100 protein-coding genes, 1 pseudogene and 1 riboswitch (1 of these 102 only partly in view) are annotated in these 103,946 nt (G+C 65.6%); of the genes and pseudogenes, 53 read left to right on the top strand and 48 right to left on the bottom strand.

Annotated elements, in window-relative coordinates:
• Positions 1 to 22 precede the first annotated feature (22 nt).
• Both KHO41_RS03630 and KHO41_RS03625 read left to right on the top strand, forming a co-directional pair.
• On the top strand, positions 23 to 283 hold the full coding sequence (locus KHO41_RS03630) for a hypothetical protein (protein ID WP_211951935.1): 261 nt from the start codon (positions 23 to 25) through the stop codon (positions 281 to 283).
• A 41-nt stretch (positions 284 to 324) separates the two neighbouring features.
• A complete protein-coding gene (locus KHO41_RS03625; RefSeq protein ID WP_011300226.1) occupies positions 325 to 585 on the top strand; it encodes a hypothetical protein in 261 nt (86 codons plus the stop codon).
• Between the two features lie 50 nt (positions 586 to 635).
• On the opposite strand, the gene KHO41_RS03620 is transcribed toward KHO41_RS03625, so the two are convergent.
• Together KHO41_RS03620 and KHO41_RS03615 are read right to left on the bottom strand one after the other, a co-directional pair.
• Positions 636 to 1,973 (bottom strand): type II toxin-antitoxin system HipA family toxin, encoded by a 1,338-nt coding sequence (locus tag KHO41_RS03620; RefSeq protein WP_211951934.1) that lies wholly within the window; start codon positions 1,971 to 1,973, stop codon positions 636 to 638.
• A 12-nt stretch (positions 1,974 to 1,985) separates the two neighbouring features.
• Positions 1,986 to 2,327, bottom strand: a complete 342-nt coding sequence (locus tag KHO41_RS03615) for a helix-turn-helix domain-containing protein (RefSeq protein ID WP_211951933.1) — start codon at positions 2,325 to 2,327, stop codon at positions 1,986 to 1,988.
• A gap of 422 nt (positions 2,328 to 2,749) precedes the next feature.
• Between KHO41_RS03615 and KHO41_RS03610 the strand changes: the two genes are divergently transcribed.
• From KHO41_RS03610 to KHO41_RS03575, 8 genes are all read left to right on the top strand, one after another.
• Positions 2,750 to 3,010 carry a hypothetical protein gene (locus KHO41_RS03610; RefSeq protein WP_011300225.1) on the top strand — a complete coding sequence of 87 codons (261 nt, stop codon included), beginning with the start codon at positions 2,750 to 2,752 and terminating at the stop codon, positions 3,008 to 3,010.
• A 50-nt stretch (positions 3,011 to 3,060) separates the two neighbouring features.
• Positions 3,061 to 3,321 carry a hypothetical protein gene (locus KHO41_RS03605; RefSeq protein WP_211951932.1) on the top strand — a complete coding sequence of 87 codons (261 nt, stop codon included), beginning with the start codon at positions 3,061 to 3,063 and terminating at the stop codon, positions 3,319 to 3,321.
• A gap of 221 nt (positions 3,322 to 3,542) precedes the next feature.
• Positions 3,543 to 4,994 carry a cytochrome ubiquinol oxidase subunit I gene (locus KHO41_RS03600; RefSeq protein WP_211951931.1) on the top strand — a complete coding sequence of 484 codons (1,452 nt, stop codon included), beginning with the start codon at positions 3,543 to 3,545 and terminating at the stop codon, positions 4,992 to 4,994.
• 13 nt (positions 4,995 to 5,007) lie between these two features.
• On the top strand, positions 5,008 to 6,015 hold the full coding sequence (gene cydB, locus KHO41_RS03595) for a cytochrome d ubiquinol oxidase subunit II (RefSeq protein ID WP_211951930.1): 1,008 nt from the start codon (positions 5,008 to 5,010) through the stop codon (positions 6,013 to 6,015).
• Positions 6,015 to 6,152 (top strand): DUF2474 domain-containing protein, encoded by a 138-nt coding sequence (locus KHO41_RS03590; RefSeq protein WP_211951929.1) that lies wholly within the window; start codon positions 6,015 to 6,017, stop codon positions 6,150 to 6,152. Before cydB ends, KHO41_RS03590 begins: the two co-directional genes overlap by 1 nt.
• Positions 6,153 to 6,161: 9 nt before the next feature.
• Complete coding sequence (locus tag KHO41_RS03585; RefSeq protein WP_211951928.1) at positions 6,162 to 8,243, top strand: FUSC family protein; 2,082 nt, start codon at positions 6,162 to 6,164, stop codon at positions 8,241 to 8,243.
• Positions 8,230 to 8,442 carry a DUF1656 domain-containing protein gene (locus tag KHO41_RS03580; protein WP_211951927.1) on the top strand — a complete coding sequence of 71 codons (213 nt, stop codon included), beginning with the start codon at positions 8,230 to 8,232 and terminating at the stop codon, positions 8,440 to 8,442. The genes KHO41_RS03585 and KHO41_RS03580 overlap by 14 nt, the downstream gene beginning before the upstream one ends.
• Complete coding sequence (locus KHO41_RS03575; RefSeq protein ID WP_211951926.1) at positions 8,439 to 9,248, top strand: HlyD family efflux transporter periplasmic adaptor subunit; 810 nt, start codon at positions 8,439 to 8,441, stop codon at positions 9,246 to 9,248. Before KHO41_RS03580 ends, KHO41_RS03575 begins: the two co-directional genes overlap by 4 nt.
• Before the next feature lie 56 nt (positions 9,249 to 9,304).
• On the opposite strand, the gene KHO41_RS03570 is transcribed toward KHO41_RS03575, so the two are convergent.
• The 6 genes from KHO41_RS03570 to KHO41_RS03545 form a co-directional block, all read right to left on the bottom strand.
• Positions 9,305 to 9,592: a helix-turn-helix domain-containing protein gene (locus KHO41_RS03570; RefSeq protein ID WP_211951925.1), complete on the bottom strand. Its 288-nt coding sequence runs from the start codon at positions 9,590 to 9,592 to the stop codon at positions 9,305 to 9,307.
• A 5-nt stretch (positions 9,593 to 9,597) separates the two neighbouring features.
• Positions 9,598 to 11,037, bottom strand: a complete 1,440-nt coding sequence (locus tag KHO41_RS03565; RefSeq protein ID WP_211951924.1) for an aminotransferase-like domain-containing protein — start codon at positions 11,035 to 11,037, stop codon at positions 9,598 to 9,600.
• A 78-nt stretch (positions 11,038 to 11,115) separates the two neighbouring features.
• Complete coding sequence (locus KHO41_RS03560) at positions 11,116 to 12,336, bottom strand: molybdopterin molybdotransferase MoeA (protein ID WP_211951923.1); 1,221 nt, start codon at positions 12,334 to 12,336, stop codon at positions 11,116 to 11,118.
• Positions 12,330 to 13,202, bottom strand: coding sequence for a formate dehydrogenase accessory sulfurtransferase FdhD (fdhD, locus tag KHO41_RS03555; RefSeq protein ID WP_211951922.1), 873 nt, complete (start codon positions 13,200 to 13,202; stop codon positions 12,330 to 12,332). The genes KHO41_RS03560 and fdhD overlap by 7 nt, the downstream gene beginning before the upstream one ends.
• Positions 13,203 to 13,278: 76 nt before the next feature.
• Entirely contained in the window at positions 13,279 to 15,603 is a 2,325-nt protein-coding gene (locus KHO41_RS03550; protein ID WP_211951921.1) for an FdhF/YdeP family oxidoreductase, read from the bottom strand.
• 396 nt (positions 15,604 to 15,999) lie between these two features.
• Positions 16,000 to 16,257: a hypothetical protein gene (locus tag KHO41_RS03545; protein WP_211951920.1), complete on the bottom strand. Its 258-nt coding sequence runs from the start codon at positions 16,255 to 16,257 to the stop codon at positions 16,000 to 16,002.
• A 371-nt stretch (positions 16,258 to 16,628) separates the two neighbouring features.
• On the opposite strand from KHO41_RS03545, the gene KHO41_RS03540 reads away from it, so the two are divergent.
• The 6 genes from KHO41_RS03540 (at position 16,629) to KHO41_RS03515 (ending at position 24,655) form a co-directional block, all read left to right on the top strand.
• Positions 16,629 to 17,789 (top strand): efflux RND transporter periplasmic adaptor subunit, encoded by a 1,161-nt coding sequence (locus KHO41_RS03540; RefSeq protein ID WP_211951919.1) that lies wholly within the window; start codon positions 16,629 to 16,631, stop codon positions 17,787 to 17,789.
• Between the two features lie 27 nt (positions 17,790 to 17,816).
• Complete coding sequence (locus tag KHO41_RS03535; protein WP_211951918.1) at positions 17,817 to 20,969, top strand: efflux RND transporter permease subunit; 3,153 nt, start codon at positions 17,817 to 17,819, stop codon at positions 20,967 to 20,969.
• Positions 20,966 to 22,435 carry an AdeC/AdeK/OprM family multidrug efflux complex outer membrane factor gene (gene adeC, locus KHO41_RS03530; protein WP_211951917.1) on the top strand — a complete coding sequence of 490 codons (1,470 nt, stop codon included), beginning with the start codon at positions 20,966 to 20,968 and terminating at the stop codon, positions 22,433 to 22,435. The genes KHO41_RS03535 and adeC overlap by 4 nt, the downstream gene beginning before the upstream one ends.
• 132 nt (positions 22,436 to 22,567) lie before the next feature.
• On the top strand, positions 22,568 to 22,909 hold the full coding sequence (locus KHO41_RS03525; RefSeq protein WP_211951916.1) for a cupin domain-containing protein: 342 nt from the start codon (positions 22,568 to 22,570) through the stop codon (positions 22,907 to 22,909).
• Between the two features lie 346 nt (positions 22,910 to 23,255).
• Positions 23,256 to 23,951, top strand: coding sequence for a 6-phosphogluconolactonase (gene pgl, locus KHO41_RS03520; protein WP_211951915.1), 696 nt, complete (start codon positions 23,256 to 23,258; stop codon positions 23,949 to 23,951).
• Positions 23,952 to 24,097: 146 nt separating this feature from the next.
• Entirely contained in the window at positions 24,098 to 24,655 is a 558-nt protein-coding gene (locus KHO41_RS03515; protein WP_244873695.1) for a hypothetical protein, read from the top strand.
• 74 nt (positions 24,656 to 24,729) lie between these two features.
• Here the strand turns inward: KHO41_RS03515 and KHO41_RS03510 are convergent, their stop codons facing one another.
• Positions 24,730 to 25,638 carry a LysR family transcriptional regulator gene (locus tag KHO41_RS03510; RefSeq protein ID WP_211951913.1) on the bottom strand — a complete coding sequence of 303 codons (909 nt, stop codon included), beginning with the start codon at positions 25,636 to 25,638 and terminating at the stop codon, positions 24,730 to 24,732.
• A gap of 180 nt (positions 25,639 to 25,818) precedes the next feature.
• On the opposite strand from KHO41_RS03510, the gene KHO41_RS03505 reads away from it, so the two are divergent.
• The 12 genes from KHO41_RS03505 to KHO41_RS03450 all read left to right on the top strand — a co-directional run bounded on the left by KHO41_RS03505 (position 25,819) and on the right by KHO41_RS03450 (position 37,649).
• On the top strand, positions 25,819 to 27,825 hold the full coding sequence (locus tag KHO41_RS03505) for an FUSC family protein (protein ID WP_211951951.1): 2,007 nt from the start codon (positions 25,819 to 25,821) through the stop codon (positions 27,823 to 27,825).
• A gap of 50 nt (positions 27,826 to 27,875) precedes the next feature.
• Positions 27,876 to 28,031, top strand: coding sequence for a DUF1656 domain-containing protein (locus KHO41_RS03500; protein ID WP_376989560.1), 156 nt, complete (start codon positions 27,876 to 27,878; stop codon positions 28,029 to 28,031).
• Positions 28,028 to 28,912, top strand: a complete 885-nt coding sequence (locus tag KHO41_RS03495; protein ID WP_211951912.1) for an efflux RND transporter periplasmic adaptor subunit — start codon at positions 28,028 to 28,030, stop codon at positions 28,910 to 28,912. Before KHO41_RS03500 ends, KHO41_RS03495 begins: the two co-directional genes overlap by 4 nt.
• A gap of 23 nt (positions 28,913 to 28,935) precedes the next feature.
• On the top strand, positions 28,936 to 30,450 hold the full coding sequence (locus KHO41_RS03490; RefSeq protein WP_211951911.1) for an efflux transporter outer membrane subunit: 1,515 nt from the start codon (positions 28,936 to 28,938) through the stop codon (positions 30,448 to 30,450).
• Positions 30,451 to 30,627: 177 nt separating this feature from the next.
• On the top strand, positions 30,628 to 31,827 hold the full coding sequence (locus KHO41_RS03485; protein WP_211951910.1) for an amine dehydrogenase large subunit: 1,200 nt from the start codon (positions 30,628 to 30,630) through the stop codon (positions 31,825 to 31,827).
• Complete coding sequence (locus tag KHO41_RS03480) at positions 31,824 to 32,387, top strand: MauE/DoxX family redox-associated membrane protein (RefSeq protein ID WP_211951909.1); 564 nt, start codon at positions 31,824 to 31,826, stop codon at positions 32,385 to 32,387. Before KHO41_RS03485 ends, KHO41_RS03480 begins: the two co-directional genes overlap by 4 nt.
• A 33-nt stretch (positions 32,388 to 32,420) precedes the next feature.
• Entirely contained in the window at positions 32,421 to 33,008 is a 588-nt protein-coding gene (gene mauD / locus KHO41_RS03475) for a methylamine dehydrogenase accessory protein MauD (protein ID WP_211951908.1), read from the top strand.
• A gap of 19 nt (positions 33,009 to 33,027) precedes the next feature.
• On the top strand, positions 33,028 to 33,543 hold the full coding sequence (locus KHO41_RS03470; protein ID WP_211951907.1) for a methylamine dehydrogenase light chain: 516 nt from the start codon (positions 33,028 to 33,030) through the stop codon (positions 33,541 to 33,543).
• Positions 33,540 to 33,995 (top strand): c-type cytochrome, encoded by a 456-nt coding sequence (locus KHO41_RS03465; protein ID WP_211951906.1) that lies wholly within the window; start codon positions 33,540 to 33,542, stop codon positions 33,993 to 33,995. The genes KHO41_RS03470 and KHO41_RS03465 overlap by 4 nt, the downstream gene beginning before the upstream one ends.
• 1 nt (position 33,996) lies before the next feature.
• On the top strand, positions 33,997 to 34,416 hold the full coding sequence (locus KHO41_RS03460) for a cytochrome C (RefSeq protein ID WP_211951905.1): 420 nt from the start codon (positions 33,997 to 33,999) through the stop codon (positions 34,414 to 34,416).
• A 34-nt stretch (positions 34,417 to 34,450) separates the two neighbouring features.
• Positions 34,451 to 35,950: an aldehyde dehydrogenase family protein gene (locus KHO41_RS03455; protein WP_211951904.1), complete on the top strand. Its 1,500-nt coding sequence runs from the start codon at positions 34,451 to 34,453 to the stop codon at positions 35,948 to 35,950.
• 160 nt (positions 35,951 to 36,110) lie between these two features.
• Positions 36,111 to 37,649 carry an amidase gene (locus KHO41_RS03450; RefSeq protein ID WP_376989561.1) on the top strand — a complete coding sequence of 513 codons (1,539 nt, stop codon included), beginning with the start codon at positions 36,111 to 36,113 and terminating at the stop codon, positions 37,647 to 37,649.
• 15 nt (positions 37,650 to 37,664) lie between these two features.
• On the opposite strand, the gene KHO41_RS03445 is transcribed toward KHO41_RS03450, so the two are convergent.
• The gene (locus tag KHO41_RS03445) at positions 37,665 to 38,657 is read right to left on the bottom strand and encodes a helix-turn-helix domain-containing protein (protein WP_211951902.1); all 993 of its coding nucleotides are present in this window, start codon (positions 38,655 to 38,657) and stop codon (positions 37,665 to 37,667) included.
• Positions 38,658 to 39,012: 355 nt separating this feature from the next.
• On the opposite strand from KHO41_RS03445, the gene KHO41_RS03440 reads away from it, so the two are divergent.
• The 4 genes and pseudogenes from KHO41_RS03440 to KHO41_RS41630 all read left to right on the top strand — a co-directional run.
• Positions 39,013 to 39,345 carry a hypothetical protein gene (locus KHO41_RS03440; RefSeq protein ID WP_211951901.1) on the top strand — a complete coding sequence of 111 codons (333 nt, stop codon included), beginning with the start codon at positions 39,013 to 39,015 and terminating at the stop codon, positions 39,343 to 39,345.
• 61 nt (positions 39,346 to 39,406) lie between these two features.
• Positions 39,407 to 39,601 carry a hypothetical protein gene (locus KHO41_RS03435; protein ID WP_211951900.1) on the top strand — a complete coding sequence of 65 codons (195 nt, stop codon included), beginning with the start codon at positions 39,407 to 39,409 and terminating at the stop codon, positions 39,599 to 39,601.
• 93 nt (positions 39,602 to 39,694) lie between these two features.
• Complete coding sequence (locus KHO41_RS03430; protein WP_244873694.1) at positions 39,695 to 40,075, top strand: bleomycin resistance family protein; 381 nt, start codon at positions 39,695 to 39,697, stop codon at positions 40,073 to 40,075.
• Positions 40,076 to 40,345: 270 nt separating this feature from the next.
• Positions 40,346 to 40,609 (top strand): annotated as a pseudogene (locus KHO41_RS41630) (AMP-binding enzyme); the annotation flags it as partial.
• Between the two features lie 205 nt (positions 40,610 to 40,814).
• Here the strand turns inward: KHO41_RS41630 and KHO41_RS03420 are convergent.
• The 3 genes from KHO41_RS03420 to KHO41_RS03410 all read right to left on the bottom strand — a co-directional run bounded on the left by KHO41_RS03420 (position 40,815) and on the right by KHO41_RS03410 (position 46,332).
• Positions 40,815 to 44,663, bottom strand: a complete 3,849-nt coding sequence (locus KHO41_RS03420) for a response regulator (RefSeq protein WP_211951898.1) — start codon at positions 44,661 to 44,663, stop codon at positions 40,815 to 40,817.
• A complete protein-coding gene (locus KHO41_RS03415) occupies positions 44,664 to 45,797 on the bottom strand; it encodes a response regulator (RefSeq protein WP_211951897.1) in 1,134 nt (377 codons plus the stop codon).
• A 211-nt stretch (positions 45,798 to 46,008) separates the two neighbouring features.
• The gene (locus KHO41_RS03410) at positions 46,009 to 46,332 is read right to left on the bottom strand and encodes a thioredoxin family protein (protein WP_211951896.1); all 324 of its coding nucleotides are present in this window, start codon (positions 46,330 to 46,332) and stop codon (positions 46,009 to 46,011) included.
• Positions 46,333 to 46,675: 343 nt separating this feature from the next.
• On the opposite strand from KHO41_RS03410, the gene KHO41_RS03405 reads away from it, so the two are divergent.
• The 4 genes from KHO41_RS03405 (at position 46,676) to KHO41_RS03390 (ending at position 50,433) form a co-directional block, all read left to right on the top strand.
• Positions 46,676 to 48,244 (top strand): fatty acid--CoA ligase, encoded by a 1,569-nt coding sequence (locus tag KHO41_RS03405; RefSeq protein WP_211951895.1) that lies wholly within the window; start codon positions 46,676 to 46,678, stop codon positions 48,242 to 48,244.
• A gap of 129 nt (positions 48,245 to 48,373) precedes the next feature.
• Positions 48,374 to 48,835, top strand: coding sequence for a hypothetical protein (locus KHO41_RS03400; RefSeq protein ID WP_211951894.1), 462 nt, complete (start codon positions 48,374 to 48,376; stop codon positions 48,833 to 48,835).
• Between the two features lie 107 nt (positions 48,836 to 48,942).
• Positions 48,943 to 49,296 carry an ArsR/SmtB family transcription factor gene (locus KHO41_RS03395; RefSeq protein WP_211951893.1) on the top strand — a complete coding sequence of 118 codons (354 nt, stop codon included), beginning with the start codon at positions 48,943 to 48,945 and terminating at the stop codon, positions 49,294 to 49,296.
• 81 nt (positions 49,297 to 49,377) lie between these two features.
• A complete protein-coding gene (locus KHO41_RS03390; protein ID WP_211951892.1) occupies positions 49,378 to 50,433 on the top strand; it encodes an alkene reductase in 1,056 nt (351 codons plus the stop codon).
• 215 nt (positions 50,434 to 50,648) lie between these two features.
• Here the strand turns inward: KHO41_RS03390 and KHO41_RS03385 are convergent, their stop codons facing one another.
• On the bottom strand, positions 50,649 to 51,662 hold the full coding sequence (locus tag KHO41_RS03385) for a J domain-containing protein (RefSeq protein ID WP_211951891.1): 1,014 nt from the start codon (positions 51,660 to 51,662) through the stop codon (positions 50,649 to 50,651).
• Positions 51,663 to 52,678: 1,016 nt separating this feature from the next.
• Complete coding sequence (locus KHO41_RS03380) at positions 52,679 to 53,446, bottom strand: IclR family transcriptional regulator (protein ID WP_211951890.1); 768 nt, start codon at positions 53,444 to 53,446, stop codon at positions 52,679 to 52,681.
• A 270-nt stretch (positions 53,447 to 53,716) separates the two neighbouring features.
• On the opposite strand from KHO41_RS03380, the gene KHO41_RS03375 reads away from it, so the two are divergent.
• Both KHO41_RS03375 and KHO41_RS03370 read left to right on the top strand, forming a co-directional pair.
• Positions 53,717 to 54,358 carry a TetR/AcrR family transcriptional regulator gene (locus KHO41_RS03375; RefSeq protein WP_211951889.1) on the top strand — a complete coding sequence of 214 codons (642 nt, stop codon included), beginning with the start codon at positions 53,717 to 53,719 and terminating at the stop codon, positions 54,356 to 54,358.
• Between the two features lie 190 nt (positions 54,359 to 54,548).
• On the top strand, positions 54,549 to 54,968 hold the full coding sequence (locus KHO41_RS03370; RefSeq protein ID WP_211951888.1) for a hypothetical protein: 420 nt from the start codon (positions 54,549 to 54,551) through the stop codon (positions 54,966 to 54,968).
• Positions 54,969 to 54,984: 16 nt separating this feature from the next.
• On the opposite strand, the gene KHO41_RS03365 is transcribed toward KHO41_RS03370, so the two are convergent.
• From KHO41_RS03365 to cls, 4 genes are all read right to left on the bottom strand, one after another.
• Positions 54,985 to 55,158, bottom strand: a complete 174-nt coding sequence (locus KHO41_RS03365; RefSeq protein ID WP_211951887.1) for a hypothetical protein — start codon at positions 55,156 to 55,158, stop codon at positions 54,985 to 54,987.
• 79 nt (positions 55,159 to 55,237) lie between these two features.
• Positions 55,238 to 55,606 (bottom strand): hypothetical protein, encoded by a 369-nt coding sequence (locus KHO41_RS03360; protein WP_211951886.1) that lies wholly within the window; start codon positions 55,604 to 55,606, stop codon positions 55,238 to 55,240.
• A gap of 286 nt (positions 55,607 to 55,892) precedes the next feature.
• Positions 55,893 to 56,549, bottom strand: a complete 657-nt coding sequence (locus KHO41_RS03355; RefSeq protein WP_211951885.1) for a TetR/AcrR family transcriptional regulator — start codon at positions 56,547 to 56,549, stop codon at positions 55,893 to 55,895.
• Positions 56,550 to 56,640: 91 nt separating this feature from the next.
• Positions 56,641 to 58,074 (bottom strand): cardiolipin synthase, encoded by a 1,434-nt coding sequence (gene cls, locus KHO41_RS03350; protein WP_211951884.1) that lies wholly within the window; start codon positions 58,072 to 58,074, stop codon positions 56,641 to 56,643.
• Positions 58,075 to 58,360: 286 nt separating this feature from the next.
• Between cls and KHO41_RS03345 the strand changes: the two genes are divergently transcribed.
• Both KHO41_RS03345 and KHO41_RS03340 read left to right on the top strand, forming a co-directional pair.
• Positions 58,361 to 59,158, top strand: a complete 798-nt coding sequence (locus KHO41_RS03345; RefSeq protein ID WP_211951883.1) for a response regulator transcription factor — start codon at positions 58,361 to 58,363, stop codon at positions 59,156 to 59,158.
• Between the two features lie 225 nt (positions 59,159 to 59,383).
• The gene (locus KHO41_RS03340) at positions 59,384 to 59,977 is read left to right on the top strand and encodes an HAD domain-containing protein (protein ID WP_211951882.1); all 594 of its coding nucleotides are present in this window, start codon (positions 59,384 to 59,386) and stop codon (positions 59,975 to 59,977) included.
• Between the two features lie 71 nt (positions 59,978 to 60,048).
• Here KHO41_RS03340 and rocF read toward each other — a convergent pair whose 3' ends face one another.
• A complete protein-coding gene (gene rocF, locus KHO41_RS03335) occupies positions 60,049 to 60,963 on the bottom strand; it encodes an arginase (protein ID WP_211951881.1) in 915 nt (304 codons plus the stop codon).
• A 136-nt stretch (positions 60,964 to 61,099) separates the two neighbouring features.
• Positions 61,100 to 61,621, bottom strand: coding sequence for an MgtC/SapB family protein (locus tag KHO41_RS03330; RefSeq protein WP_211951880.1), 522 nt, complete (start codon positions 61,619 to 61,621; stop codon positions 61,100 to 61,102).
• A 157-nt stretch (positions 61,622 to 61,778) separates the two neighbouring features.
• On the opposite strand from KHO41_RS03330, the gene KHO41_RS03325 reads away from it, so the two are divergent.
• Positions 61,779 to 62,150 (top strand): 5-carboxymethyl-2-hydroxymuconate Delta-isomerase, encoded by a 372-nt coding sequence (locus tag KHO41_RS03325; protein ID WP_211951879.1) that lies wholly within the window; start codon positions 61,779 to 61,781, stop codon positions 62,148 to 62,150.
• 291 nt (positions 62,151 to 62,441) lie between these two features.
• Here KHO41_RS03325 and KHO41_RS03320 read toward each other — a convergent pair whose 3' ends face one another.
• Both KHO41_RS03320 and KHO41_RS03315 read right to left on the bottom strand, forming a co-directional pair.
• Positions 62,442 to 62,903, bottom strand: a complete 462-nt coding sequence (locus KHO41_RS03320) for an HU family DNA-binding protein (RefSeq protein WP_211951878.1) — start codon at positions 62,901 to 62,903, stop codon at positions 62,442 to 62,444.
• 299 nt (positions 62,904 to 63,202) lie between these two features.
• Positions 63,203 to 63,460: a hypothetical protein gene (locus tag KHO41_RS03315; protein WP_211951877.1), complete on the bottom strand. Its 258-nt coding sequence runs from the start codon at positions 63,458 to 63,460 to the stop codon at positions 63,203 to 63,205.
• A 108-nt stretch (positions 63,461 to 63,568) separates the two neighbouring features.
• Here KHO41_RS03315 and KHO41_RS03310 point away from each other — a divergent pair, with 108 nt between their 5' ends.
• Genes KHO41_RS03310 through KHO41_RS03300 form a run of 3 tightly spaced genes read left to right on the top strand, consistent with a single transcriptional unit; the run spans position 63,569 to position 65,990 of the window.
• Positions 63,569 to 63,952: a PepSY domain-containing protein gene (locus KHO41_RS03310; RefSeq protein WP_211951876.1), complete on the top strand. Its 384-nt coding sequence runs from the start codon at positions 63,569 to 63,571 to the stop codon at positions 63,950 to 63,952.
• Positions 63,953 to 63,972: 20 nt separating this feature from the next.
• Positions 63,973 to 64,647, top strand: coding sequence for a response regulator transcription factor (locus tag KHO41_RS03305; protein ID WP_211951875.1), 675 nt, complete (start codon positions 63,973 to 63,975; stop codon positions 64,645 to 64,647).
• A gap of 8 nt (positions 64,648 to 64,655) precedes the next feature.
• Positions 64,656 to 65,990, top strand: coding sequence for a sensor histidine kinase (locus KHO41_RS03300; RefSeq protein ID WP_211951874.1), 1,335 nt, complete (start codon positions 64,656 to 64,658; stop codon positions 65,988 to 65,990).
• A gap of 11 nt (positions 65,991 to 66,001) precedes the next feature.
• On the opposite strand, the gene KHO41_RS03295 is transcribed toward KHO41_RS03300, so the two are convergent.
• A complete protein-coding gene (locus tag KHO41_RS03295; protein WP_211951873.1) occupies positions 66,002 to 66,499 on the bottom strand; it encodes an Mpo1 family 2-hydroxy fatty acid dioxygenase in 498 nt (165 codons plus the stop codon).
• A 170-nt stretch (positions 66,500 to 66,669) separates the two neighbouring features.
• Here KHO41_RS03295 and KHO41_RS03290 point away from each other — a divergent pair, with 170 nt between their 5' ends.
• The 4 genes from KHO41_RS03290 to KHO41_RS03275 all read left to right on the top strand — a co-directional run bounded on the left by KHO41_RS03290 (position 66,670) and on the right by KHO41_RS03275 (position 71,182).
• Entirely contained in the window at positions 66,670 to 67,452 is a 783-nt protein-coding gene (locus KHO41_RS03290) for a Crp/Fnr family transcriptional regulator (RefSeq protein WP_211951872.1), read from the top strand.
• 14 nt (positions 67,453 to 67,466) lie between these two features.
• Positions 67,467 to 68,312, top strand: coding sequence for an arylamine N-acetyltransferase family protein (locus KHO41_RS03285; protein WP_211951871.1), 846 nt, complete (start codon positions 67,467 to 67,469; stop codon positions 68,310 to 68,312).
• Between the two features lie 212 nt (positions 68,313 to 68,524).
• Positions 68,525 to 69,289, top strand: coding sequence for an SDR family oxidoreductase (locus KHO41_RS03280; protein ID WP_211951870.1), 765 nt, complete (start codon positions 68,525 to 68,527; stop codon positions 69,287 to 69,289).
• Positions 69,290 to 69,433: 144 nt separating this feature from the next.
• Complete coding sequence (locus tag KHO41_RS03275) at positions 69,434 to 71,182, top strand: class I adenylate-forming enzyme family protein (RefSeq protein WP_211951869.1); 1,749 nt, start codon at positions 69,434 to 69,436, stop codon at positions 71,180 to 71,182.
• 30 nt (positions 71,183 to 71,212) lie between these two features.
• Here the strand turns inward: KHO41_RS03275 and KHO41_RS03270 are convergent, their stop codons facing one another.
• From KHO41_RS03270 to KHO41_RS03260, 3 genes are all read right to left on the bottom strand, one after another.
• Positions 71,213 to 71,686 carry a CreA family protein gene (locus KHO41_RS03270; RefSeq protein WP_211951868.1) on the bottom strand — a complete coding sequence of 158 codons (474 nt, stop codon included), beginning with the start codon at positions 71,684 to 71,686 and terminating at the stop codon, positions 71,213 to 71,215.
• Between the two features lie 7 nt (positions 71,687 to 71,693).
• The gene (locus tag KHO41_RS03265; RefSeq protein WP_211951867.1) at positions 71,694 to 72,179 is read right to left on the bottom strand and encodes an acyl-CoA thioesterase; all 486 of its coding nucleotides are present in this window, start codon (positions 72,177 to 72,179) and stop codon (positions 71,694 to 71,696) included.
• Positions 72,180 to 72,360: 181 nt separating this feature from the next.
• Positions 72,361 to 72,642 carry an HU family DNA-binding protein gene (locus tag KHO41_RS03260; protein WP_008651272.1) on the bottom strand — a complete coding sequence of 94 codons (282 nt, stop codon included), beginning with the start codon at positions 72,640 to 72,642 and terminating at the stop codon, positions 72,361 to 72,363.
• 519 nt (positions 72,643 to 73,161) lie between these two features.
• Here KHO41_RS03260 and KHO41_RS03255 point away from each other — a divergent pair.
• Both KHO41_RS03255 and KHO41_RS03250 read left to right on the top strand, forming a co-directional pair.
• Entirely contained in the window at positions 73,162 to 74,364 is a 1,203-nt protein-coding gene (locus KHO41_RS03255) for an ammonium transporter (protein ID WP_211951866.1), read from the top strand.
• Between the two features lie 192 nt (positions 74,365 to 74,556).
• Positions 74,557 to 75,384 (top strand): mechanosensitive ion channel family protein, encoded by an 828-nt coding sequence (locus KHO41_RS03250; protein WP_211951865.1) that lies wholly within the window; start codon positions 74,557 to 74,559, stop codon positions 75,382 to 75,384.
• A 3-nt stretch (positions 75,385 to 75,387) separates the two neighbouring features.
• On the opposite strand, the gene KHO41_RS03245 is transcribed toward KHO41_RS03250, so the two are convergent.
• Positions 75,388 to 76,608: a Bcr/CflA family multidrug efflux MFS transporter gene (locus tag KHO41_RS03245; protein ID WP_211951864.1), complete on the bottom strand. Its 1,221-nt coding sequence runs from the start codon at positions 76,606 to 76,608 to the stop codon at positions 75,388 to 75,390.
• Positions 76,609 to 76,993: 385 nt separating this feature from the next.
• On the opposite strand from KHO41_RS03245, the gene KHO41_RS03240 reads away from it, so the two are divergent.
• Positions 76,994 to 77,575, top strand: a complete 582-nt coding sequence (locus KHO41_RS03240) for a hypothetical protein (RefSeq protein ID WP_211951863.1) — start codon at positions 76,994 to 76,996, stop codon at positions 77,573 to 77,575.
• Positions 77,576 to 77,627: 52 nt separating this feature from the next.
• Here the strand turns inward: KHO41_RS03240 and mdoH are convergent, their stop codons facing one another.
• The 3 genes from mdoH to KHO41_RS03225 all read right to left on the bottom strand — a co-directional run bounded on the left by mdoH (position 77,628) and on the right by KHO41_RS03225 (position 82,511).
• Positions 77,628 to 80,213 carry a glucans biosynthesis glucosyltransferase MdoH gene (gene mdoH / locus KHO41_RS03235; RefSeq protein ID WP_211951862.1) on the bottom strand — a complete coding sequence of 862 codons (2,586 nt, stop codon included), beginning with the start codon at positions 80,211 to 80,213 and terminating at the stop codon, positions 77,628 to 77,630.
• Entirely contained in the window at positions 80,186 to 81,787 is a 1,602-nt protein-coding gene (locus tag KHO41_RS03230; RefSeq protein WP_376989551.1) for a glucan biosynthesis protein G, read from the bottom strand. Before KHO41_RS03230 ends, mdoH begins: the two co-directional genes overlap by 28 nt.
• Positions 81,788 to 82,139: 352 nt before the next feature.
• Positions 82,140 to 82,511: a hypothetical protein gene (locus KHO41_RS03225; protein WP_211951860.1), complete on the bottom strand. Its 372-nt coding sequence runs from the start codon at positions 82,509 to 82,511 to the stop codon at positions 82,140 to 82,142.
• A gap of 307 nt (positions 82,512 to 82,818) precedes the next feature.
• Here KHO41_RS03225 and KHO41_RS03220 point away from each other — a divergent pair, with 307 nt between their 5' ends.
• Positions 82,819 to 83,229 (top strand): RT0821/Lpp0805 family surface protein, encoded by a 411-nt coding sequence (locus KHO41_RS03220; RefSeq protein WP_211951859.1) that lies wholly within the window; start codon positions 82,819 to 82,821, stop codon positions 83,227 to 83,229.
• Between the two features lie 14 nt (positions 83,230 to 83,243).
• On the opposite strand, the gene KHO41_RS03215 is transcribed toward KHO41_RS03220, so the two are convergent.
• Positions 83,244 to 83,798, bottom strand: coding sequence for a surface-adhesin E family protein (locus KHO41_RS03215; RefSeq protein WP_211951858.1), 555 nt, complete (start codon positions 83,796 to 83,798; stop codon positions 83,244 to 83,246).
• An 80-nt stretch (positions 83,799 to 83,878) separates the two neighbouring features.
• Positions 83,879 to 84,550: a 3,4-dihydroxy-2-butanone-4-phosphate synthase gene (ribB, locus tag KHO41_RS03210; RefSeq protein ID WP_211951857.1), complete on the bottom strand. Its 672-nt coding sequence runs from the start codon at positions 84,548 to 84,550 to the stop codon at positions 83,879 to 83,881.
• A gap of 173 nt (positions 84,551 to 84,723) precedes the next feature.
• Positions 84,724 to 84,887, bottom strand: a riboswitch (FMN riboswitch).
• Between the two features lie 190 nt (positions 84,888 to 85,077).
• Between ribB and KHO41_RS03205 the strand changes: the two genes are divergently transcribed.
• Positions 85,078 to 85,704 (top strand): acyloxyacyl hydrolase, encoded by a 627-nt coding sequence (locus KHO41_RS03205; protein ID WP_211951856.1) that lies wholly within the window; start codon positions 85,078 to 85,080, stop codon positions 85,702 to 85,704.
• Here KHO41_RS03205 and KHO41_RS03200 read toward each other — a convergent pair.
• The 15 genes from KHO41_RS03200 to KHO41_RS03130 form a co-directional block, all read right to left on the bottom strand.
• On the bottom strand, positions 85,692 to 86,576 hold the full coding sequence (locus KHO41_RS03200) for a helix-turn-helix domain-containing protein (protein WP_211951855.1): 885 nt from the start codon (positions 86,574 to 86,576) through the stop codon (positions 85,692 to 85,694). The two genes, KHO41_RS03205 and KHO41_RS03200, sit on opposite strands and share 13 nt — an antisense overlap.
• Positions 86,577 to 86,771: 195 nt before the next feature.
• Entirely contained in the window at positions 86,772 to 86,972 is a 201-nt protein-coding gene (locus KHO41_RS03195; protein WP_211951854.1) for a hypothetical protein, read from the bottom strand.
• 160 nt (positions 86,973 to 87,132) lie between these two features.
• Positions 87,133 to 95,361, bottom strand: coding sequence for a PLxRFG domain-containing protein (locus tag KHO41_RS03190; RefSeq protein ID WP_211951853.1), 8,229 nt, complete (start codon positions 95,359 to 95,361; stop codon positions 87,133 to 87,135).
• A gap of 15 nt (positions 95,362 to 95,376) precedes the next feature.
• Positions 95,377 to 96,414 (bottom strand): hypothetical protein, encoded by a 1,038-nt coding sequence (locus KHO41_RS03185; RefSeq protein WP_211951852.1) that lies wholly within the window; start codon positions 96,412 to 96,414, stop codon positions 95,377 to 95,379.
• Between the two features lie 9 nt (positions 96,415 to 96,423).
• Complete coding sequence (locus KHO41_RS03180; protein ID WP_211951851.1) at positions 96,424 to 97,263, bottom strand: hypothetical protein; 840 nt, start codon at positions 97,261 to 97,263, stop codon at positions 96,424 to 96,426.
• 1 nt (position 97,264) lies between these two features.
• Positions 97,265 to 97,720 (bottom strand): GNAT family N-acetyltransferase, encoded by a 456-nt coding sequence (locus tag KHO41_RS03175; RefSeq protein WP_211951950.1) that lies wholly within the window; start codon positions 97,718 to 97,720, stop codon positions 97,265 to 97,267.
• On the bottom strand, positions 97,717 to 98,265 hold the full coding sequence (locus tag KHO41_RS03170; protein WP_211951850.1) for an aspartyl/asparaginyl beta-hydroxylase domain-containing protein: 549 nt from the start codon (positions 98,263 to 98,265) through the stop codon (positions 97,717 to 97,719). The genes KHO41_RS03175 and KHO41_RS03170 overlap by 4 nt, the downstream gene beginning before the upstream one ends.
• A 61-nt stretch (positions 98,266 to 98,326) precedes the next feature.
• On the bottom strand, positions 98,327 to 98,518 hold the full coding sequence (locus tag KHO41_RS03165) for a hypothetical protein (RefSeq protein WP_211951849.1): 192 nt from the start codon (positions 98,516 to 98,518) through the stop codon (positions 98,327 to 98,329).
• On the bottom strand, positions 98,515 to 98,865 hold the full coding sequence (locus tag KHO41_RS03160; protein ID WP_211951848.1) for a hypothetical protein: 351 nt from the start codon (positions 98,863 to 98,865) through the stop codon (positions 98,515 to 98,517). Before KHO41_RS03160 ends, KHO41_RS03165 begins: the two co-directional genes overlap by 4 nt.
• Before the next feature lie 41 nt (positions 98,866 to 98,906).
• Complete coding sequence (locus KHO41_RS03155) at positions 98,907 to 100,124, bottom strand: phage tail tip fiber protein (RefSeq protein ID WP_211951847.1); 1,218 nt, start codon at positions 100,122 to 100,124, stop codon at positions 98,907 to 98,909.
• Between the two features lie 2 nt (positions 100,125 to 100,126).
• A complete protein-coding gene (locus KHO41_RS03150) occupies positions 100,127 to 102,355 on the bottom strand; it encodes a hypothetical protein (RefSeq protein ID WP_211951846.1) in 2,229 nt (742 codons plus the stop codon).
• A gap of 4 nt (positions 102,356 to 102,359) precedes the next feature.
• Positions 102,360 to 102,995 (bottom strand): phage adaptor protein, encoded by a 636-nt coding sequence (locus KHO41_RS03145; protein WP_211951845.1) that lies wholly within the window; start codon positions 102,993 to 102,995, stop codon positions 102,360 to 102,362.
• Positions 102,992 to 103,321, bottom strand: a complete 330-nt coding sequence (locus tag KHO41_RS03140) for a DUF6682 family protein (protein WP_211951844.1) — start codon at positions 103,319 to 103,321, stop codon at positions 102,992 to 102,994. Before KHO41_RS03140 ends, KHO41_RS03145 begins: the two co-directional genes overlap by 4 nt.
• 3 nt (positions 103,322 to 103,324) lie before the next feature.
• Positions 103,325 to 103,747, bottom strand: a complete 423-nt coding sequence (locus KHO41_RS03135) for a hypothetical protein (protein WP_211951843.1) — start codon at positions 103,745 to 103,747, stop codon at positions 103,325 to 103,327.
• 88 nt (positions 103,748 to 103,835) lie between these two features.
• A protein-coding gene (locus KHO41_RS03130; RefSeq protein WP_211951842.1) for a hypothetical protein crosses the window boundary here: on the bottom strand, positions 103,836 to 103,946 show its end. Its footprint extends 291 nt past the window's final position; only the last 111 of its 402 coding nucleotides appear in the window; its start codon lies beyond the right edge, outside the window; its stop codon occupies positions 103,836 to 103,838.

Genomic DNA, 103,946 nt, shown 5'->3' with positions numbered 1-103,946 from the left:
CCAGCCTACCCAGGAGACCATCATGTCCTTGACCATCCAGAACCTCCCGCTCGAACAAGACCTTGACCACGCCAAGATGGGCGCCGTACGCGGCGGCAGCATCTTCGTGAACTCCGGCACCAACGCCATCGTCGGCGGCAGCGGCGTGTCGTTCGCCAGCCCCAACACGATCTTCGCTCCGGTCACGCAGGTCGATGCTTCGACCCGCACCGATGTCGACATCAAGACCGTGCAGAACACGATCAACAACCTGGGCGGCGTGGTTGCAGCCCTGCAGCACTAATCCAGCGCTTTCAGCTCACTCAGCCTACTCAGGAGATCATCATGTCCCTCACCATCCAGAACCTCGCCCTCGAACAAGACCTTGACCACGCCAAGATGGGCGCCGTGCGCGGCGGCAGCGTCTTCGTGAATTCCGGCACCAACGCCATCGTGGGCGGCAGCGGCGTGTCGTTCGCCAGCCCCAACACGATCTTCGCCCCCGTCACGCAGGTCGACGCTTCGACCCGCACCAACGTCGACCTGAAGACCATGACGAACACCATCAACAACGTCGGTGGCATTGTTCAGGCGCTACAGCACTAAGTCCTTCCGGGGCGGCGGAACCCGTCGCGGTTCCGCCCAACCGCAAAACATCACGGCAATTGGCGACGTGTCTCGGCGCTACTGATGTCTTCCAAATGCCGGAATGCCGGTGCGATCTTCTTGCAGTCCGGCGCACCGACGCCGCATTGCTCGAAGAACACCCGCCACTCCCGGACGACAGCCCAAATGCTCGCGATCAACTCTGCTGCACGCGCCGCGCTGATCGAGAACCGCGGGCAGCCGGCCAGTGCGTTGTCGATCGTTGCGCTGCGCCCCTGAGGCCCGATTCCGAGATGCAACAGGCGCTCGGTTGCGTGCGAAGGCCTTGGCAGCACGTCATAGAGCGGACTCAGCCTCCACCCCGGCAGTCTCGGATCCCAGATGAACCCATGATTGCGCAAGTGATCGTCGTCGTTGGTCACGAAGATGTTGAACACCATGCGCTTGAACAGCTCTTCGTTGTCGGCGCGAACAACTGCCGTATGGCAGTACCTGCGGATCGCCGCGGCCAAATCCGCGTAGGCCTTTGTGCGCGATTCCGTCTCGTCGCAACCAAGCAGGGTCAGGCCGCTGACGAATGCCATGCGGCGCTCGGTTCGGGCTGCGGACGGCGCCAGCAAGAGATCCGTATCCGCCTGCGGCATGACCCCACGGTCGAGCCAGTACCGGTCAAACCGGCGGATCATCATGAGGCGGCGACCGCCGAGCAACCGGGCCTCCACCGCGGGGACGTTCAGCCCGGCTTCCTTGGCCAGCAGCAACGACGCCGCCTCGATGAGGGGAACGTCGAAGGCGTCGGTCTTGCTGGAGAACTTGGCCAGGACCAAGTGGCCGGCGTCATCCCGGATGGTGGCCTTCGGCCGAGCGCCACCCAGCGCTGTACCCTGCACGAAGATTAGCTCCAGGTTGGCCGGGACAGGCAGGCCCTGTTCGATACGCTCTGCCGCCTCCATCAGATACTCGATCGCGTGGATATTGCCGACCGGGCTCGTAGGGGGCGTGTTGATGCCCGATCGAACATCCAGTGCCCCCACACGATCGCTGCCCGCGTGCAGCAGGTACTGCGACTCCGGCAGGCTGTTTGCGGGCACCTTGAGCTTGGCCTCAATCACCCGGCGCCCCCACGAATCGGGCGCCGCATCGCGTATGCCACCGAAGCCCGTCAGCGCGTTCACAGGCAGCAACCGGCGGCCCTTCACCGGCTCGCCGTGGATGCCGAGACTCACGGGATCCACTTCGATCGCATCCGGGCGATCCAGATATCGAAGCCCATAGGCAAAGCTGGAAGCCAGCAGTGCGGATCCCTCCTCCGTCATAGTCAGCTGGCCGCACGGCGCCCAGGCTTCTCCCAGCTGGGCAAAGGTCATTAGTTGCTGGTCTTTTGCCATCAGCGTAAGTCGTCAGAAATCGAGGCTCTGAAGCTCCGAGGCGGACAAATCCCGGACGCGTCTGGTGGCTTCGCGCGACTGCAGCGCCTTCAGCGCCGGATCTGTCTCCGCCAGAAGGCTCGCGAAGGTTGCGCCTGGAGAGATCGCGTCGAGGTAGCGAAGCAGCTGGCCGAAGGCGAGGCCGGGATCTCCCTTCTCGATCCGATAGGCCGTGTTGCGAGAAAGTCCCGCGCGCACAGCCGCGTCGGCTTGCTTGATGTGACGAGCCTGACGTAGCCGAGCCAGCAACCGTCCGACGTGGACCGCTTGCTGAGCCAGCTCTGGGGTGAGGACGGAGGACTGGGAGACTTTCATGTGTGAGAAATCACTCGCAATGCTGTTATTGCTCGATTTAACGAACAATGCCCGGCAGTGTACACGACATCCAGCAAACTTCGGATGATCTTAAAATAGTGCATTCACATGTTAATGCTCGATTTTAAATCCCTCAACGAACATTGGACGCACGTAGTCGGGTTGCGTGAGCCTCACAGGCTCGGCGGTGCGCGCATGTCTGCCGAGTGCCAACTATTTCCTCTGGAATGTGTCTGCCGCCCTCCAACATGCCCTAGCTCGGATATGTCGACGGGCAGCGGCATAAATCGAATTTCTTCTTTATTTTCAAATACTTGATGCAACTTCCAGCCTCCGACACAAGGACTGGCACACCTCATGCGTATATACCTGCAAGCGCAACGCCTGAACCAAAGCCAGACCAGACACCCAAGGAGTCCATCATGTCCCTGACCATCCAGAACCTGCCCGTCGAACAAGACCTCGATCACGCCAGGATGGGCGCCGTCCGTGGTGGCAGCCTGTTCATGAACAACGCGATCAACGCGATCCTGGGCGGTGCCGGCGTGTCCTTTGCCAGCCCCAACATCATCGTCGCCCCGGTCACCCAGGTCGACGCCTCGAGCCGCGTGAACATCGACCTCTCGAGCATCAGCAACCTGCTCAACAACGTCGGCGGCATCGTGCGCGGCTTGCAGCACTGATTTCCCACCAAGCCCATATCTCGTTCATCCAGCCTACCCAGGAGACCATCATGTCCTTGACCATCCAGAACCTCCCGCTCGAACAAGACCTCGACAGCGCCAAGATGGGCGCCGTGCGCGGCGGCAGCATCTTCGTGAACTCCGGCACCAACGCCATCGTGGGCGGCGGCGGCGTGTCGTTCTTCAGCCCGAACACCATCGTGGCTCCGGTCACGCAAGTGGATGCTTCGACCCGCACCGACGTCGACATCAAGACCGTGAGCAATATGCTGAACAACGTCGGCGGCATCGTTCAGGCGCTGCAGCACTGAGTCGTGAGGGGGGGGCCGGCGATCACTTCGTTGACGCTCCCGCCCTCACCCCCTCTCCCGCCACGGGAGAGGGGAGCAACCCGCGCGAACTCCATCACAACTGAGCTTGCGCACATCCCCGGAAACTGTACCCCTCCCCCACAAGCTGTATTCCCTACCCTTCTCCGTAATGTCGCGCGCCCCGCCATCACGCCGGCGGCAACCCCACGGAGAGCACATCGATGCATGGACTTACAGCGCTGGAACTCGCCCGGATCCAGTTTGGATTCACGGTTTCATTTCACATCCTATTTCCCGCGATCACCATTGGCCTGGCCTGTTTCCTCGGCTTTCTGGAAGCGCGCTGGCTGCTGACCAAAGACACGGTCTACCGCACGCTGTACCAGTTCTGGGTCAAGATCTTCGCCCTGAATTTCGGCATGGGCGTCGTGTCCGGGCTGGTCATGGCCTATGAGTTCGGCACCAACTGGTCGTTCTTCTCGCAATTCGCGGGTGGCATTACCGGCCCGCTGCTGACCTACGAAGTGCTGACCGCCTTCTTCCTGGAAGCCGGCTTCCTTGGGGTGATGCTGTTCGGCTGGAACCGCGTCGGCCCGGGGCTGCACTTCTTCTCGACAGTGATGGTCGCGCTCGGCACCATGATCTCGTCGACATGGATCCTGGCCTCCAACAGCTGGATGCACACTCCCGCGGGCTACGCCATCGTGGCCGGCAAGGTCGTGCCGATTGACTGGCTCGCCGTGATCTTCAACCCGTCGTTCCCGTACCGCCTTGCGCATATGGTGATTGCCGCGTTGCTGTCCACGGCATTGTTCGTGGCGGCGGCGTCAGCGTGGCAGTTGCTGCACGGCCGCGCGGTGCCCGCCGCGAAGAAGATGCTGTCGCTTGCGCTGTGGATGGTGCTCATCACCGCGCCCTTGCAGGCGGTCGTCGGTGATGCGCATGGCCTCAATACGCTCGAGTACCAGCCCGCCAAGATCGCCGCGCTGGAAGGCCACTGGAACACCGCCGCGAAAGACGACAAGAACGGCTTCCCGCTGATCGTCTTCGGCATTCCCGACATGGAGCGCGAAGAGACGCGCTACGCAATCGAAATCCCGCGCCTGGGCAGCGTGATCCTCACGCACAGCCTCGACGGCCAGATCCGCGGCCTGAAGGACTTTCCCAAGGCCGACCGACCCAATGCGACCGTGCTGTTCTTCACGTTCCGCACCATGGTCGGACTTGGCGTGCTGATGATCCTGTATGGCCTGCTTGGCTGGCTGCTGCGCCGCAACGGCGCCGTGTACCGGTCCCGCGCGTTCCTGCGTTTTGCCGTGGCGATGGGCCCGGCAGGCCTGATCGCCCTGCTGGCCGGCTGGATGACCACCGAGATCGGACGCCAGCCGTGGGTGGTCTACGGCCTGATGCGCACCCACGACGCTGTGTCCGCGCACGCCGCAGGTCCGGTAGCGCTGACGCTCGCGCTGTTCGTCATCGTCTATTTCGTCGTCTTCGGCGTGGGCATCCGCTACATGCTGAAGCTGGCAAGCGCCGGTCCCGTTGCCGACCCCCACGCGCACGCCAACCCGCAACCCTATGGCCCCGGCACTGTCGGCGCCGTCCCGGCCGCCGTCAGCGCAGCGGCTTCCGCTCGCACCGCCACGGCTCCTCACGGCCACCGCAACTCCTGAACAGGTGATCAACATGGGTATCGACCTCCCCGCCATCTGGGCCTGCCTGATCTTCTTCGGCGTGATGATGTACGTCATCATGGACGGATTCGACCTGGGCATCGGCATCCTCTTTCCCTTCGTCGGCGACCGCCATGACCGCGACGTGATGATGAACACCGTCGCCCCCGTCTGGGACGGCAACGAGACCTGGCTCGTGCTTGGCGGCGCGGCGCTCCTCGGCGCGTTCCCGCTCGCCTATTCGGTGCTGCTCAGCGCGTTCTACCTGCCGCTCATGCTGATGCTGCTGGGCCTGATCTTCCGCGGCGTGGCGTTCGAGTTTCGCTTCAAGGCCAGCAACCGCAGCCGCCCTTACTGGGACGCCGCCTTCACGTGGGGCTCGGTCGTCGCCGCATTCTTCCAGGGTGTGACGCTGGGCGCCTATATTGATGGCATCGCCATGCAGGGCACCACCTACACCGGCGGCGCGCTCGACTGGCTGGCACCGTTCCCGCTCTTCACCGGCGTGGGGGTGGTCATCACGTACGCGTTCCTCGGTGTCACGTGGCTCATCATGAAGACGGAGGGCCGGCTGCAATGGACCATGCTGCGCGTGACCAATGTGCTCACCGGTGTGATGGTGGCGATGATCGCCGCGGTCAGCATCTGGACGCCGCTCACGCACCCCGCCATCGCCGGACGCTGGTTCGCGCTGCCCAACCTGTTCTTCTTCCTGCCGGTACCGCTGCTGGTGTTCGGCGCAGCGGTGGGCATCCAGCGCTCCCTGCACAAGCACCCGAATGCCGCGCCGTTCCTGTACGCGCTGCTGATGGTGTTCATGGGCTATACCGGGCTGGCGATCAGCGTCTGGCCGAATATCATCCCGCCGTCGATCTCGATCTGGGCCGCCTCTTCGCCGCCGCAGAGCCAGGGCTTTGCGCTGGTCGGCACGCTGTTCATCGTGCCGATCATCCTGGCGTACACGTCCTGGTCCTACTACGTGTTCCGTGGCAAGGTCCGCCGCGGCGAGGGGTACCACTGATGGCAACGATCTCGAAATCGACGCTGGCAAGCCGTCTCGGCTGGCTGCTGGCGCTGTGGGCGGCAAGTGTCGGCACATTGTTTGTCTTTGCCTGCCTGATGCGGCTGCTGATGCGCGCGGCCGGCCTTTCGACCTGAGTGGCAGGCATGGCATCCGTTGGCACCTCCTCCGGCGACAAGCAGCCCGCCAGCCACGCGGCCGGCGCGCTGCCCGCAACCTGGGCCGCGCGGCCGGATCTTGCGCCGTGGGTCCATTCGCTCAAGGTGTTCGGCGCGGCCATGCTCGCGTTGTACGCGGCACTGGCGCTGAGCCTGCCGCGCCCCTACTGGGCGTTCGCAACGGTGTACCTGGTCTCCAGCCCGCTGGCCGGCGCCACATACGCCAAAGGCACCTACCGCGTCGCCGGCACGCTGCTCGGCGCGCTGTGCGCCGTGGCACTGGTGCCGCTGCTGATCGGCGAGCCCGTGCTGCTCATGGCCGCCATTGCGTGCTGGACCGGCACCCTGCTCTACCTGTCGCTGCTGGAGCCCGCGCCGCGCAACTACATCTGCCTGCTGGCTGCCTATACGCTGCCGATCGTGGCCCTGCCGACGGTGACCGCTCCGGGCAGCGTCTTTGCCGTCGCGCTGACCCGCATCGAGGAAATCGTGATCGGCATCGTCTGCGCCAGCGTGGTCAGTGCCGTGGTGTTTCCTGTGCGGACCCGGCCGGCGCTGGCCTCGCGCGCGGCAGGCTGGCTTTCGCATGCATCGCGCTGGATCGAGGACATGCTCGGCACGGGCGCCAGCCCGGCGCGGCGTCACGACAGCTTTAGCGTGCTTGCCGCCGATATCGTCGCCATGGAAGCGCAGCTTGCCCAACTGGCCTACGAGAGCGACAGCGGCCCGGCGCTGCGGCGCGCACGCGCGCTGCACCAGCGCATGGCCGCACTGTTGCCACGGGTGATCGCGCTGGCTGACGCCGTCGCCGCGCTGCGCCGCGCCCCGGAAGGGCTGCCCGACGTGGTGGCGCAGCGCCTGCGCGCCACCGTGGCATGGATTGCCGGCAGGGCCGATGCCAACCGCCCGCTGAATGCATGCCGCACGGCCGGCTCGATGCCGGCCGCCAATGCGGACTGGCACGCGCGGCTGGTTGCGGCCGCTGGCGAATATCTCGACGAACTGGCCGACCTGTGGCAGGACTGCCGTGTGCTGCAAGCGAGCCTGCGGCAAGGCGCCGGCGAGCCCGCAGTGCTTCGCTATCGGGTCGAGCCCGCCGGACAGGCACGGCACCACGACCACGCCCAACTGCTGTTCCGTGCCGCCACCGCCGGCATGGCGACGCTTGTCGCCGGCCTGCTGTGGATGGCGTCGGGCTGGGTGGACGGCGCGGGCCCGGTCGGGCTGGCGGCGCTGGCAAGCTGCTTCATCGCAATCGCCGAGCAGCCGCGGCTGATGGCCGGGCGCGTGGTGGTGTGGAGCATCGCCTGCGCGCTGCTGGCCTGGTACTACCAGTTCGTGGTGCTGGTGCTGGCCCATGACTTCAGCGCGCTCGCGCTGTTGCTGTTCTGGCCCTATCTCTTCATCGGCGCACTTACGACGCAGTCGCGCTATGCCTTGTTCGGCGTGCTGCTGGCAGTCACGGCGGCGTCGTTCGCCAGCACGCCGCAACTGACCGCCGCACGCTTTGCCGACATTTTCAACAGCAGCCTCGCGAGCCTGGCGGCACTGTGCTTCTCCGCGCTGTGGGCCGCGCTGATGCAGCCGTTCGGCCGACAGCTCGTGGCATACCGACTGGCCCGGGCCAACTGGAGCGAGATTGCGCTGGTGGCGCATCCGCGTGCACCGGTCAACACTGCGCGGCTGCGCGGCCGCATGCTCGACCGCCTGCTGCGGCAGTGGCCGGCCGTGGCAGGCCGGCATCGCATTGGCGGTGGCGTCGGGACATTCCTCGTGGAATCGGCGGCGCTCGGTCTCCGGCGCATCTGCGCCGATCTGCCAGCGCCGCGCCGCCGCGCCGTCGAACGCGCGCTGGCGGGCGTGGCTCGCCATTACCGCGATTGTTCGCGAGCCGGCCACGAACTTGCGCCGCCGCTGGCGCTGGCCGTCACGATCGACGCGGCCTGGACCACGCTCGCCGCGCCGTCAGGCAATTACCCGCGCGCCGCACTGGCGGCACTCGCCAGCCTGCGCCTCGCACTGTATCCACCCCAACCCCCGATCGATGGAGGTGCGCATGCACGCCACTGATTTCAACGTGTACGGCGTATTCGTCCCCGCCACCCTGGCCTGGATGCTGGCCGCGTTCGCCGTCACGGCCGGCGTGCGCGCCGTGCTCGACCGCCTCGGCTTCTACCGCTTCGTGTGGCACCGGTCGCTGTTCAATTTTTCGCTCTACATCCTCGTACTGGGCGCACTGGTCGCGCTCGTCTGGGAGGTCCCATCATGAATCGAAAGCTTTCCCTGCTGGTCCCCGTCGCTGTCACGCTGATCGCCGTGGGTGCGGCGGCGCTGACGGCGTGGCATCTGTGGCAGTACTACACCGGCGCACCGTGGACGCGAGACGGCCGGGTCCGTGCGGAGGTGGTACAGGTTGCGCCCGACGTATCGGGGCTCGTCGCGCAAGTCCTTGTTGCCGACAATGCGCGCGTGAAGCGCGGCCAGGTCCTGTTCGTGGTCGACGAAGCGCGCTTTCGCGTGGCCCTGAAACAGGCGCAGGGTGCGGCCAACGCCGCACGCGCAGCGTTGGCGCGCGCCGGCAAAGCCGACATGGCCACCGCACAGGCGCGCCTCGACCAGGCAGACGCGGCAGTGGAAGCGGCCAGCCTCGACCTGGCGCGCTGCCGCGTGGCCAGCCCGGTCGACGGCCACGTCGCGGACCATCTGCCCCGCACTGGCGACTTCGTGAATCGTGGCCGGCCCGCGCTCTCGGTGGTCGCCAGCGGGTCGCAGTACGTCGAAGGCTATTTCGAGGAAACCAAACTGCCCGCGATCCGCGTCGGCGCCGCGGCCGACGTACGCATCATGGGCCAGAGCACGGCGCTGCGCGGGCATGTCGTCAGCATCGCCCCGGGCATCGACGACCAGGACCGCAGCAGCGGGCCGAACCTGTTGCCGACCGTCAACCCGACGTTCAACTGGGTGCGCCTTGCCCAACGCATCCCGGTCCGCGTTGCGCTCGACGAGGTGCCGCCCGGCATGCATCTGGTCGCCGGCCAGACGGCCACGATCCGGGTAAGAAGCGCGCATGACTGAAAGCAAGCGGCAATGCCCTGCGGAGCAGGTGCCGCTTGCAGAAAACTGAACGGGATTCAGGCAGGATCGGAAAACAGCTGCGCGGCAAGCGCCGCGCCTTCCTGTGTCAGGCTGGCGTGCCCGCGGCCATCCTCTTCGACGCTGACATCGGCCAGGCCGGCCGACTGTAATTGCGTGAGCACCCGGCGCAGTACGCTCATTGGCAACTGTGCGCGCTTGGCGATCTTGGGCAGCGACCACGGCGTGGCGCTGTTCTCGATGCCGGCCTGTTGCAGGACCAGCAGGACTTCCACAATGGCGGGATCGAAGCTGTCGCCGTTCTGTTCGTTGGCGGGATCAGACATCGTGCTTACTCTCCTCGCCCGCTCGGCCGCTTGGCAAGCAGGTGCGTGGCAACCTTGCCCAGCGTCTGGACAGCCGATTCGATACCTGGCGACCATTCGGCGCTGTAGTTCAGCCGGATGCAGTTGTCGTAGGTCGCGCCGGGTGCAAACATATGCCCCGGCGCCACGGTAATACGGTGTTCCAGCGCCGCGTGGTACATCTCCATGGCATCGATACCTTCAGGAAGCTGCACCCACAGGACATAGCCACCGGCCGGCCGCGACGTGGTCGTGCCCTCCGGGAAAAACCTGCGCACCGCAGCCGCCATGATGCTGGCCTGCTGCGCATAGGCCTTGCGCACGCGCCGCAGGTGGAAGTCATAGCCATCGTTCTTCAGGAACTCGGCGATCGCCAGTTGCGGGATGGCTGGCGTAGTCAGCGTATTCAGGAACTTGAGCCGCTCGACGGCGCCGCGGTAGCGGCCCGGCAACGCCCAGCCGATGCGGTAGGCGTTGGTCAGCGTCTTGGAAAACGACGAGCAGTGCAGCACGATGCCGGCGGTGTCGAACGCCTTGAGCGAACTCGGATGGGCCTCGCCATAGTAGAGCTCCCCATAGACGTCGTTCTCGATGACAGGGATGTCCTTGCTCGTGAGCATTTCCACCAGCGCGCGCTTCTTCTCGTCGGGCATCTGGAAGCCGAGTGGATTCTGGAAATTGGGCATGACCATGCAGGCGGCGACGTTCTTCTCGTCGATCAGCCGCGCCAGCTCGTCAATGTCGATGCCCTCGACCGGATCGGTGGCCACTTCGATGGCGCGCATGCCCAGCCGCTCGATCGCGTGCAGCATCGCGTAGAAAGTCGGGGACTCCACTGCGATCGTGTCGCCGGGCTTTGCCACGGCCTGCAGGCAGAGGTTGATGGCCTCGGTCGCGCCAATGGTGACGATCAGCTCATTCGGGTTGATCGCGTATCCGTTTTCCAGATAGCGCCGCGAAATCTGCCGGATCAGTTCGGGACTGCCCGGCGGCAGGTCGTCCAGCATGGTCCACTTGGCATAGCGCCGCGCAATGTTGTTCGCGTACTGATTGATGCGCTGCCACGGGAACAGCGATGCATCGGGATACGGCGAGCCCAGCGGCACGGCGTCGTCCGAGCGGATCGAGCGCAGCGTGGACAGCACCAGCGCGCTGACGTCGACCGCGGAAGGCTTGGCGCTGGGCCGCGAAGGCCGCAACTCGACCGTAGGCTCGCCCGGGCGCGCACGCACGAAGTAGCCGGATTGCGGCCGGCTTTCGATGATGCCGCGGCTCTCCAGCAGCACATAGGCCCGGATCACGGTGGTAATGCTCATGCGGTGGTGCTGGCTGGCCTGGCGCACGGACGGAATCCGCTCGCCGGGCAGCAGCACGCCTTGCTTCACCAGCGCTTCGATGTCGGCAGCCAGTTTTTCATAGAGTTTCACGCCGCGCTCCCTTCGCCGGTCCTTCCGGTTGCGCCTTCCCGGGCACCTGGGCGCCGGGTCTCTTTCCGCGGGCAGTCTTCAGCCAAGCCAACGATGTAGATCATAGTACGGCAACGACACATGGTGGAGCTGGCCGGCATTCTGCGGACCTACCCGCACAAAGCCGCTGGCGTGCCCGAGCGCCGACACGGCGGCCGCACCCTGTTGCGCTGCGACGTGAACCAGGCCTTCCTGGCTGCCGGGGTCACCGGGGTAGCCAACCTCTCCCACACGCCAGAACGCATCGCACGGCGGCACGCGTGCCCCGGCCAGTGCCGCGCGAACCCGGCTCACCGGCGGGAACAGCCGGGTCCGGCCTTGCAGCCGGCGCAGCAGCGGCGTCACCAGCAGCGCAAAGGTGGTATAGGCGGCTGCAGGATTGCCCGGCAGGCAGACCACGGGCTTGCCGCGCAGGCGTCCGATCGTGACCGGCTTGCCGGGCCGCATGTTGACGCCGCGGCAAAGCAGCTCGCCGCCGGCCGAGGCCAGCGCCGCTGCCACCAGATCGCGCTGGCCGACCGACGCGCCCCCGGTCACGAGCACGAGGTCGGCATGGCCGGCCAGCTCGCGCAGGGTATGGTGCAGCACGCGCTCATCGTCGCGCACATGGCGGTGGCAGCGCACGACGGCACCCATGGACTGCACGAGCGATTCGAGCATCGGCCCGTTAACGTCATGCACCTGGTATACGTCGCGCGGTTCGTCGTTGGCCGCTACCTCGTCGCCAGACGTCAGGATGGCAATCTCGACCAGCCGGCAGACCGGCACATGGACAAGCCCCTGCGATGCCAGCGCGGCAATATGACCAGCTTCGATCAGCGTACCGGCTGGCAGCAACAGCTCGCCACGGCGGACATCCTCGCCCTGTCGGCGGATATGCTGGCCAGTGAGCGGCGTTCGGGTACAGGTCACGCCGCGAAAGTTCTCCTCGGCGTCTTCCTGTGCGACCACGGCATCGGCCCCGACAGGGATCACGGCGCCCGTGTAAATGCGGATGGCATGGCCGGGACGCAGCGCCTGCGGCCGCGTGCCGGCGTACACCACCTGCTGCACAGGCAGGCATGCGCCACCCTGCCAGTCCTCGCAACGCACCGCATAGCCATCCATCGCGCTGCGGTCGGCCGACGGCGTGTCGGTCACGGCGACAAGGTCGCCGGCCAGCACGCGGCCGGTTGCCAGCCCCAGCCATACGGTTTCTGTCTCGCGCACCGGCTCTGCCGCGTTGGCGAAGATTGCCTGTGCCTCATCGAAGCTCAGCATGCTGCCTCTCCTTCGAGAACACCTTCGGCCGGTGGATTGAAGGTGCCATCGCATGCTGCACCGGTATATTCGACATAACCATCCTTCCGGCAAAAGCTGAGCAGGCGCAGGCCGGCCTGCGCCGCAATCCGGATGGCCAGCGACGTCGGCGCGGAAATGGTTGCCAGCATCTGGATGTTCATGCGTGCAGCCTTGCGCACCAGTTCATAGCTGGCGCGGCTCGACAGGAAGACGAAGCCGTCGTCCATGTCCACGCGTTGCATCGCCAGATGGCCGATCAGCTTGTCCAGGCCGTTATGCCGGCCGACATCCTCGAAGACGTGCAGGATTTCCCCTTGCGCATTGCACCACGCCGCCGCGTGGACGCCGCCGGTTTCACGCATCAGCCGCTGGTGCGAAGGCAGCGCGGCCGCCACGCGGCCGATCATTTCCGGCGTCGGCTGCAACCGCTTTGCCGGCATCCGCATCGGCGCGGGCTCGAGGTCGAGCAGTTCCAGGCTCTCGATGCCGCAGACGCCACAGCCCGTGCGGCCGGCGAGCGCGCGCTTGCGCGCCTTCATCGCGGCGAAGGCCTGTTCGCTGATCTGGAGGTGCACTTCGGCACTGTGCGCGTGGAGCCGTACATCGATGTCATGGATCTGCGCGTTGTGGCTGACGATGCCTTCGGTCAGCGAGAAGCCCACGGCAAACGCTTCGAGATCCAGCGGCGTGGCCATCATCACGGCATGCGAGATGCCGTTGTACACGAGGGACACGGGAAGCTCCTCCGCCACGTGGTCCATGGCAGGCTTCACCGCGCCATCCTTGTGACGCACGATGCTGCGTGCGGCATAGCCGTGGTGTTCGACGAGTTCAGTGCAATCCATGATGGTCTCGCAAGGATCGATAGCGCGCCGGCGCCTGGCCGGCGCACGGGACATTGTGGGAAGCGATGCGCCTGCGTCAGGTAGCGGCAGCCTGGACACGCGACGGCGTCAGCAGCACGGGCACCGACTTCGACGTTGGCGTGCCGCAGCCATCGCCGATGCTTTCGAGCGGCACCAGCGGATTGGTCTCGGGGTAGTACGCCCCGACGCATCCTTCGGGAATGTCGTACTGGACCAGTTCGAAGTCCTCGACCCGCCGCTGCACGCCGTCGTCCCAGACGCTCGTGATATCGACACGCTGTCCGGCCGCGAGTCCCAGCCGCGCCAGGTCGCCCGCGCTGATGAACACCACGCGGCGCAGCCCGAACACGCCGCGGTAGCGATCGTCGAGGCCATAGATCGTCGTGTTGTACTGGTCGTGCGAGCGCGTGGTCATCAGCACCAGCAGCTTGTCGCCGTACTGTTCACGCGCGCGGTGAATCGGGGTGTCCTTGTCGATCGCATGGACGAGGAACTGCGCCTTGCCAGACGGCGTGTGCCACTCGCGGTTGCACGCGGGGGGCGTCAGGTGGAAGCCACCCGGCACGGCAACGCGTTCGTTGTAGTTTTCGAAGCCGTCGATCACCATCTCGATCGCATCGCGGATGCGCGCATAGTCCTGCACGTACCAGAGCCAGTCGATTTTCTCCGAGCCCAGCGTCGCCGCGGCCATGCGCGCAACGATGGCGGTCTCGGACAGCAGATGCGGCGACGCCGGCTTGTTCATGCCGAACGAGATATGCACCATGCAGACCGAATCCTCGACCGTCACGCCCTGCGCGACGCCGTCTTGTTCGTCGATCTCGGTGCGGCCCAGTGTCGGCAGGATCAGCGATGCCTTGCCGTGAATCAGGTGGCTGCGGTTGAGCTTGGTGGCGATGTTCACGGTCAGCGCACACTGGCGCAGGCCTTCGTGCGTACGCGGCGTATCGGGCGTAGCCGTCGAGAAGTTGCCGCCCAGGCCGATGAAGACCTTGACCTTGCCCTCCAGCATCGCCTCGATGGTTTCGACCACGTCATAGCCATGCTCGCGCGGCGGCTCAAAGCCGAAGGCAGTCTTCAGGCGATCCAGGAACGCATCTTCTGGCTTTTCCTCGATGCCGACCGTGCGGTCGCCCTGCACGTTCGAATGCCCGCGCACGGGCAGCAGGCCCGCCCCGGCGCGGCCGATGTTGCCGCGCATCATCATCAGGTTCGACAGGATCTGCACGGTCGGCACCGAATGCTTGTGTTGCGTCAGGCCCATGCCCCAGCACGCGATCACGCGCTGGCCGCGCGCATAGACACGGGCCAGCGCATCGATGTCCGGCAACGGGACGCCCGACTCCGCCACGATATCGGCCCAGCTCTCCGCACGCAGGTCCTCGACGAAGGCACCGAAGCCGATGGTGTGCTCGCGCACGAAGTCCACGTCGATCAGGCGTGCCTGGCCGTGCCGGATGGCCTCGTCGTCGAGTTCGACCAGCCGCTTGGCCATGCCCTTGATCAGCGCGAAATCCCCGCCGAGCTTGGGCTGCACGAACATCGACGCGATCTTCGTGCTGGAGCCGGTCAGCATCTCGACCGGATGCTGCGGGCTGGTGAAGCGCTCCAGGCCGCGTTCGCGCAGCGGATTGATCGACACGATGGTCGCACCGCGCCGTGCGCACTCGCGCAGATCGCCGAGCATGCGCGGGTGGTTGGTGGCAGCGTTGTGGCCGAACAGCAGGATGGTATCGGCATGCTCGAAGTCATCGAGCACCACCGTCGCCTTGCCCACGCCAATGGTCTTGGGCAGGCCACGGCTGGTGGCCTCGTGGCACATGTTGGAGCAGTCCGGGAAATTGTTGGTGCCGTAGGCGCGCACGAACAGCTGATACAGGAACGCCGCCTCATTGCTGGCGCGGCCCGAGGTATAGAACGCCGCCTGGTTCGGGTCCGGCAATGCGCGCAGGTGGCGGCCGATCAGTGCAAATGCTTCGTCCCACGCAATGGCGCGGTACTTGTCGGTCTGCGCGTCGTACACCATCGGGTGCGTGAGGCGGCCGTGCTGTTCCAGCTCGTAGTCCGTCTGCTGGAGCAGCGACGTCACCGTATGCTGCGCGAAGAACTCGGGCGTGACGCGCATGCTGGTCGCTTCCGCGGCGACAGCCTTGACGCCGTTCTCGCAGAACTCGAAGGTCGAGGCGTGCTGCCGGTCGGGCCATGCACACCCTGGGCAGTCGAAGCCATCGGCCTGGTTCTGCTTGAACAGCATCTTGTACTTACCACCGGCGACCTTCTCCTTGACGAGGTTGATGGCAACGTACTTCAGCGCACCCCAGCCGGCGGCGGGATGGGTGTAGGGGGCAATGTGGCCTTTCTCGGGGGTCGGCGAACTCATGGCGGCGGGTGTCCTGTCTGGCTGGGGGCTTCGGCTGGCCGGAATACCGTCGATCGGTTCGGCCAGATCCTGTAGCGCCAGAGTAGGTTCGGCGCGCGTCCTGCGGTGCGTACAGACAGGAGCACAGTTCAAGAGCACAGTTGGGAAGTGCCTTGCCAGGGCCGCCCGTGCCCGGAGAAAGGCATAAGCGGACACTTGGGAGACCGGCGGGACGGCTCCGGAAAAGAAAAAGCCCGCGCGGGGACGGGCAGAAGGGCTTGAGGACCTGAGTCAGGTCTCTCACGGTGGATTTTCACAGGTTGCCGTCTGCGCGGACACCCCCGGATGGGTGATCTCGGTGGCGCGAAAGCCAGGCGTCGGACGAACGCCGCCGGTGTACGCCTGACGGACGCAAAATCAGCCCGCCTGGCCCGCATTCTTGAGCTGGGCGCTGGCAACCTCAAGCATGCGCAGCGTTTCCGCAAATACCGCCTCTACGCCGGCCGGCGCCGCCGCTTGCGCGCGGACGGCATCGCGGTCGGCTGTCACGCCTCCGATCAGCTCATCCAGCAGCCCCGGCTGGCGCTGTTCCGCACGCTGCAGGAGCATGTGAAGCAGATAGGCACACGCGCCGAGGCGAGGATCACCGGCAAGCGGACTTGCTGTTGCATTCATGGTCTTGCTCCTTGTCTCTGTCGATGGCTCGTCGTTTGCCGCCTCGCACGGGCGATTGGGACCCGATCTTGCCACACCGACTGCGACAGCCGCCGGACAACGCTTGCCGGAAACGCGCGGCTACGATGACTTTCAGGCCTGCGAATCCGCTGGCAAATCACCATGAAAGATTCTGAAATATTCAAAGCCGATAATCGACCGGAACGTTTTGGCAAGTCGAGATAGACTTCCCGGCTACGCCGGGCAAACCTGCACCGGCACCAGGTGCGGGCATGGCCCTTGCTTCGCCTCACATATCCGGCTCCGGCCCCGTCAATCGTGATTGGCCGCCGAACATCTTGATTCGCTTGATTTTTTCGCAGGAATTCGCAATGCAACGATCACGCGGCTGCCGCGTCTGGGGTCCGGTTACGCTGGCCATCGCCCTGTCCACGCTTGCCGGATGCGGCGGCAAGAAAGAAGCCGCCGCCCCGCCCCCGCCCCAGGTCAGCGTGGTCACGCTGAAGACCGAAGCGGTGACGCTGGATTCCTCGCTCCCCGGCCGCACCACCGCCTACCGCATAGCCGAAGTCCGGCCCCAGGTGGACGGCATCATCCTGCGGCGGCTGTTCAAGGAAGGCAGCGACGTGACGCAGGGCCAGCAGCTCTACCAGATCGACCCGTCTACCTACGATGCGACCTACAAGAGCGCCAAGGCAACGATGGAGTCCTCGCGGCTGCTGGCGCAGCGCTACGGGCGCCTGGTTGGCGACGAAGCGGTCAGCAAGCAGCAGTATGACGAAGCCAAGGCCGCGTGGCAGCAGGCACAGGCGACGCTGGACCGGGCCGAGATCAACCTGCGCTATACCAAGGTGCTGGCGCCGATTTCGGGGCGCATCGGCCGTTCCAGCGTGACCGAAGGCGCGCTGGTTACCAACGGGCAGGCCGCGGCGCTCGCCGTGGTGCAGCAGCTCGATCCGATCTACGTCGATGTGACGCAGCCTTCCGCATCGCTGCTCCGGCTGCGGCGCGAACTCGCCAACGGCGCACTGCAGAGCGCCGGCACCAATGCGGCACAGGTCAACCTGGTGCTCGAAGACGGCACGAAGTATCCGGAAACCGGCCGTCTGGAATTTTCGGAGGTTGCTGTGGACCAGGGCACCGGCTCGGTCACGCTGCGCGCGGTGTTCCCCAACCCGCGCCACGAGCTGCTGCCCGGCATGTTCGTCCACGCGCGCCTGCGTGAAGGCGTGAAGGCCGACGGCCTGCTGGTGCCCCAGCAAGGCGTCACACGCGACCTCAAGGGTCAGGCCACGGCGCTGGTGGTCAATGCGAAGGACGAGGTCGAACTGCGCCAGATCCGCACCGACCGCGTGATCGGCGACAAATGGCTGGTGGCGGACGGCCTCAAGGCCGGCGACCGTGTGATCGTCGAAGGCCTGCAGTTCGTCAAGCCCGGCGCGAAAGTCCGCGTCGCCCAGGCAGACAGCGGCGCAGGCACCCCGCCCGCGGCTGCCGCCGGCGCATCCGCCGCGGTCGCGGCCAAGCCCTGAGCGCATCGCCACGGCGAGGGAGTATTCATGTCCAATTTCTTTATCGATCGCCCCATCTTCGCGTGGGTGATCGCGCTGGTCATCATGCTGGCCGGCGTGCTGTCGATCCGCTCGCTGCCGATCAGCCAGTATCCGGCCATTGCGCCGCCGACCATCGCCATCTCGGTCAACTATCCGGGCGCCTCGGCCGAGACCGTGCAGGACACCGTGGTCCAGGTCATCGAGCAGCAGCTCAACGGCCTGGACCGCCTGCGCTACATCTCGTCGGAAAGCAATGCCGACGGCAGCATGACCATCACCGTCACGTTCGAACAGGGCACCAACCCCGACATCGCGCAGGTGCAGGTACAGAACAAGCTCGCGCTCGCGCAGCCGCTGCTGCCGCAGGAAGTGCAGCAGCAGGGTATCCGCGTGACGAAGTCGGTGCGCAACTTCCTGCTGATCGTCGGCCTGATCTCCACGGATCCGAAGATTACGCGGGAAGACCTGTCGAACTACATCGTCTCGAACATCCAGGACCCGCTGTCGCGCACGTATGGCGTCGGCGACTTCCAGGTGTTCGGCTCCCAGTACGCGATGCGCGTGTGGATCGACCCGGCGAAGCTCAACAGCTACCAGCTCACGCCGCTCGATGTCAGCAACGCCATCAAGGCGCAGAACGTGCAGGTCGCTTCCGGCCAGCTGGGCGGGCTGCCTGCCGTCCAGGGCCAGCAGCTCAATGCCAGCGTGATCGGCAAGACCCGCCTGCAGACCGGCGAACAGTTCGGCAACATCCTGCTCAAGGTCAACCCGGACGGCTCGCAGGTGCGCCTGAAGGACGTGGCCGAGGTTGGCCTGGGCGGCCAGGACTACAACATCAACGCGCAGTACAACGGCCAGCCGGCCTCCGGTATCGCCGTGCGTCTGGCCGCCGGCGCCAACGCGCTGGAAACGGTACGCGCGATCCGCAAGACGCTCGACACGCTCGAGCCGTTCTTCCCGGCCGGCATGAAAGTCGTCTACCCGTATGACACCTCGCCGGTGATCTCGGGCTCGATCCACGAGGTCGTGAAGACGCTGATGGAAGCCATCGTGCTGGTGTTCCTGGTGATGTACCTGTTCCTGCAGAACTTCCGCGCCACGCTGATCCCGACGATTGCCGTGCCGGTGGTGCTGCTGGGCACGTTCGGCGTGCTGGCCGCGTTCGGGTACACCATCAATACGCTGACCATGTTCGGCATGGTGCTGGCCATCGGCCTGCTCGTCGATGACGCGATCGTCGTGGTCGAAAACGTCGAGCGCGTGATGGCCGAGGAAGGCCTGCCACCGAAGGAGGCGGCGCGGCGGTCCATGGGCCAGATCCAGGGCGCGCTGGTCGGCATCGCCATGGTGCTGTCGGCGGTGTTCCTGCCGATGGCGTTCTTCGGCGGCTCCACGGGCGTGATCTACCGGCAGTTCTCGATCACCATCGTGTCGTCGATGGTGATGTCCGTGCTGGTCGCGCTGATCCTGACGCCGGCCTTGTGCGCGACCATGCTGCAGCCCATCGAAAAGGGCGACCACGGCGAGAACAAGGGCGGATTCTTCGGCTGGTTCAACCGCAAGTTCATTTCGACCACGCAGGGGTATGAGCGCGGCGTGTCGACGATCCTGAAGCGCCGCCTGCCGTTCGTGCTGATCTACGTGGCGATCCTCGTGGCGATGGGCTTCCTGTTCACGCGCATTCCCACGTCCTTCCTGCCGGAAGAAGACCAGGGCGTGCTCTACGCCCAGGTACAGACGCCAGCCGGTGCCACCGCCGAGCGCACGCAGAAAGTCCTGAACCAGATGCGCGAATACCTGCTCAAGCAGGAAGGCGGCGTGGTGGACTCGCTGTTTACCGTCAACGGCTTCAACTTCGCCGGCCGCGGCCAGAACTCGGGCCTCGCCTTCATCCTGCTCAAACCGTGGGAGGAACGCACCGGCGACGACACCAGCGTGTTCGACCTGGCAGCGCGCGCCCAGCGCAAGTTCGCGAGCTTCCGCGACTCGATGTCGTTCGCGTTCGCCCCGCCCGCGGTGCAGGAACTGGGCAACGCCACGGGCTTCGACCTGTACCTGCAGGACCAGGCCGGCATCGGCCACCAGGCCTTGATGAACGCGCGCGACAAGTTCCTGGCGCTCGCCTCGAAGAGCCCGGTGCTGCAGCGCGTGCGCCCGAACGGACTCAACGACCAGCCGCAGTACCAGCTCGTGATCGACGATGAAAAGGCGCGCGCGCTCGGCATCTCGCTGGCCGATATCAACAGCACGGTGTCGATCGCCTGGGGTTCGAGCTATGTGAACGACTTCGTCGACCGCGGCCGCGTGAAGCGCGTCTACGTGCAAGGCAGTCCCGATTCACGCATGAACCCCGACGATGTCGACAAATGGTTCGTGCGCAACGACAAGGGCGAGATGGTGCCGTTCTCCGCGTTTGCCGAAGGCAAGTGGGGCTTCGGCTCGCCGAAGCTGCAGCGCTACAACGGCGTGCCGGCCGTGGAAGTGCTGGGCGAACCGGCCGCAGGCCGCAGTTCCGGCGAGGCCATGAAAGAGATCGAGGAGATCATGAAGCAGATGCCGGCCGGTGTGGGCTATGCATGGACCGGCCTGTCGTATGAAGAGCGGCTGTCCGGCTCGCAGGCGCCGGCACTGTACGCGCTGTCGCTGCTGGTGGTGTTCCTGTGCCTGGCCGCGCTCTATGAAAGCTGGACGATCCCGTTCTCGGTGATGCTCGTGGTGCCGCTCGGCGTGATCGGCGCCTTGCTCGCCACCATGGCACGCGGCCTGTCCAACGATGTGTTCTTCCAGGTCGGCTTGCTGACCACGATCGGCCTGTCCGCCAAGAACGCCATCCTGATCGTGGAATTCGCGAAGAGCCAGTACGAGCACGGCAAGAGCCTTGTCGACGCCGCCATCGAGGCTTGTCGCATGCGTTTGCGCCCGATCGTGATGACCTCGCTCGCGTTCATGCTCGGCGTGTTCCCGCTGGCCGTCTCGACCGGCGCCGGCGCGGGCAGCCAGCACGCCATCGGCACCGGCGTGATCGGCGGCATGATCACCGCCACGGTACTCGCGATTTTCTGGGTGCCGTTGTTCTTTGTCGCCGTCAATTCGCTGTTCGCACGCAAACGCAAGCCGAGCCAGCCTGACGCCCCCGCGGAAAAAGGCGCGCTGCAATGAAGAAGACCCTGACCTGTGCTGCCGCCGTCGCCCTGCTGGCCGGTTGCAGCCTGATTCCCTCGTATGAACAGCCGGCGCTGCCGGTGGCGCAAGCCTACCCGCAAGGCGCCGCCTATGCGACAGCCGATACCGCCCCAGGCGCGCAGCAGGTGCGTGCGACCGATCTCGGCTGGCGCGACTTCTTTGCCGACGCGCGGCTGCGCCGACTGATCGAAGTCGCGCTCGACAATAACCGCGACCTGCGCGTGGCGGCACTGAACGTCGAAGCGTTCCGTGCGCAATACCAGATCGAGCGGGCCGACCTGTTCCCCGCGATCGGCGTGGCCGCGCAGGAAACGCGCCAGCGCATTCCCGCGGACCTGTCCACCACCGGACGGCGCATGATCGCGAGCCAGTACGGCGTGTCGCTCGGCACCACAGCATGGGAGCTCGACCTGTTCGGCCGCATCCGCAGCCTCAGCGAAGCGGCGCTCGAGCAATACTTCGCGAGCGACGAAACCCGCCGCAGCGCACAGATCGCGCTGGTGGCCAGCGTGGCCAACGCCTACCTGGCGCTGCTCGCCGATGACGCCCAGCTCACGCTCACGCGCAATACGCTGGCGAACTACGAGCGCAGCTATGGCCTGACGCGCCGCAGCTACGAGGAGGGCATTGCCTCACGCCTGGACCTGCGGCAGTCGCAGACCGCCGTGGAAAACGCGCGCGCCAGCCTGGCGCGCTACACGCGCCTGGTCGCGCAGGACGAGAATGCGCTGATGCTGTTACTGGGCACCGGCATGCCGGACGACCTGCCACCACCGTTGCCGCTCGAACAGAAGCTGACGGCGGACGTGCCGGCAGGCTTGCCGTCCGACCTGCTGCAAAACCGGCCCGACGTGCTCGCGGCCGAACACCGCCTGCGCTCGGCCAACGCCAATATCGGCGCGGCGCGCGCGGCGTTTTTCCCGCGCATCGCCCTGACGGCTTCGGCGGGCACGGCCAGCAATGAACTGTCCGGCCTGTTCAAGGCCGGATCGGGCACCTGGCTGTTCCAGCCGCAGATCAGCCTGCCGCTGTTCACGGCCGGCAGCCTGCGCGCGAGCCTCGACTACGCGAAGATCCAGAAGGACATCAACATCGCGCAGTACGAGCGCACGATCCAGACGGCCTTCCGCGAAGTCTCCGATGGCCTCGCCGCGCGCGGCACGTACACCAGCCAGCTCGAGGCGCAGCTGCGTTTTGTCGAAGCGGCGCAGGATGCCTACAACCTCGCCGACCGCCGCTACCGTACCGGCGTGGACAGCTACCTGGCGGTGCTGGATGCGCAGCGATCGCTCTACAACGCGCAGCAACTCCTGATCGTCGCGCGGCAGGAACAGCTGACCAGCGAGGTCAATCTCTACAAGGCCCTCGGCGGCGGCTGGCATGACCAGACCGGCACTGCTGCCGACACCGGCAGCCAGCCGGCGCCCGCGCCCGCGTCCTGATCCCCGGCGGAGCCAGCCGGCGCAAAGTTGGCTGGCCATCGTTGCGCGGGTCCGGCGGGACGTTCATGGCTCCTACAATGACGAGGTCGCATGTCATTCCCGCCAGACAACGCCGCAACGAGGAGTCCCGCCATGTCTCTGCCCCACCTGTCTTCCGGCGAAGTCGCCAGCGTGCTGCCGCTCGGCAAGCAACTCACGCAGACGCCGAGTGCCGCCCTGTTCAAGGAACACGGGCTGGAAGTGATGCGCATGGTACTGCCGGCGGGCAAGCGTGTCGGCTCCCACTCCGTCGCCGGGGCATCCACGATCCAGTGCCTGGAAGGCGAAGTCGAGATCGGCGTGGACGGCGCCCAGCGGCGCCTGCACCAGGGCGACCTGCTCTACCTTGGGGCGGGTGCCCCACATGATGTCAACGCGATCACCAACGCGTCATTGCTCGTGACCGTCGTGCTGGTCGACCGCGGCGGTTCCTGAGCCGCTTTTCGCGCCGCAACAGCGCGCGCTACGCTGCTCGTCAACGCTCCCTTGTTGCGCATGAGCGGGAATTGTGACGCCAGCCGCATACCAACGCAGTCCGAAGTGCACTCGACGCACCTTCACCACCGTGTCAGTGCATGCCCGATTGTGCAGCGCACCGTTTGGCACCTAGAATCGATTCATCCAACAAGCGCTGTGCCCGGCAAACCGCCGAACCGGCCAAAAGCGCGACCCGAAACGTGGACCGGAATATCGGCGTGAGCATGCCGTCCGGCCGCACGCGAGCCAGGGCGTTTGCACCCCGCCGTGGATCGCTTTGCCGCCACCTGCAGGGAGGAAGCCAATGCGCCAAATCGAACTGAACGATGCCTGCGCGCACGCCGATGCCATGGCGCGCGCCGTCGCGTGCGAGCTGGAGCGCACGCTGGCCAGCAAGGACGAAGCTTGCCTGGCCATCTCGGGGGACCGTTTGCCGCTGCCGCTGTTCGCGGCATTGCAGCAGCGCCCCCTGCCATGGGATCGCATCAGCGTCATGCTCGTCGATGAGCGGATGGTGCCGATCGACCACACAGACAGCAATGCGCGGCTCGTCTGCGACGCACTGCTGCGCCAGGCCGCGTCGCGCGCGTCGTTCCAGCCGCCCGTGCCAACGTTCTGTACGGAAATCGCGGAGATCGACACCTCGGCCGTCGTGGCCGAACTGAACCGCAATTACCGCCAGCCCGACGTGGTCGTGCTCGGCATGGGCGATGACGGCCATACCGCGTCGCTGTTTGCGGATGCGCCCGAACTGCCCGTAGGCCTGTCGCTGAACGAGCCGCCAGGCTACCTCGCCATGAGCCCACGCGCGGCGCCGCACCGCCGCGTCAGCCTGAACCTGCGTGCCCTGCTGGGCGCGCGGCGCGTACTGATCAGCTTCAGCGGGCCGTGGAAGAAACAGGTATTCGATGCCGCGACCATGGAGCCCACGCCGATGTTGCCGGTCAGCTACCTGCTGCACCAGGACAGCACGCCGGTGGATGTCTATTGGACGCAATAGGCGTTCTGCTCCGGCGCCCTGCTCCCCGCAATGCAAATCAAGACCTTGTTGCGCCGTAGGACAACGCCTGACAACAATCGGCACCGCCGCGCGCTACAGTGGACATCGCGTGTTACGAGATGTTTCTGCCTGCGTTGCGGTCTTTCATGCCTTTCCCCTGCCTTCCTGCCGATAAACGGCGGGCATCATGGCTGCTCGCCCTGCTGCTCGTCGCTGCGTCCCCGCCCAGTTTTGCCGCGCCTGCGCTTTCCGGACTGGCCAGCCTGCTGCTGGGCACCGTACGCGGCAAGCCAAGCGGCATGGCGGGAGTGACGCGGCTGACCGCGCGCGATGCCGAACGCCAGCTCGGCATGGCCTGCGCGGAACTCGCGCGAGCCACCCCAATCGTGCTCGATAGTTCGACCCGCCTGACCGGCTGCGCCACGCGGCCCGGGAAGATCGTGGAGTTTCACCTGCAGGTGACGGGCGTCGAACCGAAGCGCGAGGACACCAAGGCCTTCATGGTGTCGGCCCGGCCGATCCTCGAGCGCGGCGTTTGCCGCAATCCGGACGTCCCGGTACTGGGCAAGCTCGGCGTGACGCTGGACTACCGCTATATGGCGGGACAGGAGCCGCTGGTTCTGCTGCACGTCCCGCCCGGACGATGCGACACGTCCGGCGCATCGAGCGCCACGTCCCGCTACCCTTCACCAGAAGTCCGATAGCGCGATCACCGCGAACCGTTGCTGTGCTCGCCAGCAACTCGGCCTGCCCCAGGCCCAGCCGGGACAAGACAGGTTCACGCCGACAGCGTCTTCCCGCCCAATACCTCGTCGCAGACCGCCAGCCATGCCCGCGCCGCGTGCGAAAGATAACGGCCCGGCAGCCAGGTATGCGCCAGCGCCCAGTCCATCGCGGGCTCAGTCAGCCGCGCTACGGCCAGGTTGTCCCGGTCCTGCAACCGTGCCAGGAAGGGCTGAGGCAGGAACGTTGTGCCAAGACCGGCAGCCGCCATCGACGCCAGGAAATCCCAGTGGCCGCTTTGCGCGACCACGCGCGGCTCGATGCGCGCCTCCAGGAACGCCAGGCGCAGCTTGTGCGTGAGCGAGAACGCGTCAGTCAGCAGCACCAACGGTTCATCGCGCAGCGCCGCCAGGCTGACGGTCTTGCCACGGGCCCAGGCCGCCTTGCGCGGCCCCACGGCCCAGATCGGATAGTTGGCGAACGGCTGCGTCGCCAGTTCCACGCCGCTGTCCACCGGCAGCACTGTGGCGCCCACCTCCAGTTCCCCGCTGGCCACCATCTGTTCGACCAGATGGCCGCCATGCTCGGCCAGATGCAGTTCAAGGTTCGGATAGCGCTTGCGGAATGCGCTGACGGCGGGCGAGAAGAACAGGTTGACCATGGGCGGAATGCCGACGGTCAACTGTCCGCGTCCCAGCGATGACAAGTCCGCGACCTCCAGCGTGAGCCGGTGCACCACGCCAAGTGCCTCCTGCCCGCGCTCGTACACCACGCGGCCCACATCGGTCAGCCGCACCGTCTTGCCTTCGCGGATCAGCAGCGGCTGCCCGACCTCGTCTTCGAGCTGCCGGACCATCTTGCTGATGGTCGATTGCGTGACGAACAGCGACGTGGCCGCCTGCGTAAAACTCCTCAGGCGTGCGGTTTCGACAAAGTAGCGCAGCGCGCGGATATCGATCGGCATGACGGTGGCAGCACTTCCATGAAAATACTGAATGATTCCAGGAATTTTAAATCATGATTGGAATGGCCGCCATTTGACTACACTTCGCTTCCACGCTCCGCTTACGCCTGCGTCCGGCAACAAGGCCGCACCAGGCGGCGCACGATGCGCCCCCAAACCAGAACACTAAAACTCGATCTCATGGCCATGCGGCCGAATGCACGACAGTGGCTGTTTTCGCTGAAAGCATTCCTGGCCGCCATGCTCGCGCTCTATATCGCGCTGGCGCTAGGCTTGCCGCGGCCCTACTGGGCCATGGCGACGGTGTACTTCGTCTCGCATCCGCTGACGGGCGCCACGCGCTCCAAGGCCGCGTATCGCGTCGCCGGCACCGTGCTGGGCGCCGCCGCCGCGGTGGCGACCGTGCCGCTGCTGGTCAATATGCCCATCGTGCTGATGGCGGCCATCTCGCTGTGGATCGTCGCGCTGGTCTACCTGTCGCTGCTGCAGCGCTCGCCGCGCGCGTATGTATTCCTGCTGGCTGCGTACACGCTGCCGATCGTGGCGCTGCCGGCGGTAGACCAGCCCGCGCAGATCTTCGATCTGGCCGTCGCGCGCATCGAAGAAATCGTCATCGGCATTGTCTGCGCGGGGCTGGTCGGATCGATCATCCTGCCAGTCAAGGTCGCCCCGGCCCTGCGCGCACGCGCCGCGAGCTGGCTGGCGGATGCCGCGGCATGGGCTGACGACATCCTCTGCGCGAATGCTCGGGCCGACGCAGGCCGCCATCGCCTCGCCGCCGACATCCTCGCGTTGGATCAATTGATCGCCCAGCTTTCCTACGACACCGAAAGCGCCGGCTCCTTGCGCCATGCGCGCGCCCTGCGGGCACGCATGACCACGCTGATGCCGTTGCTGTCCGCGCTGTCTGCGGTGCTGGAGGCGCTGCGCATGCATCCGGCCGGCGTGCCGGCACCGCTCGCGCAGGCGCTGTCGGCGCTCTCGCAATGGCTGCGCGGTGGCCTGGCTGGCTCGCCGCCGCACGCGGATCGCCAGGCGCTGGCCAGCGCCGCAGCAGACAGCTGGCACGCGCAGTTGCTGACGGCGGCAAGCAGCCAGCTCGCGCAACTGGCCGCGTTGTGCAGCGACTGCGCAGCGCTCCAGCATGGCATCGGCGACCGGCCCGACCAGCCGCTTCCGAAACTGAGCGATACCCCGGCCGCCGCAACCATGCCGGCAAGGGGCGCGCTGCATCACGACCACGGCATGCTGTTGTTCGGTGCCGCATCCACGGGCCTGGCGGTGTTCTGCGCGGGCCTGCTCTGGATTTTCTCCGGCTGGCCGGACGGCGCCGGGGCGGTGGCGGTGTCCTCCATCGCGTGCTGTTTCTTCGCGACCATCGACGAGCCGCGGCCGGTCGCCCGCTCCTTCCTGCGCTGGAGTGCCGTCTGCTTCGTCGTGGCCTCGTTCTACCTGTTCCTGGTGGTACCGCATGCGCAGAATTTCGAGACGCTCGCGGGCATGCTTGCCGTGCCCTACCTTGGCATCGGCATGCTGATCACTCGGCCCGGTTTCAACCTGATTGCCATGCTGCTGTCGGTGAACACGGCGTCGTTCGCCAATATCCAGAGCGTCTACGATGCCAACTTTCTTGGCACGTTCAACGGCAGCCTCGCCAACGCCGCGGCCATGCTGTTCGCACCGCTGTGGGCGCTGGCCACGCGTCCGTTCGGCGCAAGCGTCGCCGCGCGCCGGCTGATCCGCGCAAGCTGGCAAGACCTGGCCGGCGCGGCCGCATGGCCGGGCGCGGACCATGACGCGAAGCTTGGCGCGCGCATGCTGGATCGCCTCGGCCAGTTGGTGCCACGGCTTGGCGCCGTGCGCGCCGGCCCGGATGGCTTCAGCGAACTGCACGTCGGCTTCTGCGCACTGGCGCTGCGGCGCGCGCTGCCGTCGCTGCCCACCGTCGCACGGCGGCCGGTCCGGCGTGTGCTGGCACTGGTGGCGCGCCACTACCGTGCGCGCCTGCGCAGCGGGCATGCCGCAGCGCCGTCCGTCGAATTGCCCGCCTGCATCGACGCGGCCATTGCCCAGGTCGCCGCGCTTCCGGAGCATCGCGACGAGACCATTGCCGCGCTCGTCGTACTGCGTGTCACGCTGCACGAGCCGCACGTCGCCGGCCTACCGGATACAGGAGCCCGGCCTTGAACACTGAGATCGACCTCTACGGCGTGTTCGTGCCGGCGCTGCTGGTGCTGATGCTGGCAGCGTTCGCGGCCACCACATGCGTACGCGTGCTGCTGGCCCGGCTCGGGTTCTACCGGCACGTGTGGCATCGCTCCCTCTTCAATCTCTGCCTCTATGTGATCGTGCTGGGCGGCGTCGTCGCCCTCGGTCTGAGGCTGCCGACATGACGTTCAGATTCCGCCCCCTCCTCAGGCTGTTGCCCACGCTGCTGGCACTGCTTGCCGCTGTCCTGGTGCTGCGGCACCTGTGGGACTACTACACGGCCGCGCCGTGGACACGCGACGGCCACGTGCGCGCCGATATCGTCCAGATTGCGCCGGACGTATCCGGACTGGTGACACGCGTGCTCGTGCACGACAACCAGCAAGTGCGGCGCGGCCAGGTGCTGTTCGAGATTGACCGTGACCGCTACGCGCTGGCCTTGCAGCAGGCGACGGCGAATGCCGCGGCACTGCGCGCGACGCTGGCGCAGGCAAGGCGCGAATCCGCGCGCAATCGCTCACTGGATGGCCTGGTCGCAGGCGAGGTGGCAGAACAGGGCCGCGCCCGCGTTGAACAGGCCGAAGCCGCGCTGGCACAGGCCGACGCCGCCGTACGGCTCGCGCGCCTGAACCTGGAGCGCACCAGCGTGCTCAGCCCTGCCGATGGCTACCTCAATGACCGGCTGCCACGGCTGGGCGACTACGTTTCCACCGGACGGCCCGTGCTGTCCATGGTCGATACCTCGTCGTTCCATGTCGAAGGCTATTTCGAGGAAACCAAGCTGCATCGCATCCACATCGGCAGCCCGGTCGACGTACATATCATGGGCGAGCCGCACCATTTGCGCGGCCACGTGCAGAGCATCGCCGCCGGCATCGAGGACCGCGACCGCAGCGCCGGCTCCAATCTGTTGCCGAACGTGAACCCGACGTTCAACTGGGTGCGACTGGCGCAGCGCGTGCCCGTGCGCATCACGTTTGATGCGGTCCCGCCTGACGTGCGGCTGGTGTCAGGACGCACGGCCACGGTGTCCGTGCAGCAGCCCGTCGTGGAGCACAAGCCGTGAGGACATGGCGATGCATAGGGCTGATGCCGCTGCTTCCGCTCCTGTTCGCGTGCACCACGGTCGGACCGGACTACCACGTACCCGATGCCGCCGCCCTACGCGCGCCCGAGGCCAACGGCAAGTTGCTGGGCAGTGCGAATCCCGCTGTATCGATCGGCCCGGTCCCCGATGCGTGGTGGCAGCTATACGACGATCCGCGGCTCGACCGTCTGGTCCGCGAGGCGCTCGCGGCCAACACCGATATCCGCGTGGCATCGGCCAACCTGCGCCGGGCCACGGCCGCGTTGCACGAGGTAGAGGCCGAGAACCTGCCGCAAGGCGGCATCGGCGCGAGCGTCTCGCGCGCCCAGTTGTCGGGGCAGAGCTACCTGCAGACGACCAAGCCGCCGGTGTTCAATCTCGGGGATTTCGGGCCCGGCGTGTCTTACCTGATCGACTTCTTCGGCAAGCTTGCGCGCGCCGATGAAGCGGCGCTGGCCAACATACAGGCCAGCGAAGCGGCCCTCGACGCGGCCCGCGTTGGCGTTGCCGCCCAGACAGTGCGCGCCTACGTGCAAGGCTGCGCGGCCAGCCATGAACTCGCGGTGGCCCGCCAGCAGATTGCGCTGCAGGATCGCACGGTCGATGCCACGCGCAAGCTCGCAGCCGCCGGCCGGGCCGAGCCCACGGACGCTGTGCGCGCCCAGGCGCGTGTGGAGGCCTTGCGCGCCGCGCTGCCCCCGCTGGAAGCCGCGCGCGAAGCCGCCAGATTCCGCCTGGCGCTGGTGCTCGGCAAGCCGCCGGCCGCCCTGCCGGCAGAGGAAACCGAATGCCACGAGGAACCACCGCTGACGCAACCACTGCCGGTCGGCGATGGCGCCGCACTGCTCAAGCGCCGGCCCGACATCCGGCAGGCCGAGCGCGAACTGGCCGCCGCTACCGCGAAGATCGGCGTGGCCACGGCGGATCTCTACCCGAGTATCCGCATCGGCGCGTCCGCCGGCCTGACTGGCCTGTTGAGCGATCTCGGCAGTGGACCGACGGCCCGCTGGAGCATCGGCCCGATGCTGAGCTGGAATTTCCCGACCAACGGCGTGCGACCGCGCATCGCGCGCATGGAAGCCGGCGCGGATGCCGCGCTCGCGCATTTTGACGGCGTGGTGCTGCGGGCATTGCAGGAGACCGAAACCGCACTCAGCGCCTACTCGCGCGAGCTGGAGCGCCAGCACGCGCTGCACCTCGCGCGCGACCAGGCGGCGGAAGCGGCGCGGCAGGAACGGCAGCGTTACGAGGCTGGACGTACGCCCTATCTGGCGCGGCTGGACGCCGAGCGAACGCTGGCCGATGCGGAAGCTGCGCTCGCGGAGTCGGACAGTCGGGTTGCCATGCGTCAGATCGACCTGTTTCTGGCGCTTGGCGGCGGGTGGCAGCAGGCAGGCGGGGCTCCGCAAGCCGCGGAACACGGCCACGACGTATCGCACCCATTGCCAAAAACGGATGCTCGCCCGGACGCCGTCATGCTCCGGCACGGTGCAGCACCAACCGGAAGGCAGTCCTAGAACCCCGCCTGAGGCCAAATCCTGCGCCAATCCAGCGCATAGGTACGGCTTATACGCGTCCGCACCCTTGGCTCACCCTAGTAATTCCCCCGGTATGACCGTTGCCGATCCTGGCTAACGCCTGAGCGACCGCCATTTCTAGACTGGCTCCATTTCCAGCACAGACAGGAGCCAGTCGTGAATGACGCCAGCAGCACGCCCGGGCGTGCGCCGCGGGCAGCCGGAAGCAGGTCCCGGCGCCTGATCCCCCTCTTGCTTGCCGCAGTGCTCGGCGCGGGCGCGGCCGTGGCCGAAGACCTGCCGCCCGAGACGCTGACGGTGGCGCCGTTGGCGCCCGCCGACGAGAACCGGCTGTATATCTCCGACGTGGCGTTCCGCCACATGGTCGACGGCCGGCTGCATGTCGTGGACGGCCGGAAGATGAAGTACCTGGGCCTGCTGCCCACGGGCTTCGGCGGTCAGTCCGTGCTGTCGCCGGACAAGCGCTCGATCTATGTCGTTTCCACTTATTACCCGCGCCTGACCCGTGGCGAGCGCACGGATGTCGTCAGCATCTACGACGCCGACACGCTGGCCTACCGCAGCGAGATCGTGATTCCGCCGCGCCACGCGCAATCGCTGAACTACCGCGGCATCATCACGGTATCGGCGGATGGCCGCTTCCTGTACGTGCAGAACGCCACGCCGGCGACATCGGTCAGCATCGTCGACCTGCAGGCCGGGAAATTCGTCGCGGAAACGCAGACGCCCGGTTGCTGGGGGATCTTCGCCACGGCGGCATCCAGCCAGCGCTTCCGCACGCTGTGCAGCGACGGCGCCATGCTGACCGTAGCGCACGACGCACAGGGCCAGCCCACCGGGCAGAAGCGCAGCGCGCGCATGTTCGATCCCGATGCCGACCCGGTCTTCCTGCACTCGGAACGCATCGGCGACACGCTGTACTTCGTCTCGTTCAACGGCAACGTGTACACGGCTGACCTGTCGGCCGAGACGCCGGCCTTCAGCAAGCCGTGGCCCATCCTCTCCGCGGCCGATGCCAAGGGCGGCTGGAAGCCGGGCGGCTACCAGCTCTTCACGCTGCATGCAGGCACGCAGCGGCTCTACGTCGGCATGCATCCGCGCAGCCGCGAAGGCTCGCACAAGACCCCGGCCGCCGAGATCTGGACCATCGACCTTGCCCAGCACAAGCGCGTGGCACGCGCGCCGGGGCAGAACGCGTTGGCCCTGACCATCACGCAAGGCAGCCAGCCGGTGCTGTACGCACTCGATGCCGCCAAGTCGGGCGTGGTCGCGCTGGATCCCGCCCGAAACTTGAAGCAGGTGGCGCGCTTGGACAACGTGAGCGAGAACTCCGTGCAAGTGGAGGCGCACCAATGACTGCCTTCGATCTGATCGGCGATCCGGTCGTCACGGCGTCCTGCAGCGCAGCGGCGGCGCTCGTGCTGCTGCTGTCGGTCGCGCCGAAGCTGCGCGAGCCCGATCGCTTCCATGGCGCCATCGATGCCTACCGGCTGGTCCCGGCAGCGTGGGGGCGCGCGGTAGCGCTGGCCCTCATCGGCGCCGAAGCCCTTGCCGTGCTGCTGCTCGCGCTGATGCCGCTACAGGCGGCTTCGTCCCTGGCCGCGATGGGCGTGGCTGGCGTGGCGACCGGCGCCGTGGCGATCAACCTGCTGCGCGGCCGGCGCGACATCCGCTGCGGTTGCGGCGGCGCGGACGACAGCATGCCGCTGTCCGGTGGACTGTTGTGGCGCAATGCCGCGCTGCTCGCAGTGCTGGGCATCGCCGCAGCGTCGGCCGCAGGCGGCAACGGCCGTGCAATGTCGGCACTCGACTATGCCGCGGCAGGCTTTATCGCACTGGCCCTGCTGCTCATGTGGCTCGGCGCCACGCAACTGCTTGTCAACGCCGGACGTGCCCGCAGTCCGGTACGGGCCTGAATCCCTTTTCCATTATTTCTTCGTGAGACTGTCATGACTGCACTTGTCATTGCCAATATCGTGCTGTGGATCGCCGTGCTGGCGCTGCTGTTCGGGCTCTACGCCCTGGCCCGCCAGGTCGGCATTCTGTATGAACGCGTCGCCCCGATGGGCGCGCTGATGATCGACGCCGGCCCGCGCGTCGGCCAGCCGCTGCAACCGTTCGCGCTGCAGGACGTGCGCGGCACCGCCGTCACCGTAGGCGGCCATCAGGCGGCCAGCACGCTGCTGTTCTTCCTGTCCCCGACCTGCCCTGTCTGCAAGAAGCTGATTCCGGTCCTGAAATCCATCCGCGCCAGCGAAGGCAGCTGGCTGCGCGTTGTGCTCGCGTCTGACGGCGAGCAGCCCGAGCACCTCGCCTTCCTGCGCCAGGCCGGTCTTGGCGATTTCGACTACGTACTGTCGCGCGAACTCGGCATGCACCTGCAGATCGGCAAGCTGCCTTACGCGGTGCTGCTGGACGAGCACGGAACGCTGCGCGCCAAGGGCCTGGTCAACTCCCGCGAGCAGCTCGAAAGCCTGTTCACGGCGATGGACCTGAACGTGGCGTCCGTGCAGCAGTTCCTGGAAACGCATGCCTGAGCGGCAAGGAGATACAACGATGTGGTTTGACAAGCTTTTCGAACGCCAGACCCGCCGTGCCGCCCAGCGCACCGGGCGACGCAGCATGCTGGCCACGCTGGGCAAGGCCATGGTGGGCACGGTGGCACTGCCGGTGCTGCCGTTCGACCGCAGCGTACATGCCGCGGCCGCGCACGGCGCAAAGACCGGCAAGGCCGTGGACGAGACCTCGTGCGACTACTGGAAATACTGCGCCGTGGACGGCTTCCTGTGTTCGTGCTGCGGCGGCAGCTCCACCACGTGCCCGCCGGGCACGGAGCCATCGCGCGTGTCGTGGGTCGGCACGTGCCGCAACCCGGCCGACGGCAAGGACTACATGGTCAGCTACAACGATTGCTGCGGCAAAACCACGTGCGGGCGCTGCGAGTGCAACACCAATGAGCGCGAGCGCCCCGGCTACAAGCTCGGCGTGCACAACGACGTGAACTGGTGCATGAGCAACTCGAGCACGATGTTCCATTGCACCACCTCGATCATCCTCGGAGTCCAGGAATGAAATCCCGATCGCACACACTGTGGCTGGCGCTCGTACTTGCCGGCGCTGCGGCAACGGCCAGCGCGGCGGATCTCGTCGCACAAGGCAAGGAAGTGTTCGCCGCGAACTGCGCTGCCTGCCATAACAACGATGCCAGCGGCATTCCGGGCGTGGCGCCGCCGCTGGCCAATGCGCTGCGCGAGCGCCTTGGCTCCCCGGCGGGCCGGACTTACCTGGCCAATGTGCTGGTGCACGGCATGGCGGGCCCCATCGAATCGCAGGGCCAGTCGTTCAATGGCGTGATGCCGGCCTTCGGTACGCTGCCCGACGAATCGCTCGCCGCCGTGCTGGCGTGGCTCGGCACGCAGAACGGCCAGGCCACGGCCGCCGTTGGCCCTGACGCACTGGCCCAGGCCCGCGCGCAGCGCAAGACGCCGGGCGCCGTGCGCAAGCTGCGCGACGCGGCGAACTGACATGCAGCGCGCCACGATCCGTCTCGCCCTGGCATGGCTGGCCACCGCGCTGGTGGCCGGTGCTGCGCACGCCGAAGGCCGGCTCCAGCGCGGTCACGCCAACTACGTGCTGCACTGCTCCGGCTGCCACCTGCCGGACGGATCGGGCAAGCCGGCGGCAGGCATTCCGGACATGCGCACTACCGTGCCGCAACTGCTGGCCACGGCCGCCGGGCGCGCGTTCCTGATCCAGGTGCCCGGCACCTCGGGCTCATCGCTGACGAATGCCGAGGTCGCCGAACTGATGAACTGGATGCTGCCCGCGCTGACCGGCCGCCAGGACATCGCCCCGTTCACCACTGAAGAAGTTACCCGCTATCGCAATGACCGGCTGGACGACGTGGCCGCGCACCGCGCCGCCATTCTCGGCACCAGCCGCTGAACCGACACATCAATCAAGACACCCGAGGAGACCCATGGATACCCGCACCGAACTGCTTTCCGCCGCCACCCGCGCCTTCCTGCAGCGCCCGAAGCGCATGCTGATCGACGGCCAGTGGTGCGCCGCTGCCGACGGCGCTGTCTTCACCACGGAAGACCCCGCCAGCGAGACCACGCTGGCTGAAGTGCCCGCAGCCGGACCGGCCGATGTCGATGCCGCTGTACAAGCCGCGCGCAAGGCCTTCGAACAAGGCCCGTGGCACGCCATGCGCCCATCGGACCGCGAACGCCTGCTGCTGCGCCTGGCCGACCTGGTGGAAGCCAATGCCGAGGAACTCGCGCAGATCGAAGCGCTGGACAACGGCAAGCCCGCGACCATGGCGCGCGCGATCGATGTGGCCGGCGCCGCGGGCTTCCTGCGCTACATGGCGGGCTGGGCCACCAAGCTGCACGGTGAAAGCCTGGATGTGTCGGTGCCGCTGGTGCGCGAGCGCGAATTCGTCGCGTTCACGCGGCAGGAAGCCGTAGGCGTGGTGGGGGCCATCATCCCGTGGAATTTCCCGCTGCTGATGGCCGCGTGGAAGCTCGGTCCCGCACTGGCGTGCGGCTGCACCGTGGTGCTCAAGCCTGCCGAGGAAACGCCGCTGTCGGCACTGCGCCTCGGCGAGCTCGTGATGGAAGCGGGCTATCCGGCAGGTGTCGTCAATATCGTCACCGGCGACGGAGCGCGTTGCGGCGCGGCGCTCGCTGGCCATCCGCAGGTCGACAAGATCGCGTTCACCGGGTCGACGGAAGTCGGCAAGCTCGTCGGCGGCGCGGCAATGGAGCGCCTGGCGCGCGTGACGCTGGAACTCGGCGGCAAGTCGCCCGTGATCATGCTCGACGATATGTCGCCGGAAGCTGCCGCCGCGGGCGCCGCACAGGCCATCTTCTTCAACCAGGGCCAGGTATGCACCGCCGGCTCGCGGCTGTACCTGCCGCGCTCGAAGTTCGACGCGACGGTGCAGGCACTGGCCGATATCGCCAACAGCCTGCGCCTGGGGCCGGGCCTGGAGCCGGACACTGGCATGGGTCCGCTGGTATCGCGCCGCCAGCGCAAGCGCGTGGCCGGCTACGTGCAGGCCGGCGTGGATGCCGGCGCGCAACTGGTCTGCGGCGGCAATGCCGACCTGCCGCGCGGCCACTTCTTCAAGCCCACTGTGCTGGCGCGTGCACCGGAGACATCATCGGTCGTGCAGGAGGAAATCTTCGGGCCCGTGGTCGTGGCACTGCCCTACGATGACATCGACGAAGTGGTCGGCCGCGCCAATGGCACGCCGTTCGGGCTGGCGGCATCGGTCTGGTCCAACGACCTGTCGCGCGTGCACCGGCTCGTGCCGCGCATCAAGGCCGGCACGGTCTGGGTCAATTGCCACAACCTGCTCGACAACGCGATGCCGTTCGGCGGCTTCAAGCAGTCAGGCCTTGGCCGCGAAATGGGCCGTGCCGTGTTCGACCACTATACCGAGACCAAATCGGTCATGATCGCCGTGTAATTGCCGCCCGGCTGCCGATGGGTTTCCCACTATGACAAGACAGACCATGAACGATACCGCCCCTGCATCGTCCACTCCGCAGTCCACCCCGCAGCCCGGCCGGCGCCAATGGCTGAGCCACCTGGCCGGCGCGGCCGTTACCACTGTCGCCGCCGCGGCCATGACCAGCCGGACAGCGAGTGCCGCCCCAGCGGGCGCGGCGCCTGCCACGTCCGGCCCGGCCACCGGCGGCGGTACGCCGGACCCGATCGTACTGATGCCGGCCTGGCAGCTCTCACGCGAAATCCGCGGCGGGCGCCTGTCCTGCCGGCAGGTCATGAGCGCCTATCTGGCGCATATCGACCGCGTCAATCCGGTGACCAACGCCATCGTCGCGCTGCGAGACCGTGATGCCCTGATGCAGGAAGCCGCCGCGGCGGACGAGGCGCTCGCCGCGCGCAAAGTGGCGGGATGGATGCATGGCATGCCGCAGGCCCCGAAGGATCTGGCGCTCACGCGCGGCATCCGCACCACGTTCGGCTCGCCGATTTTCAAGGACAACGTGCCGACGTCCGACGCGATCATCGTCGAACGCGTACGCAAGTCGGGTGCGATCCTGCTCGGCAAGACCAATACGCCCGAGTTCGGCCTGGGCTCGCAGACCTTCAACCCGGTGTATGGCCCCACGCGCAATCCGTACGACAGCACGCGCACAGCGGGCGGCAGCAGCGGCGGCGCCGCGGCGGCCCTGGCCATGCGCCTGCTGCCCGTGGCGGACGGCAGCGATTTCGGCGGTTCGCTGCGCAACCCGGCCGGGTTCTGTAATGTCTACGGCTTCCGTCCCTCCGTAGGACGGGTGCCCTATGGGCCCACGCCGGAAGTCTTTATCCAGCAGCTCGGCTATGAAGGCCCGATGGGCCGCACAGTGGCTGACGTGGCCCTGCTGCTCGCCACCCAGGCCGGCCCCGATCCGCGCACGCCACAGGCGCTGGCGTCGGACCCGGTGCTTGCCACGCTGACGCCGGACAACGTCATGGCCGCGCTGTCGACGGACCTGAAGGGCAAGCGCGTGGCCTGGCTCGGTGACTGGGACGGCTACCTGCCGATGGAAGACGGCATCCTGCAGCTATGTGAGCAGGCCCTGCAGGCGTTCCCGGCCTTTGGCGTGGGCGTAGAAAAGATCAAGCCGCCGTTCTCGCCCGAACGCCTGTGGAAGACCTGGCTCGTGCACCGGCACTTCCTGGTCGGCAACGGCATGCTGCCGTTCTACCGCGACGAGGCCAAGCGCGCGCTGCTCAAGCCCGAAGCCATCTGGGAAATCGAAGGCGCGCTCAAGCTCAGCGGCGCGGACATCTATGCGGCCAGCGCCGACCGCAGTGCGTGGTATCAGGCAGTGGAAGGCGTCTTTGCCAAATTCGACTACATCGCCGTGCCGACCGCACAGGTCTTTCCGTTCGATGTGCGTCAACCATGGCCCAAGGAGATCGCCGGCCGGCAGATGGATACCTACCACCGCTGGATGGAAGTCGTGTTCCCGTGGACGCTGTCAGGCTGTCCGGCCATCAGCGTGCCGGTCGGCTTCGGCAAGAACGGGCTGCCCATGGGCATGCAGCTCATCGGCCGTCCGCGCGATGACCTGAGCGTCTTGCGCGTGGCCCGGGCGTACGAGCAGGAACGCGACTGGGTAGGTCGACACCTGCCGCGCGCGGTAATGGCCTGACGAGGGAAAGTCGAGTCAGCGGCGCGCGAGCGTCGCTGACGGCAGTTCGCCGAAGAAAGCGCGGTACTGCGCGGCAAATCGCGGCAGATGCTGGAAGCCGAAGCTTGCGGCTGCCGCGCCGACGGACTCCGCAGCGCCGGTGCGAAGTGCCTGGCGCACGCCATTCATGCGTACCGCGCGCACGAAATCGAGCGGCGACAGCCCGGTCACCTCGTTGAAGCTGTATTGCAGCGTGCGCCGCGACACGCCCAGCCGTTCGCATAACGACAGGATGCTCCACGGCTGGTCGGGGGCGCTGCGGATCATCTGGTAGGCGTCCGCCACCAGCCGGCGCCGCGCGGGAATCGTGGGTAGCGGTTCGTTGCGGTCAGTGCCATCGCCGACCAGGGCGGTCGCAGCCGCGAGCAGCAAGGCATCGCGCATCGCGCTTTCGACAAAGCGGTTGCTGAACACCTCGGCATCGATCGCCGCGGTGGCCAGGACCGACAACAGTACTGCCCGGAATTCCCGGCTGGCGCCTTTCGTCACCTGACGCACGGGCGCCATCCGTTCCAACCGGACCGTCTCGCCGCCAGCCAGCGCCATGGCGCGCTGAAGCGCCGGCATCGGCACCGTCAGTCCGGCGAGATCGAGTTGCAGTGGCGTACGCATCGCCAGTGCGCGGCCGTTGCCGGCGCACAGCAGCGTCTGTCCGTCCATCGCGTAACCGGAGAACCAGCCACCCTGGCACTGCACGTCGGGCAGGGCCAGCGAGACATAGCCACGTGCCGCTTCGCCCTCCTCAAGCAGGCTCTGCGACGTCAGTTCGCGGAAGACATGGACATCACCGTATGTCACCTGGGATACCTCGGCGCGAAAGACGCCGGGCGTGAGCTGCTGGTAACGCTGTTGCCAGCCGTCCAGTTCCGCGGCGGCCGCCTGGGCTTCATCGGCGACGATGTGCCGCAGCGTGCGCGCGGCCGCAGGTTCCTGCGGGGACGGTAAGGATGGCGTCGGGGCTTGATTCATGGGGGGCGCGGCGTGTAACGCTCTACCCGCGCGCGGCGGTTCGGGCCAGCCTTGTTCCGCGCGGGTGCAGCGCTTCAGTGTAGCGAATGCCGCTGCCGGCAATGGAGCGGGTCAACCCTGATTCGCAAGGCATGCAAACGGTTCATGATGAAAAAACCGACTGGAAGATCGACGTTTAAATCATCAACGGAATAACGCTGCGTGACTACACTTGCTTCCGTGCCGCACAACAAACACTACGGCACCGCTCGCAAGGCGACCCGGACGGCATGCGGGACGGCAGATCCGCCGCGCCGCGTCCCCCACGATTCCCAGGGGGAATGCCGCCTCCAATCAGTCAGAAGAAGCAGCAGACATGCACAACAAGATCCTCAAAGCCCTCCTCCTTACCGTCGCTACCGTTGGTGCCAGCGCCTTGGCCGGCCAGGCCGCCGCCCAAGGCATGCAGGACCGCGGCATCTCCGGCGACCGCTACGGCTACATCATGCGCCAGGGCAACCCGGACCCGTACACCGACGGCGGCAATGTTCTCGGCAAGCGCGACCCGTACACCGACGGTGGCAATGCCCTCGGCAAGCGTGACCCGTTCACCGATGGCGCCAACCACCCGGCGACCACGTTGAACATCGCCGGCATGGACCAGCGCGGCGTGTCGGCCTCGCCCGCACACACAGGCGCCAACGCGTAAGCGCTCCCGCAGGCTCCGTGCTCCACGGCGCCTGCGCAAATTTCCCGCTCCAGAGACTGCAATGAAGAACATCCTGCTGGCGCTGCTCGGCGCCGCGGCTGTCACGGCGGCATGGCCCGCCATGGCCGGCCCCGACTGGGCCGTCATCGAACGTGGCCGCGCTGCTGCCCGCGCGGCGCACCCGTGTGCTGAAAGCCCTCAGACTTCGGCGAAATCGCCATCCGCAAGCGCGCCGGGCGCTTCCCACCACGGCTGACCACGACGGCGGCCGCGAAGCGATGCTGCCGCCGCCATGCCGAACTCGGCTATCCTGTGCGGCATCCTTGCCCGCATACAGAAGGAATGCCGCATGCCCCAGCCAACCGACCTGCGTGCCTACGCCTACGTTCTCGCAGTACCCGATCTCGCCCGCAGCGCTGCGTACTTCGAGAACGCGCTGGGTTTTTCCACGGACTGGCAGGACGGCAACAACTGGCGCGCGCTCAGCCGCGGCAGCGTGCGCGTCATGCTCGGGCATTGCCCCGATGCTCTCCCGCCATCGCAGACTGGCGACCACAGCTACTTCGCGTACTTCCACGTGGACGATATCGACGCACTGCATGCCGAACTGGCATCGCGCGGCGCCATCATCGCGCAGCCGCCCGCCGACAAGCCATGGGGCATGCGTGAAATGGCGCTCGCTACGCCGGATGGACATCGGATGATGGTGGGACAGGAGCTGGACCGTTGAGCGTACGCTAGAAGTCCTCCATTGCCGCCAGCGCCCCGCCGGGCGCGCTGCCAGCTTCTCCCGCACTACCCAATCCGGCTAGTCGCCAATGCTACCTCCATTGCGACAATCGTCTCCTGTGTCGCTGCACAACGAAGACAAGGAGGCATAAGGAGGCCACTATCGACGTCGCCGGCGTGTTCGGCGATATCCGGCGCTGGACCATGTCGGCGATCATCGCTCGACGCGCGGAGATATCCGGCGACCGGGTCTTTCTGCGTTACATGCCCGACGGCCGCGGCCCACCTGAACGGCTGGTTCCACACCGGCGACCGCGGCTATTTCGACCAGGACGGCTATCTCTATTTCACCGATCGCAAGAAAGATGCGATCCGCCGGCGCGGCGAGAACATCTCCGCCTACGAGGTCGAAACGATCCTCCTGAGCCACCCGGCGGTGCGCCAGGTGGCCGTGTATCCCGTTCGCTCCGAATTCACGGAAGACGAAGTCGCCGCATCGGTCATCCTGCACGAAGGGAAGGTCGCGCTGCGGGACGCGCCAAACCAGTCTCAGGCCGCGGCGATGCGGCGCGAGCGGGACCTGGTGCGCCTGTATGCCGCCTCGCATGACAGGGCCGAGGGACTCGCCGCATTCCGGGAGAAACGGGAGCCGCAGTTCCGGGGCATGTAGCCAACCGCGCAGCGCGCGGCGTTGTCGTCATGACGGTCTGTCCATGCGGCGGAAGCCTGCATTGCCAGGCTTAGCCGGCGCTATCCGCCAGCACCTCCACAGCACTCTCGTAGTCATAGTTCTCTACCGCCTCGCACAGGCGACGGAAACGGTCCTCTTCCAGCACGTCGGCGAGTCGCTGACGATTGGCCGCAAGCGTCAGGCTGGCTTCGCTGGCCCCGTCCGCAAGCTGGCGGCGCAACCGGTCTAGCACGTCCGCCGTGCTGGTCGCCTGGGTGGCAACCGGCGCAGCGGGTTCGGGTGTTTCCGCAGGCAGGTACTGGCGCAGCGCCATGCACAGGCTCGCGTGCGCCTGTTCCAGACCATTCAGCAGCACAGATGCATCTTCTGCCGCCATGCCCATCAGCGTGCATTCCAGCGACGCGGCGGCGCCCGCCACCTGCCTGGCGCCGAGATTGCCGGCCAGCCCCGCGAGCGCATGCGCAAGCCGCGCGGCCTCGGCACGTTCGCCGGCCTGCAGCAATGCACCGATCTGCTGCGGCGTCTGGGCGTAGCCGGACAGCAGGCGTCCCAGCAACTGGCGGAACGTGTCGATCCGCCCGCCGACACGGGCGACCGCGCCCTCAACGTCGAGCAGGCCCGTGCCCGCCAGTGCCTGCATCCAGTCCGGCACAGCCTCTTCAGCTACCGGCTCGACCACTTCGATGATCTCGGTCACCGGATTCGCCACGTTCTCGTGCCAGGCCGCATCGTACAAGCTCCCCCCCGTCCTCGCCGGCGCGCCAGTCAGCCAACGGTGCAGCGTCGTGAAGAACGTGGCGGGGCTGATGGGCTTGGCGATGTGGTCGTCCATGCCGGCAGCCAGGCAACGGTTGCGGTCTTCGGGCAAGGCATTGGCCGTCATCGCCACCACGGGCATCGACGCCAGCCGCGGGTTGGCGCGGATGTGGCGTGTAGCCTCGAAGCCGTCCATGATCGGCATCTGCATGTCCATGAGCACCAGGTCGTAGTCCTGCACGGCCAGCAGTTCGAGCGCGATCGCACCGTTCTCGGCCGTATCGGGCGTGATGCCGGCCTGCTGGAGCAGGTGCGTGGCCACCTCGCGGTTGATCTCGTTGTCTTCGACGAGCAGCACGCGTGCGTGCGGCAACGTCCAGCTCGGCCCGGTGACGGAACGCGGTGCGCCCTTGTCGGCCATGCGTCCCGGCTCCGAGGCCAGCACGCGCATGGTGGCGTCGAACAGCACCGAGGGACTGACCGGCTTGTGCAGCGTGGTCTCGAACCCGTTGCGCTCGCCTTCGCGAACGACTTCCTCGCGCCCGTTGGCGGTAATCATCAGCGGGCGCGGGCGCTGGCTCTGCAGCGACATGGCCGCCAGCCTGCGCACGGTCTGGATACCGTCCAGACCCGGCATGCGCCAGTCGATGAACACGGCGTGGTAGGGATCGGCAACGGCATCCGCATGCTGGATCGCGGACAGCGCTTTCTCGCCCGATTCGACTTCGTCCGCACGGAACCCGAACCCGCGCAGCATCGATCCGATCACCTGGCGCGCATAGCCGTGGTCGTCCACTACCAGCAGCCGTCGCCCGGCGAGTTCCGGTTGCACCAGTAGCGCCGGCGCGCGCTTGGTGCCGGGCAGCAGCGACAGGTCGAACCAGAACGTACTGCCCTTGCCGACCTCGCTCTGTACGCCGATGGTGCCGCCCATCAGCGTCACCAGCCGGTGGCTGATGGCCAGCCCCAGCCCGCTGCCGCCATAGCGCCGCGTGGTGGAGCTGTCGGCCTGTTCGAAACTGCGGAACAGGCGTGGAATGGCGTCGGCGTCGATGCCAATGCCCGTGTCGCGCACCTCGAAATGCAACCGGACCCGCGATTCGGCGTGCTCGCCGGCGCAGCGCGCCACGCGGATGACGATCTCGCCGCGCTCGGTGAACTTGACCGCATTGGTGGTGAAGTTGATCAGCACCTGCCGGATGCGCAGCGGATCGCCGCGCAGGGAGTCCGGCACGTCGGGCTGCACGTCGACCACAAGCTCGAGTTGTTTGGCGGCAGCGCGCTCGCTGACCAGGTCACCCACCGTGCGCAGCAGGCGCTCCAGCGAGAAATCGATCTGCTCGATGTCCAGCTTGCCGGCCTCGATCTTCGACAGGTCGAGGATGTCGTTCAGGATGCCGAGCAGGTGCTGGCCCGAACGCTGGATCTTCTCGACATAGTCGCGCTGCTGCGGATCGAGCTGCGTACTGAGCGCCAGATGCGCCATGCCGATCACCGCATTCATCGGCGTGCGGATTTCATGGCTCATGTTGGCGAGGAAGCTCGCCTTGGCCTGCGCGGCCGACTCGGCCTCGTGCTTGGCCTTGGCCAGTTCCGCGTTGGCAACGGCAAGCTCGCGCGTACGCTCCCACACCTTGTGCTCGAGCGTCTGCGACATCTCCTTCAGCTCGCGGTTGGCACGCTCCTGGTCCGTGATGTCGATGCCCACCGCGCCTACGCCGACCACCGCATTGCTGGTCGGATCGTGCACCGGGAACCGCATGACGCGCAGCTCGCGCGAGCCTTCTGGCGTTTGCATGGCGTAGATCTGCTCTTCCGCGCGGCCGGTGGCCATCACGCGCGCTTCGATCTCCCAGCGCTCCTGGGTGCCATCGGGCATGACCGCGAGCTCGCGGTCGGTCTTGCCGAACACCTGGTCGCGCTTGAGGCCCAGCAACTTCTCCATCGACGGATTGAGCTGCAGGAACGCGTGGTTGCGGTCCTTCAGGTGCATGATCGCGGGCGAGTGGTCCAGCAAGGCGCGCAGCCTTTCCTCGCTCTGTGCAAGGCGGTGCTGGCTCTTGCGCAGGGCCCACGCAGCCACGCCGATCAGCAGCATGATCGCCGCCGCCATGCTCGCCACCACGGTACGCGTGGACAGGTAGGAGCTGAGCGCTTCCTCCATGTCCTGCTCCAGGATCAGGCCGCTGCCCAGCGCCGGTATCCAGAGTCCGGCGCCGGCCACGCGCTGGCCGCGGTAATCCAGGTAGCCGAACGATACCTGCAGGGCTTCCGAATGCAGCACCTGCTGCGCCATGCGCGTGAGCGGTGCGTCGTCGTCGACACGCCACCGGCCGTCGCCGAGGTCGTGCGGCACGCGTACGCGCAGGTTGAACATGGACGCATCGCCGGGCGGCAGCAGGCCTTGCCCGACCAGGCTTTCATCGAAGCGGCTCGGCGAATTGAGGCGGCCGTCGCGGTCGATCACATAGAGTTCGCCGGTGTTGCCAAAGCGTGCGGCCTTCAGGATCTGCAGCATCACCGCATACGGGTCGATACGCAGGCACAGCGCGCCAACGACACGGTCGTTGTCCCACAGGCGCGAGCACACGATCTGGAACGGACTGCGGCCCACCGGGCCAACCGGCCCGTCCGTCAATACAGGGCCCGGATATGGCGCGGACAGCGATGCGCCGTTCTCGCGCGCCCGTGTGGCTGCCGCGGCGGCTTCGGGCTGCAGCGGCTGTCCGTTGCGCTCGACCAGATCCGAGACAATGATGCGGTTGTCCATCGAGATCAGGCCGTAGCCGATGTAGCCGTTGGAGCGGTACAGCGGCGTAATCCAGTTGACGAACTCCTGGACGCGCTCGGGACTGGGATCGGCACCATTGGCCAGCAAGGGCCGGGCAAGGCGGATCGTATCGTCGAGCGTGCTCATCGACACCGCGCGACGGCGCTGCTCGCTGGCCCAGGTTTCGAGCTGGCGCGCGGTAGTGTTGACGGTCGCGCCCAGGCGTGCCCCGACGCTCACCTGCTCGTTCTGGCGCACCATCGACATGGCAGCAAACGCCACGAGCCAGACCGCGAGGATCAGCAAGGCCCCGTAGGCAAGCAGGGAGCTGCGCAGCCAGAAGCCTGCGGGTGGATTAGGCTTGGAAATCATTCAGATGGCGGGCAACAAATCGCGCTGCGGCTCGTGTTCAGGATCGGCAAAGCGCAGGGCAATGGCGTGGAATTCGTCGGCGATGCTGTGGAATGCATCGACCATGCCGGGGTCGAAATGCCGGCCGCGGCCTTCCATGATGATGCGCACGGACTCCTCATGCGAGAAGGCCGGCTTGTAGACGCGCCGGGAGATCAGCGCGTCATAGACATCGGCGAGCGCCATCAGGCGCGCCGCGACGGGGATGTCATCGCCGGCAAGTCCTTCCGGATAGCCGGTGCCATCCCACTTTTCATGGTGGTAGTGGGCGATCTCCCGCGCGTAGCGCAGGAAGGAATTGCGCGTGCCGCACTGGGCTTCGGCGTCGGCAATGGCGTCGCGGCCCAGCATGGTGTGCGACTTCATGACTTCGAACTCTTCCGCGGTCAGCTTGCCGGGCTTGAGCAGGATGCGGTCCGGAATGCCGACCTTGCCGATATCGTGCAGCGGCGCGGACTTGAACAGCAGGTCGATCGTCCTGTCGTCGAGTTGCGCGCTGAAGCGCGGGTCATTGCGCAGCGCGCGCGCCAGGGCCCGCACGTAGTGCTGGGTCCGGCGGATATGGTTGCCGGTCTCGTTGTCTCGGGTTTCGGCCAGTGCCGCCAGTGCGATGATGGTGGCATCTTCGATCTGGGTAATCTCGCGCGTGCGCCGCTGCACCTCCGCTTCGAGATAAGCCGAGCGGTCGCGCAGGAAATCGTGCGCCTGCTTGAGCGCGAGCTGGCTGGCAATGCGTGCGCGCGCCACCGGTGGGCTCACCGGCTTCATGATGTAGTCGACGGCGCCGACCTCGAAGCCGCGCGCTTCATCCAGTTCATCGGTGCGCGCGGTCAGGAAGATGACCGGGACGTGGGCCGTGGCCGGATTCGCCTTGAGATGGCGGCACGTTTCGTAGCCATCCATCTCGGGCATTGAAACGTCGAGCAGGATCAGGTCCGGCGCCGACGACGCGGCCAGTTGCAGCGCCTTGGCGCCGCGGTTGGCTACGCGCACACGGTACTGGTCCTGCAGCATTGCCACCATGGCGGCAATGTTTTCCGGTATGTCGTCGACGACGAGGACGGTTGGTCGCTGCTCTGGGCTGTCGGCGCTCATTTTCAATGCTTAAGGTTGGCTGGCCGCCCGCTGGCATGCGAAGCGGACCGGCACCGGATTCAGGAACCAGGCGCCCATGGGTGCGCTGCCACACCGCAGGTATCGCCCTTCGGAGAATCGGCCTGAATGAGCAAAACTTGTTCCCTCCTGAAGCGGGGATTGCCAGCACGCTTATGATTGCGGCAGACTCCGCAAGGTGTTCCCGGTGCGCTCAGGCGATAGCGGCCATGGCCTCCAGGATGGCTGCGGCATCGCTCGGCCTGACGAGGCGCGACACCTCCCGGCCATCGCGCAGGAACACCAGCGTGGGCCACAGCTTGACGCGAAACGAGCGGCCAAGCGGGCGGCCGCTGCCGTCTTCCACCTTGATATGCCGCACGTCCGGATACGAGGCAAAGGCCTGCGCCAATGCAGGCTGGGCGCGCTGGCAATAGCCGCACCAGTCGGTGCCGAACTCCAGCAGCGCCGGACCTTGCAGAGTGTCGATTTCCTCACGCGGGGGCGCGTCGGAAAGGTAATGATCCTTCACAGGCATCGCAGCGTCTCCTCCCACAATGTGGGGTAATGTCTTTTTTGATGTTTGTTCTGTCTATGCGGCCGGTTGCCCTGCTGCGTAGCAACAACCGTACCGGCCGCGGAGTTTGCCATGCCGTCCGGGTTCAGGCCAGCTTCCCTGGCCTGACACGCCCCAAAGGCGCCGGTTCGATGCGCATATCCAACACAGATCCCGCACCGCCCGCCCCGCACGTGAAGCTTCCTGCATAAGGAAAGAGCGAATCGTTATTTCACTCCCGTGTAATGAGCGCCTTATAGTTGCCGGCTCATTCGAAACAAGACGGCCGTGCCGGCATCCTGCCACGGCCCCGCGGAGTACAACGTTGACTGACGGCCTTACCCTTGGCGACACCCTTTCCTGGCCCGCCCGCTACCTGCCGCGCAAGACTGCGCTGGTGACCGGCTTGGGCACTGCGCGGCGCGCGTGGACTTATGCAGAACTGGATGCGGAGGTCAACCGGCATGCCAACGCCCTGCTCTCGCTCGGGATCGGCAAGGGCGACGTCGTGGCGGCCTTTCTCTACAACACGCCGGCCTTTGTCTTCACGCTGCTCGCTTGCGCGCGCATCGGCGCCGTGTTCAACCCGGTCAACTACCGGCTGGCCGCGCAGGAACTCGCCTATATCCTGAACGACGGCAATGCCCGCGCGCTGGTGTTCGAGCAGGAAGTCGCATCAGTCACCGAGAAAGCCGCGGCCCAGGCGGCTGGCACCCCGCTGCTGATCTACGCCGACGACGGCGAGGCGCCGTCGTTTGCCACGCACGATCTCGCTGCACTGGCTGCCGGCCAGCCCGCCACGGCGCCGGATGTCATCGTGCATGAAGACGATCCGTGCATCCTCATGTACACGAGCGGCACCACGGGCCGGCCCAAGGGCGTCGTGCATACGCACCGCAGCAAGCTGTTCCACAACGCGATGATGCATCAGGCGATGGGCCTGACACGCGAGGACGTGGGCCTGTCGGTGGCCCCGCTCAACCACACCGCCGAGCTGCACACCAGCTTCCTGCCACGGCTGCAGCTTGGTGCCACGCAGGTGCTGCAGCGGCGCTTCGACGCCGGCGAGGCATGGCAACTTGTTGAGGCCGAGCGTGTCACGCATTTCTTCGCCGCACCAACCATGGTCGGCATGCTGCTGAACCATCCCGATACGGAGCGGCGTGACTTGTCGTCGCTACGACTGGCGGAATATGGCGGCGCATCCATGGCGCCGCACCTTATCCGCGAATGGAACCGCAAGATCGGCGCTGGCCTGGTGCAGGTCTATGGCGCCACCGAGATGGGTCCTTGCATGTCGGTGCTCTACCCGCACGAGCAACTGAGCCACGCCGGTTCGGCAGGCCTGCCGTCACTGGGCCACGACCTTGTGGTGGCGCGCCTGCGCGACGACGGCGAGCCGACCGACCCGTCGCAGCCGTGCGACCCCGGTGAAGTCGGCGAAGTGCTGGTGCGCGGGCCTTGCATGATGCGCGGCTACCTGAACCGCCCCGACGCCAACACCCGGGCGCTGGCCCACGGCTGGTATCACACTGGCGACCTGGGCAGCCTGGACCAGGACGGTTACCTCTGGATCCGCGACCGCATCGACTACATGATCAACTCGGGCGCCGAGAACGTTTACCCGCGCGAGGTGGAAGACGCGCTGATCGAACACCCCGCGGTGCTGGAAGTTGCGGTGCTCGGCGAACCCGATGCCACCTGGGGACAGGTGGTCGGGGCGTATGTCGTCACGCGCCCCGAATCCAGCGTCAGCCCCGAGCAGCTCGATGCATTCCTGCTGCAAGGCGACCGCCTGGCCGCGTACAAACGGCCGAGGCGCTACCACTTCATGGAGGCGCTGCCGAAGACCACAAGCGGGAAGATCCAGAAGCATATGCTGCGGGTGGGTTAAAGCGAGCGCGGCGGTCTCAGGGTTTTACGGTGTCAGGCCTGGAGGGCAAGTGCCAGAATGGCCGTCTTTCCGGTGGGCGACACGGCACCAGCATTGGGGGAGTGCCAGCCCTGCGCTTAGAATATGACCATGACCGCCGCACACGACCATGACGACAAGCGAGTCGCAGATGAATCCGGCAGCGCTGACCCGAGGCTCGCGCATACGCGCAAGTTCCGTCGCTATCGCAACGACGAGGGGGTATCACCGGAGTTGATTGCGGCCTATGTTGCCGCCGCTGGCGGCTTGAATGCGGAGAAACCTGCAGAGAACAGGATCCCGTGGGTCATGATCGGCACCGCTTGCGCCGCTGTCTCCGCGGCGATCTTTGCCGCTCTCACCTACCTGTCGTCCAGTACGCAGGACAAGGTCGACCGCGGTACCGCTCCGCTCAACGTCCAGATCCAGGAGATGGACAAGCGCATCACCGGAAAATTCGAAGTCAACGACAAGGTGCTTGAGAAAATCAACACGCGCCTGGATTCGATCGACGGTCGCCTGAGCACGATCGAACTGCGCCTGGAGCGCATCGACAGCAAGCTCGCGAAGTAGGTTTCCCATATCGGCTTTTGAAACGAAAACCCCACCCAGCGAGGGGTCATGCAGGCTTCGCACGTGTATCGTATAGTCACGATATACATTTTGATTCCTCCCGATATATGGTTCGTGAATCACCGAAACAACGTGCGCCGGACTCCGCCTCTGCGAAGCCCGAGATTGACGTCGATGCGATCCACAAGGCCCTGGCCAATCCCATGCGGCGGAAGATACTCGCCTGGTTGCGAACGCCGGAGGCGTATTTCTCCGCGCAGGAACACCCGCTCGACATGGGCGTTTGCGCCGGGTTGATCGACACGCATTGCGGTCTGTCGCAGTCGACGGTGTCGGCGCACCTTGCCACGCTCCAGCGTGCCGGGCTGATCCGGGCCAGGCGCATCGGGCAATGGGTCTTCTTCAAGCGCGACGAAGAGACCATTCAGGCGTTCCTCGACCATATTCACCAGGACCTTTGAGTTCGTACCGGCATGGCGCTTTCGGCGTCGTTGCCAACGCACTGCTGTGCACTCCTCCACCCATACGAAAAGCCAGACCTCATGCCTACCCTCTTCGATCCCATCCGCATCGGCGACCTCGACCTGCCCAACCGCGTCATCATGGCGCCGCTGACGCGCTCGCGCGCTGTCGGCGGCAAACGTGTGCCGAACGCGCTGATGGCCGAGTATTACGTGCAGCGCGCGTCCGCCGGCCTGATCATCTCGGAAGCCACGGCGGTGACGCCGCAAGGCGTCGGCTATGCCGACACGCCGGGCATCTGGACCGACGAGCAAGTCGCGGGCTGGAAACACGTGACCGACGCGGTCCATGCCGCCGGCGGCCGCATTTTCATGCAGCTCTGGCACGTCGGCCGGATCTCGGACCCGATCTTCCTCGACGGCGAACTGCCCGTGGCGCCGAGCGCGATCGCGGCACAAGGCAATGTGAGCCTGGTGCGCCCGAAGCGCGCCTACGTCACGCCGCGCGCACTGGAAACCGACGAAATCGCGGGCGTGATCGCGGCCTACCGGCACGGTGCCGAAAATGCCAAGAAGGCCGGCTTCGACGGCGTTGAAATCCACGGCGCCAACGGCTACCTGCTCGACCAGTTCCTGCAGGACTCGACCAACCAGCGCACGGATGCCTATGGCGGCCCGATCGAGAACCGCGCGCGGCTGTTGCTCGAGATCACCGACGCGTGCATCGACGTGTGGGGTGCTGACCGCGTCGGCGTGCACCTGTCGCCGCGCGGCGACGTGCATTCGATGGGCGATTCCGATCTGGCGGCGACCTTCGGCTACGTGGCCCGCGAACTGGGCAAGCGCCGCATCGCGTTCATCTGCGCGCGCGAGGCACTCGGCGACAATCGCCTGGGCCCGGCACTGAAAGCGGCTTTCGGCGGTGTCTATATCGCCAACGAGAAAATGACCAAGCAGACCGCTGAACATGTGCTGGCCACCGGCGAAGCCGACGCCGTCGCATTCGGTCAACTCTTCATCGCCAACCCGGACCTGCCGCGCCGCCTCGAGCTCGACGCATCGCTCAACGAGCCCCGGCCGGAGACGTTCTACCATCCGGGCGCCGAGGGGTATACCGACTATCCGGCACTGGTCTGAGGACCGACAAGAAAGGCCGTTGTTAGATGTGGCTCGTACGGGCAAGGGCTTCGGCTCTTGCCCGGTTTCCGTTGACCAAATCGCGGGGATTGCTCAGTCGGCTTCCGCGAAGGCTTGAAGCCGTCCAGATCCGGGTACAACGCGCCAACTGCGACGCCCGCCATGCATCGGGTTGCGTTGACCGGCCCGTGCCAGGCGGGCCTTTTTCTGCGGCTCTAGAACTCGCTTTCTTCGATTTCCTGCGCCTGGGTATTGCCGTTGCGCACCGGATAAAGCGTCAGCGACATCCGGCTGTATCGCGTGCCGTTGCCTTCCGCTACCTCCTCGAGTTCGAACGGGTTCGATTTGGCAATTTTTCCCGTATCCAGGTCCATGTAGCGAACATCGAAACTGCCGTGCTCGATATTGGAAAACTCGAATGACGTGCCAGCCTTGATCAGCGCAAAACGCACCGGGATGGTATCGCCACCACCAAGGGAAAACACTTTCAGGAAGACATCCGAAGGATTGCGGGAATTGTCGACAGTCAATGACGACAACCCTCCGGTCTTGCGGATGGGGTAGCCCGGAATATAGCTGCTCCACGCGGGCCAGGCCTGGCCGTTCGGCGCGGTAGGCTTGCGCGCGTACTGGGGCAGCGGCGCAGGCGACTTGGTTGGCGTCACGACCGCGGCACGCGGCTCACCCGTCATGGCGGCAATGGTCGAGACCGAAGGCGTCCAGCCCTCTGTCTGCCGGGGGCCATCCGTCGATTGGCGCGACGTCGGGATGATCAGATAAATCGCAGCCCCTGCCGCCACCAATACAAACAACGCCTTGGAGGCAGTGCTGGCGCCTGCCGGATTCACTGCATCCTCGCTGTCCCCGTTCTTGCGCGATGCACTGGAATCCGCAGGAGGCGCCTGTCGCGCACCGCTACCGCTTCGGGACGCCGGATCCGTGGACGTCCCCGGCGCGGTCGAAGCAGGTCTCGCACGCTGGCCGGCATTTGCAGTCGCGCCCGCTTTCGCCTTTTCCTGCGACAGAATCCACGCATCATGCTGCGCACGCTTTGCCGGATTCATCAAAACCTCGTAAGCGGTGTTGATAATCGTCATGACCCGGTGAGATTCAGGCGAGTCATGGTTGCGATCCGGATGATGCTTTTGACTTAATGCCTTGTATGCCGCACGAATGACCTCCGGCGGGGCGTCACGAGAAATCTTCAGATTATCGTAATGGGTATGCATTCTCGGTGCCGGCGCTAAAAGGTCGGCACAGATTTTACCGTCCGGGTCGTGACAAGTGAATCTCCATTGGTTGGGAAACCCTCACCAAATAGTGATAGGTGCCGGGAGGCAAGCGGCAAGCGCAAGGCTTGCGAGCGTAACAATCGATCGGTAATTCATGCTCGCTGCGATTTCGCCAGCCATGCCGCCTGGCGAAATGTCGAAAGTCATTTCCCTCTTTTCTTTTTTCTCATCGGCCGGAGCAGCAGCGCGTACGCGCTGGCTTCAAATTGGCGATGACTGTTTCGGTCGCCGCGCGTCCCGACCGCATTTCGAGGATTTGGAGCGTATCAACCGAGTGGATATATCGGCACACCCACACTGACGGCCTTGGGATCGCAGCCGTTTCGCGGCGGGGCACCGTGCCCCGCCTAAGCGCAGCCCGAGTCTCCACCATAATCATGTTTTACTACGTATTACGTTAACTTTACAATAGACGGCAATATTTTTTAGACATAATTACGCTTATGTCATGAAATTGACGATCAGCCGCCGTTGAAGTCATCTCACATCCAATGACCGCGCGAAGGCTGGGCATCGACCGCTCAATGCGGCTTTCAAGAGGGCGGTTGTGGCCCCGCCTTTCGGGCATGCCGTGGCGTTAGGTGGCCATGAAAAGAAACGGGGCGTGCGAAGCGGACAAACTAGAGGGGCACGCCCTCGGGAAACCAAGGCGCCGCGGATGGGATCGGCGCCCCATCTGGCGCATTACGTTGCATCCTTGGCCGGCGCAACCATGCAATGAGGGTCGTCCCTGCGCCTTTGCACGTCAATCTCCGTGCGACTTCGTCCCGTACTTTGAAACAGCGCTGAGCCGAGCGCGGCTGCGTGTTTCTTCCGTCCGCATACAGCACTGGCTGTCGGAGCGGCGCGTCCCTCCGCTTTCGTTCCAAAGTACGGCACGTTTGCGGTTCCGCGTTGGCGCCCGAAACACGCCGGGGTCGCAGCGGGCCCCGCAGCAGACACTATGTCCCGGTCTAGACGTCGCGAAGCAGTGCCATCAACTCCACGGCAGCGTCCTTGAGTTCCGGCACGATGCGCCGCCGCAGCGCGGCGATATCGGGAGCCAGTTCGACCGCGCCGCAGTTCAGCGCCATCAGCGTGCCGGCACGCCCCACCCTGACCGGCAACGCGATTCCGTAGGCATTGTGCTGGTATTCGCCGACTGCCATGCATGCGCCGGTCGCCTGCAAGTCGTCGAATGCGGATTCGATGCCTTGCCGGACATCCGAGGCCTGCGGGCCTGCCGCCTCCAGAATCGAAGCGATATAGTCTTGCCGCACATCATCCGCCAAGCCCCACAGCCACGCCCGGCCAATTGCCGTCACTCCCATCGGCAGCAGCGAGCCCACGCCAAGCCGCAGCGTGGCAATCCGTGCGCTGGTCCGGTAGGCGAGATACAGCATGTCGAGGTTGTCGGGCACCGCCAGCGCGACCGACACATTGAGCCGGTCGGCAAGCTGCTGCATGAACGGGCTGGCAAGCCGCGTGACAGGATTGGTCTCCAGATAGGCATGGCCGATGCCCAGCGACCCGGAGGCCAGTTCAAACTCTGGCCCACCGGCGGCACGGCGAATGAAGCCCATATGGATCAGGGTACTGGTCAGGCGCGAGACGGTCGATTTCGATAGCCCCGTCCGTTGCGCGAGCTGCCTGTTGCTCAGCGGTGCGCGTTCGGCGCGGAAGGCGCGCAGCACGCGGAGGCCGCGCTCCAGGGTCATGGTGACTTGCGGGGAATCGGTCATGGAGGCTCCAGACTGCGGATGCGCGGGTCTCGTGTCGATGCGGAACCGGAACGCGAAAATCTGCGCTATTCTAACCTGACGAACGTTAGGTAGAGTCTGGTTGCCATGCCGGGATATTTCCATGAGGGTTAACCCATCACGCACGATGCCAGCGGCGCGCCTGCCGGTTGTCGCCTGCCACTTCATGGAGAAATGGCAGTAGCAGCTGTAGTATCACGTCCGCTCAGTCACCTGACCATCGCCCACTCCGTTCACTCAACTCACGCTGCCATGACGAAACGCCAGCTCAACACCGCTACCGTGGACACACGGGAAAAGCTGATGCGCCTTGCCGCGCGCGCGTTCGGCACGCAAGGCTATTCGGCCACGTCGATGCGCTATATCGCCGACCAGGCCGGCATTGAAGCCGCAAGCATCTACTACCACTTCTCATCGAAGGAGGAGTTGGTGGATACGGTCATGGAGCACGGCGCAGCGAGCATCATCCGGCACATCCAGGATCATCTCGATGCATTGCCGCCCGACGCCGACGCGGAGCAACGTTTCCGGGCCGCGCTGCTGGGGCAGATGAGCGCGCTGATCCAGTATGGCGACTATGCGCTGGCCCACGGCAGGCTGCTGGCGCAGTTGCCCGACAGCGTACGCGAACGCGTGATCAAGCGGCGCGAAAAGCATCAGGCATTCTGGAGCCGTTTGCTGGAAGACCTGCGCGACGAAGGCCAGTTGCGCGAGGACGTCGACATTGCGTTGTGCCGCGTGTTTGTGCTGAGTGCGATCACGTCCGCGCAGACCTGGTTCAATCCCAGGAAGGGCTCTGCGGAAAAGATCATCGACGAACTATGCGCGATCTTTTTCGATGGAGCGCGGCCCAAGCGCAAGGCCGAACGTCGTGCGCGCCTCATGACCTCCTAAGGTAGAAGGCACCCGGCAATACGGGTATATCGCTAGCGCGGCGCGCTGGCCGCCCTGCCTATACTGGCAGGCGCACCGGGCATTGACAGGGAACGGCCCGGTTGCGCCCTGAATTTCTGGCAGGCGCCGGCGGTCCGTTCATGGACGCATGCGGGCTGCCTGCCCGCGGGCCATGAACATGGAGAAGGGCATGCCCAACGAACAATTCCTAGCTACCCAGGAAACGCGCCGCTCGGGCCTTCAGGCCCTGCGCGCAGCGTTGCTGCAGGTTCACAAGGAAGTCATCGGCTATGACCGCGGCGAGTACGAACGCCTGAACGGCCCCATCCCGGCAGGCTTGTTCGTGCAGTTGGTGACGGAAGACAATTTCTTCCGCTGGCTGGACCCGTTGTCCCGGCTCATCATCGAAATCGACGAGGAACTCGAATCCCCGGAACACCATGATGAAACGTGCCGCGCAGTAGCGCGGGCCACCGAACGGCTGTTCAGCGACAAGGGCGACGGCGCGTTTCGCAAGCGCTACCAGGAAGCGCTGCAGGACGAGTCCGGCGTCATCGTCGCGCACGGACGGCTGATGTCCGTGATCGGGCAACTGCGCCAGTTGCCTTAGTCCGCGAGCCGTTCTGTCACGTTGTCTTCGACGGACGAGGCATTTCCGTATCGACGGCGATCGGGTCGCTGGCAGGGAAAGTTTCCTTCAGGGCTTCGTCCAGTTCGCGGTCGATCCGCTCGTCGGTCGGCGCCCGCTTGGGCTGTTGCCGACTGTCCTTTGGCGCTTTCTCGGGTACTGGTTTGCGCATGGCAAGACTCCTTTGCTGGCGGTGCCGGGTGCACACAGGTAGCCGCCCCACTGGCTAGCGGCCCTTTGCCCGTTTGACATTACCGCCCATGTCCGCCGCCTCCGCCACGACCACCTCCGCGACCACCTCCGCCGCCACGGCCACCGCTCCGGCCGCCGCCATACCAGCCACCGGACCCGTGCCAGCCACCGGAGCCGTGCCAGCCTCGGTGTCCGCCATACCAGCAGCATCGGCCTCCGCCATAGACATAGGCGAAGCTCCCATAGTAGCCGCCATAGCCTGGGCCGTAGTAGGGATAGCCAGGCGTTACCGGATAGCCGCTGTAGTACGGTGAGCCCACCGGATAAGCCGGATAGCTGAGATAGTCGGCGCCGTAATAGTCGGGGTAGACCGCGCAACCGGCCACTAGTGCTGCCATCGTGAAAACGCTGCCGAGCGCGTATCGCATGATCCACCCATCACTTGTCCCGGGCGAGATGCCCGATTGACATCTGTTAGACCGTCTGGCCATCCAGCCGATCCCCCGAATCCACATGTGCAAGCAAAGAGACTCTGGGCCCAAAGACACAATTCGTGAACAAATTTAGGACTTATCCGATTTTCTTATGAGATCTAACCGAATAGATTTGCCCGTGCACCCATCCCGCGGGTGCCCCGACGAGCCAGGGGGACCCCGTCCTGGTTCCTTACGCTGCCACGATGGTCCCCGCCATCGTGGCATTTTTTTACCTGAATCAGCTTGCTGCCTGGAGTCCCCGCTCCACCATGTCCAGCAAACGCTGGCCAAGCGCCGCAGCCTCTCCGGGCTCCCTGCCACGCAACGGGCCGTCCAGCACCAGCATGGCAAGGCCGTGGACGGCCGACCACGCCAGGTATTCGGCGCCAGGCCGATGCGCGGCCGGCAGGATTCCCGCTTCGACCATTCTGTCCAGTGCCGCCGACAACAATTGGAAGGGATTTAGCCCGCTGTGGCCGGCTTTCGCGGGGTCTGCATCGTTTTCCACCTGGTCCGGCACGGAAAAAGCTGTACGGAACAGCCCAGGTTCGGACAGGGCAAAACGCAGGTAACCCGTCCCCACGGCGCGCAAGCTCGCGCGCGCCAGCGCCGCCGCACTACTGGCCGGGCGCAGGCCTCCGAGTTCAGCTTCCATGGCAATCGCGAGCGCGGACAACGCTGCCGCGCGCACGGCCTGCAGCAAGTCTTGCCGGCTGGAGAAATGACGATACGCTGCGTTGGGCACCACGCCCGCGCGCCGCGTGGCTTCACGCAGCACGATGGCATCAGGCCCGCCCTCGCGCGCCAGGTCAATACCAGCTTCCAGCAGCGCGCGGCGCAGGTCGCCATGACGATACGTCGTGCGGGCCGGCACCGTTGAGGCAGTCCCGCTCATGATTTCCCCCTGTACATACTGTTCTTGTCTTTCCCAACCAATAGTGAACAGTGTACACAATAGGGCGCGGCGCTGCTCCCCGACACCTCACTTACAGGATCGGCGCAAACAGCTTTGCCACGTGCATCGCCACGCGCAGTGGCGCGGGCGCACGCAGGAATTCGTCTACGCCGATGCGCCGCGCCTGCGCAAAATCCGCCTCCAGCATGTCGGCGACCTGGCTGGCGAACTCGCGGTCTGCCGTCATCACCATCAACTCGAAGTTCAGCCGGAACGAGCGGTTGTCGAGGTTCGCCGTACCGACCGCCGCTGCGTCGTCGTCGATCAGGATAACCTTCTGGTGGAGAAAGCCCGGCTGGTAGCGATACAGCTTGATCCCCGCGGCCACTGCCTGATGCGCATACAGCGTGGAAGCTGCGAACACGACGAGATGGTCTGGCCTGGCGGGGATCAGGATACGCACGTCGACGCCGCGTAGTACCGCCAGGCGCAGTACTGCAAAGACCGCTTCGTCCGGCACGAAGTACGGCGACGTGATCCAGATCCGGTGCCGCGCAGCCTGGATCGCCTCGACGAAGAACAGCGAGCAGGTCTCCTGCGCGTCGGCCGGGCCCGTCGGCACGACCTGGCAGGTCATGCGCCCGCCCACGTCAGGCGGCGGCATCAGCAGGTATGGCACTTCGCGCGCGGCCCAGTACCAGTCCTCGGCAAACGCCATCTGAAGATCCAGCACGGCGCTGCCGCGCAGGCTGATATGGGTGTCGCGCCACGGCGCCAGCGGCGGCCGCTCGCCCAGATACTCGACACCGACGTTATGCCCGCCGACGAAGGCTTGCGCCCCGTCCACGACAACGAGCTTTCGATGATTGCGGAAATTGAGCTGGAAGCGATTGACGAAGCCGCGGTGCGTCGAGAACGCACGCGCCTCGACGCCGGCCGCCATCAGGGTCTTCACATAGCCACGCGGCAAGGCGTGGCAACCGATGCTGTCGTAGAGGAAGTAGACCTTCACGCCAGCCTGCGCGCGTTCGCAAAGCAACGCCTGCAGGCGTCGGCCGAGCACATCGTCATGGACGATGAAGAACTGCACGATCACCACCTGCCTGGCAGCGGCCACCGCTGCGAAGATGGCGTCGAACGTATTCGTGCCGTTGACCAGCAGGCGCACATCGTTGTTGGCCAGACACGGCATGCCGGTCAGCCGCGGAAGCGCGCGCATGCAGGCCGGCTCGGGCGCGTGCACCACGCAGGCACTGCGGGCCTCGCGGTCTTCAGGGGTCATGCCGTGGCGGATTTCGCGCAGGCGGTCGTCGTTGAAGCGGCGCGCATTGACGTAGCCGGCGAAACGGCTCCTGCCGAAGATCAGGTAAGGCACCAGTGTGAGGTACGGCATCATCACCAGCGATCCCGCCCAGGCGATGGCGCCGGGCGCCGTGCGCACGGTCATCACGGCGTGCAATGCGGCCAGCACGCCAATGACGTGAAAGATCAGGATGACCGTCGCGACAACGCTCGGGCTTAGCATGTGCAGGCTTCCCTGGTGTCCGCCACGCGGAACCGGATTCCGATGGTTCTTATTTTGGCACAGCGATGTGCGTGGCGCGGCGCCTTGCCGCTGCTGCGGCGCGATAAACGCCTTCCGTGGCATCGCCTCGGTCGAACCAGCTCGCACATCTGAGCTAGCGCAATTTTCCGGCCGGAATCGGATTTGTCCGATTGTTCCGCCGCGTTTGCCTTTATACGCTCTCGACTCAGTACCTTCAGGAAAACCCAACTCATCTCATTCCCGCCGCCACCGTATGCATGACCCCATGAATATCGCGCTGCTGAGCGGTCAGTCCGCGCATCTGAAAGCCGTTCCCGAGTTGCTGGCGCGCGCCGGCTTCCGATGCAACGTCTTTGCTTCCCCGCGTGCGCTCATCCAGGGCGTCAGTCTGGCCTCGTACGATATGCTGCTGATCCACGACGAGCTGCCCGACACAGCGGCGATTGACGTCATCCGCACGGTACGGTGCGCGCGCTCGCGCGATCTGCCGATCATGATGCTGGGCGGCAACGGTAGCGAGGAAGCCCTCGTCGAAGCGCTCGACGCGGGCGCCGACGACTACCTGAGCGGTCCGCAGAGTACGCGCGTCCTTCTGGCGCGAATGGCCGCGCTGCGCCGCCGCGCCACAGGGGACCGTCAGCGTCAGGGGCTGGTGGCGCGCGCGGGCCCGTACCAGCTCAACAGCGTTGGCCGCTTCGCAACGCTGCACGGCGAGCGCATAACACTGACGCCCAAGGAGTTCGACCTGGCCATGCTGCTGTTCACCAATGCCGGCCGCGTACTCGCTAACCGCCGCATCGAACAGGCCATCTGGCACCATGAACTGCCGCCCTTGTCGCGTGCGCTGGCCGGGTTGATGTCGCGCCTGCGCAAGACGTTGCGACTCAGCCCCGAGAACGGCATTTCGATCACGGTGGTCTATGCACATGGCTATCGCCTCGACATCCATGAGGACAGCCCCAGCCACCCAAGAAAACACGGCAATCTGGCGCGAGGTCAGCAGCAGCCTGACCTTCACATCGGGCTGCTGCCAAATGATCGGGCCCCGGAGTGCGCCCCGTAACCGTCCGCCGTCCTAGGTAGCGCATGTCCGCTCCTGCCGCCGGATAAAAGTGGAGTACAGATGTGTCTGCCGGAAACATTTGACATTGAGAGGTAACCGGCATTTACGAGTTCAGCGAGGAAGTTACAGATATGTTTCACTTGCGGCTGGCGCTGTTACGCGCAGCCATCAGGTTGCCGGGTAATCTTTGCTCACACCAACCCGATGTGTAACCCCAAGGAAATCATGTCTGAACGACTCATCATGCTGGACGTACCCGGCGTACTGTTTTCCGACCGGTCTCAGGCCCGGCTCGGCGGGGTTCCCGATTCGGGCACTTTGCGCGATGTCCATTTTTTCGACCCCATTGCGCTCGGCTATATTCGCCGGCTCTTCGGCCTGGCGGGCGCACGGGTAGTGGTGTCGGACGCGTGGCGGCGCGGCACGCCTGCTGCCATCTTCCAGCAACTGGACCTGCAGGTGGAAGGCATGACGCCTGCCGTAGCAGGCGGCCACGGTGCGGAGATTGCCGCGTACTTTGAAGGCCGTGCCATGCCCTCCACCTATGTGATCCTGTCCTGCGCGCCGGCCGACTCAATGAGTGAGACGCAGCGCGAACACCTCGTGAGCGTCGATCCGGCGCAGGGCCTCACCGTCGAGAACTTCCGGCGAGCGCTGGACATCCTCGGCGTGGCCTGCCCGTCCACGCTGATGCCGCCACCGCGCCTCGACGCAGGGCTGCGTGCCAAACTGGCGCAATTGCAGCGGCTTGCGCGCGAAGAACCCACCCGGTTTAACGTGCCCGCGGAGTCCACCGCTGCTGCGGCACTGCACGCCTGAGCGAGCCATTCCCGATGCACAAGGGGCGCCACCATGGCGCCCCCTTTTGCTTTTGGCGTGCGGAGCGCTCGTCAGCGCGCCCGCAGGAGCGTGGACTTGCCGAACAGGCTTTCCAGGAAATCGACTACCAGCCGTGCTGTCTCATTACGCACATCGCAGGCAGGGTTGAGCTCCATGACGTCCAGCGACGACAACCGTCCCGTATCAGCGATCATCTCCATGCAGAGTTGCGTCTCGCGATAGGTGGGTCCGCCCAGCACCGTCGTACCGACGCCGGGCGCGATGGCCGAATCGATGAAATCGACGTCAAAGCTCACATGCAGGTGCGTGTCGTCGTCAACGCCGGCGAGCGCCTGCTCCATGGTCTGGCGCATGCCGTACTCGTCGATATAGCGCATATCGAACACCTTGAGGCCCAGCGCATGCAGCCGCAGCTTTTCCTGCGCATCGACGCTGCGGATGCCAACTTGCCGGATTTCGTCGGGGCGTACCGCCGGTGGCTGGCCGCCAAGCGTGGTCAGTGGCGTGGGGCCGTCGCCGCACAGGCAGGCCACCGGCATGCCGTGCATGTTGCCAGTCGGCGTACTGGTTCCGATATTGGCATCGGCATGGGCATCGAGCCAGAGTACGACGAGCTTCCGGCCAGCCTCCCGGCAATGACGGGCGACTGCGCTGACCGATCCGACCGCCAGGCAGTGGTCACCGCCAAGCAGGACCGGCATCCGGCCCTCCTCGAGAATGCGCGTGCTGGCCTCGAACACGCCGCGGTTCCACGCCACTACCTCATCGAGATGGCGCAGGCCCTGCACCGGTGGGGCAAGCGGATTCACCGGACCAGCGATATTGCCGGCATCGCGGACATCGAGCCCCATCCTGGCAAGCGCGGGGACGATGTCGGCAATGCGCAGCGCTTCGGGGCCCATGGTGCAGCCTCTGGTACTTGCGCCGACATCCGTCGGCGCGCCAAACAGGGTAATCGGCTTCATGGCGAGGCCTCCTGAGCATGTTTGGATGGCGGCGGCACCGGCAGGAAAGCCGGAATGTCGCTACCGTTGTCGTGTGTGGCACCGGGTCACGCCGCAAGGTTCCCGATTCGCCTGTCCGGAATGCTTCCTGGATGCTTCAGGGCCAGATGTCGTCGTCGGGTTCATTGCCCTTCGCCTGCTTCCCCGCATCGCCGTTGTCGCGATGGTTGTGCCTGTCACCATTGATCGGATCGAGCACACGATGCAGCCGCGTTTCAAGGCGCCCGCCCATCCACAGCAGCAACATGCCGAGCACAAGCGCCAGGCCGCCGACCGCGTAGTAGCCTGCCCCCGCCGCCGCACCGAGGATCGCCGACAGCCAGATTGCCGCCGCTGTGGTCAGCCCCTGCGGGCGCTGGTGCACGCCATGTCGCGCGATCACACCGACTCCCAGAAACCCGATGCCGGTCAGCAGCCCCTGCAGCACGCGCGAGATTGCGTCCATCGGATGTCCATACTGCGTCACCAGGCAGACCGCTGTTGCCGCGCCGAGCGATACCAGCCCCAGCGTGCGCATGCCGGCGGCCTTGCCGCGCAGGTTGCGGTCGAGGCCAATCGCGGCACCCGCGAGCAGTCCGCAGAACAGGCGCAGGAAAATTTCGAAGCTGATGGTTTCCATGTGTGCTGTTGTGATGAATCCAACGCCGCAGTCTTCGACGCAAGCTTAACTCAGGAGACGGGCCGGGCGGGAGCAACGCTGCGGAATGCACGTATCATGACGATTCGCCCCGGCTCTCCACAGCGTCCGGCTCGTACTGTTCCCACCCCGATCTGCCATGCCCCACCTCGTGATCGAAATTACCGAAAACACGCGTCTCAACTGTTCGCCCGAAGAACTGCTCGACGAGGCCAATGCCGCGCTGCTCGCATCCGGCGAATTCGGCGAAGCCGACATCAAATCGCGTTGCATCGTGCTGTCCACGTTTCGGCAGGGGGTAGAGGCTGCGGAGCGCGCGTTCGTACATGCACGCCTGTCGATCCTGGATGGCCGCGAGCTGGCCGTGCGGCGCGCCCTTGGGCAGGCCGTCTGCGATGTCATTGCCGAGGCGGTCCGCCCCGCCACTGCGGAAGGACAGAGCGTGCAAATCAGCGTCGAGGTGCGCGAAATGGAGCGCGCCAGCTACGCCAAGCAGATTGTCGGCGGCTGACGCCCTGCCAGTGCGATGCGACGCACTAAGAAAGAAAGCCCGCAGCCATTGCTGGCGGCGGGCGGGCTTCCGGGAAGACGCCGGGAGCCGTTGTCATGGGGAGCGCCCCCGCACCCATGACGATCTGGATTCTAGGCGCGTGCCCAAGGGCGCAATTTGACCTTGGTTAAGTCATAGCCAGTTCGCGAAGCGTGTCGACGGAAAATCGCCAACCGTGCGCGCTGCCCGGCATCGGGCAAGAAAAAAAGGAGCCGACTAGCGGCTCCTTTTTTTCGCGGATCAACTGGCCAATCAGGCAGCAGCGTCCTTCAGCTTCTTCAGCGGGCGAACCTTCACCTTGACGCTGGCCGGCTTGGCCGGGAACCAACGCTCTTCACCGGTGAACGGGTCCTTGCCGAAGCGCTTCTTCTTCGCCGGCACTTGCTGCGCGGTCACCTTCAGCAGGCCCGGCAGCGTGAATTCGCCAGCGCCCTTCTTGTTCAGCGCGCTGACGATGGTGTTTTCCAGATGGGCCAGCACCGTCTTCACGGCCTTGGGTTCCAGCTGGGTCTGGGCTACCAGGTGAGCGACCAGGCTCGACTTGTTGAAGGTGTCCTTCAGCGGGCGCGGGGTCACCGCGGCAGCCGGAGCAGCCTTCTTGGCCGGCGCGGCCTTCTTGGCGGCAGCCTTCACGGGTGCCTTCGTTGCCGCAGCCTTCTTGGCAGCGGGCTTGGTTGCAGTCGTCTTCGCGGTCGGTTTCGCTTTGGTCGCCATATCGATATACGAGAGTTGAACAGATCAGAGCCGGCTGTTCGAAGGCTTCGCATTGCGTTGCACATACCCCTTGCCGGCGCCCACTGAATCATAGCGGAAACGACCGTGTATCAAAGGGTTTTCATACATGCAAACGCTAAAACCCCGTGAAAACCCCGTGTTTTGTCGCAGCAATACCTCAGCAGAAGCGCGTAGAGGCACTACGTCCCCCCACTTTCGCGTTCTTACGCGTCTTTTCGCGGAAGAAAATTGGGGCGGCGCGCGCCGCGTTGCATGCGCCAGGACCCTATTTTCAAGGCCTATTCGCCGAGCCAGGCGGCAATCAGCGGGCCAACTGCCATGGTGCCCAGCGCAATCAGCGGCAGGTTTGCATCGGCGCGCGACCACTCGCGCAGCAGCGCGATCAGGTCGACATGCATCCAGAAAACGCTCGACACGCAGAGCACGGAAAACAGCGCGCCAGCCGCCAGGAATGCTGTGCGCCGGTCCGGCGAGCAATGCCGTGGGGATGGTGAAAGGGACTGTGACAGGGATGCGGGGGACGGATGGTGCGACATGGCTGAACTCCTGATACGGTTGGCAAGCATTGTCGTGAACGGCACCTGAACGCTGGCTGAGGCATCCGTTCAGCCTGCGTTCAGGCGTTTTGATGCAAACTTCAGGCCATGAAGACATTTCACGTCCTCCGCCCTACCCGGTTCCGCCACGCGCGCCGTCCTGCGCTCGCGCGCGCGCTGACCGGTGCAGCGCTGGCGCTCGCGCTTGGCATCGGCGCGCCGGCACATGCCGACAAGGACGCCGACCGCGCCCGCGCGGCGGTGCAGTCGGGGGAGATCCTGCCGCTGTCGCGGATCCTCGAAGCGGTCTCGCAGCAGTACGCGGGGGATGTCATCGGTGTCGAACTGGACCGCGATGACGGCATCTGGCAGTACGAGGTCAAGCTGCTGCTGCCGGGCGGCTCGGTGGCCAAGCTGGAATACGATGCGCGCACCGGCGCGCTGATCAAGGCAAAGGGCCGCAACCTCGACCAGGCGCGCAAGCAGCCCTGATGCCTACGGAGCCCTGAACCATGCGCATCCTGCTGGTGGAAGACGAACCGACGCTAGCCGGCCAGGTTCACGCGAGCCTGGCAGCGGCCGGTTACGCCGTCGACATGGCGGCAGACGGGCTCGACGCCTGGCATCTCGGCGCGAACGAACCTTACGATGCCGTCATCCTCGACCTGGGCCTGCCGCGCCTGGATGGCCTGACCGTGCTGCGCCGCTGGCGCGCCGCGCAGGTCAACGTTCCCGTGCTGATTCTCACGGCGCGCGACAGCTGGACAGAGAAGGTCGAAGGCATCGACGCGGGCGCCGACGACTATCTGGCCAAGCCGTTCCGCATGGAAGAATTGCAGGCGCGCATCCGCGCGCTGATTCGCCGCGCGCACGGCATGCCGGCCCCCGAACTGAGCTGCGGACCGGTCCAGCTTAATCCGCGCGCCGGCACCGTGACCGTGGATGGCGCCGCCGTGGTGCTGACGGCGCACGAATTCAAGGTGCTCGACTATCTGATGCACCATCCGGGCGCGATCGTCAGCAAGACCACGCTGACCGAACACATCTATGCGCAGGACTTCGACCGCGACAGCAACACCATTGAAGTCTTCGTCGGCAGGCTACGCCGCAAGCTCGGTGTGGACGTGATCGAGACCGTGCGCGGCCAGGGCTACCGGCTGCGACCGCCACCTGCGACCGGGAATTAAGGCTCCGCATGCGCAACTCTCTCGCGCTGCGCCTGCTGGCCGTGGCCGCCATCTGGCTGGCCGCGGCGCTCGGCGCAAGCTGGTGGATGCTGTCCACGCTGTTCGAGAGGCACGTCAACGATACCTACGTGCGCCAGCTGGAACACCAGCTCACCAGCCTGACCGCCGCGCTCGACTGGAGCCCCGACGGCCGGCTGCTGCTGACACGCGCGCCAGCGGACCCGCGCTATGAACTCCCCTATTCCGGCGCCTACTGGCAAGCCCGAGCTCCCGGCGCGCTGCTGCGTTCGCGCTCGTTGTGGGACACTGAAATGCCGGAAAAGGCCGTGCACAACGTTGCGGGAACGCCTGCCGAAGTCCGTCAGGGACCCAACAAGCAGTCGCTGCTGGTGGTGTCGCGCAGCATCGTCCTGGCTTCGTCGGACACACCGGTGAACGTTTCCGTGGCCCTGGACCGCACCGAACTGCGTGCCGCGCGGCGCGCGTTCAACACCATGCTCGGCTGGTCGCTCGGTGCGCTTGGCATGGGCCTGATGCTGGCGGTCGCTGCTCAGGTGCGTTTCGGGCTGGCGCCGCTCAAACGTCTGCGGCAAGCGCTGTCTGCGATGCAGGCACGGCGCGAGAGCCGCCTGGGCGGCAATTGGCCGACCGAGGTCGAGCCGCTGGTCAGCGAAATCAACACGCTGCTCGACCACAACGCGCAGGCGCTGGAGCGATCGCGACGACAGGCGGCGGACCTGGCCCATGCAGTAAAGACACCGCTGGCCGTGCTTGCCAATGAGGCGGCCAGCCTGCCGGGCCCGGCTGCCGAGGCCGTGTCACGCCAGGTCGACGCCATGCGCCGGCAGGTCGACCGTCACCTGGCCCGCGCACGCGCAGCAGGCGCTGCGGCGGCACGTGGCCAGCGCATCGAGGCCGGCCCCGCGGTACGCGAGCTGACGCGCGCCCTGACGCGCCTGCATGGTTCCCGTCAACTCGAGATCGGCGTGGAAGGCGAAGGGCACTTCGCGGGCGACCGCCAGGATCTGGTGGAAATGCTCGGCAACCTGCTCGACAACGCCTGCCAGTGGGCGCGCTCGCAGGTACGCATCCGCTTGCGCGAAGACAACACAGCAGCGTTGCTGGAGGTGCTCGTGGAAGATGACGGCCCGGGCATGCCGCCCGAGGCACGCGAACTGGCCACCGCCCGGTTCGGGCGGCTCGACGAAGCCGCCGCCGGCAGCGGTCTCGGCCTGGCCATCGTCACAGAGATTGCAGCGATGTATGAGGGATCACTGGAGCTGGGTACCAGCGCGCTCGGCGGCCTGGCAGCGCGGCTGCGGCTGCCAGCAGGCATGGCCTGACCGCTGCCGCATCAGGACACGCGCGCCATCATGGCATCGCGGGTACCGGTTGCCAGCCCGCAGGCAAAAGCAGTCTCCGCCACGAGGAACAGCGGCCCGATCAGCAGTCCGACCAGATCATCGACGAACGCGGGCTTGCGGCCTTCATAGTAGTGGCCGACAAACTGGATGACCCAGCCCGCCACGAACAGGCCGACGCCGGTAGCCAGCCACCCGCCCGTCGGCAGCGCCGCAAGGTGAGCTCCGGCATACAGGAACAGCGCCAGCACGATTGCCATCGCCACGCCGAATCCCGCCGACAGGCGCAGATAGAACAGGCACGACAATGCGTACACCACCATGGCCGGCGTGAGGTACGCATCACCGTCGCCCAGCGGCATGGCGGGCCGCCCGAGCAGCGTGGTGACGGCGAGCACGATCATCGGGATACCGATGAAATGCGTGGCGACATTGCGGGGATTGCGGTGATAGGCGGCGTAGTTGGCCAGATGCTCGACCAGGGTGTTCACGGGGCGTCTCCTTGGATGCGGGCCGATGGCTGCGGCAGTGCCGCAAGCCCGGCTGTCTTGTCGATTCTTGTAGATTTATAGTATTGACCGCGTCCCCCGGCGTCTGTCTGATTTTTGACAGTCGTACGTGCTACGCCGTACGTATCAACCCGAACACGACAGGAGACGACATGGGCATGGCTCAGCCCCCGGGCAGCGGGGCGCGCGGCCCGTCAGGCATCCCGCGCGGCACTCCGGGCGGCAACGCTCCACCGTCGCGCACGGAGGCGGCCGTTGCGCTACAGGCGAGTGTCTGGTTTTCCCAGTTGCCGGATGCCCTGCGAGAGGCGCTGCTGGAAGATGGCACATGGCGCCAGCTCGCCGCTGGCGAAGCGCTGTTCGCGCGCGGCGATGCGTTTGACGGGCTTTATTGTGTGGCCAGCGGCACCATGCAGGTCGACGCCGCCGGCGAGTCCGGCAAGGCGGCGTTGCTCGGCCTGCTCGAAGCCGGCGCCTGGTTCGGCGAGATCTGCCTGTTCGACGGCCTGCCACGCACTCACGACGCACGCGCCGTGCACGCTGCGCGGCTGTGGCACATCCCGCGCACGAGCCTCGAACGCCGGCTCGCTCAGCATCCCGCATGGTGGCGCGAATTCGGGCTGCTGCTTGCGGCCAAGACGCGGCTGGTCTTTGACTATGTCGAGGAAATGCAGTTGCTGCCGCCGGCCGCGCGCACGGCTCGCCGGCTGGCCGCCATCGCACGCGGCTATGGCAACCCGGCTCACGCCGCGGGCGATACCACGCCTGCGGTCCAGGCAGTACGGATTCCGCAGGAACAGCTCGCGCAGATCCTCGGCCTGTCACGGCAGACCGTCAATCAGGCGCTGCGCGAACTCGAATCGCGCGGGCTGCTGCGGTTGCGATATGGCAGCATCGAACTGCTCGATCTGGCTGCACTCGAAACGCTCAACTGAACCCGGTACGCGACATGATCACGCTTGACGCTCCCCGCCTGGACGCCTACCTCGCACGCCTTGGCCTCGACGCACCACCGTCCCCGACGCTGGAATCCCTGGATGCGCTCATCGCCGCGCAACTCGCACGCATCCCCTTCGAGAACATCGACCCGCTGCTGGGCCGCCCGGTGCGAATCGACATCGATGCCGTGTTCGACAAGCTGGTCACGCGCAGACGCGGCGGGTATTGCTTCGAACTCAACACGCTGCTGGCCGCCGCGCTGATGGCGCTCGGCTACACCGTGACGCCGCTTGCCGCGCGTGTGCGCTGGGGTGTGGCCGATGACGTGCAGACCATGGCATCGCACATGCTGCTGCGCGTGGAAGTCGCGCATCGCAGCTATCTTGCCGATGTGGGCTTTGGCGGCCCCTCGCCTTTCCGGTCGCTGCCATTTTCCGCACCGGCTGCGCCGGCTTTTCCTTATAGGCTGGTCCCGGCGCCGGGCGATACCGCCGCCAGCGCCTTCCATGGCCAGGACCTGGAAGTGCGCGGCGCCGAGGGCTGGCTCAAGGTCTACCGCTTCGACCTGACACCGCAGCCCTGGATCGACTTCATCGCGCGCAACTGGTACATCTGCACGCATCCGGACAGCCCTTTCACGCAGCGGCTGATGGTGGCGCGCACCGATAGCAACTTGCGCCTGACCCTGGCCAACGGCGAACTGGCCGAGCGCGCCACGGACGGCACCGTGCATCGGCAGGCGCTATCCACCGCGGGCGATGTCATCGACGTGCTGGTCAACCGCTTTCACGTGGCGCTCGACGCCGACAGCCTTGCCGGGCTCGAGCGTGTGCTGCCTGCGATGCTGGGCGTCTGACTATAGTTGCCGCGCCGCGGCAGCATCGCCACATCGGCCCCATGCACGCCGCGCATTGCCCGCAGAAAGAATACTGATATGGGCCCGCAGCCAAGGGCTTGCCGGTGGACTGGGCCACATGCCCCACCCATAATGTCCCGGCAGGCCCGCAACGGGCGCTGTCCAACAGAACACAGGCAGGCCCAGGACGGGCCCCGATATCAGGAGACTCCATGTCATTGTTCGATTTGTCGGGCAAGGTCGCGATCGTGACTGGCTCATCGCGCGGCATTGGCCGCGCCATTGCGGAGCAGATGGCGGTTCAGGGCGCCAAAGTGGTGATTTCGTCGCGCAAGCTCGAGGCATGCCAGGAAGTCGTGGACGCCATCAACGCACGCCACGGCGCCGGCACCGCTATTGCCGTCCCGGCCAATATCTCGTCGCGCGATGACCTGCAACGGCTCGTCGATGAAACCAACCGCACTTTCGGCAAGGTGGACGTCCTGGTCTGCAACGCCGCATCGAATCCGTACTACGGTCCGATGAGCGGCGTGTCCGACGATCAGTTCCGCAAGGTGCTCGACAACAACGTGATCTCGAACCACTGGCTGATTCAGATGGTGGCGCCGCAGATGATCGAGCGCAAGGAGGGTTCGATCATCATCGTCTCGTCCATCGGCGGCCTGCGCGGCTCGCCGACCATCGGCGTGTACAACATCTCGAAGGCCGCCGACTTCCAGCTCGCGCGCAACCTCGCCGTGGAATTCGGTCCGCACAATGTGCGTGTGAACTGCATTGCGCCGGGACTGATCAAGACCGACTTCGCGCGCGCGCTGTGGGAAGATCCCGAGCGCTACAAGCAATCCACCCAGGGCGCGCCGCTGCGCCGCATCGGCGAGCCCGTCGAGATCGCCGGCGCGGCCGTCTATCTGGCCTCCGCCGCAAGCAGCTTCATGACGGGCCAGGCCATGGTCGTCGACGGCGGCGTCACGATCTGACACCGTGATGTCCTGACGCAAGGCGGCATGGCCGCCTTGCGTGCTTTCTCGTTGTTCTGTGTATTTCCCTGCATGTCCCCGCATGTCGTTCAGGGATGGTGCGTTACGCCATCCTCCACCTGCATTGCAGTCCGGGAGGCAGTCATGTCGAGCAATTTCCAGCCGGCCAGCAACTGGCCTGCCATGTCACTGGCCGAGGCCCACGCCCGGCTCACCGCGCCAGGCGCCCCGTTCGAAACGGAAACGCGCATGATTCGCGGCATCTCCACCACGATCTGGAAGAACGCGCCACCGACGCTGCGCGACCTGTTCCAGGCAACCCAGGCTTTCGGCGAACGGACCTTCGTGGTCTACGAAGACGAACGCGTGACCTATGCCGCGTTCCGGCGTGCGGCGCTGCATGTCGCGCACGCACTCGTGCGCGATGGCATCCGTCCCGGCGATCGCGTCGCGCTGGCCATGCGCAACCTGCCTGAATGGCCCGTGGCGTTCTACGGCGCGCTGCTGGCCGGTGCCATTGTCACGCCGCTCAATGCCTGGTGGACCGGTGCTGAACTCGAGTATGGACTGAACGACTCGGGCAGCCGCGTGGCGATCGTCGATGCGGAACGGCTGGACCGTCTGGCTCAGCATTTGCCCGCCTGCCCTGCGCTGGAGCGCGTCTACGTCTCGCGCGCGGGCGCCCTCGACGGCGATGCGAAGGTCGCAGCGCTGGAAAGCGTGATCGGCCGCTCTTCGGCATGGGCAACACTGGTCGACCTGCCCCTTCCCGACGTAACGATCGATCCCGACGACGACGCGACGATCTTCTATACCTCCGGCACCACAGGCAAGCCCAAGGGTGCGCTTGGCACGCACCGGAATGCCACAACCGTCGCCGTCGCCAGCCTGTTCGGTCCGCTACGCAACCTGCTGCGCCGGGGCGAGCCGATTCCCGCTCCGGACCCTGCAGCACCGCAGAAGGCCGCGCTGCTGTCCGTGCCGTTCTTCCACGTGACGGGCTGCATGGCCGTGCTGAACAGCGCGCTGGCCAACGGCGGCAAGATTGTGCTGATGCATCGCTGGGACGCGCTGCGAGCGCTGGAACTGATCGAGCGCGAACGCTGCACCACCGCAGGCGGTGTGCCCACCATCGCGTGGCAGCTTCTCGAGCATCCCGAGCGCGACCGCTTCAATCTCTCTTCGCTGGAAAGCATGAGCTACGGCGGTGCGCCGGCGTCGCCGGAACTCGTGCGGCGCATCGGCGAAACCATTCCGCAGTCGGCGCCGGGTATCGGCTGGGGCATGACCGAAACATCTGCCACGTTCACGAGCCACAGCGCGGAAGAGTATGTGCTGCGGCCGGACAGCAGCGGCCCGGCCCTGCCCATCGGTGAAATGAAGATCGTCGATGGCCGCGGCCAGTCGTTGCCGGTTGGCGAAACGGGCGAGCTGATGGTGCGCGGCGCGAACGTGGTGCGCGGCTACTGGAACAAGCCCGAAGCCACCGCGCAGACCTTTGCCGATGGCTGGCTGCGCACCGGCGACATTGGCAGGCTCGATGACGAGGGCCACCTCTATATCGTCGACCGCATGAAGGACATGCTGATCCGCGGCGGCGAGAACATCTACTGCATCGAGGTGGAAAGCACGCTCTACGAACACCCGGCGGTCATGGATGCGGCACTGGTCGGCATCCCGCACAAGATGCTCGGCGAGGAACCCGGCGCGGTGGTCAGCCTGAGGCCCGGCATGCAGGCTACCGAGGATGAATTGCGTGGATTTGTCGCGGAGCGGCTGGCCGCGTTCAAGGTGCCGGTACGGATCATCGTGCTGGCCGACCTGCTGCCGCGCAATGCGAACGGCAAGATCCTGAAGTCCAACCTGCGCAAGCTGTTCGAGCCGGCCGCGTGATACGCGCTGGCTCGTTTGCCGGCGGGGCGGCTATTTGACAGGAATGGGGGTGCCGCCCAACACCGGCACGGCCGTCACGCTGTTCTGCGGGCTGCCGCTGACAATCCGGTCGGAATACGTCAGGTAGACCAGTGTGTTGCGCTTGCGGTCGATCGCGCGGATGACGTGCAGGGTCTTGAACAGGATCGACATGCGCTCCGAGAACACGTCTTCTTGCTGGCGCAACGGTCCTTTGAACGAGATCGGCCCGACCTGCCTGCAGGCAATCGACGCCTCGGGCGGATCTTCGGCCATGCCCAGCGTCCCTTTGATGCCACCGGTGCGCGCGCGGGACACGTAGCAGGTCACGCCCTGCACCATCGGGTCGTCATACGCTTCAATGACGACCTTGTCAGAGCCCGTCATGCGGAAGTTCGTATTGACGCTGCCGATTTCCTCGGCCAGCGCATGCGTGCCCGCCCCTGCGAGGCAGGCGCCGGCAAGCAGGGAAAGGATGCGTGCCATGGCCAATTCAGTTCCCGGTCGACTTGATGGCGTCGTGCCGCTTTTCCATTTCCTGGCGCAATGCGCGGCGCTGCTGTGCCGACGCGAAGCGCTGGCGCTCGACTTCGTCGCGCGGTTCCAGCGGCGGCACTTCGGCCGGCGCGCCATTGTCATCGACCGCGACCATCGTGAAATAGCAGCTGTTGGTATGGCGCACCAGCTTGCTGCGGATGTTCTCGGTCACCACCTTGATGCCGATTTCCATGGAGCTGCGGCCGGTGTAGTTCACGGCCGCCAGGAAGGTCACCAGTTCACCGACGTGGATCGGCTGGCGGAACACCACCTGATCCACCGACAGCGTGACCACGTATCGGCCTGCGTAACGGCTTGCGCACGCATAGGCGACCATGTCCAGGTACTTCAGGATGGTGCCGCCGTGCACGTTGCCGGAGAAGTTGGCCATGTCCGGCGTCATCAGCACGGTCATGGAAAGCTGGTGGGACTGGTCGTTCATGATGGTGAGGCAGGTTGCGGGGGCCGAGGCGCGGCAGTGTAACCCGTAAACCGGCGCTCCGGGGCACCGGACTGGGCCCGCGAAAGGGCCGGAGCGCCACACGTCCGGTACCGCATAACCGCGCCACCAATAAAAAAGCGGCCCGACAGGCCGCTCTCTCGCTAGTCCGGACGCAGACAGCTTACTTCTTCTTGTTCACGGCGTCCTTGAAACCTTGTCCAGCAGAAAACTTCACGGTCTTCGCGGCCGGAATCTTGATCGTTTCGCCGGTGCGCGGGTTGCGGCCCGTGCGTGCGGCGCGCTTGCCCGAGCTGAAGCTGCCAAAACCCACCAGCGTTACCGAATCACCCTTGGCCACTGCCTTCTTGATACTGTCCAGCGCTGCGTTGAGCGCACGCTCGGCTGCGGCGTTGCTCAGTTCTGCTTCCGCGGCGATGGCCGATACCAGTTCACCTTTATTCATGGCTGATTTCCCTTGTTGGTCGTCGTCACCGATGTATCTGCCAGAAGGCAATGCATCGATCGGCGCAGTCTAATCTGCCCTTCGCGCCTTGGGCAATCCCCAGTGGCACCAATGCAACGAAAAAACCCGGAAATCCTTGCTTGAGGCCGGTTAGCGGGTAATTTCACCCTCTGTTCGCGATGTTTTCGCTGTGTCTTTTCTGCCTGAGGACCGTAGGCCGGGACAGTCCGCCCTTCAGCAGCAGGGCCGACTGCCCGATCCTTCATAGCATTCCCCGATATGGTGCAATGCACCGTCAAGGTTCATGCGAGCACCATCCATCTGCATCATTCTGGCGCGCAAAGGCCTGGCCGCCTCGGCCGATGAACTCCCGTGCACCACGTTCGCGATGGAAGATTGTGCCCGCCCGGCGGCAATCCGGTGCGGATTCCACCATGACGGTGCAACTCGCACCAGCATGCAGCCGATTCTGGAACGCTTTTTGCATACCCATGCTCCCATTTTGAGCATGAGGGACCTATGGACAATTGGAAGACTGGCACCGACGCCATGTTCATCCTGCTTGGCGCAATCATGGTGCTGGCCATGCATGCGGGTTTCGCCTTCCTGGAACTGGGCACGGTACGCAAGAAGAACCAGGTCAATGCCCTGGTAAAGATTCTGGTGGATTTCGCGGTTTCCACCATTGCGTACTTCTTCATCGGTTATACCGTCGCCTATGGCGTGCAATTCATGTCCGGTGCCGAAACGCTGGCACAAAAGAGCGGTTACGAACTGGTGAAGTTCTTTTTCCTGGCGACATTTGCCGCGGCCATTCCGGCGATTATCTCCGGTGGCATTGCCGAGCGTTCCCGCTTCAATCCGCAGTTGTGTGCCACCTTCGTGCTGGTCGGCTTCGTCTATCCGCTGTTCGAAGGGATCGCGTGGAACCAGCGCTTCGGCATCCAGGAATGGATCACCCATCTGACCGGCGCGCCGTTCCATGATTTCGCCGGCTCTGTGGTCGTCCATGCGGTGGGTGGCTGGATTGCCCTGCCTGCGGTACTACTGCTCGGCGCACGCCGCGGCCGCTACCAGAAGGATGGCCGCATCAGCGCGCATCCGCCGTCGAACATTCCGTTCCTGGCACTCGGCGCATGGGTGCTGGCGGTGGGCTGGTTCGGCTTCAATGTCATGAGCGCCCAGACCGTGGACAAGATCAGCGGCCTGGTCGCGATCAATTCGCTGATGGCCATGGCCGGCGGCACGCTGGCGGCCTGGTGGGCCGGCCGTAATGACCCCGGCTTTGCCTACAACGGCCCGCTGGCAGGCCTGGTCGCAGTCTGCGCCGGCTCGGACCTGATGCACCCGCTGGGCGCGCTGGTGACGGGCGCCGTCGCCGGCGTGCTGTTCGTGCATTTGTTTACGCTGGCGCAAAACAAGTGGCACATCGATGATGTCCTGGGCGTCTGGCCGCTGCACGGCCTGTGCGGCGCCTGGGGCGGCATCGCGGCTGGCATCTTCGGCAGCCATGCGCTTGGCGGGATCGGTGGGGTTTCGCTTGGCGCGCAGCTGATCGGCACGCTGCTCGGCATCGTGATTGCCGTAGCGGGCGGCACGATCGTCTACGGCACGCTCAAGAAACTGGTCGGCATCCGCCTGGATGCCGAGGCCGAATTCAATGGCGCCGACCTGACGCTGCACCGCATCTCGGCCACGCCCGAGCGCGAAACGAACTGGTAAGTCCCAGCAGGAACAGGCCCTCGCGCGGGCCTGTTCCTGACAATTCTTTGCTTGAACTTCCCCGGATGGCATGGCAATAATTGCCGTGCCCGAAGTCTTGCGCCGTAAAAGCGCGCAAGATTTACCAGACAGTCTTCGCAGTTCTTCGTTTTCCAGCCGGCACTTGCCGGCCAACAAACAAGGGGAATGCCGATGGATGCGTCAACGCTGGAGAAGTTGCAGGTCGTGGTGATTGCCTACGCCACGGAGTTCGGAGTCAAGATCCTGGCCGCCCTGGCCTTCTGGATCATCGGCCGCTGGCTGATCCATGTCGTGGTGCGGATGGTACAGAACGCGCTGGGCAGGCAGCAGGTGGATCCGACCCTGCTGCGCTACGTTGGCTCGATCGTGACCGTGGCGCTGAACGTGGTGCTGGTGATCGGCATCCTCGGCTACTTCGGCATCCAGACCACCACCTTCGCCGCGTTGATCGCCGCGGCCGGCGTGGCCATCGGCATGGCCTGGTCCGGGCTCATGGCGAACTTCGCGGCCGGCGCATTCCTCGTGGTGCTGCGGCCGTTCAAAGTAGGGGAATTCGTCACCATCGGCGGCGTTACCGGCACCGTGCGCGAGATCGGGCTGTTCGCGACGACACTCGATACGCCGGACAATGTCCTGACGGTGATCGGCAACAACAAGATTTTCTCGGACACGATCCAGAACTTCAGCGCCAACCCGTTCCGCCGCGTGGAACTGAAGGCCCAGCTCGCCGGAAGCACCGACGCGGCCGCCGCCGTGACACTGCTCAAGGAGCGCATCGCGGCGATTCCCAATGTCCTGGCCGATCCGCCGGTCGATGTCGAGATCCTGGAATTCACGCTGGTCGGGCCCGTGCTGGCAGTCCGTCCGTACTGCCACAACGACCATTACTGGCAGGTGTATTTCGACACCAACCGCATCATCCGCGAAAGCTTTGGCCAGGCCGGCTATGCCGCGCCCATGCCAGCGCAGATGGTCGTTGTGAAGAACGCAGCGGCCTGAGCCTCAGGCCGCTGCACGCGCCGACGACCCGGCGCAAGCCCACGCGCGCAACGCTACCGCGCCCATGCCGCACGCGGCCATCACGACCGCGAGCGGCAGGGCCGTGCCATCGTGCCACAAGCTGACGGCGGCGCCGGCCACCGTACCAAGCGAAAACTGCAGCGTGCCCATCAGTGCCGATGCGGTCCCGGCACGATGCCCCTGATGCGTCAGCGCCAGTGCCGATGCATTGGGTGTGATACAGCCCAGCGAGCCGATAAAGACAAAGAATCCGGCCAGCAGCACGGGTAGCACCAGCACGCCCGCCAGCGCCGCAGCGGCCAGCATCAGGCCTGCTGCGCATGGCGCGAGCACCGCGCGCCGGAGCACGCTATCCAGCGTGCGGCCGTGGACCAGACGCGCATTGAGTTGCGACATGCCGATCAGCCCGAGCGCATTGGCACCGAATACAAAGCCATAGTGCGAGGGATCGATGCCATGAAGCTCGATCAGCACGAACGGCGAACCGGAGATATACGCGAACATTCCCGCCTGCCCGAAGCCGGCTGACAGCGAATAGCCGAGAAATTCACGGTCCCGCAGCAATCCTGTATAGCTTGCCACGATGGCGCCGGGATGCAGCGGTGCAGCACGTTCGCGCGGCAGGGACTCTTCCATGCGGAAATGCACCAGCGCCAGGATCAGCAGCCCCGCCAACGTCAGCAACCAGAAGATCGCGCGCCAGCCCGAGGCACTGAGAATGGCGCCGCCCAGGATCGGGGCCAAGATCGGGGCCAGGCCCATCACCAGCATCATCGACGAGAATGCCCGGGCCGATTCATGGGCTTCGAGCCGGTCGCGGATCACGGCGCGGGCCATCACCATGCCTGCGCAGCCCCCCAGTGCCTGAAGAAAACGCCAGAGCATCAGCGACTCCGCGCTGCGCGCCATGGCGCAACCGGCCGCGGCCAGGGCGTACAGGCCAAGGCCAACGTACAGCGGGGGCTTGCGTCCGAAACGGTCGCTGATCGGGCCGTAGAAGGCCTGCCCCAGGGCCAGACCAACCAGGAACGTGCCCAGCGTCAACTGAATCTGGCCGATATCCACGCGCATGTCCGCGGCCAGCGCCGGGAAGCTGGGCAGGTACATGTCGATCGAGAGCGGCGCAATGGCCGTCAGCGAGGCGCAGATCAGCAGCCAGGCGGGGAAACGCGCAGCCTTCTGGCTGCCAGAGGATTGGGGCATCAGTGTCAGTCCGGGAGTCCGTGCCGGCGCAAGCTGCGTTCGTCAGCCATCCGCCAGAGCGCGAATTGTTGCACAGCATGACAAATCTGGCTGGAAAGGCAAAGGTTCAATGTCTGCGACATTTGCCCGCCGGCGTTGTCCAGTGTCGCCATGCCCCGCCAACGACGGGTTCGGCAAATATCCTAATCTTGGCAGTATTGGATTGCGTGACAGTTTGCGCGGCTGCGGGGAGAGACAGGGCTGCTGTCCGCCGATTACCGTGTGGCGCCGCTTTCACGCGAATGGGGGTGGAGGGTACAATGCGAGCCTGACGGCTCTGTCTATGCGGCAGACCGATGGCCGCGCAGAGATGGGCGACAGGTTTGCCCCGGCAACGTTATCCTGCATGAGAATACGACACACGCCGCTCACTGCTTCGCTTGGCTCAGCCGCTCTCGCGGCTGCACTGCTGCTGCCATGGCCAGTGCAAAGCGCCCCGGCACCATTGCGCACGCCACCCGCCTCGGCGCCTGCGGCCGTATTCGATGAAGCCGACGCACTGTCCCGCATGCTCAAGGGCGCGGCGACAGGCCAGAATACCGGTGCGGCGGGCGTGCCCGAACTGCTGCGCAGTACCAACCGGCCTGACGGCGTGCTGGCGCGCGCCTGCCGGCTGCTCAATGACGCCCTGCCGATCGAGATCGATGGGGAAACGCGCTTGCGGCGCTGCCAGTCGACACCCGGCAAACACGTGTTGTTCCAGCTCGAGCTGACCAACTACCGCGGGCCGATGCTCGACCTTGCCAGCTTCGAGGTGAACTACGCCGCGCCGCTGCAGCGCAATATCTGCGCCAATCGCGACGTGGAAATCCTGACCAAGCTGGGCGTGAGCATGATGTTCCGCTACATGACCCGCAACGACCGCGGCGAACGCCGCGTCGGCGACGTCTACATCAACTCGCCGATCTGTACCTCAGCCTTGCGCTGACTGACGTTGCGGAATCCGCCCGAGGGGCGCGGCAGCGCCGCGCCTTCCCTGCTCAGGCGACGCGCGGGCGCAGCGGCAAGACGTTGGGCGCGCGCCGGACCAGCAGGCGGATATTCTTCCATCCCGCATCGGCCAGCGGCGATCCCCACACGAGTTCATGCAGCTTCGACAGCGCGAACGGATCGCCCAGCAGGATATGGCGCTGCGAGGCCGTCAGCGCGCGCGGGCCACCGGTCAATGCGTGCTGCACCAGCGCGGCGTGGCGTTCCCTGGCCGACTCCGGCTGTACGACACGCGCCGAAGCCGTGGCGCACATCAGGGCATTGGTGACCGGGTCGACCACGGCGTCGACGAAATCCGGCGTCTCGGTGGCCTGTTCCACGTGCTGCTGCGTTTCGACGATTTCCCGCGGCGGCAGGGCTTCCTCGGGAATCATGAACAGACCCGCTTCGCGCGAAGCGCGGCCGAACGACACCCGCGACAACATGACCGACAGCGGAATCGACAGCGCCAGCGAGCCGACAATCGGCAGCAGCCACAACACAAAGGACGGATTCAGCCAGTACACCAGCGCGCCCCATGCCAGGCCCAGCAGCGTGTGCGAACCATGCCGGCGCACGGCTTCACCCCAGGTCGTTTCCGCATCCTCGCGCGGCGGCGATTTCCACGAAATCCCCCACCCGCTGTAGGCCGCGACAACGAACTTGGTGTGGAACAGCATGCGGGTCGGCGCCAGCAACGCGGACAGCACGACCTCGATCAGCATGCTCAGCACGAGCCGGGGCAAGCCGCCATACTGGCGCGCCTGCCGCACCAGCAGCAGCACGCTGGCCACCTTGGGCAGGAACAGCAGTGTCGCCGTGGCGGAGAACAGCGCCAGCGCCTTCTCCGGATGCCATTCGGGCCAGGTCGGGAACAGCTGATACGGCTGCGTGAAATATTCGGGCGGCACCAGCGCATGCCGGGCCAGCATGGCCGTCGACAACAGCAGGAACAGGAACCAGAGCGGTGCCGACAGGTAGGCCATGATCCCCGTCAGGAACACCGCACGGTGCACCATGTGGAAGCCCTGCTTCAGCCACAGCCGGAAGTTCATCAGGTTGCCCTGGCACCAGCGGCGGTCGCGCTTGACCTCGTCGAGCAGGTTCGGCGGCAGTTCCTCGTACGAACCGTGCAGGTCATACGCGATCCACACGCCCCAGCCGGCGCGGCGCATCAGTGCGGCTTCGACAAAATCGTGCGACAGGATCTCGCCCGACAACGGCCCGCGGCCAGGCAGCGGCGCCAGCGCGCAGTGTTCCATGAACGGCTTGACGCGGATGATCGCGTTATGGCCCCAGTAGTGCGATTCGCCAAGCTGCCAGTAATGCAGGCCTGCCGTGAACAGCGGGCCGTACACGCGCGTGGCGAACTGCTGGACGCGCGCATAGAGCGTTTCGCGCCCCACCGCCAGCGGCGAGGTCTGGATGATGCCCGCACCCGGGTTGGCCTCCATGAGCCGCACCAGCGTGGCCAGGCAATCTCCGCTCATCACGCTGTCCGCATCGAGTACCACCATATAGCGATACTTGCTGCCCCAGCGGCGGCAGAAGTCGGCCACGTTGCCAGTCTTGCGCTTGACCCGGTGGCGGCGCCAGCGGTAGAAAATCCGGCCGAATCCGCCTACCGCGCGGCACACTTCCATCCACGCGTCGGCCTCCGCGGTGCGCAGGTCCGGGTTGCCGCTGTCAGACAGGACAATGAAATCGAAGTTGGCCAGATGGCTCGTGCGCGCGAGCGATTCGTAGGTCGCGCGCAGGCCGGCAAAGACGCGTGTCACGTCCTCATTGCAGATCGGCATGATGACCGCCGTACGCGCATCGGGCGCCAACGGCGCATCCGGTGCGGCCGAGCGCGAAATCAGATGCCGGTCGCCGCCCTTGGCCAGCACCAGAAAGCCCATCATGGCCGTCCAGAAGCCCGCGGATACCCATGAGAACAGCACGGCGAACAGGACCAGGATCGCGATCTCGAGCAGATCGGCGCCGTGGTACGGCAGTACCTTGGTCATGAAGTAGGTGGCCAACGTGGTCTGCGCCACCACCAGCCCCAGCAGGAACCAGCGCCGGTGCGAACCGGCGGGATGCCATTTGCCTTCGGCATCCGGGCCGTCATGCAGTGTGTCCCACGTCTCCGGCACGGGCGGGCGTCCCAGCATGCGGCGCCAGGTGTTGCGCACCCAGCCGGTGACGATATGCGGCGGCCACTGGCGCGGCACCATGGAACTGCGCTGCGGTTCAGGGCCAGTGTCGACATGTACCGTGCCGTCGGGCCTGCGCTTCAGCAACGATTCTCCGGCAACTTGCGGATTGCCGTAGGCCAGCGAGAACCGCCGTCCCACCGATCCGTAGGTCGAGCCGCCGGGCTCGGGGGTTTCGCCTTTGGCCGGCTCGCGTGCCGACAGCCTGGACTGCAACTGCTCGATGGCCGCCTGGGCATCGCGGGGGTCGATGGCGATGCCCGTAGAAGCCGGCATGGACGGATCGGCCAGCAGTTCGCTGCGCAGTTCGGACGATACGGGCAGGCGGTCGACATAGCGCTCGCATGCCGCTGCCTGGGCCGGTCGCTGCTTTAGCCTGGGGGTAAGATGTAGCTCCACGTCTCGGATAAGGTTGTATTACCGTTGCGAAGATAGCCGCGCAACTCAACCGGCTTGTTGGCATCCTTGCGGCGCATCATCATGGTCATGCGCCAGCCGCCAGTGGCGTCGTTACGCTGCACTGACGTTTTCAGAAGTTCGGCATTGGCGTCGGCCGACACCACCGGGTCGATGCGCACATCGGCCGGCAGCTTGCGGAACGCCGGGCCTTCGAAATCCACCACCAGCGAGAAGCTGGTGTCTTCCTTGTTGCGCGTGACGCCCTGCCCCATGCGCGTCTGCGTAACCCACGACAGCGGCGGCATCTGTTCGCCGTCCTTCTGCCACATCAGCCGGTACTCGTAGTCGAACGGCTGCTTGGGCTTGGGCGGGTTGTCAGGCACCCAGTACGCAACGATGTTGTCGTTGGTCTCGTCAGGGGTCGGGATCTGGACCAGTTCCACGCGGCCCGAACCCCAGTTTCCACGCGGCTCTACCCAGCCGCTCGGCCGCCGCTCATACCATGCGCCAATTTCCTGGTAATTGCCGAAGCTGCGGTCGCGCTGCATCAACCCGAAGCCCTGCGGATTGGTCGCGGCAAACGACGTCACCAGCAGCCGCTTGGGATTGACCAGCGGACGCCATACCCATTCCCCGGTGCCCAGATGGATGGAAAGGCCGTCCGAGTCGTGCACCTCCGGCCGGAAATCGGCTTCGGTCGATGGCTGGTTCTCGCCAAACAGGTACATGCTGGTCAGCGGCGCCAGGCCGAGCTTGGTCACGTTCTCGCGCAGGAACAGGCGGGACTTGACCTCCATGGACGTCTCTTCACCGGGCTTGATGACGAAGCGATAGGCACCGCTCACGCGGCGCGAATCCATCAGCGCATAGATCGTCAGCTGCTTGTCCGATGCGGAAGGCCGTTCGATCCAGTATTCGACAAAACGCGGAAATTCCTCGCCGGAATTCAGTGCCGTGTCGACGGCGAGTCCGCGCGCGGACAGCCCGTACCACTGGTCCTTGCCCAATGCGCGGAAGTAGCTCGCACCAAGGAAGGAAGCGAGTTCATCCTTGCGCTTGCCCTGGTTGAGCGGATACAGCACGCGAAAGCCCGCAAAGCCCAGGTTTTTGAGCCGCGCAGCATCGACCTTGTGCGGACCGTAGTTGAACGCCGTCGGGTCGAAGCGGAATTCGCGCACGCTGCCGCTGACCACTTCGTGGATCCGCACGGGCTGGTCAAAGACCATGCCTTCGTGGAAGAACGACAACTCGAACGGCAGCCGCGCACTGCGCCACGCAAAGCGTTCAGGCTTGTACTCGATCTCGCGGTACTGCTCGAACGACAGCTCGCGCAATTCGCGCGGGAGACTCTGCGCGGGCGCCTTGTACGGAGAGGCCGCCAGCTGCCGTGCCCGTGCGGCAACGGTATCGAAATCGAACGCATGCGCCGCCATGGCAAGCACGGCAAGCGCACTGCCACCCAGCCACCGGGCCATCCGTACACGAACCCTGCCCGACACCCCGCGGTTGCGGACACGGACAAAAGACCGTGCGGGCGATGGTTCGGACAGGCGTGGCGTGGCGTTTGATGACATGAATGCCCAGATTGGAAGCGTGGACGGTGCGGCCGGCTCTTGCGGCCGGCACAACGGATGACTTGGGGAACACTGCGGCCCACCAAGCAAGAGACAGACCTGGCATGGCCACGTCTGGCCCGAGGCGCGAAAAAACCGAGCCTGCTGGCCCGGCGTCGCTGGATTGCGGTATGCGACAAACCTTAACAATTCGAGACTCAGAAGTCACGTTTCGATCACGCAAGGTTTGAAACAAAATGAAACCCACGCCGCTGCAAAGGCGCTTTACACCTTTGCAGCGGACGCCTGTGTCGGCGCGCGGCCACGTCAGGGCACGGCTCGCGCGTCAAGGGTCCCGGCTCGCTACGAAGCGCTATTGCTTCGCGCCGTCGGTATAGGTGTCGAACTTGCCTTGCTTCGCGCCGTCGGTATAGGTGTCGAATTTGCCGGCCTTGGCACCGTCCGTGTACGGATCAGACTTGCCAACGCGCTGAGCGCCCTGGATCGGCTCGAACTGGTCGGTACGCGCACCCGGGGCCAACGACGTCACATTGTCGGACTTGGCGCCTTCGGTATAGGGATCAAATTTGCCTGTCTTGGCACCGTCGGTATAGGTGTCAAACTTGCCGGCCTTCGCACCATCCGTATAGGGGTCGAACTTGCCGCCCTTGGCGGGCGACTGGGCGTGCACGACTCCGAATGCGGCGGCGAGCGCGAGGCCGAGGGTAAGATGGCGCAGCTTCATGGGGACTCCTCTCGCGGTGATTTCGCGTTGTGCCCCGCTGCCTGTCGATGCGGATGGCGTTGCGGCAAGCATCAGTGGCAACAATCAACGCTAGGCCAGTGCAAATCGCCTGTCAACCGCACCATGACGCATGCGGCGCGAAAGGCGCCGCCCGTGGACCGTCGCACCACGGTGGGGTCGGAAACCCCTTTCCAGCAAGACGAATGTGCGCCCCTTCCTCTTTGTGAACCGGGTTCTTACAATGCACTTGCCTGCGGCGGTGGCCCGCCGCTTTCAACGTACCAGAACGTACCGAAAAGGAACCATCATGCTGTCTCGGCAAGCCCGACGCCTCTCTACCGTTGCCCTGGCCAGCGCATTGGGTACCACGCTGATGTTCGCCGTGACCACTCCCGCCCGGGCCTATTTCGACAGTTACCTCTCCGGGACCATCATCGGCAAGATGAGCAAGGATGAAGCCGCGTCGTTCGCGAAGTCCGTCCGCAAGGCGTTGAACGATACCGCGGACGGTCAATCGATTTCGTGGGAGTTTCCGGCCACTGGCAAGCGCCTGCCGGTCGAGGGCACGCTGACGCCGGTCACTACCAAGACCGACCAGGGCCAGTCCTGCCGACGGCTCAAGACCGACCTCAAGCGCGGCAGTGCCGAGGAGCACTGGGCCGGCTGGTTCTGCAAGCAGAAGGACGGCCAGTGGAAGTCACGGCACGTCGCTGAGTAACAATTTCCTGCCGCTCAGCGGCACAGCCTTCGGAGCAGTTCAGCGGCCACCGAGCCGCTGGCCGCTGGCTGGAAGCGCGACGACTGCGGCGAGCGGATGGTGTAGAGCGCCTCGCCCTTTCCAAAGCGCTTCGTGTAGAGCGTCTGCTCGACCACGGCCACCATCGACGATGCGCAGTTGAGCACCATGCGCTTGAGCGAAGACCGGATCGGTTCGCCGCTCGTGGTACGGATCACGCCCGACGGCGCATTGCGCATGACGACCACACCGACTTCCGGCCCCGCACGCTTGACGGCGAGCTGATCGAAATACGAAATCACGCCGTTGGCACCCATCAGCGGAAGCCAGCGCTGCGGATCCGGCGCCGCCGGATCGGGCGCGGCAAGCACTGCGCAACCTTCGCGCGGCGTGGAGCGGAAAACGGTAGCACCAGACGCTTGCTGGCACTCGTACAGCCCTGCGGCAGCGGCAGGACGACTGTCGTAGGCAGCGCGGGGTTCGGCGTGGGCGGCCACGCTAATGGTGCAGCCGAACAGCACGGCGGCGCATCGAAATATACGAAAAAGCATTGAATCGCCCTCGAATTGACGGGAAAAACGAGCCGCATTGTCGCATAGGCTGCCGCGCTTGCCGACCCGGGCGGCACAATTCAGCCGTGGATTTCTCGCCACGCCACGAGATCGGCGATGGTCAGGATCGGCAGACGGAACATCTCGGCAAACGCCAATGCCTCGGGACGACGCGCCATGGTGCCGTCGGGATTCATCAGTTCGCAAAGCACTGCGGCCGGTGACAGGCCGGCCATCCGCGCGAGCTCGACCGAACCTTCGGTGTGTCCGCGCCGCACCAGCACCCCGCCATCGACCGCGACCAGCGGGAACACATGGCCGGGACTGACGACAGCATCGGTGCCGGCATCCTCGGCAATCGCCGCGCGGATCGTGGTGATGCGGTCCACCGCGCTCACGCCGGTGGTAACACCCTCGCGCGCTTCGATCGAGACGGTGAATGCCGTTCCATACTGGCTGCGGTTGTTTTCCACCATGGGACGCAGGCCGAGCTGACGCACCTTGTCGGTCGTCAGGCACAGGCACACGATACCGCTGCATTCGCGGATCATCATCGCCATGTTGGATGGCGTCAGGCACTCGGCGGCCAGGATGAGATCGGCTTCGTTTTCGCGGTCGTCATCGTCGAGCAGCACGACGGGACGCCCTTCGCGCATGGCATCGAGTGCCTGTGCGATGCGCAGGGCCAATGGACGCTCGTCGGCATCGGCGGCAAGCGTGATGGAATCGGATTCGTTGGAGAGGCTTGGCATGAAACGCTCCTTGCTAGCTGATCAGTGGGCGTTTCAGGGGAGGATCAACGAAAGCGCGCAAGCAACCGCACGGGCGCACGACATGGAGGCGCGACACCGTACGCCGGACGTCGATGTCCGAACGCGGCAAGCACCATCCATGCCCTGCAACCGAGGTTGCCAGGCACGCTTCCGCCCATCTTCTTTCATCCGGACTATGACCGTCGGCCCTGGCCTCGCACCAGGTCTGCTGACCCTGCACGGGAGGTGCAGGCGCTCGCGGGCTCGCCGCATCGTACGCGAACGCACGCTGCGACATACCGCCGGTGGGGACTTTCACCCCGCCCTGAAGACGTAACGGTGCCGGCAATGCCGCGTGAAGCCTCAAGGCATGACGCTGGAACTGCCGGCGAAGCGATGTTAGCACGACTGTTCGTTTTTCCTTGGCCAGCAGCGTGGCCCATCGTGTACTACAACTAGGTTAGGTGTGATGAAAAAGGGACTGTGCGCGCCGCCCCCCGCGCTTCCCGACAACAACGAGCCAACCCATGCGACTGCTGCCCGAAGCCCGGCCTGGCTGTGCTGCTCCCCTAACCCTGCGCCATCTCCCTTTTCCGGCGCAACGTATCCGACAAGCTGCACTGGCCGCAGTGCTGTCGGGCGCGGCATTCGGGGCCAGCGTGGCGCAGGCGGCCCCACCCATTCCCGCCGTGCAGATCGGCTATGGCATCGACACCAGCCATGATGTCCAGAAAGTGGAAGCCGCGTTCCTGTGGGACTCCGGCTTCGCGTGGGGCAATCCCCAAGGGTGGCTGCTCGACCTGCAATGGGAGGTAAATGTTGCGCGCTGGCATAGCACCAGCAGCAATAACCCGCGCAATCCATGGGAGCTCGGGTTCTCGCCGGTGGCCAGGCTGGCCTGGAAGCGTTACAGCTGGGTACCGTTCCTGGAGCTGTCCGTCGGCGTGCGGTTGATGAGCGAGACGCGAAGTTCCGATGACCACGTTTATGCGACCGCATTCCAGTTTTCGGAGTATGCGGGCGTGGGCGTGGCGTTCGGCAAGGAACAGCAGTTCGCCGTGGGCTATCGCTACCAGCACATTTCGAATGCCGGGATCAAGGAACCGAATCCCGGCACGGGTTTCAGTACCGTTTACGTGCGTTACCGCTTCTGAGAAGACGGAGGCGAATCTTGCTCCAGCGCCTCGAAGACCTCGCGCGTGGCATCGTCGGCCGGGAAGAAGCACTCGATGCGCATTTCCTGCAGCGTGACATCCTGTGGAATGCCGAGCGTGGTGATGGTCGAAAACAGCGAGGCTCGGAACGCGCCGGCGCGCAGCGTGACCGGCAGCACAGGCGGCGGCGGACCGTCCGTCGCCTCATCATCCGGCAACAGTGCGCCACCGGTTCCGACCATGTCGGGATGCCAGACGGCAATTCGCGCAAAAATCTCCCGCGCGACCTCATCGTTCGCCTGAACCTGGAGTTCCTGCCAGACACGCCGCAGCAGGTAGCGGCCGACCTGCCGCGCGTTCTCGATCACGGGCCACAAGCCATTCGGATCAAACACCGTCAGCATCAGGTTGATACGGCCGCCACCGTCCCCGAGTGCCGCGGGCACGCGGCCATCATCGAGCAGCACATCGAGCATGCGGCGGTAGGCCGCGTTGGCGTCGACAAGATTCCAGAAGCGGTCGAGCACCACCGCCGGGAACGGCTCCTGCTTGGCAAGGATCAGCGAAATGGCCTGCTGCACCATCTGCAGCGGCGGAGACACCAGCTTGTGCTCGCTGTAAGCCGGCGCAAAGCCACCCGCCAGCAGCATGCGGTTGCGCTGGCGCAGCGGTACGCCGAGCCGTTCGGCCAGCGCCAGCACCATCTCGCGGCTGGGCCGGGAACGGCCGGACTCGAGAAAGCTGATGTGGCGCTGCGACACGCCCGCCGCCAGCGACAGCGCGAGCTGGCTGTAGCCGCGCCTGCCGCGCCAGTAGCGCAGCAGGTCGGGAAAGTCGAGAGCGGTCTCGGAGCCGGGCGTCAGGGTTTCCATGTGACGTATTACAGCATGTACCGCGCATGCGAGCGACTACCTGAGAGGTAGTTAGAATGATTCAGAAAAATATCATTTAGATTCAAAGACTTACGTCCGCATCTGGCACGCCATGGACAACACCGATCTGCACAATGGCGCACTAATAAAATCAACAACTTACAACGTGGTTCTAGACGGCTATTTCTAGCGCACCTAGTCGACGCCGGGCTCTCGGTTGAAATGCGGGCAGGCATGCACGCATGGCGCGTACCGGTTGTGCCAACACTCGAATTTCAAGTAGTCCCAGCCGTACCCCTGCTCGACATAAATGAGGGGCTTCGAGCACTTGTAGCAGATGTGATCATCGGGAATCTCGTATGTCGGCTGCGGCGGCCGCTGAAGGTCGATGGTCATGGCGGATACCTGTATATTCATACAGTATAGCCAACGTGGATTGGTGCGGCTGTCGGGCAGCACCCGATACCCGCGCATGCCCGGCTGGCACAGGCGGTTGATACAGTGGCCAGCCGGTAGCCAGCGCCGACCCTTTCCGCCCACCCCCATGCTGCTTGCGTCAGTCTTCCTCGACAGAGGATCGGAGTTCGGTCGCCATTCGCCCGCGCAGCCCCTTCGGCGCACCCTTCAGCATCCGGTCAGCGCTCGGCGTGGCCATCTGCTTCGCCTGACTGATCAGTGACTTGTTGCTGATGATGATCGGCGACTCGGGATTCTTCTCGTTCCAGTCCTTGAGCCACGCGGCAGCCTTGTCCTGCATGCCCTTGTCGCGCTCGGCCAGGCCGCGCACCCAGAGGTCCATGATGTCGCCCTGCACCTTCTTGACCAGGGCGATGTCCTGCTTTGCCGGCATCCGGCGGCGGGTATCCTCCGCGACCTTCGTCGGCGTGAAACCGAGCCCCTTGACGACGGCTTCGCCGAGGCCAACATCGGTGACCTTGCGGCCCTTGTAGTCGACGGCCTTGTCGGTCATGGCCATTTCCAGACCGGCCGCGGCGTTGCCAACTGCCTTGGGCATCACCGCCATGACGGCACGGCCCGGCTGCTTGGCGGTCCACGCGTCGTACGAGTCCATGCCGGCGGATACCAGCGCGCCCGCAGGTCCGATCACGTCGGTGACCTCCCGCGTGCGGTCCTTCGCCTCGGCGGGCTTCAGCAGGCCAGTGCCCGGGATCAGGTTACCCAGCCCGACGCGGCCGGCGAAATCCAGAGGCATCATGGACGAGATGCCGTAGAGCGCGAAGTCGCCCGCCGTCCTGCCGAGGATCTGGTGTGCCCACTTCCGCTTGTCGCGTAGGAGGTTGGTGTCGTAGCCGAGCGCCTGGCCGATGGTGTCGACAAGGTCGTTCACGTCCTGCGCGAACGGCAGCCCCTCTTCGCCGGAGGCCAGGAACAGCACGGCCATCATCATGAGCACGGCTTTCTTGCCCTCCGGTCCGGCGCGCCACATGCGGCGCAGCAGCTCCAGATACATGATGCTGTACTGCTTGAAGGTCATGAGCAGGCGGCCCGGCGTACTGCGCGCCCAGTTCGGGCGGTTCACCTTGTTGAAGATGCCCTGAGTCTCGTTGACAGCGCGCGCGGCGAACTCGTAGGGGTCTGCCTGGTCGGTGGCCTTGGCCAGTTCCCATGCCGCCACGAAGGTCAACTTTCGGTTGAACGACTCGGCCGCAGCGAACATCATGCCCCACAGGGTCATAAAGCCTTCCATCCGCGCCCGCATGCTCTCGGTGCTCTCGCCCAGCTTTGCACCCACCTTCGGGATGCTGGCGAGCCGGCGCGCGATCGCGGCAGACACGCCTTGGGCGCCCTGCGAGTACAGGTGGAAGATTTCCTGCGCCTCCACGATGCCTTCTTGGTTGGCACGCTTCATCGCCTCGCGCAGACCCTGGTCGGCGATCTGCTTCTTGCCAAGGGCGTAGGGCATGGCCTTCGCCATCGCGGCGGCCGTGCGGCCGGCGCCCCACTGCGCCAGGTACGGGCCCGTCATCATGAACGGCTGCGACAGGTTGACCACCGCCGACGCCACCGAGCCACCGAGGAAGTAGGCGAACATGATGGAGCTTGCGCCGGCGCCGCCGTCGTTAGCATCCGCCAGATAATTGCGCAGCGCGATCGCCTCATCCTTCACGTCGCCCTTTGCCCTCGGCACAGCCCGGATGGCGTTGTTCAGGTCGCGCATGTAATAGCGCTGGGCGGCGAAGCGGCCGTTCGACGTGATGAAATTGGCCAGGACGCGCGGCAGATCGGTGCTGTATCCCTCGATCGCCCGGCGGCCAAGCCGGCGCTTCAGGGCCGAGCGCTCGGACAGCGCCTGCTGGTAGAACTTCTGGGTCGCCTCATCCTTGCCGATCACATCGCCGAACAGCGCGACGGTCTCCGGCGAGATCCCGGTGAACAGCTCATGCCCCTTCTGGTCCTTCTTGCCGCGCGTCACACGCACGTCGCCGCGGTCTGCGTACTTAGCGCGCAGCTTGTCGGCGGCGCGGATAGCCTCGGCCTCGGTCTCGAAGATGCCAAAGTACAGCGTCTTGGGCTGGTCGTCCTCGTCGCGAAGCACCTCACCGTTCGGCCCGACCTCGTTGGCGTAGACGGTGTATTTCCCGAAGCGCATTAGCGGCGCATAGCCTGCCTTCTTCAGGTCGTCGGCGCGGTCGAAGATTTCCTCGATCTTCTGGCGGGTCTCGGTGTAGGGCTTCAGGGCGGACTCGATCGCCTCGGCGCGCTCTGCCTCGGTCTTTGCCCCGGCACTCTTCTTCGTGGCGCGCTCCAGCATGCGGATCTGCTGGTCAATGGCCGACAGAAGCGCCGCGCGGGCGCCAGCCGGGTTGTGCATCACTGTGTTCCGCATGCCCTTCGGCACGAAGCCTTGGGCCATGGCGTAGGCTTCTGCCGCCGCCACCTCATCGAGCGAGGCATTGATCGCTGCGCGCGCCTGCTGGTACAGGCGGATGCCGCGGGCGGACAGGCCGAACTTCTCCTTCAGTTCCTCGGGCGTCCACACTTGCCCTTGGGCGACGGTCGAGCCTGCAGTAGTGCCGGCGAAGATCGCATTGGTGGCGCCCACCATTTCCTTGTCGCGCTTGCGACCAAGGACAAGCTGACGCAGCGCGGTACCGAAGGCGTCAACCTTGGGCAGAAGGGCTGGCGCCAGTTCGGCGGGTCGCACCGATGCCATGGAAACTTCGTTCTGCATGGCGAGCGCGTAGCCGAACACCCGGCCGAAGTGCTCGTCCTTGAGCGCCTTGTTGTACTGGGTGCCGACAGTCTTGTCCCACCCACTGATCGTGTCGACAGATCCTTCCTTACCAGAGCGCGAAAGGATGCGGAACAGGTTCATCTGCGCGGCGTCGCGCGAGCGCGAGAACTGCATGCCAGGGGCATCGACGTTCTCGTCGCGGGCGAAGGCCGCAGCTGCGGTCGGCAGACCGATATGCGTGCTCCCCTTGACCGTGGTACCGAAGACGTCGGCACGGGCATCGGCGAGCAGTCGGAACGTCTCGGCCTCGCTCTTGCCCTCCAGCCAATCGGCAACGGCTTGCAGGCCGATCTTGCGCAGACCAGCCTGCAGCGCAGCGAGCAGCTTGCGCACGGGCCCGGCCACCGGCACGGTAGCGGCCATGTCTGCCAGCGCCTCTTCGACGGCCAGCAGCTCGGCGTTGCGCTTGGCTTCTGCGTTGGACTGGCCAGCGTCGCGGTTCATCATGATCGTGTCGACGCCGTACTGCTCAAACCACTCATCGGCCGCGCGCGCGATCTTCGGATTGGCGCGGCGGATCCGGTCCATCATCTCGGCATACTGCTCGGCCGGCAGGATCGCGCGCATGCCCTTGTGGCCGTAGACCTCATGGAACACGACGGCCTGGGCGCGCCCGGCGCTCGGCAGGTTATCTGCGATCAGGTAGACCTTGTCCGACTTCGGCAGATAGAAGCCTTCGACGCGGCCATCTTCACCGGCGGAGCGCAGGTAGTTCGCCAAGTGTGGCGGCAGGTCGTCCACGGACTGCACCACCTCTACCCCACCCTTCGGACCGGCCTCCCACTGCGCCGCGATCGGGTCGATCATGGCGCGAAGGTCTTCAGCCGTGACGCGGCCGGCTGCTTGGGTGCGGGAGAACATCATCCCCTGCGCGGCGGCATCCTCAGCAATCTTGCTGTTCGCCGAAGCCTCCATGCGCTGATACTCGTGCCAGCGGTCCTCGGCCTTGATCAGGTCCAGGCGCAGGGCCGACTTCTCGCCGATCGGCGCATCCTTGATGGCTTGGCGCAGATCCTTCACGCGCTTGAACGCAGCCGCTTTCGCTTCCTTGGCGGTGTGCAGCATGCCGTGGGCAGTGCTTTCGACATCGGACTTGCGCGCCTTCTTCGGCGCGGCGGCGCGCTTAGTACGCAACTGCTTCTCCGTCTTCGGCTTGGCACGCGCGCCGGGCGCCGGCTCGCCCTTCTCGCGCCGCTCGAGCATGGCGTCCACTTCCCCGATGCTGGGGCCGTCGTCCACCAGGCGCTGGGTGATGGAGTAGATCACGCCCTGCGGCAGGCTGGATTCCTCGAGGTAGCGCATCAGGTCAGAACGGGTGATGTCGCCATTCATGTAGGCGACCACCTGATTCTGCGCGGCTGCAGTGTCCTTTGCCTGCTTGCTCGATCCCATCGGCGCGACTACTGGCCAGCGGTCCTCGCCCGCGAGCGGTGCGCGGCGCTCGGCGCGGCCGTCGCGGTTGCGCTCAATCGGCTCAGCATCATGACCAGGCTCGGCGCCCGGTTCTTCGCCTGACGATTGCTCGGCAGTCGCTTCCTCGGCCGCTTCCGGCTCAGGGCCGCGACGCGGCGCATTAGGGAACGGCTTGCCGTCCGCGCGCGATTCGGTGTAGGTGGCTTCACCATCCGGCACGCGGGCAACTGGGCCAGCATCCAGCGCGCGCTGGTCCGGCATGGTCGCATGCGTGCGGGCATCCTGGGGCTTGCCGACACGGACATACTCGTCGCCAACCTTGCGAACCTCTTGGACCGTAACGCCCCAGCCATTGCCATCGGCGGCTGGGTGAAAAGCCAGCACTTCGTCGAGTAGCCCGCCGTAGCCCTTCACGATGTTGCCGGGGGCGAAGTAGTCGACCAGCTTCTGCGCGCGCTCGGCGCGGAGTTGCTTCTCGGTCTTCTTCTTGGGCTTGACCGGCTTCTTGTCTACGGCTTCGACAGGTGCGGCAGGCGTGTCGATTTTTGCCGGTGCCGGCTCTTTCGACACTTCGGTGGCTGGCGCTTTGGCCTCGCGCCTAGCCTGCTCGCGCGCCGCCTTTGCCTGCTTCTCCGTCTTCGGCTTGCCCACCTTGGGATTCAGCGGCTTGGTGGTGTCTCCATCCTTCAGCCAGGCTTTGAATTCGTCCATCGACATGGCCGTGATGGCGCCTGCGCCCTTCCAGCCCTGCTCATAGTTGGCGAGGTAGCCAGCGCGCGCGGCGGCGAGCGACGGGAATCCGAGAAGAACCTTATGCTCATCGTAGCGGCCGGTGCGCGGGTCGATCTGGTCGACCACGAAAACCTTGGTGCTTTCGGGCTTCGGCCCGATGAAGACGTCGACGTGGTCGCCGTCGGCGCCCTCGGTGCGTTTGATGTACCCGTAGTGATTCGCCATCTCCACCGACCACGGCTTGCCGTCGGCATCCTTGCCGCTGCGGGTCGAGCCGCGCGGGTTCTCGATGGTGATGTCCAGGCCGTGCACGGTGGCGTGGCCCATCTTGTAGTTGCCGGCAGCCTTCTGCGCGTCGGTCGGCTCTGGCCGGTCATTGACTGGTGAGGTCGCAGCCTCATGCGCGGCAGCCTCTACCTGAGCAGCAGTCTGGTCCGCGGTGCGGCGCTGGATCTCAGCGTCAACACGGTCCCGCTCGGCGGTGGCCATCTTGTTCCAGCCCCCATTGGCGCGGGCCTGATCGCGGATGTATGCGGCGCGCTCGCGCAGCTGCTCGTCCGTCATGTCCGCCAACGCTGGCGGCGCAGCCGTAGAATCCGTCGGCGTTAGTGCTGGCTGGCCGTCGGTGTTGCCGTCTGAACCAGGTACAGCATTACCGCCAGATGCTGGAGCCGTGGGCACTCCGGCACTTCCGCCGTCTGCACCAGCCGGTAAAGCTCCGGCACTTCCAGCGGCCTCATCACCTGCCACAGCTGCATCCGGCGTAGGGCCTCGTCCGTTGACATCATTGGATTGGTCGGGAGCAGGATTTCCATCGGCAGCGTCCTCATCGAATCCATAGAAGCGGGCGAGCGCGGCCACGTCACCGCGGCTTTGCTCGAGCACGGTCATTTCCTGCTGCTCGTCCGGGGTGAGCGCCTGGCCGGCGATTTCACCATCCACCGGCTTGCCGTCCGGTCCCGCCTGCACCAGCGCTTCGCCGTCACGCTTTGCCGCGAGGCGGGCATAGCGCGTCTGGGCGAAGTCCAGAACCTGCTGGGGGTCATAGGTGGCGGGCACAGCGGGCGCCGGCTGGGCGGCTGCCTGCACGGGCGGCTCTGCTTGCGGCACGTCAGCGGCGGGAGCGGCCGCGGGCGGCACCGGGGCGGCGGCTTGCGCTGGCACTGGTGCGGCGGGCGCGGCCGGCACGGTGCGCTGTGCGGGCAGTAGCTCGGTCGGGTCCATGCCGGCTTCGGCGGCCATCTCGCGTACCACCTGCTCGGCGGCTTGAGTGCTCGCGTGTGCCGGGCGTTGCGGTGCCTGCCAGAAGTTGGCCGCCTTGTTCAGTGCCTGCTCGCGCGCCTGGTCTGCGGCCAGCGCTTGCGACGACTGGCTCTGCGCGCCCTGCAGGTGGCGCACGCCAGCCGATACGCCGGTCGTGCCGCCCATCATCAGGCCGCCCTGCATGACGGTCTGCGCGAGGGTGTCGCCCGCCTGCTGCAGGTACTGGGCCAGGCCTGCTTCCAGATTCGCGCCGATGCCCGGGACCTTGTCCGTGAGGAACTGGCCAAGCGTGGTCAGCTGCTCGCCCGGGATTTCCTTCAGGATGCCCTTGGCCAGCACGCTCGCAATGTCCTGCGTGCCTGCGCCCTTGGCGGCCAGCTTCATGGCCTGCAGGGTATTGCCGAGCCCGAACTTCTCGCCGATCACTTCGAAGGCACCGAAGATGCCCGCGCGGGTGGCGGCTTGGCCGCCGTCCAGACCCTGCGCCCGGCCCTGCCCGTATTCCTGCCCAAAGGTCTGGGTGAACATAGCGGCGAGCGGCACCACCTCCGTACCGGTGGCCACGCCAGCCAGCAGCGCCGGCAGTTGCTGGGCGATCGAGGACACAGCGCCCTCGAAGTTGCGCTGCAGGCCGTCACCCTTCTCCCCGATCGCCGCCGTGCGGCGCTGCGAGTCGGCAATGCCTTGGCTGGCGATATCGGCAAATTCTTGGTTGCCGGTGGCATCGAACAGTGCCTGCGCCAGGCCCAGCGATCCGACCTTGTACCCTTCGTAGCCCTTCACCGCGGCGCGGATCAACGGGTGCGACAGCGGGCCCTTGTTGAAAGCCTCCTGCGCAGCGAAGTCGAAGTTGCTGGCGCCCATCGTGCCCAGCTCTGCGCCCGGGGTGACGCCGCGCTCGGCGCCGGTGCGCGCAAAGGCATCGGCGGTCTGGTGATCGGCGCCTTCAGCGGCCAGCCGCCCGGCGCGCGCCTCGGCCCGGGTGTCGAACTTTCCGGCAGTCGGCACCTGCGGGGCATCGTTGAACTGCCCGGTGCGCTCGCGCACCAGTTGCCCGACTACGCCATCGGTCTGGGCCATGCGCTGGCGCTCGGCCGGCGTGGCAGCGTCATAGGCGCGGTTGACCTGATCGCGGAATTCCGGGGTAACTGGTGCGCGCGAGGTGTACGACTTGTCGGCGGGCGCGGCGCCGGGTTGCCCCATGACGCCGAGTTTTCCAGCCGGCGCGGTGGTGGCCGACGGCGCGGATAGCGCGGCCGGATCGATCGCCGCGCCCTCGGCGCCCGCTTCGCCCTGCCCCATGGCGCCCAACACCGCGCGGCCAGCGTCCGCCAGGCCAGAGCCGATGCGGCTCATCAGGCCGGGCTGCTCCACCTTGGCGTTCGGTCCCTCGATCTCCGATGCTCGCTGCAGGAAAGCGGCGCGCTGGCCGTCTCGCTCGGCGGCGGGCAGGTGCGGGGCGACGTAGCGATCGAAGTAGGCGTTGCGCGCCTGATCCTTCTGGCTGTCATCAAGCCCAGCCCACTGCGGCTTCGCGATGAAGTCGCGGTACTTCGGTGCCTTGCTGATGTCCTGCGCGGGCTGGGCGGCCTTCGCGTCCGGTACGACGGCATTGCCAACACGGGCAAGCACGTCCTTCACGTAGGACGACACGTATTTGCCGTTGCTGTCCTTGCGATCTTCCTTATAGGGGGTGTCGCCGCTGGTGTTGACGTTACCTTCGCCGGAGAAATAGCCAGCGGCCAGACGGCCCGCGTCTGGACCGAACCGGTCGGCCATGGTCTTCAGGTAGCGCACGCCCACCCGGAAGTTGTCCTCCGGACTATCGACACGCTCATTGCCGCGCTTGAGGCGGTTGAACGTATCGGGAATGACCTGCATCGGCCCGATCGCGCCGTCCGTGCTGGTGCGCGCGTTGGTTCCGCTGTTGGTCTCCTGCCCGTAGATGCCCATCACAATGGGCTTGATCGCGTCGGCGCCCTCTTCCGCAATGATCCGACTGACGGTGGCCGCATCAATTGGCGTGGTGCCGCCACTGCGGCGCGGGGAACCCGGCGCCTTGTCTTGCGCTCCAGCCGGTGTGTTCGTAAGAGAGAGACTGCCGAAGTCCTGGAGCGCCATGAGGGATTTACTCGCCTATTTAAAGAGTTCTGCCACCTTTGGGTCGAGTGTATTGACGGGGTTGGAATTCGAGGCTGACGGCCGGCCGCTGCCGTTGAGGCGGTCGAACATATCGCCGAAAACGCCTTCCTGCTTGCGCAGCTCGTCCGCGCCCATGCCCGGCATGATCGAGCCCTTCATCATGTCGGCAATGAACCCGGCCTTGCCCTTCTCGCGCGCCGTCCGCAGCTTGTTCCATGCCTCGTTGGCATCCTTGGCGACGCCGTTCTGCACCATCCAATCCATGGTGGCCACCTCTGCCGGCTTGTGGCCGTTCTTCTCTGCCATGGCTTCCGGCGAGGTATAGACCGGCGTGACATTGCCGCGGCTGTCGGTGCGAACGAGGCTCTTACCCACGGTCTTGAAGTCGTACTTGCGGCCGATCGCACGCAGGTTGTCCATGTCGGTCGCGGACAGCGCGACAGCAGGCTTGCCGGACGAATCGATCAGTGCAATGCGTTCCTTGCCGTCGTCGCCCTTGAGCATGCGCACGTCGGAGATTTCCGGGCCTGTCAGGTCGCCGAAGATCCCGGCCGAGCGGATGCCGTTGGCATACTGCACGACCTGCCCTTTGGACCCGCTGTCGAGCACGTCGACCAGCTTGGCCAGTGCCATGCGCTGCGCGTCGGCGTTCTGGATGGCGCCCTCGGTCAGCTGCATGCGCAGTTTCTGCGGGAACTGGGCGAAGTCCTGGTCGGCCTGCATGCCCTGCATGTCGACCTGCTTGCGAGCGGTTTCCCGCTGGCGCGGGAGCAATTCCTTCTGAAGGCCAAGCTGCGACGATGCAATCTCCGCACGCTGCGGGACAAGGCCAAGCTCGGCATTGCTCTGCGCGGCACTCAGTTGGTTAGCGGCCGTGCGCGCCGCGGCGGCATCGGCCAGTCCCGGCTGATTGGCATCCATCTGCGCCGTGCCGTACTCGCGTTGACGGTCCTGGTAGTCCTGCGCCTTGACTTCGCGGTCGCGCGCCTGGTAGCCGCCATATGCGGCAAGGCCGAGTCCGAGTTGCGACATGTGATCCCCTTATAGGCCGAAGCCGTAGTTCGGTGTGCTGACGGTCGGAATACCGCCGTTCGAGTAGCCGCCGTTGGTCGGCGCCGTGCCGAATGCCGTGCTGCCGCCGGTGCTGAACGTCGAGCCCGTGCCCACGTTGGAAAACGTTTGGCCAGACCCAAGGCCGGGAGAGTTGGCGCCGTTCCATGCAGAGGTCAGCCCCCTCGTGATGTCGCTGCCCAGCGCGCCGAGCCCTGCCGCCTCATTGGCGCCGCGCGTGTAGGCGGCATTTGCCTGATTCGCGCTCTGACCGGCCACGGCAGCCAGCCCTGTGCTCGCCTGTGCCGGCAGCCCCTTGCCGAGACTGAGCATGTCCGACTTGCGCGCCCACGCGGTGTCTTGCACGTTCTTGCGTGCGGTGTTCTGCGCGACGGCATCGGAGGCGGCTTGCTGCCGGTCCAGGTCGGCGAGGCCCGCGGTGTATGCGTTAGAGCTCGTATCCATCCCTGGCGTGCGCGTCAGCCTATCGCGCGCATTGCTGAAGGCTTGCGACACGGCGCCAGATGCCTCGCCCGCCGCGCGCTCATACTGGGCCGGCGTGTCATAGTTCTGCGCTGCGCTAACCATGGAATCTTCGAGCGGCGCATAGACCGTCTTGTATCGATTCCACTGATCCTTGGCGATTGCTGCCTGGGTGGCGGTCGCATCCGAGGCGGTCGCGCTGGCGCCGCTGCCGCTGTCATCGGCCAGAATCGCCCCGCCCACCGTCGACACAGCCGCACCGGCGACGGCGGCGCCGACGGCCACAAAGCAGAAGCGCGCGGCATCCATGATCGAGAGGGAACCGCGCTCGCGTTTCAGACGCCCCATGTCAGACTCCGATGAATTTCGTATAAAGCGATTCCGCCTCGCGGTAGCCGAGCCTGATCAGGATTGGGCCCATGTCGAGGCTCTTTTTCGTGCCAGTGAAGAGCTTCTTTGCGCCGCGCGCGGATAGATGCTTCTCGGCCTGCCGGAACAGGTTGACGCCGACCATGCCCTTACGGGCATCCGGGCGCACGTAGTAGACGTCCGTGATTGCGACCAGCGTCGTGCGGTACCGTATATGCGGGCGGACGATGGCAATGTGGTAGCCCACGATGGCGCCGTCGCGCCGCACGGTGAGCACCTGCAGTTCGCCGATCCGGTGCAGGTGCAGGTAGGCGGCCTCATCCACATCGAGCGGGATGCGATCGCGATCCGTGCCGACTTCTTCCCAATGCTCTCGCCATAGCGGCCGGATTTCATTGACGATGTCAGGCCAGGCCTCTACCTGGTAGGTGATCATTTGCCCGTCCTGATATCGATGACCATGTGCACGCGGTCCTCGGCGCTGTTGTTGAAGACCTCATGCACCTGTGTGTTGTCGAACCAGTAGACCTCGCCCGTGCGCATATTCACCTGCTCGTCGCCAGCGCGAAAGATGCAGCCGGGCTCTCCCAGCAGTACGACGTGGAAGCGCTCGTAGTAGGTGGCCGGAGCGCCGGCATCGGCGTGCGGAAGTATCCGGCCGCCTGGCTTCAGCCGGGTGATCATGCAACGTCCAAGCCGCTCGCCCTGCACCTTGGCCATCAGACCGAAGATCAGCGCGCGCGCCTCGGGCAACTCGGCCAGCGCGGGGAAATTGATGCACTCGGTGTCGTCAATGACTTTCGCCGGGTCGTTGTCCGGGACCACATTGAAGCGCAGCAGGATGTCGTCCACCTCGGCGTGCGCGGTGCCCGGGTGCGTGGTGCGGATAGGGTTGGCGTTCCACAGGTGGCGCCGTTGTGCGACTGCCAGCAGCAGCGGAAGCACATCGACGCTATCGGCCACCTTTACGAAATTGCGCATGGAAGTGGGATTCAGGGAGGGGGTGATACCTGATCCTATGCGCCGCCAGCCAATTCGAGGCTTACCCAGCGGGCCGCACGGGGTACTTGACCTTGACCGCGCGGACTTGCTCGAGCATGGCGCGCGCCGGCTCTGGCACGTCCGCCGGGTCCATCGCGGCGAACGCCTTCCAGATCGCGTCGAGCTGGTCGCCGATATCGGGGTATTCGGCCTTGCGCTTGGCGCGCGGGTTGCCCTGGTGGATGATCTTCATGCGGTCACCTCGAAGGCAGCATCCAGATACGGCCAGGCTTCAACGCGCACCGCGAACGTGCCGGCGTAGGGAAACGACAGTTCAGCCGTCACCTCACTGCAAGGGTATGCATCGCTGTCGATGTGGATCGTGCACGGTACCGGCAGGCTGGCGAGCGCATGCCCGCTGATCGTTGCCGGGTTCGTCGGCCGATTCGCCGCAGCGCCGTCCGCCACATACTGGGTCGCCGGGTCCAGCGTGCCGGACACCGCCGTTTCGCCGGCCAGCGCCTGGCGCGCGATCCACTCTTCAAACGGCACAATGCCGGTGCGGATCACGCGGCCGGTCGCGTCTGCCACGGAGAACATGAAAGGGGTTGGCTCCGGCGCTGGAGTCTCTACAGGATCGGTCATCGTTTCGCCTCAAGCGCAGTGATGGTGATAGGCCCTGTCGGGCCGCAAAGCATGCGCGCGGTGTGCCAGCCCGCGCCGGGGTAGACGAGTGTCGTGAAGCTGTATGGGAACTGCCCGTAGTCGGCCTTGCCGAAGGACGCTACTGTCGAGCCATCAAACTGGCAGGTGGTGGCGAACGAAACCGCATCGCCGCCGGGATCGCCGAACGGAAGGCACACCGCCGAATAGGTCACGAAGACCGGCTGACCGGTGCTGTAGAAGGTCAGCGTCACGTCGCCGGTGCCGGTGGCGGCGGACGGCACCACCACCGCATTGCCGCGGATCTTCAGGGTGTCGACCTCGGCGTCGCCGATGTTGGCATACTTGATTGCCGCGGCTTTGACGTGCAACGTGTCAATGATGCCGTACTGAAGATGCGCCTCCCGAATGGCCGCAAAGTCGATATGTGCCTCACCGACGCTGGCCACCTTCATCATGGCCGAGTCCATATAGACGCCGGCTGGCACGTAGTACCCGTTGACCGTCGTCGGCGTGGTCAGCACGATGAACGGCACTTTCGGCGTAATGCCGGGCCCGGATGGCGAGGCGATCGAGAACCGGTCCGCCCGAACCATGAACTCGGAGAATGGCGTGGAATTGTTAGCCGTGCTGATCAGGCCGAAGCCGGTCACATAGCCGTTCGCGTCAATCTTGACGCTGTACTTCCCCATGATGTTGCCGTCGGCGTCGGCGCGCACGGTCGCCTCGGTCTCGAGCGCGACTGTGTTGGCGTTGACCGCCGCGGTCAGCGTGGTCACATCATCGACCAGCGCCGACACGGCTGTCGACCGGACGGTGCGCTCTTCATCCAACTGGGCAATGACGCCGGTCCCTGGCGCGTCGACCTTGTTGATCCGCTCGCCGAGCGCCTTGAACAACGGCGATTCGATCACCAGCGCCTGCAGGTCGTTGATCACCCGGGCAATGTCCGCCGGCCGGATGATCTGCGGTGTGACGCCCTGCGACTGCTGCGCACCCGGCACGCCGACCAGGATGCCACCGGCGCGCAGGTTGCCCAGTTCGGCCCGGGTGACGAAGGCCGAATCGCTATCGCCCGTCTGCCCGTTGCGCACGTTCATCATGTCCGTGAGCGCGCGCAGCACCGCATAGACGTTGCGGTCCTGGATGTTGTCGAGGGCGTTGAGCGGGATGGATGGGACGCGCGGACCGGCCATGCTCACACCTCCTTGAGCGAGATCGCCGTCTCGCCGATGCGCAGATCGCTGAAGATGCCGGTACCGGCGATGCGAATGCGGTAGCGCTGGCTCTTGTAGCCGGGCGGCAGGCGGAAGTCAGACGGCCCGGTCAGCGCCTTGGTATGGCGCAGCACCCATTGCCCCGTCTTGTCGTTGTACGCGCGGAACTCGATCGACCAGGTGCCGCTGCACAGCGCCTTGCCATAGCCGAAGTTGAGCGGCGCCGGCAGGACCATCTCGCGGGATTCCCAGACCGTCGACAGCGCCGTGCCCGCATTGAAGCGGTACAGCGCTGAGCCAAGCCCGTAATAGACACCGTCGGCGAAATCGCTCGCAAAGGAACATGTCGCCTGAAAGGCCGGCAGGTCCGTCATGTTGCCCGCCGACTCGTCCAGCAGGATCATGAAGGCCGGAAAGCTGTTGTCGTCGGCGTAGACCACCAGGCGCCCGTCCCAGACGGAGAACCGCATCGCGCCAAGGTGCGCACCGTATCGCGCACGCCAGACGTCGCGGGTGAAGAAGCGCTGCGACAGGGACAGTGAAGCCTGCCCGCCGGCAACCACCACGATCCCGTCCGGGCTGGCGAAGGCCGCGAACCCGTCCACGATGGCGATTGAGTGCTTCGACACGCCAGCCTGTGCCACGTTGATGCCGCTCTCGGTCATGCCGCCCGGTGTCACGCCGGAGAGAATCACGGGCTCGGTCGTCGTGGTCAGCAGCACGCCGGAACCATACGGCACGCCGCCGACTACGTTGTGCTGGAAGGTCTTCACGTAGGCCGGTGGCCAGGCCCACGGCTTGTACGCCTCGGAGAAGTGCACCTCGTTGCCCTTCCACGCGCACAGAATCCCGTTCTTCAGGCTCATCAGCCCGACAAGCGCAGGGTCCGGCGGGTAGTACTCGTCCGACGCCAGCACCTCATTGAGCGCGGCGACGGCCACGTCATCATGGAAGACATAGGCGCCCGGCGGCTGCCCGAGCACCAGGAACGAGCCGGCATAGAAATAGTCCGCCACGCTGCTGCCGTACATAGTCCGGTAGACCCGGATTTCCTTGATCGGCGCGTAGGCCGCGCCGCCGAAGTTGTCCAGCGTCAGCGACACGTCGACCGCCATCCCGTTCACCAGGTTGAGCGTGCCGGCCGCGCTCGGCGGCCCCTCTTCCCCGTAGGTGTTGACGTAGGTGTAGACGTAGGCGCGCGTCTCGGTCTGCGCAGCGGCCTGCGTCGACGCGAGCACCAGCGTGTAGCTGGTAGCGCCATCGTCGCGCGTGAGCGACGCGCTCCAGTCGCCCGACGTAGAGAACGCCGAGTTGCTGGTGTAGATATCGAACGCCTTGGCACCGGTGCTGATGCTTGTGCCAATCAACCGGATCACCGGAAAGGCCTGGTCCGGCGTCAGCGTGCTGGGCGACGACGGGCCGCCATCGTTGAGATAGGAGTACCGCGTCAGGGAATAGAGCGTGCTGACCTCATGCACACGTCCCGCATCATCCTTGACCATCACGGCGCCCTCGATGAGGGAATTGTCTGCGACCTTCCGCAGCGTGCTTGTCGACGTGGCGATCACGCGCGTGCCGTCTGGCAGGTACCACCACTCCCCTTCTACCGGCTCCGGAACAAGCGCATAGCCCTTGGCAATGAAGGACTCATCGCCAACGCCAGCCGAGTCGGACAGCTTAGTCGGCGGGGTGAAGTTCCATTTCACCTTATCCGTCACCACCGTCGGACTGATGTCCTGCTCCTGGTACTTGACGCCGGAGTACTCCCAGTGGAATTTCGCCGAGATCGTCAGATCGGACAGCGCCACCGGCGAGCCCGACACGGAGAACGTCGGCGCGGCAACCGGCTTGGGCACGCCGACGCGATAGCTCGAGCCCGGCGGGCCGCCATCCGGCCGAGTGCCGAGGCTGTTCGTCACCAGGAAATCGGTGGGCGTGGTGTAGTAGACCCGGGAATACAGGTCTTTCGCCATCGGCGCGCGCACGGCATCGACGTCCATATCCCAGGTGTAGAACGACACGCCATCCTGCGTGTACAGACTCTTGACCGCATTGGACACGGCCGTGAGTAGCGCCCCGCCCTTCATGCCACGCAGCTCGCCATACCCGAAGTCGCAGTTCTCCGCGACGGTGGCGGCAGTCTGCGGCAGCAGTGCGGCCGGGACGCGCGGGAAGATCCCGCTGAATTGGGAAATGGAGAGCGTCGACATGGGCTCAGTGGTAGGACGTGGTGCGCAGCGCGCCGCGCGACAGGCTCTTGAGGGATTCCACCTTGGCGCCAGCCATGGCTGCCTCAAACTGGCCGCGGTAGAGCTGGAACAGTTGCGGGCTCGTCCACGGCTTGCCGGGCATGGCCATCAGCCGTGCCTTGGCGCCAGCGGCGAGCCCGTCGAAATACCGCGACCAGATCCAGGTAGGAAACGTGGTCGACGTGCGCGTGGGCTGTAGCGCCACGGTCACCACCAGGCCGCCCGGGATCTTCGTGTCCGGCACCGGCGCCAGGATGATCTGGCTCGGGTCATCGGTCAGGTAGCACTTCGGCGTGCCGGCCTCGGTCTGCCAACGCGGGTACCGTGCCGTGACGTCCGTCTCGTTTGAGGGCGGCAATTCCTTGCCGTCCACCTTGACGACCAGCGCCTGCACCACCTCCGCGCCCGGCGGCGGGTCTAGCTCGTAGGTGTTCAGGTTGGCGAGCACCGGCATCGGGTCCATGAAGTACCGCCACGCCCAAGAGCCGTGGCAGAACTCGATGATGGTGTTGCGGATCGCGTTCGCCGCCAGATCCTGGCCGACGCCCGGCAGTTCCGGCAGCACCTCGTTGAACAGGTCGGTGTACTTGGTCGTGCTCATGTCGTGGCCACTGCCTTGGTGAACAGCTGGTAGGTCTTGTCCGCGCGGTTCGTATTGACGTTCTCGTCGTCGGTCAGTTCGGACCGGTAGACCATGTAGTGCTTGATGGCCACCTCATGCGCGAAGGACAGCGGGAAGGTGTCGGTTAGCGCGACGCGTGCCACCGGCGTGCCGTAGCTGCCAAAGCGCAGGTCCGGCCGAATCGTGTAGATCTCGGCCAGGCCGTCGTTCAGGTAGTTGAGCAGCGTGGAATCGGGATACCGGACCTTGTCCGCATCGTTCAGCGGCTCGCGTCCGCGGTCGATGACTTCCTGAACGGTGGCCATGGCTTAGGCGACCTCGCCTTCCGTCATCGGCTCGGGGCCCTTGAGCGCTTCCTCGATCGCGTTGATCATGGCGGCCTTGGACAGCGCCGGGAGAAGATCCAGCTTCAGCTCGGTCTTCGCGTAGGCGGCCAGTTCCGGCTTGCTCATCTTCTCGAAAGGCTTTTTCAGGACTGTGGCGGGTACCTCCACGGTCTTGCCACTGGGCTCTGTAACCTGAACGGTAACCTCACCAGACACCAAGGCGGCATCTTCCTGATTGGCCAATGCCCACTGGTCAGGATGCTGCAGCAGGCGGCGCGCCTGGTTCACGGTCACCTCTTGGACGTCGCCTGGGCCGTCCCAGGCTTTGCCGGAGCCAGCCACGTTGTCGAACGTCCACGGCTTTTTGCCGACATACATCAGCGCAATCAACACGATCGCCGTCATGAAAACTCCTAGGGTGGATGAAAAACGGGGCGACACCTCGCCGCCCCGTGAACGCTAGGCAGCCGCCGAAGCAGCCGCGCCGCAGGGCTTAGACGCCGCGCGGCTCGTAGAACGCCACGACGTCCAGCGCACCGGAGGCTGCACCGCCGCCAACGGTCGCTGTCAGGTAAGCGTCCTTGGTCAGTTTCACCGGCTTGAC

It is taken from the genome of Cupriavidus numazuensis, from assembly GCF_905397435.1.
GTDB lineage: Bacteria > Pseudomonadota > Gammaproteobacteria > Burkholderiales > Burkholderiaceae > Cupriavidus > Cupriavidus numazuensis.
The sequence above is the reverse complement of the archived record's forward strand: the minus strand, read 5'-3'. Positions and strand labels throughout refer to the sequence as shown.

Excerpts from the sequence above, each read along its gene's own strand:
- KHO41_RS03630 (WP_211951935.1), top strand. The coding sequence starts at position 23 with ATGTCCTTGACCATCCAGAACCTCCCGCTCGAACAAGACCTTGACCAC.
- KHO41_RS03625 (WP_011300226.1), top strand. The coding sequence starts at position 325 with ATGTCCCTCACCATCCAGAACCTCGCCCTCGAACAAGACCTTGACCAC.
- KHO41_RS03620 (WP_211951934.1), bottom strand. The coding sequence starts at position 1,973 with ATGGCAAAAGACCAGCAACTAATGACCTTTGCCCAGCTGGGAGAAGCC.
- KHO41_RS03615 (WP_211951933.1), bottom strand. The coding sequence starts at position 2,327 with ATGAAAGTCTCCCAGTCCTCCGTCCTCACCCCAGAGCTGGCTCAGCAA.
- KHO41_RS03610 (WP_011300225.1), top strand. The coding sequence starts at position 2,750 with ATGTCCCTGACCATCCAGAACCTGCCCGTCGAACAAGACCTCGATCAC.
- KHO41_RS03605 (WP_211951932.1), top strand. The coding sequence starts at position 3,061 with ATGTCCTTGACCATCCAGAACCTCCCGCTCGAACAAGACCTCGACAGC.
- KHO41_RS03600 (WP_211951931.1), top strand. The coding sequence starts at position 3,543 with ATGCATGGACTTACAGCGCTGGAACTCGCCCGGATCCAGTTTGGATTC.
- cydB (WP_211951930.1), top strand. The coding sequence starts at position 5,008 with ATGGGTATCGACCTCCCCGCCATCTGGGCCTGCCTGATCTTCTTCGGC.
- KHO41_RS03590 (WP_211951929.1), top strand. The coding sequence starts at position 6,015 with ATGGCAACGATCTCGAAATCGACGCTGGCAAGCCGTCTCGGCTGGCTG.
- KHO41_RS03585 (WP_211951928.1), top strand. The coding sequence starts at position 6,162 with ATGGCATCCGTTGGCACCTCCTCCGGCGACAAGCAGCCCGCCAGCCAC.
- KHO41_RS03580 (WP_211951927.1), top strand. The coding sequence starts at position 8,230 with ATGCACGCCACTGATTTCAACGTGTACGGCGTATTCGTCCCCGCCACC.
- KHO41_RS03575 (WP_211951926.1), top strand. The coding sequence starts at position 8,439 with ATGAATCGAAAGCTTTCCCTGCTGGTCCCCGTCGCTGTCACGCTGATC.
- KHO41_RS03570 (WP_211951925.1), bottom strand. The coding sequence starts at position 9,592 with ATGTCTGATCCCGCCAACGAACAGAACGGCGACAGCTTCGATCCCGCC.
- KHO41_RS03560 (WP_211951923.1), bottom strand. The coding sequence starts at position 12,336 with ATGCTGAGCTTCGATGAGGCACAGGCAATCTTCGCCAACGCGGCAGAG.
- fdhD (WP_211951922.1), bottom strand. The coding sequence starts at position 13,202 with ATGGATTGCACTGAACTCGTCGAACACCACGGCTATGCCGCACGCAGC.
- KHO41_RS03550 (WP_211951921.1), bottom strand. The coding sequence starts at position 15,603 with ATGAGTTCGCCGACCCCCGAGAAAGGCCACATTGCCCCCTACACCCAT.
- KHO41_RS03545 (WP_211951920.1), bottom strand. The coding sequence starts at position 16,257 with ATGAATGCAACAGCAAGTCCGCTTGCCGGTGATCCTCGCCTCGGCGCG.
- KHO41_RS03540 (WP_211951919.1), top strand. The coding sequence starts at position 16,629 with ATGCAACGATCACGCGGCTGCCGCGTCTGGGGTCCGGTTACGCTGGCC.
- KHO41_RS03535 (WP_211951918.1), top strand. The coding sequence starts at position 17,817 with ATGTCCAATTTCTTTATCGATCGCCCCATCTTCGCGTGGGTGATCGCG.
- adeC (WP_211951917.1), top strand. The coding sequence starts at position 20,966 with ATGAAGAAGACCCTGACCTGTGCTGCCGCCGTCGCCCTGCTGGCCGGT.
- KHO41_RS03525 (WP_211951916.1), top strand. The coding sequence starts at position 22,568 with ATGTCTCTGCCCCACCTGTCTTCCGGCGAAGTCGCCAGCGTGCTGCCG.
- pgl (WP_211951915.1), top strand. The coding sequence starts at position 23,256 with ATGCGCCAAATCGAACTGAACGATGCCTGCGCGCACGCCGATGCCATG.
- KHO41_RS03515 (WP_244873695.1), top strand. The coding sequence starts at position 24,098 with ATGCCTTTCCCCTGCCTTCCTGCCGATAAACGGCGGGCATCATGGCTG.
- KHO41_RS03510 (WP_211951913.1), bottom strand. The coding sequence starts at position 25,638 with ATGCCGATCGATATCCGCGCGCTGCGCTACTTTGTCGAAACCGCACGC.
- KHO41_RS03505 (WP_211951951.1), top strand. The coding sequence starts at position 25,819 with ATGGCCATGCGGCCGAATGCACGACAGTGGCTGTTTTCGCTGAAAGCA.
- KHO41_RS03500 (WP_376989560.1), top strand. The coding sequence starts at position 27,876 with ATGCTGGCAGCGTTCGCGGCCACCACATGCGTACGCGTGCTGCTGGCC.
- KHO41_RS03495 (WP_211951912.1), top strand. The coding sequence starts at position 28,028 with ATGACGTTCAGATTCCGCCCCCTCCTCAGGCTGTTGCCCACGCTGCTG.
- KHO41_RS03490 (WP_211951911.1), top strand. The coding sequence starts at position 28,936 with ATGCCGCTGCTTCCGCTCCTGTTCGCGTGCACCACGGTCGGACCGGAC.
- KHO41_RS03480 (WP_211951909.1), top strand. The coding sequence starts at position 31,824 with ATGACTGCCTTCGATCTGATCGGCGATCCGGTCGTCACGGCGTCCTGC.
- mauD (WP_211951908.1), top strand. The coding sequence starts at position 32,421 with ATGACTGCACTTGTCATTGCCAATATCGTGCTGTGGATCGCCGTGCTG.
- KHO41_RS03470 (WP_211951907.1), top strand. The coding sequence starts at position 33,028 with ATGTGGTTTGACAAGCTTTTCGAACGCCAGACCCGCCGTGCCGCCCAG.
- KHO41_RS03465 (WP_211951906.1), top strand. The coding sequence starts at position 33,540 with ATGAAATCCCGATCGCACACACTGTGGCTGGCGCTCGTACTTGCCGGC.
- KHO41_RS03460 (WP_211951905.1), top strand. The coding sequence starts at position 33,997 with ATGCAGCGCGCCACGATCCGTCTCGCCCTGGCATGGCTGGCCACCGCG.
- KHO41_RS03455 (WP_211951904.1), top strand. The coding sequence starts at position 34,451 with ATGGATACCCGCACCGAACTGCTTTCCGCCGCCACCCGCGCCTTCCTG.
- KHO41_RS03450 (WP_376989561.1), top strand. The coding sequence starts at position 36,111 with ATGACCAGCCGGACAGCGAGTGCCGCCCCAGCGGGCGCGGCGCCTGCC.
- KHO41_RS03445 (WP_211951902.1), bottom strand. The coding sequence starts at position 38,657 with ATGAATCAAGCCCCGACGCCATCCTTACCGTCCCCGCAGGAACCTGCG.
- KHO41_RS03440 (WP_211951901.1), top strand. The coding sequence starts at position 39,013 with ATGCACAACAAGATCCTCAAAGCCCTCCTCCTTACCGTCGCTACCGTT.
- KHO41_RS03435 (WP_211951900.1), top strand. The coding sequence starts at position 39,407 with ATGAAGAACATCCTGCTGGCGCTGCTCGGCGCCGCGGCTGTCACGGCG.
- KHO41_RS03430 (WP_244873694.1), top strand. The coding sequence starts at position 39,695 with ATGCCCCAGCCAACCGACCTGCGTGCCTACGCCTACGTTCTCGCAGTA.
- KHO41_RS03420 (WP_211951898.1), bottom strand. The coding sequence starts at position 44,663 with ATGATTTCCAAGCCTAATCCACCCGCAGGCTTCTGGCTGCGCAGCTCC.
- KHO41_RS03415 (WP_211951897.1), bottom strand. The coding sequence starts at position 45,797 with ATGAGCGCCGACAGCCCAGAGCAGCGACCAACCGTCCTCGTCGTCGAC.
- KHO41_RS03410 (WP_211951896.1), bottom strand. The coding sequence starts at position 46,332 with ATGCCTGTGAAGGATCATTACCTTTCCGACGCGCCCCCGCGTGAGGAA.
- KHO41_RS03400 (WP_211951894.1), top strand. The coding sequence starts at position 48,374 with ATGACCGCCGCACACGACCATGACGACAAGCGAGTCGCAGATGAATCC.
- KHO41_RS03395 (WP_211951893.1), top strand. The coding sequence starts at position 48,943 with ATGGTTCGTGAATCACCGAAACAACGTGCGCCGGACTCCGCCTCTGCG.
- KHO41_RS03390 (WP_211951892.1), top strand. The coding sequence starts at position 49,378 with ATGCCTACCCTCTTCGATCCCATCCGCATCGGCGACCTCGACCTGCCC.
- KHO41_RS03385 (WP_211951891.1), bottom strand. The coding sequence starts at position 51,662 with ATGCATACCCATTACGATAATCTGAAGATTTCTCGTGACGCCCCGCCG.
- KHO41_RS03380 (WP_211951890.1), bottom strand. The coding sequence starts at position 53,446 with ATGACCGATTCCCCGCAAGTCACCATGACCCTGGAGCGCGGCCTCCGC.
- KHO41_RS03375 (WP_211951889.1), top strand. The coding sequence starts at position 53,717 with ATGACGAAACGCCAGCTCAACACCGCTACCGTGGACACACGGGAAAAG.
- KHO41_RS03370 (WP_211951888.1), top strand. The coding sequence starts at position 54,549 with ATGCCCAACGAACAATTCCTAGCTACCCAGGAAACGCGCCGCTCGGGC.
- KHO41_RS03365 (WP_211951887.1), bottom strand. The coding sequence starts at position 55,158 with ATGCGCAAACCAGTACCCGAGAAAGCGCCAAAGGACAGTCGGCAACAG.
- KHO41_RS03360 (WP_211951886.1), bottom strand. The coding sequence starts at position 55,606 with ATGCGATACGCGCTCGGCAGCGTTTTCACGATGGCAGCACTAGTGGCC.
- KHO41_RS03355 (WP_211951885.1), bottom strand. The coding sequence starts at position 56,549 with ATGAGCGGGACTGCCTCAACGGTGCCGGCCCGCACGACGTATCGTCAT.
- cls (WP_211951884.1), bottom strand. The coding sequence starts at position 58,074 with ATGCTAAGCCCGAGCGTTGTCGCGACGGTCATCCTGATCTTTCACGTC.
- KHO41_RS03345 (WP_211951883.1), top strand. The coding sequence starts at position 58,361 with ATGAATATCGCGCTGCTGAGCGGTCAGTCCGCGCATCTGAAAGCCGTT.
- KHO41_RS03340 (WP_211951882.1), top strand. The coding sequence starts at position 59,384 with ATGTCTGAACGACTCATCATGCTGGACGTACCCGGCGTACTGTTTTCC.
- rocF (WP_211951881.1), bottom strand. The coding sequence starts at position 60,963 with ATGAAGCCGATTACCCTGTTTGGCGCGCCGACGGATGTCGGCGCAAGT.
- KHO41_RS03330 (WP_211951880.1), bottom strand. The coding sequence starts at position 61,621 with ATGGAAACCATCAGCTTCGAAATTTTCCTGCGCCTGTTCTGCGGACTG.
- KHO41_RS03325 (WP_211951879.1), top strand. The coding sequence starts at position 61,779 with ATGCCCCACCTCGTGATCGAAATTACCGAAAACACGCGTCTCAACTGT.
- KHO41_RS03320 (WP_211951878.1), bottom strand. The coding sequence starts at position 62,903 with ATGGCGACCAAAGCGAAACCGACCGCGAAGACGACTGCAACCAAGCCC.
- KHO41_RS03315 (WP_211951877.1), bottom strand. The coding sequence starts at position 63,460 with ATGTCGCACCATCCGTCCCCCGCATCCCTGTCACAGTCCCTTTCACCA.
- KHO41_RS03310 (WP_211951876.1), top strand. The coding sequence starts at position 63,569 with ATGAAGACATTTCACGTCCTCCGCCCTACCCGGTTCCGCCACGCGCGC.
- KHO41_RS03305 (WP_211951875.1), top strand. The coding sequence starts at position 63,973 with ATGCGCATCCTGCTGGTGGAAGACGAACCGACGCTAGCCGGCCAGGTT.
- KHO41_RS03300 (WP_211951874.1), top strand. The coding sequence starts at position 64,656 with ATGCGCAACTCTCTCGCGCTGCGCCTGCTGGCCGTGGCCGCCATCTGG.
- KHO41_RS03290 (WP_211951872.1), top strand. The coding sequence starts at position 66,670 with ATGGGCATGGCTCAGCCCCCGGGCAGCGGGGCGCGCGGCCCGTCAGGC.
- KHO41_RS03285 (WP_211951871.1), top strand. The coding sequence starts at position 67,467 with ATGATCACGCTTGACGCTCCCCGCCTGGACGCCTACCTCGCACGCCTT.
- KHO41_RS03280 (WP_211951870.1), top strand. The coding sequence starts at position 68,525 with ATGTCATTGTTCGATTTGTCGGGCAAGGTCGCGATCGTGACTGGCTCA.
- KHO41_RS03275 (WP_211951869.1), top strand. The coding sequence starts at position 69,434 with ATGTCGAGCAATTTCCAGCCGGCCAGCAACTGGCCTGCCATGTCACTG.
- KHO41_RS03270 (WP_211951868.1), bottom strand. The coding sequence starts at position 71,686 with ATGGCACGCATCCTTTCCCTGCTTGCCGGCGCCTGCCTCGCAGGGGCG.
- KHO41_RS03265 (WP_211951867.1), bottom strand. The coding sequence starts at position 72,179 with ATGAACGACCAGTCCCACCAGCTTTCCATGACCGTGCTGATGACGCCG.
- KHO41_RS03260 (WP_008651272.1), bottom strand. The coding sequence starts at position 72,642 with ATGAATAAAGGTGAACTGGTATCGGCCATCGCCGCGGAAGCAGAACTG.
- KHO41_RS03255 (WP_211951866.1), top strand. The coding sequence starts at position 73,162 with ATGGACAATTGGAAGACTGGCACCGACGCCATGTTCATCCTGCTTGGC.
- KHO41_RS03250 (WP_211951865.1), top strand. The coding sequence starts at position 74,557 with ATGGATGCGTCAACGCTGGAGAAGTTGCAGGTCGTGGTGATTGCCTAC.
- KHO41_RS03245 (WP_211951864.1), bottom strand. The coding sequence starts at position 76,608 with ATGCCCCAATCCTCTGGCAGCCAGAAGGCTGCGCGTTTCCCCGCCTGG.
- KHO41_RS03240 (WP_211951863.1), top strand. The coding sequence starts at position 76,994 with ATGAGAATACGACACACGCCGCTCACTGCTTCGCTTGGCTCAGCCGCT.
- KHO41_RS03230 (WP_376989551.1), bottom strand. The coding sequence starts at position 81,787 with ATGTCATCAAACGCCACGCCACGCCTGTCCGAACCATCGCCCGCACGG.
- KHO41_RS03225 (WP_211951860.1), bottom strand. The coding sequence starts at position 82,511 with ATGAAGCTGCGCCATCTTACCCTCGGCCTCGCGCTCGCCGCCGCATTC.
- KHO41_RS03220 (WP_211951859.1), top strand. The coding sequence starts at position 82,819 with ATGCTGTCTCGGCAAGCCCGACGCCTCTCTACCGTTGCCCTGGCCAGC.
- KHO41_RS03215 (WP_211951858.1), bottom strand. The coding sequence starts at position 83,798 with ATGCTTTTTCGTATATTTCGATGCGCCGCCGTGCTGTTCGGCTGCACC.
- ribB (WP_211951857.1), bottom strand. The coding sequence starts at position 84,550 with ATGCCAAGCCTCTCCAACGAATCCGATTCCATCACGCTTGCCGCCGAT.
- KHO41_RS03205 (WP_211951856.1), top strand. The coding sequence starts at position 85,078 with ATGCGACTGCTGCCCGAAGCCCGGCCTGGCTGTGCTGCTCCCCTAACC.
- KHO41_RS03200 (WP_211951855.1), bottom strand. The coding sequence starts at position 86,576 with ATGGAAACCCTGACGCCCGGCTCCGAGACCGCTCTCGACTTTCCCGAC.
- KHO41_RS03195 (WP_211951854.1), bottom strand. The coding sequence starts at position 86,972 with ATGACCATCGACCTTCAGCGGCCGCCGCAGCCGACATACGAGATTCCC.
- KHO41_RS03190 (WP_211951853.1), bottom strand. The coding sequence starts at position 95,361 with ATGGCGCTCCAGGACTTCGGCAGTCTCTCTCTTACGAACACACCGGCT.
- KHO41_RS03185 (WP_211951852.1), bottom strand. The coding sequence starts at position 96,414 with ATGTCGCAACTCGGACTCGGCCTTGCCGCATATGGCGGCTACCAGGCG.
- KHO41_RS03180 (WP_211951851.1), bottom strand. The coding sequence starts at position 97,263 with ATGGGGCGTCTGAAACGCGAGCGCGGTTCCCTCTCGATCATGGATGCC.
- KHO41_RS03175 (WP_211951950.1), bottom strand. The coding sequence starts at position 97,720 with ATGATCACCTACCAGGTAGAGGCCTGGCCTGACATCGTCAATGAAATC.
- KHO41_RS03170 (WP_211951850.1), bottom strand. The coding sequence starts at position 98,265 with ATGCGCAATTTCGTAAAGGTGGCCGATAGCGTCGATGTGCTTCCGCTG.
- KHO41_RS03165 (WP_211951849.1), bottom strand. The coding sequence starts at position 98,518 with ATGAAGATCATCCACCAGGGCAACCCGCGCGCCAAGCGCAAGGCCGAA.
- KHO41_RS03160 (WP_211951848.1), bottom strand. The coding sequence starts at position 98,865 with ATGTTCTCCGTGGCAGACGCGACCGGCCGCGTGATCCGCACCGGCATT.
- KHO41_RS03155 (WP_211951847.1), bottom strand. The coding sequence starts at position 100,124 with ATGGCCGGTCCGCGCGTCCCATCCATCCCGCTCAACGCCCTCGACAAC.
- KHO41_RS03150 (WP_211951846.1), bottom strand. The coding sequence starts at position 102,355 with ATGTCGACGCTCTCCATTTCCCAATTCAGCGGGATCTTCCCGCGCGTC.
- KHO41_RS03145 (WP_211951845.1), bottom strand. The coding sequence starts at position 102,995 with ATGAGCACGACCAAGTACACCGACCTGTTCAACGAGGTGCTGCCGGAA.
- KHO41_RS03140 (WP_211951844.1), bottom strand. The coding sequence starts at position 103,321 with ATGGCCACCGTTCAGGAAGTCATCGACCGCGGACGCGAGCCGCTGAAC.
- KHO41_RS03135 (WP_211951843.1), bottom strand. The coding sequence starts at position 103,747 with ATGACGGCGATCGTGTTGATTGCGCTGATGTATGTCGGCAAAAAGCCG.